This window comes from Sinomicrobium sp., assembly GCA_029266035.1.
GTDB lineage: Bacteria > Bacteroidota > Bacteroidia > Flavobacteriales > Flavobacteriaceae > Sinomicrobium.
In genome coordinates this window covers 1-115343 of sequence record JAJUFH010000001.1, presented here as the reverse complement: position 1 = coordinate 115343, position 115343 = coordinate 1, and the positions used below count along the sequence as shown (strand labels likewise).

Annotated in this window: 88 protein-coding genes, 2 tRNA genes, 1 other RNA gene and 2 riboswitches (1 of these 93 running past the window's edge); of the genes, 55 read left to right on the top strand and 36 right to left on the bottom strand. The window is 42.6% G+C overall.

Going from position 1 to position 115343, the window contains the following annotated elements:
* Positions 1 to 1277, top strand: the 3' portion of a protein-coding gene (locus ACYZZR_RS00455) for an ATP-dependent helicase (protein WP_461532019.1). 1054 nt of this gene lie to the left of the window's left edge; 1277 of the gene's 2331 nt are visible here — the last part of the coding sequence; its start codon lies off the left edge, out of view; it ends in the stop codon at positions 1275 to 1277.
* A gap of 67 nt (positions 1278 to 1344) precedes the next feature.
* Here the strand turns inward: ACYZZR_RS00455 and ACYZZR_RS00450 are convergent, their stop codons facing one another.
* On the bottom strand, positions 1345 to 2727 hold the full coding sequence (locus ACYZZR_RS00450) for a trypsin-like peptidase domain-containing protein (RefSeq protein ID WP_461532018.1): 1383 nt from the start codon (positions 2725 to 2727) through the stop codon (positions 1345 to 1347).
* A gap of 367 nt (positions 2728 to 3094) precedes the next feature.
* On the opposite strand from ACYZZR_RS00450, the gene dapF reads away from it, so the two are divergent.
* The 4 genes from dapF to ACYZZR_RS00430 all read left to right on the top strand — a co-directional run bounded on the left by dapF (position 3095) and on the right by ACYZZR_RS00430 (position 6386).
* Positions 3095 to 3874 carry a diaminopimelate epimerase gene (gene dapF, locus ACYZZR_RS00445; protein ID WP_461532017.1) on the top strand — a complete coding sequence of 260 codons (780 nt, stop codon included), beginning with the start codon at positions 3095 to 3097 and terminating at the stop codon, positions 3872 to 3874.
* Positions 3875 to 3961: 87 nt separating this feature from the next.
* Complete coding sequence (locus tag ACYZZR_RS00440) at positions 3962 to 4489, top strand: GNAT family N-acetyltransferase (RefSeq protein ID WP_461532016.1); 528 nt, start codon at positions 3962 to 3964, stop codon at positions 4487 to 4489.
* 70 nt (positions 4490 to 4559) lie between these two features.
* Complete coding sequence (gene mltG, locus ACYZZR_RS00435) at positions 4560 to 5603, top strand: endolytic transglycosylase MltG (RefSeq protein WP_461532015.1); 1044 nt, start codon at positions 4560 to 4562, stop codon at positions 5601 to 5603.
* Positions 5604 to 5759: 156 nt separating this feature from the next.
* Positions 5760 to 6386 (top strand): peptidoglycan-binding protein LysM, encoded by a 627-nt coding sequence (locus ACYZZR_RS00430; RefSeq protein WP_461532014.1) that lies wholly within the window; start codon positions 5760 to 5762, stop codon positions 6384 to 6386.
* Positions 6387 to 6505: 119 nt separating this feature from the next.
* Here ACYZZR_RS00430 and ACYZZR_RS00425 read toward each other — a convergent pair whose 3' ends face one another.
* The 3 genes from ACYZZR_RS00425 to ACYZZR_RS00415 all read right to left on the bottom strand — a co-directional run bounded on the left by ACYZZR_RS00425 (position 6506) and on the right by ACYZZR_RS00415 (position 11403).
* On the bottom strand, positions 6506 to 7003 hold the full coding sequence (locus ACYZZR_RS00425) for a GNAT family N-acetyltransferase (RefSeq protein ID WP_461532013.1): 498 nt from the start codon (positions 7001 to 7003) through the stop codon (positions 6506 to 6508).
* Positions 7004 to 7098: 95 nt separating this feature from the next.
* On the bottom strand, positions 7099 to 8400 hold the full coding sequence (locus ACYZZR_RS00420; protein WP_461532012.1) for an amidohydrolase family protein: 1302 nt from the start codon (positions 8398 to 8400) through the stop codon (positions 7099 to 7101).
* A 33-nt stretch (positions 8401 to 8433) separates the two neighbouring features.
* Complete coding sequence (locus ACYZZR_RS00415) at positions 8434 to 11403, bottom strand: amidohydrolase family protein (protein WP_461532011.1); 2970 nt, start codon at positions 11401 to 11403, stop codon at positions 8434 to 8436.
* 255 nt (positions 11404 to 11658) lie between these two features.
* Between ACYZZR_RS00415 and ACYZZR_RS00410 the strand changes: the two genes are divergently transcribed.
* On the top strand, positions 11659 to 12690 hold the full coding sequence (locus ACYZZR_RS00410; RefSeq protein ID WP_461532010.1) for a hypothetical protein: 1032 nt from the start codon (positions 11659 to 11661) through the stop codon (positions 12688 to 12690).
* A gap of 193 nt (positions 12691 to 12883) precedes the next feature.
* Here ACYZZR_RS00410 and ACYZZR_RS00405 read toward each other — a convergent pair whose 3' ends face one another.
* The 6 genes from ACYZZR_RS00405 to ACYZZR_RS00380 all read right to left on the bottom strand — a co-directional run bounded on the left by ACYZZR_RS00405 (position 12884) and on the right by ACYZZR_RS00380 (position 17786).
* Entirely contained in the window at positions 12884 to 13600 is a 717-nt protein-coding gene (locus tag ACYZZR_RS00405; RefSeq protein ID WP_461532009.1) for a hypothetical protein, read from the bottom strand.
* A 973-nt stretch (positions 13601 to 14573) separates the two neighbouring features.
* Positions 14574 to 15095: a hypothetical protein gene (locus ACYZZR_RS00400; protein ID WP_461532008.1), complete on the bottom strand. Its 522-nt coding sequence runs from the start codon at positions 15093 to 15095 to the stop codon at positions 14574 to 14576.
* A 149-nt stretch (positions 15096 to 15244) separates the two neighbouring features.
* Positions 15245 to 15700 (bottom strand): DoxX family protein, encoded by a 456-nt coding sequence (locus ACYZZR_RS00395; RefSeq protein ID WP_461532007.1) that lies wholly within the window; start codon positions 15698 to 15700, stop codon positions 15245 to 15247.
* A gap of 57 nt (positions 15701 to 15757) precedes the next feature.
* A complete protein-coding gene (locus ACYZZR_RS00390) occupies positions 15758 to 16324 on the bottom strand; it encodes a Crp/Fnr family transcriptional regulator (protein ID WP_461532006.1) in 567 nt (188 codons plus the stop codon).
* Between the two features lie 91 nt (positions 16325 to 16415).
* Positions 16416 to 17699, bottom strand: a complete 1284-nt coding sequence (locus tag ACYZZR_RS00385; protein ID WP_461532005.1) for an MFS transporter — start codon at positions 17697 to 17699, stop codon at positions 16416 to 16418.
* 13 nt (positions 17700 to 17712) lie between these two features.
* A tRNA-Met gene (locus ACYZZR_RS00380) sits at positions 17713 to 17786 on the bottom strand.
* Between the two features lie 159 nt (positions 17787 to 17945).
* Here ACYZZR_RS00380 and ACYZZR_RS00375 point away from each other — a divergent pair.
* The gene (locus ACYZZR_RS00375; protein WP_461532004.1) at positions 17946 to 18329 is read left to right on the top strand and encodes an START-like domain-containing protein; all 384 of its coding nucleotides are present in this window, start codon (positions 17946 to 17948) and stop codon (positions 18327 to 18329) included.
* 55 nt (positions 18330 to 18384) lie between these two features.
* The gene (locus ACYZZR_RS00370; RefSeq protein WP_461532003.1) at positions 18385 to 19233 is read left to right on the top strand and encodes an aminotransferase class IV; all 849 of its coding nucleotides are present in this window, start codon (positions 18385 to 18387) and stop codon (positions 19231 to 19233) included.
* Positions 19234 to 19306: 73 nt separating this feature from the next.
* On the opposite strand, the gene ACYZZR_RS00365 is transcribed toward ACYZZR_RS00370, so the two are convergent.
* From ACYZZR_RS00365 to ACYZZR_RS00345, 5 genes are all read right to left on the bottom strand, one after another.
* The gene (locus tag ACYZZR_RS00365; RefSeq protein ID WP_461532002.1) at positions 19307 to 19867 is read right to left on the bottom strand and encodes a YqgE/AlgH family protein; all 561 of its coding nucleotides are present in this window, start codon (positions 19865 to 19867) and stop codon (positions 19307 to 19309) included.
* 132 nt (positions 19868 to 19999) lie between these two features.
* Positions 20000 to 20272 (bottom strand): HU family DNA-binding protein, encoded by a 273-nt coding sequence (locus ACYZZR_RS00360; protein ID WP_461532001.1) that lies wholly within the window; start codon positions 20270 to 20272, stop codon positions 20000 to 20002.
* 186 nt (positions 20273 to 20458) lie between these two features.
* Positions 20459 to 21406 (bottom strand): methionyl-tRNA formyltransferase, encoded by a 948-nt coding sequence (gene fmt, locus ACYZZR_RS00355; protein ID WP_461532000.1) that lies wholly within the window; start codon positions 21404 to 21406, stop codon positions 20459 to 20461.
* 16 nt (positions 21407 to 21422) lie between these two features.
* The gene (locus tag ACYZZR_RS00350; RefSeq protein ID WP_461532271.1) at positions 21423 to 23309 is read right to left on the bottom strand and encodes a RecQ family ATP-dependent DNA helicase; all 1887 of its coding nucleotides are present in this window, start codon (positions 23307 to 23309) and stop codon (positions 21423 to 21425) included.
* An 80-nt stretch (positions 23310 to 23389) separates the two neighbouring features.
* Entirely contained in the window at positions 23390 to 23938 is a 549-nt protein-coding gene (locus ACYZZR_RS00345) for an AAA family ATPase (RefSeq protein WP_461531999.1), read from the bottom strand.
* Between the two features lie 167 nt (positions 23939 to 24105).
* Between ACYZZR_RS00345 and ACYZZR_RS00340 the strand changes: the two genes are divergently transcribed.
* From ACYZZR_RS00340 to murA, 3 genes are all read left to right on the top strand, one after another.
* Positions 24106 to 24393 (top strand): DUF493 family protein, encoded by a 288-nt coding sequence (locus tag ACYZZR_RS00340; RefSeq protein ID WP_461531998.1) that lies wholly within the window; start codon positions 24106 to 24108, stop codon positions 24391 to 24393.
* Positions 24394 to 24505: 112 nt separating this feature from the next.
* Entirely contained in the window at positions 24506 to 25162 is a 657-nt protein-coding gene (locus ACYZZR_RS00335) for a DUF4290 domain-containing protein (protein WP_461531997.1), read from the top strand.
* A 68-nt stretch (positions 25163 to 25230) separates the two neighbouring features.
* The gene (gene murA, locus ACYZZR_RS00330) at positions 25231 to 26541 is read left to right on the top strand and encodes a UDP-N-acetylglucosamine 1-carboxyvinyltransferase (protein WP_461531996.1); all 1311 of its coding nucleotides are present in this window, start codon (positions 25231 to 25233) and stop codon (positions 26539 to 26541) included.
* 9 nt (positions 26542 to 26550) lie between these two features.
* On the opposite strand, the gene ACYZZR_RS00325 is transcribed toward murA, so the two are convergent.
* Positions 26551 to 28725 carry an endonuclease MutS2 gene (locus ACYZZR_RS00325; RefSeq protein ID WP_461531995.1) on the bottom strand — a complete coding sequence of 725 codons (2175 nt, stop codon included), beginning with the start codon at positions 28723 to 28725 and terminating at the stop codon, positions 26551 to 26553.
* A 213-nt stretch (positions 28726 to 28938) separates the two neighbouring features.
* Here ACYZZR_RS00325 and pyrR point away from each other — a divergent pair, with 213 nt between their 5' ends.
* The 8 genes from pyrR (at position 28939) to ACYZZR_RS00285 (ending at position 36124) form a co-directional block, all read left to right on the top strand.
* Entirely contained in the window at positions 28939 to 29478 is a 540-nt protein-coding gene (gene pyrR, locus ACYZZR_RS00320; protein ID WP_461531994.1) for a bifunctional pyr operon transcriptional regulator/uracil phosphoribosyltransferase PyrR, read from the top strand.
* Positions 29479 to 29568: 90 nt separating this feature from the next.
* Positions 29569 to 30498 carry an aspartate carbamoyltransferase catalytic subunit gene (locus ACYZZR_RS00315; RefSeq protein ID WP_461531993.1) on the top strand — a complete coding sequence of 310 codons (930 nt, stop codon included), beginning with the start codon at positions 29569 to 29571 and terminating at the stop codon, positions 30496 to 30498.
* 4 nt (positions 30499 to 30502) lie between these two features.
* Entirely contained in the window at positions 30503 to 30838 is a 336-nt protein-coding gene (locus ACYZZR_RS00310; RefSeq protein WP_461531992.1) for a ribonuclease Z, read from the top strand.
* A 24-nt stretch (positions 30839 to 30862) separates the two neighbouring features.
* Complete coding sequence (locus ACYZZR_RS00305) at positions 30863 to 31768, top strand: ribonuclease Z (protein ID WP_461531991.1); 906 nt, start codon at positions 30863 to 30865, stop codon at positions 31766 to 31768.
* Between the two features lie 100 nt (positions 31769 to 31868).
* Positions 31869 to 32516, top strand: a complete 648-nt coding sequence (gene pdxH, locus ACYZZR_RS00300) for a pyridoxamine 5'-phosphate oxidase (protein WP_461531990.1) — start codon at positions 31869 to 31871, stop codon at positions 32514 to 32516.
* Between the two features lie 56 nt (positions 32517 to 32572).
* Positions 32573 to 33058, top strand: coding sequence for a SixA phosphatase family protein (locus ACYZZR_RS00295; protein ID WP_461531989.1), 486 nt, complete (start codon positions 32573 to 32575; stop codon positions 33056 to 33058).
* Between the two features lie 2 nt (positions 33059 to 33060).
* Positions 33061 to 35175, top strand: coding sequence for a polyphosphate kinase 1 (gene ppk1, locus ACYZZR_RS00290; protein WP_461531988.1), 2115 nt, complete (start codon positions 33061 to 33063; stop codon positions 35173 to 35175).
* Between the two features lie 52 nt (positions 35176 to 35227).
* Positions 35228 to 36124: a Ppx/GppA phosphatase family protein gene (locus tag ACYZZR_RS00285; protein ID WP_461531987.1), complete on the top strand. Its 897-nt coding sequence runs from the start codon at positions 35228 to 35230 to the stop codon at positions 36122 to 36124.
* A gap of 2 nt (positions 36125 to 36126) precedes the next feature.
* Here the strand turns inward: ACYZZR_RS00285 and ACYZZR_RS00280 are convergent, their stop codons facing one another.
* From ACYZZR_RS00280 to ffs, 3 genes are all read right to left on the bottom strand, one after another.
* Complete coding sequence (locus ACYZZR_RS00280) at positions 36127 to 39858, bottom strand: AAA family ATPase (protein WP_461531986.1); 3732 nt, start codon at positions 39856 to 39858, stop codon at positions 36127 to 36129.
* A gap of 54 nt (positions 39859 to 39912) precedes the next feature.
* A complete protein-coding gene (locus tag ACYZZR_RS00275) occupies positions 39913 to 41151 on the bottom strand; it encodes an exonuclease SbcCD subunit D (RefSeq protein ID WP_461531985.1) in 1239 nt (412 codons plus the stop codon).
* Positions 41152 to 41256: 105 nt separating this feature from the next.
* Positions 41257 to 41355, bottom strand: an RNA gene (ffs, locus tag ACYZZR_RS00270) — signal recognition particle sRNA small type.
* A gap of 96 nt (positions 41356 to 41451) precedes the next feature.
* Between ffs and ACYZZR_RS00265 the strand changes: the two genes are divergently transcribed.
* Together ACYZZR_RS00265 and ACYZZR_RS00260 are read left to right on the top strand one after the other, a co-directional pair.
* On the top strand, positions 41452 to 42480 hold the full coding sequence (locus ACYZZR_RS00265; protein ID WP_461531984.1) for a glutaminyl-peptide cyclotransferase: 1029 nt from the start codon (positions 41452 to 41454) through the stop codon (positions 42478 to 42480).
* An 18-nt stretch (positions 42481 to 42498) separates the two neighbouring features.
* A complete protein-coding gene (locus ACYZZR_RS00260) occupies positions 42499 to 42825 on the top strand; it encodes a DMT family transporter (RefSeq protein WP_461531983.1) in 327 nt (108 codons plus the stop codon).
* Here the strand turns inward: ACYZZR_RS00260 and pepE are convergent.
* Positions 42822 to 43559 (bottom strand): dipeptidase PepE, encoded by a 738-nt coding sequence (gene pepE / locus ACYZZR_RS00255; protein WP_461531982.1) that lies wholly within the window; start codon positions 43557 to 43559, stop codon positions 42822 to 42824. The two genes, ACYZZR_RS00260 and pepE, sit on opposite strands and share 4 nt — an antisense overlap.
* 160 nt (positions 43560 to 43719) lie before the next feature.
* Here pepE and ACYZZR_RS00250 point away from each other — a divergent pair, with 160 nt between their 5' ends.
* From ACYZZR_RS00250 to ACYZZR_RS00225, 6 genes are all read left to right on the top strand, one after another.
* Positions 43720 to 44445, top strand: a complete 726-nt coding sequence (locus tag ACYZZR_RS00250; RefSeq protein ID WP_461531981.1) for a carboxypeptidase-like regulatory domain-containing protein — start codon at positions 43720 to 43722, stop codon at positions 44443 to 44445.
* A gap of 99 nt (positions 44446 to 44544) precedes the next feature.
* Complete coding sequence (locus tag ACYZZR_RS00245; RefSeq protein WP_461531980.1) at positions 44545 to 45237, top strand: hypothetical protein; 693 nt, start codon at positions 44545 to 44547, stop codon at positions 45235 to 45237.
* A gap of 163 nt (positions 45238 to 45400) precedes the next feature.
* Positions 45401 to 47605, top strand: coding sequence for a M1 family metallopeptidase (locus ACYZZR_RS00240; protein WP_461531979.1), 2205 nt, complete (start codon positions 45401 to 45403; stop codon positions 47603 to 47605).
* A gap of 108 nt (positions 47606 to 47713) precedes the next feature.
* Positions 47714 to 47786 (top strand) — tRNA-Pro (locus ACYZZR_RS00235).
* Between the two features lie 340 nt (positions 47787 to 48126).
* Positions 48127 to 48759, top strand: a complete 633-nt coding sequence (locus tag ACYZZR_RS00230) for an NAD(P)H-dependent oxidoreductase (protein ID WP_461531978.1) — start codon at positions 48127 to 48129, stop codon at positions 48757 to 48759.
* A gap of 56 nt (positions 48760 to 48815) precedes the next feature.
* Complete coding sequence (locus ACYZZR_RS00225) at positions 48816 to 50009, top strand: DegT/DnrJ/EryC1/StrS family aminotransferase (RefSeq protein WP_461531977.1); 1194 nt, start codon at positions 48816 to 48818, stop codon at positions 50007 to 50009.
* An 89-nt stretch (positions 50010 to 50098) separates the two neighbouring features.
* Here the strand turns inward: ACYZZR_RS00225 and ribB are convergent, their stop codons facing one another.
* The 10 genes from ribB to metE all read right to left on the bottom strand — a co-directional run bounded on the left by ribB (position 50099) and on the right by metE (position 62569).
* Positions 50099 to 51244, bottom strand: a complete 1146-nt coding sequence (gene ribB, locus ACYZZR_RS00220; RefSeq protein ID WP_461531976.1) for a 3,4-dihydroxy-2-butanone-4-phosphate synthase — start codon at positions 51242 to 51244, stop codon at positions 50099 to 50101.
* Positions 51245 to 51357: 113 nt separating this feature from the next.
* Positions 51358 to 52866 carry an LptF/LptG family permease gene (locus ACYZZR_RS00215; protein ID WP_461531975.1) on the bottom strand — a complete coding sequence of 503 codons (1509 nt, stop codon included), beginning with the start codon at positions 52864 to 52866 and terminating at the stop codon, positions 51358 to 51360.
* Positions 52867 to 52919: 53 nt separating this feature from the next.
* Positions 52920 to 53576 (bottom strand): LolA family protein, encoded by a 657-nt coding sequence (locus ACYZZR_RS00210; protein ID WP_461531974.1) that lies wholly within the window; start codon positions 53574 to 53576, stop codon positions 52920 to 52922.
* Between the two features lie 37 nt (positions 53577 to 53613).
* Entirely contained in the window at positions 53614 to 56082 is a 2469-nt protein-coding gene (locus tag ACYZZR_RS00205; RefSeq protein WP_461531973.1) for a DNA translocase FtsK, read from the bottom strand.
* A 267-nt stretch (positions 56083 to 56349) separates the two neighbouring features.
* On the bottom strand, positions 56350 to 56850 hold the full coding sequence (gene tpx / locus ACYZZR_RS00200) for a thiol peroxidase (protein WP_461531972.1): 501 nt from the start codon (positions 56848 to 56850) through the stop codon (positions 56350 to 56352).
* 191 nt (positions 56851 to 57041) lie between these two features.
* Positions 57042 to 57299 carry a DUF6952 family protein gene (locus ACYZZR_RS00195; protein ID WP_461531971.1) on the bottom strand — a complete coding sequence of 86 codons (258 nt, stop codon included), beginning with the start codon at positions 57297 to 57299 and terminating at the stop codon, positions 57042 to 57044.
* 7 nt (positions 57300 to 57306) lie between these two features.
* Positions 57307 to 57615, bottom strand: a complete 309-nt coding sequence (locus ACYZZR_RS00190) for a thioredoxin family protein (protein ID WP_461531970.1) — start codon at positions 57613 to 57615, stop codon at positions 57307 to 57309.
* A 155-nt stretch (positions 57616 to 57770) separates the two neighbouring features.
* Entirely contained in the window at positions 57771 to 58409 is a 639-nt protein-coding gene (locus ACYZZR_RS00185; RefSeq protein ID WP_461531969.1) for a redoxin domain-containing protein, read from the bottom strand.
* Positions 58410 to 58585: 176 nt separating this feature from the next.
* Complete coding sequence (gene nhaC / locus ACYZZR_RS00180; protein ID WP_461531968.1) at positions 58586 to 60043, bottom strand: Na+/H+ antiporter NhaC; 1458 nt, start codon at positions 60041 to 60043, stop codon at positions 58586 to 58588.
* 225 nt (positions 60044 to 60268) lie between these two features.
* Positions 60269 to 62569 (bottom strand): 5-methyltetrahydropteroyltriglutamate--homocysteine S-methyltransferase, encoded by a 2301-nt coding sequence (gene metE, locus ACYZZR_RS00175; protein ID WP_461531967.1) that lies wholly within the window; start codon positions 62567 to 62569, stop codon positions 60269 to 60271.
* 180 nt (positions 62570 to 62749) lie between these two features.
* Positions 62750 to 62950, bottom strand: a riboswitch (cobalamin riboswitch).
* A gap of 234 nt (positions 62951 to 63184) precedes the next feature.
* A riboswitch (cobalamin riboswitch) is annotated at positions 63185 to 63385 on the top strand.
* A 64-nt stretch (positions 63386 to 63449) separates the two neighbouring features.
* Here metE and ACYZZR_RS00170 point away from each other — a divergent pair.
* The 7 genes from ACYZZR_RS00170 to ACYZZR_RS00140 all read left to right on the top strand — a co-directional run bounded on the left by ACYZZR_RS00170 (position 63450) and on the right by ACYZZR_RS00140 (position 75770).
* Entirely contained in the window at positions 63450 to 65282 is a 1833-nt protein-coding gene (locus ACYZZR_RS00170; protein WP_461531966.1) for a TonB-dependent receptor plug domain-containing protein, read from the top strand.
* A 225-nt stretch (positions 65283 to 65507) separates the two neighbouring features.
* The gene (locus ACYZZR_RS00165; protein ID WP_461531965.1) at positions 65508 to 66530 is read left to right on the top strand and encodes a FecR family protein; all 1023 of its coding nucleotides are present in this window, start codon (positions 65508 to 65510) and stop codon (positions 66528 to 66530) included.
* Between the two features lie 258 nt (positions 66531 to 66788).
* A complete protein-coding gene (locus tag ACYZZR_RS00160) occupies positions 66789 to 70457 on the top strand; it encodes a SusC/RagA family TonB-linked outer membrane protein (RefSeq protein WP_461531964.1) in 3669 nt (1222 codons plus the stop codon).
* 14 nt (positions 70458 to 70471) lie between these two features.
* Positions 70472 to 71893 (top strand): RagB/SusD family nutrient uptake outer membrane protein, encoded by a 1422-nt coding sequence (locus tag ACYZZR_RS00155; protein ID WP_461531963.1) that lies wholly within the window; start codon positions 70472 to 70474, stop codon positions 71891 to 71893.
* A gap of 30 nt (positions 71894 to 71923) precedes the next feature.
* Positions 71924 to 72793 carry a substrate import-associated zinc metallohydrolase lipoprotein gene (locus tag ACYZZR_RS00150; RefSeq protein ID WP_461531962.1) on the top strand — a complete coding sequence of 290 codons (870 nt, stop codon included), beginning with the start codon at positions 71924 to 71926 and terminating at the stop codon, positions 72791 to 72793.
* Between the two features lie 113 nt (positions 72794 to 72906).
* Positions 72907 to 74385 (top strand): DUF4302 domain-containing protein, encoded by a 1479-nt coding sequence (locus ACYZZR_RS00145; RefSeq protein WP_461531961.1) that lies wholly within the window; start codon positions 72907 to 72909, stop codon positions 74383 to 74385.
* A 56-nt stretch (positions 74386 to 74441) separates the two neighbouring features.
* Positions 74442 to 75770 (top strand): DUF4302 domain-containing protein, encoded by a 1329-nt coding sequence (locus ACYZZR_RS00140; protein ID WP_461531960.1) that lies wholly within the window; start codon positions 74442 to 74444, stop codon positions 75768 to 75770.
* Between the two features lie 86 nt (positions 75771 to 75856).
* On the opposite strand, the gene ACYZZR_RS00135 is transcribed toward ACYZZR_RS00140, so the two are convergent.
* Entirely contained in the window at positions 75857 to 76453 is a 597-nt protein-coding gene (locus ACYZZR_RS00135; protein ID WP_461531959.1) for an RNA polymerase sigma factor, read from the bottom strand.
* Between the two features lie 301 nt (positions 76454 to 76754).
* On the opposite strand from ACYZZR_RS00135, the gene ACYZZR_RS00130 reads away from it, so the two are divergent.
* From ACYZZR_RS00130 to ACYZZR_RS00120, 3 genes are read left to right on the top strand one after another with little or no spacing between them, the layout of a single operon-like run.
* Positions 76755 to 77828, top strand: a complete 1074-nt coding sequence (locus ACYZZR_RS00130) for a TerC family protein (protein ID WP_461531958.1) — start codon at positions 76755 to 76757, stop codon at positions 77826 to 77828.
* A 57-nt stretch (positions 77829 to 77885) separates the two neighbouring features.
* On the top strand, positions 77886 to 78155 hold the full coding sequence (locus ACYZZR_RS00125; protein WP_461531957.1) for a hypothetical protein: 270 nt from the start codon (positions 77886 to 77888) through the stop codon (positions 78153 to 78155).
* 9 nt (positions 78156 to 78164) lie between these two features.
* Entirely contained in the window at positions 78165 to 79109 is a 945-nt protein-coding gene (locus ACYZZR_RS00120) for an outer membrane beta-barrel protein (protein WP_461531956.1), read from the top strand.
* 131 nt (positions 79110 to 79240) lie between these two features.
* On the opposite strand, the gene ACYZZR_RS00115 is transcribed toward ACYZZR_RS00120, so the two are convergent.
* Positions 79241 to 79999, bottom strand: coding sequence for a DUF2490 domain-containing protein (locus ACYZZR_RS00115; RefSeq protein WP_461531955.1), 759 nt, complete (start codon positions 79997 to 79999; stop codon positions 79241 to 79243).
* Between the two features lie 594 nt (positions 80000 to 80593).
* On the opposite strand from ACYZZR_RS00115, the gene tssD reads away from it, so the two are divergent.
* Complete coding sequence (tssD, locus tag ACYZZR_RS00110) at positions 80594 to 80980, top strand: type VI secretion system tube protein TssD (protein WP_461531954.1); 387 nt, start codon at positions 80594 to 80596, stop codon at positions 80978 to 80980.
* Between the two features lie 228 nt (positions 80981 to 81208).
* Positions 81209 to 82210, top strand: coding sequence for a hypothetical protein (locus tag ACYZZR_RS00105; RefSeq protein WP_461531953.1), 1002 nt, complete (start codon positions 81209 to 81211; stop codon positions 82208 to 82210).
* Between the two features lie 40 nt (positions 82211 to 82250).
* Here the strand turns inward: ACYZZR_RS00105 and ACYZZR_RS00100 are convergent, their stop codons facing one another.
* From ACYZZR_RS00100 to ACYZZR_RS00085, 4 genes are all read right to left on the bottom strand, one after another.
* The gene (locus ACYZZR_RS00100; protein WP_461531952.1) at positions 82251 to 83210 is read right to left on the bottom strand and encodes a PorP/SprF family type IX secretion system membrane protein; all 960 of its coding nucleotides are present in this window, start codon (positions 83208 to 83210) and stop codon (positions 82251 to 82253) included.
* A gap of 30 nt (positions 83211 to 83240) precedes the next feature.
* On the bottom strand, positions 83241 to 87137 hold the full coding sequence (locus ACYZZR_RS00095) for a T9SS type B sorting domain-containing protein (RefSeq protein ID WP_461531951.1): 3897 nt from the start codon (positions 87135 to 87137) through the stop codon (positions 83241 to 83243).
* A gap of 190 nt (positions 87138 to 87327) precedes the next feature.
* Complete coding sequence (locus tag ACYZZR_RS00090; protein ID WP_461531950.1) at positions 87328 to 88968, bottom strand: helix-turn-helix domain-containing protein; 1641 nt, start codon at positions 88966 to 88968, stop codon at positions 87328 to 87330.
* A gap of 149 nt (positions 88969 to 89117) precedes the next feature.
* Entirely contained in the window at positions 89118 to 90479 is a 1362-nt protein-coding gene (locus ACYZZR_RS00085) for a hypothetical protein (protein WP_461531949.1), read from the bottom strand.
* 179 nt (positions 90480 to 90658) lie between these two features.
* Between ACYZZR_RS00085 and ACYZZR_RS00080 the strand changes: the two genes are divergently transcribed.
* The 16 genes from ACYZZR_RS00080 (at position 90659) to bshA (ending at position 115184) form a co-directional block, all read left to right on the top strand.
* A complete protein-coding gene (locus ACYZZR_RS00080) occupies positions 90659 to 91225 on the top strand; it encodes an RNA polymerase sigma factor (RefSeq protein WP_461531948.1) in 567 nt (188 codons plus the stop codon).
* A 220-nt stretch (positions 91226 to 91445) separates the two neighbouring features.
* Positions 91446 to 92600 (top strand): FecR family protein, encoded by a 1155-nt coding sequence (locus ACYZZR_RS00075; protein ID WP_461531947.1) that lies wholly within the window; start codon positions 91446 to 91448, stop codon positions 92598 to 92600.
* 170 nt (positions 92601 to 92770) lie between these two features.
* Positions 92771 to 96307 (top strand): SusC/RagA family TonB-linked outer membrane protein, encoded by a 3537-nt coding sequence (locus ACYZZR_RS00070; protein WP_461531946.1) that lies wholly within the window; start codon positions 92771 to 92773, stop codon positions 96305 to 96307.
* Between the two features lie 11 nt (positions 96308 to 96318).
* On the top strand, positions 96319 to 97848 hold the full coding sequence (locus tag ACYZZR_RS00065; RefSeq protein ID WP_461531945.1) for a RagB/SusD family nutrient uptake outer membrane protein: 1530 nt from the start codon (positions 96319 to 96321) through the stop codon (positions 97846 to 97848).
* A 43-nt stretch (positions 97849 to 97891) separates the two neighbouring features.
* Positions 97892 to 99046, top strand: coding sequence for a thioredoxin-like domain-containing protein (locus ACYZZR_RS00060; RefSeq protein WP_461531944.1), 1155 nt, complete (start codon positions 97892 to 97894; stop codon positions 99044 to 99046).
* Complete coding sequence (locus ACYZZR_RS00055; RefSeq protein WP_461531943.1) at positions 99043 to 100191, top strand: redoxin domain-containing protein; 1149 nt, start codon at positions 99043 to 99045, stop codon at positions 100189 to 100191. Before ACYZZR_RS00060 ends, ACYZZR_RS00055 begins: the two co-directional genes overlap by 4 nt.
* A gap of 11 nt (positions 100192 to 100202) precedes the next feature.
* Positions 100203 to 102146 carry a protein-disulfide reductase DsbD domain-containing protein gene (locus tag ACYZZR_RS00050; RefSeq protein ID WP_461531942.1) on the top strand — a complete coding sequence of 648 codons (1944 nt, stop codon included), beginning with the start codon at positions 100203 to 100205 and terminating at the stop codon, positions 102144 to 102146.
* 64 nt (positions 102147 to 102210) lie between these two features.
* Positions 102211 to 103590, top strand: a complete 1380-nt coding sequence (locus tag ACYZZR_RS00045) for a TlpA family protein disulfide reductase (RefSeq protein WP_461531941.1) — start codon at positions 102211 to 102213, stop codon at positions 103588 to 103590.
* A 287-nt stretch (positions 103591 to 103877) separates the two neighbouring features.
* Complete coding sequence (locus tag ACYZZR_RS00040; protein ID WP_461531940.1) at positions 103878 to 106673, top strand: M16 family metallopeptidase; 2796 nt, start codon at positions 103878 to 103880, stop codon at positions 106671 to 106673.
* Between the two features lie 216 nt (positions 106674 to 106889).
* Positions 106890 to 107849 carry an MlaD family protein gene (locus ACYZZR_RS00035; protein WP_461531939.1) on the top strand — a complete coding sequence of 320 codons (960 nt, stop codon included), beginning with the start codon at positions 106890 to 106892 and terminating at the stop codon, positions 107847 to 107849.
* 54 nt (positions 107850 to 107903) lie between these two features.
* Positions 107904 to 109208, top strand: coding sequence for a 4Fe-4S dicluster domain-containing protein (locus tag ACYZZR_RS00030; protein ID WP_461531938.1), 1305 nt, complete (start codon positions 107904 to 107906; stop codon positions 109206 to 109208).
* Positions 109209 to 109248: 40 nt separating this feature from the next.
* The gene (locus ACYZZR_RS00025; protein WP_461531937.1) at positions 109249 to 109695 is read left to right on the top strand and encodes an LNS2 domain-containing protein; all 447 of its coding nucleotides are present in this window, start codon (positions 109249 to 109251) and stop codon (positions 109693 to 109695) included.
* Between the two features lie 69 nt (positions 109696 to 109764).
* On the top strand, positions 109765 to 110553 hold the full coding sequence (locus ACYZZR_RS00020) for a (Fe-S)-binding protein (RefSeq protein WP_461531936.1): 789 nt from the start codon (positions 109765 to 109767) through the stop codon (positions 110551 to 110553).
* 18 nt (positions 110554 to 110571) lie between these two features.
* Entirely contained in the window at positions 110572 to 111057 is a 486-nt protein-coding gene (locus ACYZZR_RS00015) for an ABC transporter ATPase (protein ID WP_461531935.1), read from the top strand.
* 42 nt (positions 111058 to 111099) lie between these two features.
* Positions 111100 to 114012 carry a glycoside hydrolase family 3 N-terminal domain-containing protein gene (locus ACYZZR_RS00010; protein WP_461531934.1) on the top strand — a complete coding sequence of 971 codons (2913 nt, stop codon included), beginning with the start codon at positions 111100 to 111102 and terminating at the stop codon, positions 114010 to 114012.
* Positions 114013 to 114050: 38 nt separating this feature from the next.
* On the top strand, positions 114051 to 115184 hold the full coding sequence (gene bshA, locus ACYZZR_RS00005) for an N-acetyl-alpha-D-glucosaminyl L-malate synthase BshA (RefSeq protein ID WP_461531933.1): 1134 nt from the start codon (positions 114051 to 114053) through the stop codon (positions 115182 to 115184).
* Positions 115185 to 115343: the final 159 nt, after the last annotated feature.

The window sequence follows — 115343 nt, the reverse complement described above, 5'->3', positions numbered from 1 at the left end:
CCAACAGTCATTTTGCCGTATTGTACCGTACCAATTCGCAGTCGAGAGCCATAGAAGATGCCCTGCGAAAAAGGGATATTCCGTATCGTATTTACGGCGGACTATCATTTTACCAACGCAAGGAGATCAAAGATGTACTGGCTTATTTGAGGTTGATTCTCAATCCCAAAGATGAAGAAGCTCTGAATAGGGTCATCAACTATCCGGCTAGGGGCATAGGGCAGACTACCATGGAGCGACTCACTGTGGCAGCCAATCACTACAAACGCTCTATTTATGAGGTGATACAACAGCTCGATAAAATAGATCTCAAAATCAATGCAGGTACTCGTAGAAAGTTGGAAGATTTTGTCACCATGATACAGAGTTTTCAGGTAACAGCTCAGAGTGCAGATGCCTTTGTACTTGCAGAACACGTAGCCAAGAAGACAGGGCTGCTGCACGAATTCAAAAAAGACGGTACTCCGGAAGGGATAGCTCGTATGGAGAATGTAGAGGAATTGCTCAACGGTATTCGAGATTTTGTTGAAGGACAGCGGGAAATTGACGGTGCTACCGGTTCGCTAACCGAATTTCTCGAAGATGTGGCTCTGGCTACCGATTTAGACAAGGATACCGGAGATGACGACAGGGTGTCGTTGATGACTATTCACCTGGCCAAGGGACTGGAATTCCCTTATGTGTATATAGTGGGGATGGAAGAAGACCTCTTTCCCTCGGCCATGAGTATGAATACGAGAAGCGAACTGGAAGAAGAACGCCGCTTGTTTTATGTGGCTCTGACTAGGGCAGAGAAACAAGCTTTTCTCACCTATGCGCAAAGCCGTTACCGCTGGGGTAAACTCATCGATGCCGAACCCAGCAGGTTTATCGAAGAAATAGATGATAGATACCTGGAATACCTGACTCCTCCCGTGGATAACACGTACCGCTACAAACCCTTGATAGATGCCGATATTTTTGGAGATGTGGACAAGAGCAAGCTGAGGCAGAACAAACCGGTGAGCAGCACTCCACCCTCGCGATTGAAGCCCACAGAAAGTCAGTTGAGAAAACTGCGAAAGATAAAACCCGAATTGTCTACTCCCGTGGGGAACGGACAGGCGGCTTCGGCCGACCTCGAGGTGGGAACCAAGGTGTCACACACCCGTTTTGGTAGGGGTGTAGTTGTAAAAATGGAAGGTGCCGGGAACGACAAAAAAGCAGAGATAAAATTCGATAACGGACAGTTGAAAAAACTGTTGCTTCGATTTGCTCGACTGGAGATATTGGAGTAGTTACAGAAGGTTTAAAAAACGGCGGGAAAAGTTCCCGCCGCCAATATAATTGTAAGTTATATAATCCTTAGAACAGATAGCGTTCGGGTTCTCCGTTTTTGTTGAGGATTACAATAACATTCCTTTCATTGGGGTTCATTTCCGATACTATTTGTTCCGCATCTTCCCCGTTTCTGATTTTCTTACCATTGATCTCTACCAAGATTCTGCCTTCGAGATTGGCATTGTTGAGGTAGGGTGCTGTACGGGTAATTTTTACTCCGTAATCTATACGGTATTGTTTTTTGTCTTTTTCTGAAATATTTTTCACTTGTATACCCAATTCGTTCAATGTATACGAGTTGATTTTACTCAGGGTAACAGGTATAGTTTTGGTCTTTCCACCTCTTTCTATAGTTAGCTGAACCGTGTTTCCCGGGCGTTTAGAGTTCAGGTAACCCGTAAGATCGGCAAATTTGTTTATCTTGATATCGTCTACACTGACAATGATGTCTCCTTCGCTGATACCAGCTTTTTCTGCCCCTGAATCTTCCTCTACACCTCCTACGTACAAGCCTTCAATCTCGTTGATTCCGTTTTCGATGGCGTAGGGTGAATTTTTCTGAATGATAGATACTCCCAGCAATCCCTTCTGAACATTGCCGTATTCCAACAAGTCTTCTACCACTTTTTTGGCGATATTGCTGGGGACTGCAAAAGCATAGCCGATATAAGTCCCGGTACGTGAGGTGATAGCGGTGTTGATACCGATGAGGTCACCTCTGCTGTTTACTAGAGCCCCTCCACTGTTTCCGGGGTTTACTGCGGCGTCGGTCTGTATAAACGACTGATTGTTACTACCGCTCAAATCCCTCGATTTCGCACTGATGATTCCTGCGGTTACCGTAGAGGTCAGATTGAATGGATTTCCTACCGCCAGCACCCATTCGCCTACTTTGGCGTTGTTGGAGTCGCCAAAGGCCAGATAGGGGAGTTCGTCTTCGGTATCAACTTTTATCAGGGCAATATCGGTAGAAGGATCGGTGCCTATTAGCTCTGCACTATAGGTTTTGTTGTTGTTTAAAGTGACTGAGAGTTCGGTAGCCCCGTCTATTACGTGGTTGTTGGTCACTATATAGCCGTCGGGAGATATGATAACTCCTGATCCTGTTCCTACCTGGGTGCGTTCGCGCCCCCCTCCAAAAAAGAGATCCTGCAGACTGGTAGGAGCACTGCTGGTAATGCGATTGGTAACGTGAACCACAGCGTGTACTGTTTTTTCTGCCGCTTCGGTAAAATCGGTCGTCTCAGCTGCAGCTAGGGGAGAAGTATCGTAGCTGGCAGTGACAAAATTTGGAGTGGTTTGTTTTTCTACTACAACTTGTTCTTTTTCAAAAAAAGTCTTGTAAATTCCAAGGCTTATAAAACCGCCGAATATGGATACGAAGAGTAAACCTATAAACTTTTTCATCAGTTTAATATTTAAATTTTTAACCCGTTTTTTTAAGTATGTCCGTTTTGCGGCAAAAGCAGGAGAAATCCGGTATCGTTGTTTATCCAAAGACCGGATAAAAGTTTGATATCCACATTTGCCAAAGTTTATTGTTCTCGTTGTATAAACTCCGGTAAATAATCCGGTAGGGCAAGTTCCGGAGTTTTACAGTTCAAATTTAGGAGTTTATTATTTTAACATTTCGACTTTAACGACAGTTTAACAAGGGGGTGATAAACGAAAAGTGTGTAGCATTTTAAGAAAAAGCACTGCAATTGCCGGTAAATCGTATATTTGTCTTGTTTGAAAAAAATGAGTTTAGCGGCTGCTGTTTAAAAGAAAAACAATGGGGTTTACATTTTATAAATATCAGGGTACCGGAAACGATTTTGTCATGATAGACAATCGAGACGGAAAGTTCCCAAAAGAAGACACCGATTTTGTCGGTAAACTGTGTGATAGGAGATTTGGAATCGGTGCAGACGGACTTATTCTACTGGAAGAAGAACGCGGATATGACTTTAGGATGGTGTATTACAATGCCGATGGCAATGAGAGTACTATGTGTGGTAACGGCGGACGTTGTATAGTGGCCTTTGCAGGGCTTCTCGGAATTGTAAAAGATCAGACTCGTTTTATAGCGGTAGATGGCGAACACAAAGCTAGCTTGGGCGACGAAAGGGTAAAGCTGCAGATGATAGATGTAGACAGTGTAAACGTATTTGACAATTATGTCTTTCTAAATACCGGCTCGCCACATCACGTGCAGGAAGTGGATGATATAGATCAATTTGATGTGAAATTGGAAGGAGCAAAACTGCGTTATGGCAAATACGGGGAAACGGGGAGTAATATTAACTTTGTGAGTAAGGTAGACGAAGATGTCTTTCAGGTGAGAACTTACGAAAGAGGGGTGGAAGACGAGACTTTTTCTTGTGGTACCGGAGTTACGGCGGTAGCAATTGCCATGCATCGCACCGGAAAGACAAAAGGGAATACAGTAAGCCTACACACCCCTGGTGGCGTACTCAAGGTTTCTTTTGAAGAAAAAGGCGGACATTATCGCAATGTGTTTCTCGAAGGTCCGGCCAAAAGAGTGTTTTCGGGTGATGTAGATCGTGAATAGCACAGTTTTTGAGGGGTATTGATGGTATATTTCTGGCTTGCTATTTCGCGTATTATCTGACTATAGCGACAGTTAAAAAATAATCTTATGGTAACACTTTCAGGAGAAAAGATTTTTTTAAGAGCCTTGGAACCGGAGGATTTAGATTTTCTTTACCGACTCGAAAACGACGAAGCGATATGGGAAGTGAGTGAAACCCAAACCCCGTACTCGCGCTATTTGCTCAAACAATATCTCGAAAACAGTCACAAGGATATTCACGAGATAAAGCAGTTGCGACTGGCAATATCAGATTATAGTTTGCACCTCCTCGGCTTTATCGATCTGTTCGATTTTAGTCCGAAAAACAGAAGAGCGGGAGTGGGGATAGTGGTGTTGGAAAAAGAGCGTAGAAACAAAGGGATAGGGGCGGAAGCTCTGCGATTACTCAGCGAATACGCCTTTACGCATCTCGGAGTACATCAGCTTTACGCTAATATTACAGCAGATAACACGGCGAGTATCAAGCTGTTTTCAAGACAAGGATTTGAAAGAGTAGGTGTAAAAAAAGACTGGATTTTTTCGGAGGGAAAGTTCAAAGATGAGATCCTCTATCAGAAGGTTGGGGGTTTGTAGTTTATGGTTTTGGGGTTTATGGTTAACTACGACTAAGAACTACAAACTACGAACTAAAAAACTAATATTTATGTATATACGAAAGATTATTGTGGCTGTATTGCTTCTGGGTGTAATTGGAGGCTTGTTTTTTGTTTATCATGTCTATACGGCCATATTTTCGCCCAACACAGCATTCAACAATAAAGAAGCTTATGTGTACGTCCCTACGGGGGCTTCTTACGAACAGGTACGAGAGCAATTGGAACCCCTGCTTAAAAATATTAGCACCTTTGATGAGGTAGCTGATAAAAAGGGATATACCCAAGCTCCCAAGGCCGGGAGGTATGTGATTGATAAAGGCATGAGCAACAACGATATCGTCAATTCGCTGCGAAGTCGTAATACACCGGTTGACATATCTTTTAACAATCAGGAAACTCTCGCCAAGCTCGCCGGACGTATTTCAGGGCAGATTGAAGCCGACAGTGTATCGCTTTTGCAAGCTTTTAAAGACACTGTTTTTCTCGACAGTATTCAATTTACTGCCGATGAAGCATTAAATCTGTACATTCCCAACAGCTATGAATTTTTTTGGAATACTTCTGCTACCGATTTTAGAGGCAGAATGCTGAAAGAGTACAAAAGATTCTGGAATGAAGAGCGACTTGCCAAAGCACGGGCATTACACCTCAGCCCGCATCAGGTAATGGCCTTGGCTTCTATAGTGCAAAAAGAAACTGCTAAAACAGATGAGAGAGCACGTGTAGCCGGAGTCTATCTGAATCGCTTGGAGCGAAATATGCTCTTACAAGCCGATCCTACTGTGATATACGCGATAAAAAAACATTTGGGAAATTACGATACCATTATAAAAAGAGTACTGTACAAAGATTTAGAAATCGATTCTCCTTACAATACCTACAAATATGCAGGCTTACCTCCTGGACCTATTGCCATGCCCGATATCTCATCAATTGATGCTGTGCTCAACCCAGAAAAACACGATTATTACTATTTTGTGGCCGATGTGAAAAATCCCGGATATCACAAGTTTTCCAAAACCTTGATGCAGCACAATGCCAACAAGAGAGAGTATGTAAACTGGGTCAATAAACAAGGTATAAATCGATAGCTATACTGAGTTTTTGATGATTAAATAGCTGATTTTGTGTTTATTGATAAAAGTTGTACATTTGCATCCGCTAACTTTGAGTTGGAAGTGTAGAGGGAAATCGTCGTTTTTTTGACTGTTGATTCCTTTCCGTAAATCTCGAAGAAATGTAATTTGATGGTAAAAACCTTAACAAAATATCTTTCTTTAGTTGCTCTTTTGGCCTTTATCAGCTTAGGGTTATCTCCCGAAAAGCAGGTGGAGTTGAACGAAAGTATTCGGGTTACCGGGTCTCTGACTTATACAGTGGCTTCTCTAGGGGAGCAACTTCCCGAAATTAAACCTCCGTTTTTAGGGAAATCTTTTATAGGTTTTAAAGAGGCACTAGGCTTTAAAGAGTCTCGTGGAGATTATTTTGTAACCAATCATCTGGGGTATATGGGAAAGTATCAATTTGGCGCCTCTACCTTGAGGTTGATTGGTGTTAGAGATGCTTCCGGTTTTCTCAACGATCCCGAGCTTCAAGAAAGGGCTTTTATTGCCAATACTTCTCGTAATAAGTGGATATTGCGCCGAGACATAAAGAGAAGTGTAGGCAAGCTGATAGGGGGAGTGTATATTACCGAATCGGGAATTCTCGCCGCAGCTCATTTGGCCGGTCCGGGGAATGTGAAAACTTTCTTGCGCTCTGGTGGACTACAAGGGTTTAAAGATGTCAACGGAGCTTCTATCCGGTATTATATGAGTAAGTTTTCAGGATATGACACCTCCAATGTACTACCCGATAGAAAAGCGAAGATCTAATATATTTCTCCAACATCCTAAGAACTTTTGACGGAGAAGTAACTTCAATCTCCCATCTCCAAGTCACCTCATCTCCACGTCATCAAGTCACCCCATCTCCGCCTCATCGCGTCACCCTTTCACAAAGTCAGTGTCTTAATCATCCATATATCACAAGAGGTATGTCCGGATGCTCCGAGAGGTTTGTTCAATCGCCGAAATCCTTGTTTTTCGTACATTTTCACCGCGGTGGCAAAGTGGGGGAGGCTCTCGATGTAGAGTTGAGTGTACCCCATTGTTTTGGCCGACTTTACACTTTGTTGCATCAGTAGGCTGCCTATTCCTTTTCCCCTTGCTTGAGCGGATAGGTAAAATTTGACCAGTTCGGCACAATTCTCGGAAAGTCCAGGAGTGGGGTAAATACCGCAGCAGCCTAATATTTTACCATCTTCTTCTGCCACCCACAGCACTGATCTCTCCTTTTGAAAAACCCGATACAGTTCGTCAGTATCCGGATCGGAGTAGACTGTACCCTGTTTTGGGGCGTCGTATTCCTCAAAGACTGCTCTGATGATTTCCGGCAGTACAGCACTGTCCGTTTCTTTTACAGGCCTTAGTATAACAGCGTTATTCGTCATTCAGATTGTAATATAATGAAGAACAAAGACTCGAGCAACCCATACTGTCACCACTTCACCTCATCTCCACATCGCTATGTCTCCATGTGTCTATCTCACTTCTGTGCCTCGTATTTCCCCATATAGCGTTTCCAAAGCTTAGTTTGATGTGTTTCCAGGCTGATTTCTCTCCCTTGTATAAAAGCGTGAGAGAGTATATTGGTGCGCATATCAAGTGCATCTCCTTCTGAAATAAATAGGGTTGCATCCTTCCCGGTTTCCAGCGAACCGGCTATATGGTCTATTCCGAGTATTTTGGCGTTGTTTAGGGTGATCATCTGTACCGCCTTTTCGCGATCCAATCCGTATCCTACAAAGGTTCCGGCATAGAAGGGTAAGTTTCGGGTACTTGTACGATCTTGAGAACCACTCATTTCCAATCCGGTAAGTATGCCTTTTTCGTCTAAAAGCCTTGCGAGTTTAAAGGGTTGTTTCACATCGCTATCCTCGCTAACAGGTTGGCGGTGAGATCTGGTAATCGCAACAGAAATCTGGTGTTTTTTGAGCAAATCGGCTACCTTCCAAGCGTCGTTACCTCCTATGATTACTATGTTTTTCACACCTTGATCTACAGCGAAGTTTACGGCATCGGTAATTTCCCTTTCTCCATTGGCAGTAATATAGAGTTTTTTAGAACCGTCAAACAGTCCTTCCATGGCTTCGAACGGGAGGTTTTTGGGTTTGCGATTTCCGTTGAGATAACTTTTGGTACCCGCAAAAAAGTCTGTAATTTCTTGAATGTCTTTGTCGTAGTTTTTATTGGGGTTGTACGAGGCCAGTCTTGTAAGTCTCCTTCTCAGTAAGCGGAAGGCTTTAGGCCAGTGCAGATGTATGCCATCGTCGGTTTTAATGGCGGCATCTTCCCAGTTCCAGGCGTCGAGCTGCACCACAGAAGAAGTACCTGAAATCACCCCGTCCCGCGGCGTTATCTGTGCCATAAGTATACCGTTGGGGCGAGTGGTTTCTATGACTTTAGACTCTGCATTATGGGCGATTATACTTCGTACATGTGGCAGGAAATCACCTATATCCCCTTCGTCGTCACTAGCTCTTACCGCGTCTATTTCTACCAGTCCCAATGTCGAATTTACCGCGATAAAGCCCGGATAAACATGTTTTCCGGAAGCGTCGATAACCCGGTCGTAGTCTCCTGCAGATACTCCTGATAGTGCCCCGGCATAGGTTATCTTACCCTCTCGAAAACCTATGGCGCTGTTTTCTATTATTGTGCCATTGCCTATATGGGCGGTGGCTCCGGTAATGAGAATAGATTGCTGTTGTTTTGGTGCCGGAGTTTGTTGAGCGTGAAGCAGCGATATGCTACACAGTACAAATAATAATATATTGATAGTCTTCATAAATGTCAAAATTTTTTAGGATCCGTTTTCTGTTTACAATCCGTAAAACTCAGTGTCACAGTGCAAATCTTGCTCTACTTTTCTCTTAGGAGCTTGGGTTTGCATTCCCTTGTTTTTGGCAGCGAGCATTTGGTCGATGAGAATATTTTTCTCGCGGATGATATCCTGTCTCGCCTTTTGCACCTGTTCATAATCGTAATAGAGAGCTCCTTCGATAAAGGTTTTCTCAGCTACTGCATAGACCGAAAGCGGATGGTCGTTCCACAGTACCAAATCGGCGTCTTTACCTTCTTTAATACTACCCGTTCTGTTGTCTATATGCAGCATTTTTGCCGGGTTTATGGTCACCATTTTCCAGGCTTCTTCTTCCGATACTCCACCGTATTTTACGGCTTTTGCTGCTTCCTGATTTAGCCTTCTGGACATTTCGGAATTGTCGGAGTTGATAGCTACATTTAGCCCTTGGCTTTCCATAATAGCTGCGTTGTATGGAATAGCATCGTTTACCTCAAACTTGTATCCCCACCAGTCGGAGAAGGTGGAGGCTCCCAATACACCGTGAGCTTTCATCTTGTCTGCCACCTTATAGCCTTCCAAAATATGGGTAAATGTATTTACTGTAAAACCGAATTTATCGGCTACTTTCATCAGCATATTGATCTCGCTTTGTACATAGGAGTGACAGGAGATAAAACGCTTACCTTCTAAAATCTCTACCAGGGTTTCCATTTCGTAGTCGTAACGATAGGGCTTACCACTTTTTTTGACTTCAGCATATTCTTTAGCTCGCTGGAAATAATCGATAAAAACCTGTTCTACACCCATTCTCGACTGTGGAAAACGAACGGTTGGTCGAGTACTCCAATTAGACTGCTTCACATTCTCACCTAGGGCAAACTTGATGAATTTCGGGGAATTGTCGTAGATGAGCTCATCTGCTGTATGCCCCCATTTCAGTTTTACGATAGCCGATTTTCCACCTATGGGGTTTGCCGAACCATGCAGTATTTGCAGCGTAGTCACCCCACCGGTCAGATCGCGAAAGATATTGATTTGGTCGGCATCGACCACGTCTTCTATAGATACTTCGGCCGACGAATTATGGCCAGATTCGTTTACGGATGCGGTTCCGATATGGGAGTGTTCGTCTATAATTCCCGCGGTGAGGTGTTTTCCGGTGGCATCGATCACTTCTGCTCCTGAGGCTGAGAGGTCTTTGCCAATACGGGCAATCTTTCCGTCTTTGATCAATACATCGGTGTTTTCCAGTACTCCTGCATCCTCACTCGTCCACACCGTAGCATTTTTAAACAACACTGATTTGGCTTCGGGCAATTTGGCAAAGCCGTATGCTTTATTTGGATAGGTGATTGGAAGCTGTTGGGGAATGGAAGGGCTCTTTTTCTTTTTACCATTGGCATAGGGATTCTGTTTTACCGCAGTCCATCTGCTTTCTGCACCCCCGTCGGTTACAGCCTTGCCTTCTAATTTGTCTGTGTTTTGCACTTTTGTGGTAAGTCTGGTAAATCCTTCACTTTCTTTAGGTGCAAAGAACAGATGTGCCCATCCGTTGTCGTAGGAAATTTTCGTTTTTAGTTTAGTGCTGCCCGATTGTAGTTTGGCCGTGGGTTTGGCAATACTCCCCTCGATAGTAAGTTGGTATTCTTTACCGGCTACCGAAAGGGTATATTCTCCTCTGATGTCTTTGATGTTCATGTCGTTGACAACATTTCTCTGACCCAGTACCCAGTTTTCAAACAGCGTGGTGCTAGGTTCGAATATATCTCCCGAAGCGATGAGAAAATTGGCGTAACTTCCCTTGTTCAACTGTCCGATCAGCTCTTCCTGCCTCAGTAATTGTGCCGGTACAGTAGTCAGGGCTTTGAGGGCTGTAGTTTTGTCGAGCCCGTAATCTATGGCTCTCTTTAATTTGCTTTTAAACTCTGAGTGTTTTTTGAGCCCGTTTAAAGTAAAGGCAAACGGAATATTTTGCGCGGCAAATGCAGCCGGATTCCCCGGAGCCTGGTTCCACAGTCTCATATCAGACAGGGCGATTTGCTGTGCGAGCATAGGGTCGGAAACATCGTAGGCATCGGGAAAATTCAGAGGAAGTATAAAACTCGCTCCTGTAGCCTTGATTTTATCGATACGTTGGTATTCGTCTATACCACCTTTGAAGATATAGTTGAGCCCGAATTCCTTTGCGATTTTGGCAGCTCTCAAATCGTTTTGATACCCCCCAGTCTCAAATATTTGAGGCAGTGTTTTGTTTCGAAGCAGGGCTTCTATAGAGAGGTCTTTGTAATCTGAGTGCCCACCTGCATACCATTCTGCATCGCGGTACAACTGCCTTATGAGAGCCATTGCGCCCATAAGAGAACTAGGATAGCGCTGTATAGAGGCTATACTTTTGGCAAAAGAGAGGTGTTGAGTACTTTTCTGTTGCAAGATGCGGTTGTCGTAATTGTTGGCAATGTCGAGAGCTACGAGCATTCCGGTACCTCTTACAATACCGTCGGGGATATGGGTATTGACTACGCCAAAACCGTATTTGATCAATTCTCGCGCGTCAGAATTGTCAAATTCGAAGTGGTTTCCGGTCTCTTTTTCGGGCATTATATGGTCGTTCCAATAATAGCCTTTTCGAGATGCTTCGTATTGGGGTTTGCGTCCCAAAGACGATCGTCGTTTGGGTTTTTGCGCTCCGAAATCACTGTAAATATCGATAAAGGAAGGGTAAATGTATTTCCCGTTGAGGTCGGTAATGATACTGTTGTCGGGGATGCTTACATTTTTGCCTACAGCGACCACTTTGCCTCGTTGGATAACAAGGGTGCCCCCTTCAATCACTTTGTCTGGAGTTACGTAAATTGTAGCGTTGGTAAAGGCTTTGTAATTGTTGTCGGTGGTTTTAACACCGCCGTTTTGGGGGAAGTATTCCTGTGTGTAAATACTTACAGAACACAGTAGTACCGCCAAAAAAGAAGGCAATCGTTTTTTCATGGATTACTTGAATTTGTTAGTGTTGTGCCCTAAAAATACTATAACCCACACACATATTACAAGGAAAGTGCAAATTTAACTTTTAAGAAGTGTATTGTTAGTTTTGGAATTGCAATGTGATTTGCCAATTTTTGACGGAATCTGAAAAACTTCAAACCGCAATTAACGGAAATTTAATCTACAAAACTTCTAAGCGCATAAAAAATCCGATATTTTCGATTCGTATTATTGGAATCTGATTAAATAATTCTTTAGATGAAAACAGGAATTCTCACTAAGTTGATAATTTTATTGGGATTGGTTCTGAGTCTTTCCGGATGTTCTTTTATGGGGAAACAGGCTCCGGTTTGGGAAGGAGGGGTGTTTACGCCCGACGGGAAGTATTATGTGTATATGTACAGCGTATACCATGTTACACAGTATTCCCAACAGGGTGGTATCACGCATCGATCTGGTTATACCGAGCGTTTTTTGCAGGTCGTAGATTGCGCTTCGGGCGAAAAACTGCTGAAAAATCCGGTAGAGTTTGACGAGCTGGTTCGAATTGGAGATGTAAATAACCACTATGTGTGGTTGAGCGTTAGAGATATAGAGGAAGAGCAAAACAGTGTTGCCGTATTCGATTTGTCATCGTTCGATTTAAAGTTTAGCGCAGAGGACATAAGAGAGAAGAATCCTGATATTCCCTTCGGGTATGGTGCCTTTTTTGAGAGTGACGAGAACGTTAATCAAGCCGTTTATGAGGCAGAAGACGGACGTAAATATGATATAGATGCAGAAACGGGAAAACTTGCGATAGCAGCTGATAGCGAAGGAGAACGGCTGAATGGATACGAAGACGATTTTTATCAGTACACCTATAGTTATGATGCTGTACAACAGGAGATAACCGGAGGATCGCGCAGAAAACTCTTCAGAGCGGATTCTGTTCAAATCACTTCTCAAGACGATTTTCTCGATCCGCAATACCTTGCCATACATCAGAAAAGGTACAACCACAAAGCCCGGCCCAGTATTTACGATCAAAGTTTTTTTATACTGTCTAAAACTGTTAGAAACAATTCTAAAGATTTAATACTTACCCGTATAAACCAGCAGACATTGGCCACGGTCTGGTCGATTACGCTGCCACAAGACGACAATGAAGAGCTTTCAAACATCCAGAACAAATGCAGGTTTTACTTGCAAGGAGATAATTTGCTGGCTTCCAATCAGTCTCACCTGATGGAAATAGATTTAAAAACAGGCACGCTCAAGGCGTCATACAAATTACTTCCACCAAAATAGGGAATAGTAATCAGCTAAAGGAATGCGTGACATAGTGCAGATAAATGCCTTTTCAGTAGTTGCAAAAAATAGCTCTCGGCATTACCCACCCGACAGTAAGGGCAATCGGAACAAAACAATTCTAGTGCTATGAGAAGCCTTGACGAGGGATATCCTCCTAAGTTTCGAAAATAGACTATTTTGGTTTTAGCTTTTAATTAAAATCTGTCTCAGCTTTAATAATTGGCCCTACCTCTTCTTTGAGCTTTTCAAAATCTTCTTTAGTGATCATGTCCAAATCTAGTAATTCTTTTGCTTCTTTCAGCTTGGCAATAGCCTCATCTCTAGTCATTTTTCTGTTCGACAAAAGGATTTCTCCAGATTCTATAGCCAATTCGGTATTCATCACACTTAGATACTTGTTAATGCCAAATGCTCTGTCGTTTATTTCTCCAAGTACTATTACCAGGTAAAGTGGTTTTTTCTTGCTTCCTTGGTGATAAGCTTTCATTTCTCTGACAATGGCCTTGGTGTTTTTTAAAGACAAGGAAGCCATATCGGAAGCTTCTCCAGCCATGGCGTTCATCACACTTCCAAATCCGGCCGGCCTGCCTAATTTTACGAATTCATAGGTTTTTTTACTAACACCTCGAGAATCGGCGACACCACCTCTAAATCCACTGCCATAACTGCCGCCATAGGTTCTCGTAAGAACTTCCCCAGATGTCGGCATTCCTAAAACAACAGTATCACCTATCTTGATCTGATTCCCGTTTATAGTAGTGTATTTATAAACCTGTGTATTGTTTTTAACAGTACTAAAAAAATTGATGTCCTGTGTCTGCTCGTAAGTTATGGAATCCAGTTCTTTTTGAGCATGTGCAAAAATAAAAAGGAGCAAAAAAGGAATCAGTAATAATTTTGATTTCATGGTTTTTTAGTGTTTATACTAGTCTGTCTTTTATATGAGTGATAAGAGGTAATCACAAGACAAATATATGGAAACTACAAGTATATCTATATGAAAAAACACAACTTTTTGTAGTGAAAGTCGGAATATTTCAGCGGTAAAGATTACAAAATTGAGGCAGGCTGTCAAAGACTTGTGTGCAGCCGATGAAATGGAGTTTAAATCGTCGCTATGGCTTTTTGGTTTTCTTTACTGACGGCTTACAGCACTGCCCATGCTTGCCATCTGTGCGTTGCTCTAACAATACCGCTATTTTATCGAGATACAGACTTCAAAGCTAACTCAAAACAGCTGTTGTATACCACGCCCAAAGAGTGTTTTAGGGGTTTTGGTGATTATTTGTCCCTTTTTCATCATTACTTTTTGTAAACTTAGCGTAGAAAAATACCGGGATCTGGGGATTTTATATCGACCGAAGACAGTCTATTTTTGTGGTATTATGGGAGAAATACTGTAGAGTTACGGGCTATTCGGAATACTACTTTGCATATGCTTCCGCTTTCTCAATCGATATCAGAAAAAACGTGGAACGACAAGGGGAGTCACTATATTATTACATACAATAGCAGTTGGTATATTACTGATAATTGCTGTGATAGCGACTGGTCTGCTAACCAGATTGGCGCTTATTCTTTTTGATATTGATACAGATGGTTTTATGAACTTTGACGACCTGTTTACGGCCTGCGCTTTATGGGCGGTGGTATGTATCCTATTACTGATACTTATCGGTAAGATTAGAGAAATTTTCGGGAGGTATTACAAAACACTACATATTGCACTGATTTCATTTGTGTCATTACCCGTTGTTGTGGCATTTCTATTTCTATTTTTGTTGGCTTTGAAGTAGTGCTAAGATAGAGAGTGTTGAGAGTATTCCACACCTTGCTTTTGTCGAAATCTAGCTTTCGACCTTCAGAGATTACAGGTGTAGTTATGTTTTTGTACAGCTTATTCTATGGCGTAATACTTCTTTAAATGACTCAAAATTGTGGTTGTAATTTTTTCTCTTGTTTTTGCTGAAAATGGTCCAAGTAGAACAATTGATAATTTTTATTTTTCCAAAACCTAAGTCTAAGATGATGGTAGACGCAGGTGATTGTGAACGGATTTCATATATGTCACGGGGAAATTTACAGCTTTTTATTTCGTGCCACATAATCTTTTTGCTCGGAGCTATATTGAATCGAAAACCGGTGTCATCTGCCCATATCAAAACGACACGACTGTTGATATAGAATAACCATTTAATCGTGAATGCCACATATCCAATCAGGTAAACCGCGTATATAAAAAGGCTGATCCATTTGTCTTGTTCTTCTAACAACAACTCCAATTCAATTCCGCCTATTGTAAACAGCCATAGCGATAATCCTACGAGAGGAACACTGTATAGTAAACGTTTAAATCGAAATAGAGGGAATTCAAAAGATTGTATAGTAATATTTTTTTTCATCAACAGTCTTTAGAGGATATTATGTGTACAGACAAAAATACACGCTGTGATTGTTGAGTGCAATCCTAGAAAACGAGGATTTTGAATAAAGAATAGTTTAAGAGCTTAGAGAATTTGGAGGTAATGGTTTACTTGAGCTATGACTATGGTCATGATTTATAAATCGCCAATAGGTAAGTCCAAACGATAAAAAGTATTTGCAGGGGTATTCTAAACCACAGATAAGCCAATCCATTTCCATCGAATGTAGCTCTTTGATAGTCTAATTGCTTTATTGCAGCCCAGATATTTGCCGGGAGTACTAATATGAGAAAGATGATAAGCGACCAAGCGGTTATAACTCGGTAATTAGGCAATAAAAGTCCGATTGCAAAAGCGATTTCCGCAATTCCTGTCAGATAGACAATCTCTGTTTTGAAGGGAATAAATTCCGGTATCATCAACGACATTCCTTTGGTGAAAGCAAAATGTCCTATAGCGGTAAACACCAGCATTACAGCCATGGCAATTCTGCCCGATAAAGCCAGTTCAAAAGAGCCTCGAAATACTTTTGTAATCACCAGTGAAACAACAAATGCTCCAAGCAATACTGTTAGTGGTTTCATTTTTATTCTTTTTCTACAAAGTTCGTTTCCCGTTTCGGGCAAAGCAATGAACTTAGGTTAAGAAATTCTCCTTCGTATTCTGCTCAGCGCCTGTGGGGTGATGCCTATGTATGAAGCGATGTATTTTAATGGGATGTCCTTTATTAATTCCGGTTGCTCGGTAAAAAGATTGAGATATCGCTGTTCGGCTGTTTCATTGAGTAGGGAAAGCTCTCTTTGTGATTTTTTTAAAAACAATTCTTCGCTTGCCTGTCGCCCTATGGCGTTGCCGATTTCAGTTTCTCTGTAAATCTCCTGTAAATCGTCGTAGGTAAGTTGCCACAGTGTGGTTTTTGCCAGTGTTTCTATGCAGTATGTTGATGGTTTTCGACTTAGAAAAGAATTGTAACCACTCACAAAACTGTTGTCAAAGGAAAAAGAAAAGGTGAGGTCGTTTTCTTCTCTTGGAATGTAAAAACGCACTATCCCTGTTTTGATAAACGAAAGCTTGTTTTCTACCTCTCCAACTTTTAGGAGAGTGTGCTTTTTGGGAAAATCCCGACAGATGAGTTTGGAAGAGAAGATCTGCCAATCTCGGTCGGTCAGTTTAAATGACCGCTCAAAATATTTTCGGATTTGTTCCATTTGTTCACTTGTAGTATTGTGCCTACTCTTACAAAATTACATTAATAATTTCTGTTGTATTTAGAGTAGGTTGCAAGTTTGCTCTCTTCGGTTATTTTGCTTTGGTCGGTTTTCTTCCAAAAGATAGAAATAGCGTGGATATAGCTAGGATGATAAATAGTATAACAATAAACTGAACTCCTAGATGTGCTAGTAGCAATCCGCCAAAAACCCCACCTCCCGCAACAGCTATGTTAAAAACGGTAACAAACATAGACTGTGCGATGTCTACGTGGTCTTTGGCTACATCGGCCAAGTCTTTTTGCAGCAATGTCGGAGCTCCGCCAAACGAGTATCCCCATAGCGTAATGCCGATATAGATAAAAGCGCTATGGGTATTTCCAAATAGCATCAACACTCCGGCTATGCCGAAAAGTATGAGATTTATGAGTGTAACTCTCTTTAAGTGTCTGTCGATAAAATGCCCGGTAAGCCAAATTCCGACAATGGAAGATATGCCGAATAGGAACAGCATTATATCCAATTGATCAGAGAGTTTACTAGCTTCTAAAAATGGAGAGATATAGGTGTACAACAGATTGTGCGACAAAATCCAAAACAGCGTTGCCATCAATATCTTTTGAATGCTTTTGTTGGAAAAAACTGTTTTAAAAGGAACTGATTTTGTCTTGTTTTCTATGGAGACATTCGGCACGAATATCACTATCCAAAATATTAGCAATAAGGACAATATCGATGCTATAAAAAAAACAGTATTCCATCCGATTATATTTCCCAGCCATGTAGCTAGTGGAACGCCGAGCGACAAGGCAATAGGTTGTCCGACTCCGACTATAGCCAGAGATTTTCCTACATTTTCCACAGATACCAAGCGAACGGTATATCCGGTGAGTGAACCCCAGATTATTCCGGCGCTAACACCTGCCAAAAAACGTATGGCCAGCAGTATGATGTAATTGTGTAAAAGGAAGGTCGCCAAGTTGAACAGAAAAAAGCCGGCAATAGCCATTAGTAATAACGGTTTTCTGTCCCAATTCCTCGTCATACTTATTATCGGAATGGCAGCCAAAACGGAGCCCAGGGCATAGGTAGAGATAAACTGCCCAGCATAGGCCTGCGAAACCCCGAGTCCTTCGCTGATTTGAGGTAGTAATCCCGCGGGCATAGTCTCTGTGATAATGGCGATAAAGCCAGATACACTAAGTGCCAAAAGCGCCATTATCGGCAATTTTCCAGATTGTGTTATCTCTTGATCTCTCACGGTTGAAACACTTGTTCTCAGGTTGTTTTTTAGCTTTGCAAATGTATTGAAATCAGTATAAGCAAAAACGTCTAACCCTAAAATAAAAACAGGAGAAGCGATAAATTTAATCACTTCTCCTGTTTAGTAGCGAAGACGGGAATTGAACCCGTGACCTCAGGGTTATGAATCCTGCGCTCTAACCATCTGAGCTACCTCGCCATCTTTGCAAAGTCGCGATGTGTAATTCAAACTTTGCGGCTGCAAATATAGAAACAAAATTGGGTATGACCAATAGCTGAAGAAAAAAATATTTTATACTATAAATTTAGGTTTTATGGGAGAAATGGTTATATTGTCCGACTATAAATACGAATAGATATGCAGGACAAAATAAAATACGAACTCGAGTTTCAAATACAGTCTTCTCCTCAACTTTTATATCAGTATATATCAACTCCATCAGGTTTGTCTGAATGGTTTGCCGACAATGTAAACTCACGAGGTGAAATGTATACCTTTATATGGGACGACAGTGAAGAAAAGGCGAAACTCGTCCGCAAAAAAAGCGGAGAATCTGTCAAATTTAAATGGACAGAGGCAGAAGATGATTCTTATTTTGAACTCAAGATTGTGGTCGATGAAATTACCAAAGACGTATCGCTGATGATTACCGATTTTACTGAAGAAGACGAATTGGACGAGGCGAGAATGCTCTGGGAAAACCAGGTGGCCGACCTCAAGCAGGTTCTCGGTTCTGCGTAGTGATATTTATGTATTAACCAGTATATTTGCCCTGAATTTAATTCAGGGTTTTTTTATGGTCAATTTTAACGGCGAATTACTACCGGATTCTTCTCTTTTCTTAAACCAGCAAAACAGGGCATGGCGCTATGGCGACGGACTTTTTGAAACCATTAGGGTGGTCAATGCCAAGATATTTTTCTGGGAAGAACACTACTTGCGATTGATGGCTTCTATGCGGATACTCCGCATGGATATTCCGATGAATTTTACGATGGAATTCTTGGAGGAGGAAATAAGGAGAACTATAGTAGAGAATGACCAAGACAGCACAGCGGTAAGGGTTCGCCTCGCAGTACACAGAAAGTCTGGAGGATTCTACCTCCCGGAGTCCGGAGGGGTAGAATACGTGATAGAAACGGCGCCCTTAAAAAATCCTTTTTACACTTTGGAGGAGAAGGAAGAGATTGTCGAACTCTACAAGGATCATTGGGTGAACTCGGGCTTGCTCTCTACACTAAAGAGCAACAATCGAATTGTCAATGTGTTGGCTTCAATTTATGCCGAGGAGAATGACTACGACAATTGCCTGTTGCTCAACGAAAAGAAAAATGTGGTAGAGGCGATAAACGGCAATGTCTTTTTGGTTAAAGAAACAACTGTAAAAACTCCGCCTTTAAGCGATGGTTGTATCAATGGTGTTATGAGAAAGCAACTGATTGGTATACTGTCTAAATTGGACAATTACACCCTGGAAGAGACTTCGATATCACCCTTTGAACTACAAAAATCTGATGAACTCTTTATCACCAATGTCATCAAGGGAATTTGTCCGGTAACGGCTTATAGAAAAAAACGGTTCGCTACAGAAGTGAGTCGAGATCTCTTGGGGAAACTCAATATGCATATCCGTCTGGGGGGATAGGTTAGTAGGTTAATAAGTTATTTAGGTAATACTCAATAACCAAACAACTCAACAATTCAATAACCCAACAACATCAATTCAAATTTGGATTCTCCGGGGCGTTGGACCAGAGTAGATAATCACCTCCAAATTCGACCATCTTTTCTTTCCAGAAGGAGGCAGATGCCTTTCTTATCACACTTGTCTTATGGGTGTTTTCTGAGATTATCCACGAATTAGATTCCAATTCTTTTTCGAGTTGGGCCACTTGCCACCCTGCATAGCCCAGAAAGAATTTAATGTCTACACTTCTGATTTCTCCGCTGTTTATCAGCTCAATAATGACCTCAAAATCACCACCCCAATATATGCCATTGGATATTTCTATACTGTTGGCGATGAGTTTGGGAACTTTGTGGATAAAATATAAATTGTCTTGCTCTACAGGTCCGCCGTTGTACACTTTGAGCGGACGGTCTACACCGGGTACAATATCGTTGAGGCGAAAAGAGAGCGGTTTGTTGAGAATAAATCCTATAGATCCCTGTTTGTTGTGTTCGGCCAGCAGTACTACCGACCTGTTAAACGATACATCACCTATAATGGAAGGTTCAGCTATCAGTAAATGTCCTTTTTTGGGTTTTAAGGCAATCATGGGCGATTCTTTCCCCTAAATCTAAATAAAAAATTGCTAAAAACAAATTTTTAGAAGGAGAAAATGAGGGAATAGGCTAAAAAAAACACCCGCATAGCAGGTGTTCAAATCGTGTATTTTAAAAGGGACTGATTAGTTTACAGCCTTGCTCAATTCTGCCCCAGCTTTAAATTTAACCACATTTTTGGCTGCGATTTTGATGGTTTTTCCTGTTTGAGGATTGCGTCCTTCACGAGCTGCCCTTTTGGATACAGACCATGAACCAAATCCTACGAGGGATATTTTATCTCCTTTTTTTAGAGTTTTTTCAACACTTCCCAAGAAAGATTCTAGAGCTTTTTTTGCTGCAGCCTTAGTGATACCGGCGTCTGCAGCCATGGCATCGATTAATTCCGTTTTGTTCATAATATTAAGAATTTAAAAATTAACTGTTGGTTAAACATCGGTTTAAAAGCTACACAAATTTATACGGATTTCGTTATAACGCAAGTAAAACCGCTGTAAATCGCCTTTTTTGTTAATAACTTCAAAAAAATGTTGATAACACGTAAGTTTTTCCTCTCTTAAATAGTAATTTGTATACGCATGAGTTTAGTTTACAGTACATTCCGAACCAAAATGATGTCCGTTGAGCAGGTCGGTAACCGCCATTTTTCTCTTTCCGGGGAGTTGTACTTCGAGAAGGTGAATATAGCCTTCCTTTACTGTAACTTTCAGACTGTTTTTGTCGACAATTAGTTTTTTTGGATTTTGCTGCTGTGCTGTGGTTTCAGCTCTTGCAGCCAAGATCTTGACCGAAATCTCTTCTCCCTGATCTTCAATCGTAGTCCAAGCTCCGGGATAGGGACTCAAACCGCGGATGTGATTGTATATTTCTTTAATGGGGCGATCCCAGTCTATTCGGCAAGTGTCTTTGTAGATCTTTTCGGCTTTCTTGTGCTCATCGGGTTCGTGCTGTTTTTGAGGGCTCAGTTTGTTTTCGGATATCGCCTGTACGGTTTTTAGCACTAAGCGAGCACCTATTGTCATCAGTTTGTCGTGAAGGGTTCCGGCATTGTCTTCGGGAGTAATCTCGGTTTTGTCGTACATAATGATTTCTCCGGTGTCTATCTTGTCGTCTATAAAAAATGTGGTCACTCCGGTTACCGTTTCCCCATTCATAATAGCCCAGTTTATAGGAGCTGCTCCGCGATAGTCGGGCAATAGTGAAGCGTGAAGGTTGAAAGTGCCAAATTCAGGCATTTTCCAGACTTCAGCGGGCAGCATTCTGAAGGCGACTACTACCTGCAAGTTAGCGTTTAGAGCTCTCAGTTCACTTAAAAATTCCGGATCTTTGAGATTTGTAGGCTGAAGTACTTTCAGGTTTTGAGTGATGGCATATTGTTTTACGGCCGACTGTTGTAGTTTTCGTCCTCTTCCGGCCGGTTTGTCGGGTGCAGTGATTACAGCCGCAATACGACAGCCGTTTTCTACGAGTATTTTTAGGCTCTCCACAGCAAAATCGGGAGTTCCCATAAAAACAATATTGAGGTTTTGCATAGGTCTTTTTTTAGTTTCAGCTTTTGAGCTGGTACTGGTTTTTGTCGTCAATACGTATTTTGTCTTCTTCGAGCATCCCTTTTAGTACTCTTAAAATATACGGTTCTTCAAAAGTAAGTACTTCGGTGAGTTCTCTCGAACTTTTGGGGGCTGTTTTTAGCGTTTTTACAATTTCTTCTGCTATTGTTTTCCAGGTTTCAGCCGAGATGTGATGATCACTGCTGCCAATACATACCGAGCATATTCCGCAATTGGCAGTGTCGGTCTCCCCAAAATAAGACAGTATTTGTCTACTCTTACAGTCTTTGTCATTGTCCATATACCGTATGACCGAAGCTACCTCTTCCTGTTTTTGCCGATTTTGTTTTTTTATGTTTTCAGCAATAATATTGATGGTGATATCGTCTTCCCTGGGTACGAGAAAACTGATTTTGGCATCGGTGTTTTCGGCCTGATAGGCAATGATATCATCTTTTGCCAGTTGCTCCAGCGCATTTAGTATCTGTGCTTCTGGCACATTTAGTTTTTTGGCAATCAATTGTGGTGCGATACGAGTTTCGCTTTCAAACACGCCGCCGTAGGTGCGAAGTATTGCCTGGGTTGTTGCCGCTATGCTTGGGTTTGTCTCCAAGTAGTGAAAAAGCCTTGCTGAAGATACTGTAAATTGCAGCGTTGTTTTTTTGTCAAACTGTTCTGAAAGGGAAATTACCGAATTCCTGTCCAGCAGCTTTAAACTGTTGTATGTGCGTGATATATTCAGTTGGTAAGTGCTGCAGAAACGATTGAAGTTGAAGAAAAATTCGGCGTTTTCTCCTTCTCCGTACGATATCTGAAAGTAGTTGTTAAGTTTGCGGTATACCTGCTTTACAAAGGCGACGTCGGGCAGTTGTTCGAGAAATTGTTTTTTTAGAATCGATTCATCTCCAGGGTGTTTTAGCACTATGGCAAACGACTTGTTGCCGTTTCTGCCAGCCCTTCCGGCTTCTTGATAATAGCTCTCCATGCTTTCTGGAAGATTCATGTGGATTACGGTCCTGACATCGGGTTTGTCTATTCCCATACCAAAGGCATTTGTAGCCACCATAACCTGTAGATCACCGTTTAGCCATAGGCGTAACTTTTCTTCTTTGTCTGCAGTGGGAATACCTCCGTGAAAAAAACCAGCGGTAATACCTTTGGCGTTGAGGTGTTCTGCAATGTCTACGGTGGCTTTCCTATTTCGTACGTACACTATAGATGACTGAGGGTTTTTGCGCAAAATTTGCAGCAGGCGATACAATTTGTCTTCTTCCTCAAAAACCATATAGGCGATATTGGGTCTGGCAAACGATTTTTTGTATATGCTGGCCTTGGGGATATGGAGGTTTTCAAGAATGTCATCGACTACCTTTTTGGTTGCAGAGGCGGTGAGAGCAGCTAGAGGCACATCGGGAAACATCTCTTTGAGAAGACCGCAGTTGCGATAGGCCGGACGAAAGTCGTTTCCCCACTGCGATATACAGTGCGCTTCGTCGATGGCTATCAGGTTTATAGACATTTGTTTTAGGCGTTCTATTACCAATTCTTGCTGTAGTCTTTCGGGGGAAAGGTAGAGGAATTTATAATTTCCGTATATGCAATTGTCTAAGACAGCGTCTACTTCCTCATAGCGCATTCCCCCGACAAGTGCTACTGCTTTTATTCCTCTGCTTTTTAGATTTTGAACCTGGTCTCGCATTAGAGCAATCAGCGGGGAAATGACAATACAAATGCCCTCACTGGTCAGTGCAGGTACCTGAAAACAGATCGATTTTCCTCCTCCGGTAGGAAGCAAAACGAGTGCGTCCCGACGATTAATCAAGCTGTTGATAACCTCTTGTTGGGGCGATCTGAAGGATTTGTGTCCCCAGTATTTCTGTAATATGTACAGTGGTTCTGTCGTGGTGTTCCGAATTAGTTAAACAATACCTCTTGTTGTAAAAATGTCCTGGCAAACAGAATTTGTTACTCGACTTTGTCAAGCCGCTTCAGGATAAAATCCACCCGCTCCTCTACGGTACCTCTAGGAACCTCTACAGGTTGATGTCCGAATGCAATATAGGTAGATTTTATGAAAGCGTGTATGGCACTCGCTTGTTCAAAGCTTTCGTAACGCTCGTTGTCGGATACGTAAATTTCCTCCCAAGGAGGAAACAAGAACACGGTGTCGTATTGGCATTTTTTACAGATTTCAGAAAAGGCTGGAGGACAGTCGGTTTTGGCATAGTGCATATAGGCAATAACATCGTGGACTCCGCGGTCGAGAAATACTTTTTCTGAAGTCTGTGTTTTCGCTGTCTGGTACTGCTGTTCACGACCTTGAATGAGTTTTAGACTGAACAATAGTGGATCGTCGAGAAAGAGTTGAGTTACACCCTGTTTCTGCGCTTCAAGCGTAACCTGTCTTGAAACTTCGGAAAAACAGATGTGCCCCTGTTTTTCCAACTCCTGTATTACTGTGGTTTTACCCGTCCCGGGTCCCCCTGTCAGAACTATTTTATTTGTCTGTGCCATATCGCTTTCAGAAAGTGCAAAATAAACAAATGCTCGTGTAATGTGGAAATTTGTTTTTGACAGATGTTGTCTGGTATATTAATTCGGATAATGTATCTTTGTCGTATCGTACAGCAAAATTTCCCATTGATTCAATTTCGAATCTAAAAAAAGATATTCCCTGTTATATGGCTTCAGAAAAAGAAGAACAATTTTACAAGAGGTTAAAAGAAGAGTTGGAAAACTATACTGCTTGGCCGTCTAAATATCTCTATAAATTTATCGTACCCTCAAATCGGGAAAAAATATCTGAAATAGAGAAAATCTTCGACAATGCCGGTGCGGTAATAAACACGAGAATGTCATCCAACGGTAAATACACTTCAGTTTCGGTTGAGGTAGTTATGAAAAGCGCAGATGCAGTAATCGAAAAATACCAGGAGGTGGGTAAGGTTGAAGGCGTGATATCTCTTTAAACTTCTGCTGTTTATGTGATGAAAAATCATTACTTTGCACACTGTTACACCAACTTCCCGATGCGCGGCTTGCGACTTCGTCTTTAAAGATTAATTAAATATCATATATATTTTGACAGATAGTTTAGAATACAATACAGAACGCCAAAGGCTTATTATTCCCGAATATGGGCGACATATTCAAAAGATGATAGATTATGCGGTAGCTATTGAAGACCGCGATGAGCGCAATAAGGTGGCCAAGGCCATTATTGGAGTTATGGGTAACTTGAATCCCCATTTGAGAGATGTGCCCGATTTTCAACACAAGCTGTGGGATCAGCTTTTTATCATTTCAGATTTTCAACTCGATGTAGATTCTCCTTATCCCAAGCCAGAAAGGGAATTTTTGGAACAGAAACCTGAGCCTTTGGGCTATCCGCAAAACCATCCTAAATACAGATTTTACGGCAATAATATCAAGCGTATGATCGATGTGTGTAACAGCTGGGAAGAGAGTGACCTCAAAGAAGGGCTCAAATACACCATCGCCAATCACATGAAAAAGAGTTTCCTGAATTGGAACAAAGATACTGTTGAAGATGAAGTGATCTTTGAACACCTTTACGAGCTCAGTGGAGGGAGTATCAATCTGGCAAAATGGGATGAAGATTTGTCTGATAGCGACGACCTGATGCGAGGAAAATCTAAATTCAACGGGAAATCCGGACAGAAAAACAACCGCAATAACAATAAGAATAATAATAACAGAAATAAGAAACGTTATTAGAAAATGTCTAATTGGCAGCCTCAAAGTCGTATTTTAGGAGACCGGAGGTTTTAAAATCTGATCGCTTAATGGGTATATTTCGTATTGAAGGAGGACATACACTCCAAGGAGAGATCGTTCCGCAAGGTGCTAAAAACGAAGCTTTACAGGTTTTGTGTACCGTACTGCTAACTGATGAACCGGTAGAGATACACAATATTCCTGATATCTTAGATGTAAACAAGCTTATCGGCTTGTTGGAACGCCTGGGAGTGAAAACTGAAAAACTGGGTAGAGGTGCCTATCGCTTTATCGCAGATCAGGTAGACTTAGGCTATCTGCAATCGGAGCAGTTTAAGGAAGACGGTAGGGGATTGCGCGGATCGATTATGATTGTAGGACCGCTCTTGGCCAGATTTGGAAAAGGATATATTCCCAAACCAGGAGGAGACAAAATTGGAAGGAGAAGGCTAGATACGCATTTTGAAGGGCTGATCAAATTGGGAGCTCGTTTCCGCTACAATAGAGAAGAGTACTTTTACGGCGTAGAAGCCGAACGCTTAAAAGGGACGTATATGCTGTTGGACGAGGCTTCGGTAACCGGTACTGCCAATATAGTTATGGCAGCTGTACTGGCCGAAGGCACCACAACTATATACAATGCGGCCTGCGAACCTTATCTGCAACAATTGTGTAATATGCTAAACCGGATGGGGGCGAAGATCGGTGGTGTGGGATCCAATCTGCTGACCATAGAAGGTGTAGATAAGCTTTCGGGAACCACGCATACCATGCTACCCGATATGATTGAAATAGGGAGTTGGATAGGTCTGGCTGCCATGACGCAGAGCGAACTGACCATCAAGAATGTAGGTTGGGGAAGCCTAGGGCAGATTCCTGGAGTATTCAGAAAATTGGGAATTACACTCGAAAAAAGAGATGACGATATCTATATTCCCGCCCATACCGAAGGCTACGAGATACAGAATTATATAGATGGTTCCATACTCACCGTGTCTGATGCACCTTGGCCGGGATTTACCCCCGATTTGTTGAGTATAGTGCTCGTCGTAGCAACCCAGTCGCGGGGAAGTGTACTCATTCATCAGAAAATGTTTGAAAGCCGCCTTTTCTTTGTGGATAAACTCATCGATATGGGAGCTAAAATTATTCTGTGCGACCCACACCGAGCTACGGTAATCGGGCACGACTTTAAGTCGAGACTGAAGGCGACAACGATGAGCTCTCCCGATATCAGAGCGGGTGTAGCACTGCTCATAGCGGCACTTTCAGCAAAGGGGACTTCTACCATACACAATATCGAACAAATAGATAGGGGCTATGAGGCGATAGACCGCCGTTTGCAAGCCATAGGAGCGCATATAGAGCGGGTGGTTTAGTAGGTTAGTCTACTTTTTAGCTGCTTGCACCAGTTCGAGTTGGTCGAGGTTTACACTGGTGGTAAAAATTCCGTAATTCACCACGGCTTTTTTCTTTTCTATACTGTCTATGGTACCGACAGCTTTTCCGTCGGTCATACGCACGCGGTCGCCTATTTTGAGTATTGGTTTTGGACTGTTTTTTTCCTTGAGGATATGTTCCTTTTTCTCTTTCTTTTTCTTTTCCCTGATAACTTCCACCTTTTTCTCGACCTCCTTAACCAGCTTTTCCTGTTCTTGTTTTTCCTTCCTTTTTACCTTGGGGGCCTTGGGACTGCGTTTGCTGTTTTCAGTTTCTACTATCCTTAAAAACTCAGAGATTAAAGGTCTTTTCTTCTTGTCGTTAAAATATTTTTCGGCGATGTCGTTTACCTTGTTCCCGAGGTATACCATGCGCTGATTGTGATCGAATAATTGCTGGTAACTCTCCAATTTGTGCTGTATTTTCCGATTGAGTTCTTCCAAGCGGCTGGCCTCTTCCCGAGCGCGTACTTCCTCGTCTTTTAGCTGCTGGGAAGTTTTTTCCATTTTATTTCGCTCTTTTTGCAGCTTAGCTATGGTGGCGTCAAAACGCACTTTTCCTCTCTCTATTTTTTTCTTAGCTCTGTTGATAAGGCTGTAGGGGATACCGTTTTTCTGTGCGACCTCAAAAGTGAAGGAGCTTCCAGCCTCTCCTACAATTAGGCGATATACAGGTTCCAGACTTTTACTGTCAAAAAGCATATTGGCATTGGAGGCATAGGGAAGTTCGTTGGCCAGCATTTTCAGATTGGCATAGTGAGTGGTGATAATGCCAAAGGCTTCTCGGTGGTAAAATTCTTCGAGGAAAGTTTCTGCGAGTGCTCCACCTAGCTCTGGATCACTTCCGGTTCCGAATTCATCGATTAAGAAAAGGGTTTGCGCATTGCATTTGCGCAGAAAATAATTCATGTTTTTCAAGCGATAACTGTAGGTGCTCAAGTGGTTTTCTATCGACTGATTATCCCCGATGTCGGTTAGAATACGGTCGAACAGACACATACTGCTTCTCGGATGAACAGGTACCAACATACCACTTTGGAGCATGAGTTGTAACAAGCCCACCGTTTTAAGGGTTATACTCTTTCCTCCTGCATTGGGGCCGGAAATCACAATAATGCGGTTTTCACTGTGTAGGGAGATAGTCTGTGGATAGGTTTTTTCTCCTTTCTTAGCATTTGTAAGATAGAGCAAGGGGTGATAGGCCTCGATGAGGTGAACCTCTTTGTCTTCTGTGATTTTGGGCAATACAGCATTCATCTCACCGGCGTATTTGGCCTTGGCGGCGATGATGTCTATATCGGAAAGAAACTCGCAATAGTCCTCCAGAAGCGGGGTATAGGGTCTTAAAAAATCGGTCAGTTCCCGCATTATTTTTTTTATCTCTTCTTTTTCATCATACTCCAGATTGCTCAGTTCGCGAGAGTATTTCAAAGTGGTCTCGGGCTCGATATACACTATGCTTCCGGTTTTTGAACTTCCCATAATGCTACCCTTCACCTTTTTTCGATACATGGCTTTTACAGCGAGTACCCGTCTGTTTTCTACCACTGTTTCCCGAATGTCGTCGAGATAGCCCGAGCTGTTGTAATTTTGTAGAGCACTTAGAAAACTTTGATTGATTTTGCCTCTTACTTCATTGATCGTTTTTCTGATGCCAGTAAGTGTCGTAGAAGCATCGTCTTTTACTTCTCCAAAACGATCGATAACCGCATTGATCTTTTCTATAATATCTCGGGTGAGATGGATGTGTTCGGCTTTTTTGTGGAGGGTAGGGTAATACTCTTCAAATTTTCTAAAAAACAGTATATGTGTGTTTACCGTTTGTGAAATTCCAGCTATTTTTCTGAAGTTTCCGGTTTCTATCACGGTGTTTTCAATGCCGAGCAATTTTATTTCTTGGTCTATCGGATCGAAATAATGCCCGGGTATGGCATTGTTGTTTTCAAAGGAAGCGACGTATTCAAAAGTTTGTTGCAAGGCATCTAATAGCGCTGTCCTTTTGGAAAACGGAAGTATGTCGAGCGCCTTGCTTTTCCCTCCCACGGTAGTACACCGCTCTTCGATATGTGACAATACCGTAGAAAATTCGAGATCCTGCAGCGTTTTGCTGTCTATTTTGTGCATTAATATGGTCTTTGGTAAATTGCAAAGATAATCAGGATGTGTCGTAAAGTATAAGGTCGTCTGATAAAATAGGTAGTTTTCAATTGACGATATATCTGTTGGAGGTGTGACAAGTAGATCGAGCTTGTCGCATACCAGATAAAATAATATAGTTGAGGGCTCCGTAAGTTTCATATAAATCCGTACTTTTACGGGCGAAATACGATGGGAAACATGAGTCAAAAAGTTCTGCTTTCTTCCAGAGAAATTCACATCATACTACATCGACTGGCTTGTCAGCTTGTCGAAAATCACCTCGATTTTAAAAATACCGTGCTCATCGGTATCCAGCCCAGAGGGAAGTACTTGGCCGATAGACTAGCTCGTCTGCTCAGGGATTCCTACGGTATAGAAAACATACAGTTGGGTTATCTGGATATTACATTTTACAGAGACGATTTTAGAAGGAGTGATAAACCCCTTGAAGCCAATAAAACCCAGATCGATTTTCTGGTAGAAGACAGAAAGGTAGTCTTTATAGACGATGTGTTGTACACAGGGAGAAGCATAAGAGCGGCACTGACGGCCATACAGTCGTTTGGAAGGCCTGCAGAAATAGAATTACTCACGCTTATCGACAGGAGGTTTAGCCGACATTTGCCCATTCAGCCAGATTATAGAGGCAGGCAGGTGGATGCTATTAACTGCGAGAAGGTGAAGGTGATGTGGGAAGAGAACGAGGGTGAAGATGTGATATATCTGGTAGAGGATTAGGTGCTGATATGACCTTGGGAAAAGGGCCAACCCTTGTAAAAGACACAGTACAGCAGTGTACTCGAAACTACAAAAATACAAGTCTAAAATATGAGCGAATTAAGTGTCAATCACTTATTGGGGATTAAGTATATCACCGAAGCGGATATCCAACTTATCTTTGAAACTGCCGATCATTTTAAGGAGGTGATCAACAGACCTATTAAAAAGGTGCCATCGCTGAGAGATATTACTATAGCCAACCTGTTTTTTGAAAACAGTACACGTACCCGTCTGTCTTTTGAATTGGCGGAAAAAAGGCTCTCGGCCGATGTGATCAATTTTTCGGCGGCTCAATCTTCGGTAAAAAAAGGAGAAACACTGATCGATACGGTCAATAACATCCTTTCCATGAAGGTGGATATGGTAGTTATGCGACATCCCAATCCTGGGGCGGGAGTATTCCTTTCTCAGCATATTCAAGCCAGTATTGTAAATGCCGGAGACGGTGCTCACGAGCATCCTACTCAGGCCTTGTTAGACTCGTATTCTATCAGGGAGAGATTGGGAGACGTGGCCGGAAAAAATGTGGTTATTGTCGGAGATATACTGCACTCTCGAGTAGCACTGTCCAATATTTTTGCGCTAAAGCTACAGGGTGCCAATGTAAAGGTATGTGGTCCGCTTACTCTGATTCCTAAATACATAGAAACCCTCGGTGTTGAGGTAGAGCCCGACCTGAGAAAAGCCCTGCAGTGGTGCGATGTAGCCAATATGCTCAGGGTACAGAACGAGCGTATGGACATCAGCTATTTTCCGTCCACACGAGAGTATACTCAGCAATTTGGAGTAGACAAGGCTTTGTTGGATTCTCTAGATAAAGAGATCGTCATCATGCACCCCGGTCCGATAAACAGAGGAGTGGAAATTACCAGTGATGTGGCCGATTCTAAACAGGCTATTATACTCAATCAGGTGGAGAACGGAGTAGCCATACGTATGGCGGTTATCTATCTGTTGGCGTCGAAGATTAAAAATTAACCTTATGATAATCGATAAACCTAATGACAATACGACGGTAGTAACCCATGAAAAAGGCGGGGTTGACGATTTTTATCTCAGATTGGAAGAAGCTTACCACAAGCTGAAAAACGATCATTTGGTGGTCAATTTGTTTTCTCTCGATCGGCTGAAGGCGGCAGACCTCAAGGTGTTGGACGCAATTTCTAAAAAACACCGAAGTGACAATAAATCTTTTGTGATTGTATCCGACGGAATAAGTGTAGACGATATTCCCGACGAGTTGGTAGTAGTGCCTACTGTGCAAGAAGCCCTCGACATTATTGAAATGGAAGAAATAGAGCGAGATTTGGGCTTATAAGATCTTCTTTTTAATTTGCTTTTGATGAAACTCACTATTCTGGGATGTTATTCTGCAACGCCAAGGGCTTTTACCAACCCTACTTCTCAGGTGTTGGAAATAAAGAATCACCTCTTCCTTATCGATTGTGGCGAAGGAACTCAGGTACAGCTCAGAAGACACAGTGTGAAATTTGCCCGAATCAAGCACATCTTTATCTCTCATTTGCACGGAGATCACTTTTACGGACTGCCCGGACTGATCTCTACTTTTGTGCTACTCGGTAGGGAGGCACCCCTCGAAATATACGGCCCGAAAGGGATTAAAGAAGCCATAATCCTGATGTTGAAATTGGGAAAGTCGCGAACTAATTTTCCGCTGATTTTTCACGAGCTCAGCTCCGAGTTTTCAGATTGTATTTTTGAAGATGACAAAGTAGAGGTATATACAGTGCCGCTCAAACACAGAGTGTATACCAACGGTTTTGTGTTTCGGGAAAAACCAGGAGAGCGAAAGCTCAATGCTGTTGCGGTTCAGGAATACGGAATAGACAAATGCTATTTTAGGAATATCAAGAGCGGAAAGGACGTACAACTGGAGAATGGACAGGTGATTCCCAATGCCCAATTGAGTTTCGATCCTCCCGCACCAAAGAGTTACGCCTTTTGTAGCGATACGATGTACAAGCCCGATATTGTGCCGATTATAGAAAAAGTAGATGTGTTGTACCACGAGTCTACCTTTCTTGAAGAGCACCAATCGCTGGCAGAAACCACGCGTCACTCTACAGCCAAACAGGCGGCAGAAATTGCGGAGATGGCTGCAGTAGGTAAACTTATACTCGGACATTATTCGGTACGCTATTCCAATCTGGAGTGGTTTAGAGAAGAGGCTGCAGCTGTTTTTGAAAATGTAGAACTTGCCGACGACGGAAAGGTGTTCGTCTTTTAAAACTAAAAAACCAAAAATCTTTTAGATAAATTAACCTTAGCTAATCGGGTATTAGAGGCTAAAAGGTATCTTTGTATATTATCTTATAAACAGAGGTATTATGCAAAAGGATTTGAGTGATTACCGAAAATCATACGAAAAAAAGGAGCTTACAGAAGGAAATATCTCCGATGCCCCTATGCAATTGTTTCAAACCTGGTTTTACGAGGTAGAGCAAGCAGGAGGGGTAGAAGAAGCTAATGCCATGACAGTGTCGACTATAGGGCTCGACGGCTATCCTAAAAACCGGGTAGTGCTGTTGAAGAAATTTACTCATGAAGGCTTTGTGTTTTACACCAATTACCACAGTGAAAAGGGGAGGGCTATTGAGGCTAATCCGAAGGTTTGTCTCTCTTTTTTCTGGCCTAATTTGGAGCGACAGGTCATTGTTAAGGGCACTGCCCAAAAACTGGCCGAGAATTTATCTGATGGTTATTTCGAATCGCGCCCCGTAGGAAGTAGACTGGGGGCTTTGGCTTCACCTCAAAGCGAAGTGATAGATAACAGAGAGGTGTTGGAAAAAAAACTCGCAGCGCTCGAAGTAGAATACAAAGGTAGAGATATACCCCGTCCGGAGCATTGGGGAGGGTATTTGGTATGTCCTACATCGGTAGAGTTCTGGCAAGGTCGCCCCAACCGATTGCACGACAGAATAAGATATACGCTCGAAAACGGAATCGATTGGAAAAAGGAGCGTCTTGCACCTTGATATTTTGCAAATAAAAGTGTATACTTATATCGGCTAAGCAGTAAACTACAGGTGTAATGAAGCAACTTATCATTGTCAGGCATGCCAAGTCGTCTTGGGATTACGAGGTGCAGGATAAAGACCGTCCGCTGAAGGAGAGGGGGGTAAACGATGCTATCCTATTGTTCTCTCATATACGCGGCAAGGTGGAAATGCCCGACGTAGTATTTTCTAGTCCGGCCAACAGAGCCTTACACACCTGTACTATTTTTATGCGAACCCTGGGGATTCCGTGGGATAGACTGTGTTTGTCTGATGAGTTATACGACTTTTCGGGGGCTTCGGTGGGCAGGTTTGTCAAAGGGATGAACGACGACTATAAGAAGATTGTAATCTTTGGACACAATCACGCCATGACCGGGGTTTCCAATAATCTGGGAGATCGTTTTACCGACAATATCCCCACCTGTGGACTGGTGCGGATGAGGTTTGATGTAAAGCACTGGTCGGAGGTTCAAAACGGCAGAACAGATCTGATGGTTTTCCCAAAGCATTTGCGTTAACTATGGATAAGACAGAAGTTAAAAATCAATATATAAACCGGGAGTTGAGCTGGCTTCAGTTTAATGCTCGCGTACTACAGGAAGCAGTAGATGAAAGTGTTCCGCTGATCGAACGGCTTCGTTTTCTGGGAATATTTTCCAACAATCTCGACGAGTTTTTCAAGGTGCGTTACGCCACTGTAAAGCGAATTGCTCTTGCAGGGAGAAAGGGAAAGAGCGCTTTGGGAGGAGAAGTGGCCAAAGATTTGCTCGACGATATTACCCGTATCGTAATCCGTCAGCAGGCTGAGAGCCAAGAGATATTGCGAGATATCGAATCACAGCTCAAAGAGGAAGACATACTCATTATAGATGAGACAGAGGTGTCTGATTCTCAAAAAGCATTCATTACTGATTACTTTGTGCAGAAGGTGAGTCCGGCTTTGGTTACCATTATCCTCAACGAACTGGAAGATTTTCCTCTTCTGAAAGATAGTGCTGCTTATTTGGCCGTAAAAATGAAGATGAAAAATGAAGATTCGGAACAGGGAATAAGACGCATTTTGACTTCTGGAACTCGGGAGATACGTTATGCTCTTATCGAAATACCCAGAGATGCCAACAGGTTTATAGTGCTTCCTAAAGAAGAAAACAAGCAGTACATCATTATGCTAGATGATTTGGTGAGGTATTGTTTGCCGCAGATTTTTAGTATTTTCAATTACGAATCACTATCTGCACATATGATAAAGATTACTCGAGATGCCGAATTGGATATAGACAACGATTTGAGTAAAAGCTTTATCGATAAGATTTCTCGTAGTGTAAAAGACAGAGAGATTGGAGAGCCGGTTCGGTTTGTATACGACGATAAGATCGATAAAGACACGCTCAAATTCTTAAAGGAAAAAATGCGCATCACCAATACGGATAGTGTGATTCCTGGTGGGCGCTACCACAATCGCCGGGATTATATGGACTTTCCCAGCTTGGGAAGAAAAGATCTGCTGTACAGCAAACAGCCTCCACTACCGGTAAACGGTCTGAGCCTTCAGGGAAGCCTACTCGACAAGATAGCCGAAAAAGATTATTTGCAGTTTACGCCCTACCACACTTTTTCCTATCTGATACGCTTTTTGCGCGAGGCGGCTCTCGACCCTAGAGTGAGGAGCATAAAGATTACCGTTTACAGGTTGGCTAGGCACTCTCAGGTAACAAGTAGTCTTATCAATGCTGTAAAAAATGGGAAACAGGTTACAGTACAGATCGAATTGCAGGCGCGCTTCGATGAAGAGGCCAATATAGAATATGCCGAACAGCTTCAGGACGAAGGTGTAAAACTGATATTCGGGGTACCGGGACTTAAAGTACACAGCAAGATATGCGTTATCGAACGGGAGGAAAAAGACAAACTGCGTCGATACGGATTTATAAGCACTGGAAATTTTAACGAATCGACTGCAAAGGTGTATACTGACTATACGCTTTTCACTTCCAATCAGGCTATTCTCAAGGAGGTCAATGCCGTATTCGACTTTTTTGAAACCACTTATAAGATACGAAAATACAAGCATCTCGTCGTTTCTCCACATTATACCGGAAAGACTTTTGCCAAACTGATAGATCGTGAAATTGCCCATAAACAAGCCGGGCATAACGCTTATATCAAGTTGAAGATGAACAGTCTTACCAACTACAAAATGATCGATAAATTGTATGAAGCCAGCAGGGCTGGGGTACAAATACAAATGATTGTACGCGGCGCCTGTTGCCTTATCCCCGGAGTACCTGGGATGAGTGAGAATATCGAGGTAATCAGCATAGTAGACAAATTTTTGGAACACCCTCGATTGTATATTTTTGGAAATGGCGGAGATCCGAAAGTATATATCTCTTCGGCAGACTGGATGACGAGAAATATCGATTTTAGAGTAGAGGTGAGTTGCCCCATATACGACGAGGATATCAAACAAGAGCTGATAGATACCTTTGAGATTGGATGGAGTGATAATATTAAGGCGAGGGTGTTGTCTGTTGCACAAGACAATGCCTATAGAGAAAAAAGAGGTCCTGAAATACGGTCGCAAATCGCGACTTACGAATATTATTTAAAAAAAATGACCAAAACTGTAAAGTAAAACACCAAACCCTTTGATCTCAACCAAAAGTGCAGAGGGGGAATAGCTTGTTATGATGAGGATTAGAAAATTTGCAGCAATAGATATAGGTTCAAATGGCGTGAGGCTGCTTATAAATAACGTCATTGAAGAAGAAGGAAAAGAACCTCAGTTTAGAAAGAGCTCTTTGGTAAGGGTTCCTATCCGACTCGGACAGGATTCCTTTACTGTAGGAGAAATCTCGGAGGCCAACAGCTTGAGAATGATAGAGGCCATGAAGGCTTTTAAACTCCTGATGAAAGTACACGGAGTGGAAAAGTACAGGGCTTGTGCTACTTCGGCAATGAGAGAGGCAAATAACGGCAACGAATTGGCCGAGGAGATAGAAAGAAAATCGGGAATACATATAGAGATTATCGACGGTAGAAAAGAAGCGGCCATTATTGCTTCTACTGACTTACACGAATTTATAGACAGTGAAAATTCGTATCTCTACGTAGATGTGGGAGGTGGAAGTACAGAATTTACCATTTTTACCCACGGCAAAATTGCCATGTCTAAGTCTTTTAAAATAGGGACAGTACGGCTGTTGAACGAAATTGTGGAGGACAATGTCTGGAAGGAGATTGAAAAATGGATAAAGAACAATACTCGTAAACTCAAAAACCTATCTCTTATAGGATCAGGGGGAAACATCAATAAACTTTACAAGATGTCGGGCAGGGAACCTGGGGTGCCCTTGTCGTATATTTGGCTGAATGCACAATACCAATTTTTACAGAGCATAAGCTATGAAGATCGTATTTCAGAGCTAGGGCTCAATCCCGACCGAGCCGATGTAATCATTCCTGCTACACGTCTTTTTCTTTCTGCGACCAAATGGAGTGGGGCAAAGAAAATACACGTGCCTAAAATTGGACTTTCTGACGGAATCGTCAAATTGCTTTACTTTAGTGAAAATTCGAACTAGGCTTACCACCCACTTACTTCCACCTTGCTCTTGCCGTTTCGCTGTTTCCGCACATTGATACGTACGGGAATGCGTTCTGTCATTTCCTGAACGTGGGAGATTACCCCTACTTTTCGCCCCTGATTGTGTAGGCGTTCTAGGGCGTCCATAGCGATGTTTAAAGTAGATGGATCGAGTGAGCCGAAACCTTCGTCTATAAACAGCGACTCCACTTTCATACGAGTAGAAGACAGCGAGGCCAAGGCGAGGGCCAAGGCGAGAGAAACCAGAAAGGACTCCCCTCCGGAAAGGGAGTAAACAGTGCGGATTTCATCTCCCATATCCTTGTCCAATACCTGTAGTCCCAGCGAATCTGGGATACGCTGCAATACATAGCGTTTACTGAGTACTTCTAAGTGTACATTGGCATAGCCGAGCAGTAAGTCGAGGGTGTATTCTTGGGCGATTTGCCGAAACTTCTTACCGTCTGCCGACCCGATGACCTCATTGAGTTTTGCCCAGTTGTCGAAAACGAGCTGCCGTTTTTCAATATCTTTTAAAATCTGGGAAAGTCCCTGTTTGAGTTTTTCGTCATCTCTAAGCTTGTAATTGATCTCGGCGATCTTGGTTTTGTGTTCTTCCCGTGTTTTCCTAACCGCATTGCGCAGTTGTACCACTTCTTCTTCCGATCGCTTGGAAGGGCGTTGGCTTCTGTGATGTTCTAATGCTTTGCGCCTTTCAGTCACTATAGATGCCGCTTGATTTACAGCGTTGGTCAGCTCGTGAAGAGCATTTCGCTCTTCTTCTATCCACTCATAAGAATACTCGAGCAGGGGTTCTAACTCCTCTATAGTCAGTTTTTTGGAGTGTTGTTCCGGCTGTGATTCCAGCCATAAGTCGATTTCAGATGCGTATTTGCTCTCCTGTCCTTGTAGCCTTTCGATTTCTTTTTTTACTTCTTCACCCCGAGTGTTTTCACCGGCTTGTTTATGGTTGAGTTCGTTGAAAACAGTGGTGATACTTTCCTGTTCTTCTCGTACATTTGATAGCTTATGTTCAAGTTCAGTTTCTACCTCATCAGCTGCCTTGCCCTGTAGAAGTGAACGGCGTTTTTGGAGCATTTGGTTGTATTGCGATTGCAGATCTAACAGTTGTTGTGTTTTTAGCTTTGCTGTTTTTTCCGAAAGTGCCAACTGTTCTTCGAGGTGTTTTTGGTCGGTTTTGGCCACGTCAAGCTCGCGTTGTCGGGAACTCAGCTCTTCGGCACGCGTTTTCCATTCACGGGCAAATTCGACAATGCACTCGACAAAGGTTTCCGGATTATTTTGCCAATGTCCATACCATTCCTCAGAAGGGAAATACGGCTTGAGCAGCTTTCGGGTTTGTTGTAAGTCTGTCGTGAGTTTTTGTTCTTCTCGACTTCGGCTGGCTAGTTTTTCTTCTCCGAGTGAGCGTTCTTTTTCTTTCTCGTTAATTTCCTTCTCTACTGCAGAGAGTTCCAATCGTTTTTGTTCTAGTTTATCTTTTTCATCTTCCAATTGTTTTTTGGTGATGTTGTATGCTTTAATCTGTTGCTCCAGTATTTTTAGTTTTTCTTTTTGTCTGCTCTGTTTTTCTTGTATCCATTCTGATCTGCGATCTTCGGGGAGGGCAATCAGAGAGGTGTAGACATCAGAGTTCCGGCATTTTTCTTCTGCCTGTCGTATCTTTTCGTCTTCCGATGAGAGCTCAGCTTTGAGTAGAGGGATGTTTGCTTTGTGGAACGCTATGGCTTGTTCCAGTTTGTTGTATGCTCCCAACAGGGAATCGCGTTGTTCTTTAGCGTTTCTATGCTCTGTTTCTAAATCTTCCAATAGTCTGTCGGATAGGGGAGAGTGCACAGCATAAGGATGCTCGGTACTTCCACATACCGGACAGGCTTCGCCCGGACTTAGGCTTTGACGTAGTCGGTCGGTATTTTCTGAAACGGTCAACTTGGCTTTTTCCAGAATTTTCCCGGAAGTATCGTGTTTCACAGTAGCTGTTTCTAGTTCCTTTGTAGTTGCAGAGAGCAGTTCTCTTTTTTCAGTGTATGCTTTGCGTTCCTCGTCGAGCCTTTCCGCTGTAGCACTCTTTTGCTGTAAGTGCTCATGCCAAATGTTCCATTGCAGTGCTAAAGTGTTGAGATCTGTGGCTGTGGAATGAAGGCGGTCGCGTTCTTTTTCAAGTGTGGCAATATCGATTTGCGATAATGTCTGTTGCAGTGTTTTGCAGTGCTCTTTAAGTTTTTGCAGTGTGTTGAGGATTGTTTTTTGACTTTGCGAAAGGCTGTCTTGTTCCTTACAGACTTTTTCTTGTTTACCTTGAAGGTCTCGTAGTTGTAATTGCAGAGAGTGTATCTCCCTCAGAGATACTTCTGCATCTTTTAGCTTGGAGATGATAAACTGCTGTTCTTCGGCTACTGTTCTTCTGGACTGATGCTCTTTTAACCAGCGGTCGATTTGGTCTAGCCGGTTTTGTATAGCTTGCGTATTGCGGGTGTGTATGGCTAATTTGTCCTTTTGGCGGTTGTATTCTCCTTTTGCTTCTTCACTTTCTTTCTGCGCTTGGTCTAGCTGTTTTTTGAACTCAAAAATTCTGATATCTGCATCTCTAGCCTTGCTGATTAATGGACGTGTTTCTTCCTGAGTTTTGAGGGCCGATTTCAAACGGGATGCTATCTGATCGGATTGTTGTTTGAGTTTGCTCTTTTGTTCTGATAGCGCTGTGAGCTTATTTGAAATCTCCTGTAGTTGTTGCTGTTTTGATTGCAGTTGCTCACGGATGTATTTAAGGTTGTCTACGGCAGGTTTTACGGTTTGGAATCGGGTTAGCTTGTCGAGTAATTGCTCTCTTGGAGCTGCCTCATTCCGAATTAGCTGTGCCCGTTGATATGCTTGAACGGCTTTATCTTGTTCCTGTTGCAGTGAATTGTCTTTCTCGTGCCAACTGAGTTCTTTGGATAGTTCTTCTTCTTCCTTTTGCTGTAGTTCAGCAGCAGTTTCGCTTTCCTTTTTGAGTTCCAGTAATTTTGTAATTTCTTCCGGGGAGAGTATTGCGGTGTTTTCGTGCCTGACGCGCAAGTCGCGCAGCAATTGTTCCTGCTCTTTGTAATTTTCGTAAACCCGTTTGGAAATCTGCGAGTACACATAGGTTCCGGTCAGTTTTTCCAACAGAGCTGATTTCTCGTCTTTTCCAGCTTTTAGAAAGGCGGTAAAATCACCCTGAGCTAGGAGGACAGATCGGGTGAATTGTTCGAAATTGAGACCTACACAGCGTTCGATTTCTTCCAGAATTTCCATTTTTCTTCCCGGAATATCGGTGCGATTACTGATGTTTTTCAGCTTTATGTCGTAGGGTTGCAGGCTTCCGTCGGGACGGTTGTACGCTCTTCTTACACTCCATGTAGCGCGGTACAGCTGTTTGTCCACTCCTTCAAAATCGACCTCTGCAAAACCGTCTGTAGTACCGTCTCTTAGAATCCCCCTAACATCGCCCTGTTTTATGGTGTGTTCGCCTACATCGTTGATGTCAATTCCCCCTTCAGCTGTCCGGTATCGAGGCGTTTTTGCGTACAATGCCAGGCACAGGGCATCGAGTATGGTAGATTTTCCGGCACCGGTAGGTCCGGTGATGGCAAAGATCCCGGCCGACCTTAGCGGTTCTTCGGTAAAGTCTATTTCCGTAATTCCTTCTAGGGAAGCGAGGTTCTTGATGCGTACACTGAGTATTTTCATTCAAATAGGGTCGATTAAAATAGCTTTGAGGATAAAAGTGTTTTTGCTTCAGCTCTATTCCTGCTCTGCGAGTTCTGCACTGAGGTGTTGAAACAATTTTTTCAGATCGTCTGGCAGTGTATTGCCATACTTGGAGTGGTATGTTTTTTCAAGGATTTGGAGAGGTTGTAATTCCTGTAATTGTTCCGGATTGTTTGGGGTATTGTTATTCTTTTTATCCACACTAGTATAGTGTACATCTATCCGGGTGAGGCGAACGTTTTTGCTCTGAAGAGCGGTTTCAATGCGGTGTCGCAGGGAGGGTTCTGGTCCTTCCAGTAATACTCTTACTTCGAGATAAGGGGGGGGAGTATCGGTGTCGGATGTATTTGGAAGCTGGGAAATTGCACTGAGTACATCGTCTAGACTTTCCGGAACAGCGGGAATTCTTTTGAGGGGTGTCGACACGGGAATTTCCAAGCTTTGAATATTTTCAACAGTCTTGCCTTCCAGCTCAAATACCATGACCTGATGCTTGTAGTTTACCTCTGAGAACGACATGGGAATCGGACTTCCGCTGTATCTCACATGTTCTTTTGCCCCTATGCGCTGCGCTTTGTGGATATGTCCGAGAGCTACATAACAGATGCCTTCGGGAAAGGCCGATGCCGATACACATTCCACTCCTCCCATGATAAGACGCTCCGATTTGTCCATATCGCTTATTTCTGCCTGGCGAGCGTGAAGGTGCCCCATTGCAATAACAGGCTGTTTCTGCTGTTTTTCCTCACGGAGATAATTATAGAGCGAGTTGTATAGGGTTGCAACCCCATCGGCATAAGGGTTAGTACTGTTTGCCACCGGAGGGTAGTCGCCCATTCGCAAAAAGGGAACGGCCATACACCAAGCTTCCGTCTCTCCGTTTTTCCCTCGTATGGGAATGAGTAGTTTGTCGTAGTCTATTGAGCCGTCACTCTTCTTTTCTACCACTCCTACAATATGGATATTGGAGGATTCTAATAGTGGTTTAGGCGATTCTAAGCGAGAAGCTGAATCGTGATTTCCCGCAGTGATAATCACCTGGAGGTTTGGGCAGGCCGCAGTAGTGCGACTGAGAAAACTGTAAAACAATCTCACCGAGGCGGCGGAGGGATTTGACAGGTCGAAAACATCTCCGCTGATCAACAGTACATCTACTTTTTCTTCCCTTAAGACGATTTCCAGCCATTCCAGAAATTTACGGTGTTCGTAGGTCCGGTCGTATTCGTGAAAGAGCTGGCCAATATGCCAGTCGGCAGTATGGAGAATCTTCATGATAGCAGGAGATTTACATGGGTATTTTGCCACCCGATTGTCGATGCAAGATAACTGTTTTGACAGGAAAAAACAATCTGTAAGGAGGTGACTTTAGAGCACAAAAAAAGGCAAGCTACCTACATCGCACCGCTGCGACCACATACCCTTGCTGCGTTCCCACCCTGGGGGATTTTGCAGGAGCTGGTCGTGTAGGACTTGCCGGTTGCAAAGGTATTACTTTTTTATATTTACTAAAAGTTTTCTCCGTTTTAATTTTATTGAATAAATTGGTCCCCTCAAAGGTAAATATCACGAGAGATGCTTAAGTGGTTTAATATCAATATCCTGATCTGTTTTTTTGTTGCCTGTAATGGAGAACACGCCTCTTCCCGACGTTTTTCGGTAGCTGTAGAAGGTGGAGAAAAGGTAGTGTACAACAAGCCTGTAAGGTTAAAGGTAACTTCCAAAAAAGACATCCCTGTCGATTCAGTAGCCTATGCGGTAAATGGCATTTCTCTACCGAAAGAAGAAGGAGGAATTAGTCTGAAAGGCATTCCCTTAGGACATCAGAAAATAGTGGCTACAGTCTATTACGGTGATGATTCAGACAGTATATCTGTACCGATAACCATATTGGCAGACAAGGCTCCTGAATTGTATGGCTATGAGATTGTAAAAGAATATCCTCACGACGGAGAGGCTTTTACCCAAGGACTTGAATTTTACAAGGATACGCTCTATGAAAGTACCGGAAGACACGGGTATTCGTCGCTGAGAAAATCCAATTATACAACAGGGGAGGTATTGAAAAAGATATCCTTGGATCAGAGCTTATTTGGTGAAGGGCTCACCATTATGAACGACAGGATTTATCAACTTACCTGGAGGGAAGGTAAGGGGTTGGTTTACGATATGAATTTTGAGTTGATCAAAGAATTTAATTACGGAAAAAGCAAGGAGGGATGGGGGCTGTGTAACGACGGTACACGAATATTTAAGAGTGATGGCACCTCCAAAATCTGGATACTGGACCCGGAAACACTAGAGGAAACGGGACATATAGAAACAGTCACCAATACTTCGGTGTTTTCGATGGCCAATGAGCTGGAATACGCTCACGATAGGATATACGCCAATACCTGGCAAAAGGAAGGAGTAATGATTATCAATCCCGATAACGGAGTTATAGAAGGCGTTGTAGACCTCAGAGGATTAAAAGATAAAGTAACGCAAAAGCCCGATCTCGACGTGTTGAACGGTATTGCTTATTTTCCGAAGCGCGATACTTTTTTTGTCACCGGAAAGAACTGGGACAAGATTTTCGAGATAAAAATTACTTCAAAGTAAATAAAATCAAATTGGATTATGCATTGGATTATTCTCATTATCGGCGGGTTGTTTGAAGTGGGATTTACCTTTTGCTTAGGTAAGGCCAAAGAAGCTACCGGCATGTCTTCCTATCTCTGGATCGCCGGTTTCTTTATATCGCTTACGGTGAGTATGTACTTGTTATATCGCGCTACCTTAGTCTTACCTATGGGTACAGCCTATGCAGTGTGGACAGGCATCGGGGCTGTGGGAACAGTGCTAATGGGGATACTGTTTTTTAAGGAACCTGCAGATTTTTGGCGATTGTTTTTTATCACAACCCTAGTAGCTTCTATTGTCGGTCTTAAATTTGTTTCAAATTAATCTGCATACTCCAGAAAAGAAAGTTGCGATCCTCCGGCTAGTTCGTATGCTTCTTTACCCTGTTCGAATATCCTTGCCGACAAGTCGCCTTCAAGGATGATACTTTTGCCAGAAACAAAGAGCCAGCTGCCCTCGCGCAAACCTACCACGGCTTGCGGATTGAGCTTGTGAAATTCTGCGATACGTTTTTCCCGTGTTTCTCCCATATGAGTGCTTTGGGTATCCGGGTCGAGATAGTGCGGATTGATGTTGAAGGAAACCGCTCCAAGCGTGTCGAAAGAAGGTGGGTATACAATAGGCATATCGTTGGTGGTTTGCATACTCACCCCAGTTATATTGGCTCCTGCACTGGTTCCAAAATAAGAAAGTCCGCCTGATATAGCCGTTTTTAGAGGCTCCATAATTCCGTTTTCATACAGCTCTTTTACCAGTAAAAAAGTGTTTCCTCCTCCGGTAAATACCGCTTTGGCATTTTGAATGGCTCGAATAGGATCGGGGAAACGGTGTAAACCGACCACTTTTTTGCCAATCGAAGCCAGTCCCTTTGCCGCAATTTCAGTGTAGGCGTCGTGTGTAATTCCTCCCGGACGGGCGTAAGGGATAAAAACAATCTCGTCGGTATGGGCAAAAAAAGTTTGCAATCGAGGCAAGATGTACGATAGATAGGAGCCTCCGTGAACGGTAGATGTACTGGCTATGATTAATTTTCTGATATTTGTTTGCTCTTCTTTCATCAGTTGACAGGGATTTTTGTATTTTTAATTGACATTCTGGCATTTAACAAAAAATTAATTGCCACAGTGTTTAATTTGCGGTATTCTTGTGCTGTGCAATGGTTACCAGTGCAAAGACAAGAAAGCCTTTTAAAGCTAAAGTAGAAACAAAAAAAGCTCCATGCAAAAAATACTAAGCGTCTTACTATTTTTATGTGTCCTTACCGTTGGTGCCCAAGACGGAAGAACAATACTTCGCGGAAAAGTGATTTACAGAAATTCTAGCGTGCCCAATCAAAATGTGATTAATTTAGAAACACAGAAAGCTACGATAACAAATAAGGACGGCGAATTTGAAATCTTTGTAAAACAGGGAGACCATTTGGTGTTTTCTGCGGTGAATTACAAATTGGAAACAGTGGAGATTACCAGCGATATTCTCGATAAAAACCGTTTGGTTGTAGAGGTTAATGAACGAGTCAATGCGTTGGATGAGGTAGTGGTAACTCCAGACAATGAGGAGAAATTTCTAGAACTGAGAGGGGAGGAGTTTAAGCAATTTGAATATGCTGACGACTATTCTACAGAGGCTCAAAACATGGCAACTCCTGAAAAGCGTTTGCAGAACGGAGTTAATTTTGTCAATATCTTCAAAGCCCTTTTTGTCAAGGAAAAAGAAGAAGACCAGCAGATTCAGCTCAAAGTTAGCGAAGTGCTTCGCCAAGTGTATGACGATGAGTTTTTTGTGCTCGACCTGAAAATTCCCCAAGACAAAATAGACGATTTTCTCTATTACTTAGACGGTAAGATACCGAGACAATCCTTACTTCGAAAGGAAAACGAATTTGAACTCATAGACCTTCTAGTGCAAGAAAGTGAAGCCTATAGGAATATGCAAAAGGAGTAGCTCAATATCTTGGGACATTCCAATAAATACGGCTATTTGACGGTGTTTTGTTGTCTGTGTCTGTACAGCGTGCAATCGCAAAACGGCCTAAAGGGAAGGGTGAATATTCCGACTTCCGAAAAGTCAGGTATACATATCATAAACATATCAGACTCAGATTATGCCACTATAACCGATGCGAATGGCAGGTTCGAAATTCCTGCAGCTGCAGGAGATTCTGTGGTGTTTTCCGGTGTGCAGTTTTACAGAGAAACCATAGTAGTTACAGAAGCTATGCTGACAAATCCAGATTTTGTAGTGTATCTCCGGGGAAGAGTCAACGAGCTGGATGAGGTAGTAGTGAAAAATCTCACCGGCAATCTCATCACCGATATGCGGCGCATAAAAACCGACAGTGTAACCTCTTTTTCCTTAGGCTTGCCTAATGCTCACAAAGTACAGCTTCCTAAAACAGAACGCAAATTGTTTGAGGCGACTAGCGGAAGTGGATTGATTCCGTTAAACCCCATCATAAACGCCATTACAGGACGCACAAAACGACTGAAAGAATACGTGCGTTTGGAAAGGGAAGATAAGGCGCTGAAGGAAATGCGGCAGCAGCTAGGTGATAAATTCTTTGCTGAAATGGGAGTTCCCGAAGAAAAAATTCCGGATTTTTTGTACTACTGCCAGGCTCGTCCCGTGTTTGATTATCTGAAAAATAGCCGCGATGCCCTTGCCGTATCCGACACCCTCCGAGTATATGCGAAAAAATATTTGGAGGAACAGAAGGTTGAAGTTATCGCAGATTAAACCGATAATTACAGAAGAGTTTACTACCATCAATACAATATTTTCATTTTTTTACTGTGTTTTTATAGTGATGTGCTAAACTTTAAAAGTCCAATATTCCACATTTTAATTATATTGACTATTTTGCGATAAAGTTTCATTCACTAACCAATTATTTATATTGATGACCATTTACAGATTGTTTTTATGCTGCCTGTTGTCTGTGGTGACTATTGGAATACAGGCTCAGGAAAAACCCGAAAAAGAGGGACATGCCAATACCAATAAGTTTCGGCAGATGTATCAGGAATTCGCAACTCCCAACAGATTCCGTACCGGTGCCGGGGCTCCTGGTCCTGATTACTATCAACAAAGAGCCGACTACAAAATGAACATAGAGTTGGACGACCGCAACAAAAGACTTTACGGAGAGGAGACTATTACCTATACCAACAATTCTCCCGATGCTTTAGATTATCTTTGGGTGCAGCTCGATCAGAATATGCGGTCGAAAGATTCGCCTGCCCTGCTTCGGAATTCAGAGCGTATACCTCCTGCTCAGCGAAAAGAGAAATTTATTTCAAATTATATGAAGGAAGCTTTCGATGGAGGTTTTAATATAGAGTATGTAAAGGATGTTAAGGGAGAAGACTTGCCATATACCATCAATTTCACTATGATGCGTGTAGATATACCTAAACCCTTACTTCCGGGAGAGAAAATATCATTTTCTATCAAGTGGTGGTACAATATCAACAATCACGTTACTGATGGTGGTCGAAGCGGATATGAGACCTTTGAAAAAGACGGCAACAGATCGTATGTCATAGCCCAGTTTTTCCCGCGAATGGCAGCTTATGACGATGTAGAGGGCTGGCAGAATTACCAGTTCTGGGGAGGTGGAGAGTACTCGCTTACTTTTGGAGATTACGAAGTGAATATCACCGTGCCTTCCGACCATATTATGGATGCAACAGGAGCACTGCAAAACCGTCAGGAAGTATATACTCCTGCCATGATGCAGCGGTATGAAAAGGCAAAAAAGTCATTCGACAAGCCTGTTGTAATCGCTACTCAAAAAGAGGCAGAAGCGAGAGAAAAAGGATTTTCAGATAAAAAGAGTACTTGGAAGTACAAGGCGGAAAACGTACGTGATTTTGCCTTTGCTACTTCGAGGAAGTTTATATTAGACGCTATGGCCGTAGAAGTTGGAGGAAACACCGTTATGGCTCAGTCGCTATACCCTAAGGAAGGGAATCCGCTATGGGAAGAATACTCCACCCGAGTGGTAGCGCATACGCTGAAATCGTATTCCAGCCATACTTTTGCATACCCTTATCCTAAAGCTGTATCGGTTCACGCCAAATCCCAGGGAATGGAATACCCGATGATTTGCTGGAATCACGGACGTCCGAATGAAGACGGAACCTATTCCGATCAAGTTAAGTACGGAATGATAAGCGTTATTATCCATGAGGTTGGACACAATTTTTTCCCGATGATTGTCAATTCAGACGAACGGCAGTGGGCGTGGATGGACGAAGGTTTTAACTCTTTCCTTCAGTACCTTACCGAACAGTCTTTTGAAGACAACTATCCATCCCGTAGGGGAATACCCTCTAAGATCGTCAATTATATGAAAGGCGATCAAGACCGTATAGCGCCTATTATGAGCAATCCTGAAAACCTATATCAGAAAGGAAACAATGCTTATGCAAAAGTAGCTGCCGGGCTCAATATACTTCGCGAAACCGTTATGGGACGTGAATTGTTCGACTACGCTTTTATGACCTATGCAAGGCGATGGATGTTTAAACACCCTACCCCCGAAGACTTTTTCCGAACTATGGAAGACGCTTCCGGAGTGGAGCTCGACTGGTTTTGGAGAGGTTGGTTTTACAGAACCGATTGGGTGGATATAGGAATTAAAGACGTGAAGAAATACTATGTGGCTTCTGAGGTTCCGGAGAGGATGAAAAGAAGCTTGAAAAGGCGTAATATAGACGAAACTTCGATGGTTTTTATGGTGGGAGAAGGTGAAGGGCAATCGCAGAAAGACACCGATGCACTGCAACGCTGGAAACCTCTTAAAACCTATGTTGAAGACAATTTCTCTCCAGAAGAAAGAGCTGCTCTGAAGAATCCGAAGTACTTTTACGAACTCACTTTTGAAAAGCTGGGAGGAATGCCTATGCCGCTTATTGTGGAATACACCTATGCAGACGGAAGTAAGGAAACTGTGAGATATCCGGTAGAAGTATGGCGCATGAACGACAAAGAGCTCACCAAAGTTATCGCCTCAGAAAAGGAATTGACGGGTATTGTAATCGATCCGAAACTGGAAACGGCCGATGTTGATCTCGACAACAATAGTTGGCCTCAAAAATAGGGCGCGTTATATTTTTGTTACCCTTTGTGCTTTCAGCTTGTAATTTTTCTGTATATTCGCGCAGATTTCTGGAAAGCACTGTGTTTTTCCGGTAAGCCAAAGGGCAATCGGGGTGTGGCGCAGTTGGTAGCGTACACGCATGGGGTGCGTGTGGTCGCTGGTTCGAGTCCAGTCACCCCGACATATTGAAACTGAGTAATTTATGTTTCTGAAAAGGCGGTATATCAAAAGATGTACCGCCTTTCTTTTATAAAAAAGTTGCTTTAAATATTAAGTAGGGATCATGCCCTAAAGCAGCGGCGATATTTTTCCAAACACATAATTTACTTTTCTTTAGCATAATGCTTACATTTGTTCGGAACTCATTTTGAGTGGTTAAATCTGTCTGTAAGGCTTGAAATTAGGTTTTCTTCAGAGGTGTAATCGCTCGGATGGGTTTTGTATGTATCGGGGAGGGGCAGTTTTTTAGAGAGGATGAATGTGATCTGACTTGCTCCTTTTTATCAAAATTATAGCACAGGATGAATACCATACAGCAGTTGAGATGGCGATATGCTACCAAGAAATTTGATACGACACGACATCTCGATGACAAACAGATTGAATTACTCAAAGAGGCTTTTAATCTCACGGCACTGTCTTTCGGGCTGCAGCCCGTAAAGCTGGTGGTGGTGAGTAATGCCGAGAAGCGCAGTAAATTACTTCCCTTGGCTTTTGGCCAGAAACAGGTGGTCGAGGCTTCGCATCTACTTGTTTTTTGTATAGAGAATACTATAGACGAGGCCTTTATAAGAAGTTATTTCGACAAGGTAAAGGCGGTGCGCAACACTTCAGAGGAGATACTAAAGCCCTATCGCGATTTTCTCATTGCCGATTTTAACAAAAAAACCAGTGAGGAAATAGAAAAATGGGCGCGTAATCAGGCCTATCTCGCCTTGGGAAATATGCTTACGGTATGCGCTATGGAAAAGATAGACGCCTGCCCTATGGAGGGGTTTAAAGCCGACGGTTTTGACGAGGTGTTGGAATTGAAAGAGAAAGGCCTAAGATCGGTATTGATCATGCCTGTAGGCTACAGAGCCGAAGACGATGTGTTTGCCACTATGGAAAAGGTGCGCAAGGAAGTCAGTGAAAGTGTGCTGGAAATTGAATAAGGTATTCCGGAATATTTCGAAAAACCTTATTTTTAATCTGATAAAATAATATTGCTATGCCCGGATTTGAATTTTTTGGAGATTTAGAACGAAAACACCTGAACGATGTACTGGAAAGTGGTGTATTGATGCGTTATGGCTTTGACGGTATGCGCAACGGGCACTGGAAGGCCAGAGAGCTGGAACAGGCACTGTGTAGGAGGATGGAGGTGTCTCACGCACAATTGGTGAGTAGTGGAACAGCTGCGCTTACCGTGGCATTGGCCAGTGCAGGGGTCGGAGCGGGAGATGAGGTCATTATGCCGGTCTTTACTTTTGTGGCGAGTTTTGAGGCAGTATTATCGGTTGGAGCGATTCCGGTATTGATGGATATCGATGAGACATTGACGCTCAATCCTAAAGCGGTAGAAAAAGCAGTTACGCCCAAAACCAGAGTGATTATGCCTGTACATATGTGCGGGTCGTCGGCGAGGTTGAGCGAACTGAAAGCGATATGTGATAAACACAATCTCCTCTTGTTGGAAGACGCTTGTCAGGCAATAGGCGCTACCTACAACGGCAAACCCTTGGGCAGCTATGGCGATCTCGGTTGTTTTTCATTCGACTATGTAAAGACTATTACTTGTGGAGAGGGAGGGGCAATCATTACCAATAATGCCGATTACGCCCGCAATGCCGATCACTATTCAGATCACGGTCACGATCATATAGGTAAGGACCGCGGGGCAGAAAGTCACCCGTTTATGGGATATAACTATCGCATATCTGAATTACACGCTGCCGTAGGACTGGCACAGATAGGGCGATTGGACGAGTTTTTAAGTATACAGCAACAGCATTCGGGAGTATTGAGAAAGGCATTGGAAAGTATTCCGGGAATACGCTTTAGAGAAGTTCCGGAAGGAGCTGAAGAAAATTATTCTTTTCTCAGTTTCTTCCTTCCAGATGAAGCGACGACAAGAGCAGCGCACAAGGCATTGACTGAAGAAGGAGTAGACGGTTGTTTTTATTGGTTTGACAACAACTGGCACTATATAAAAAAGTGGGAACACCTCAAGAAGTTAAAGACCTTGGGCAAGGTGTCTGAGGAGGTGAGAGCAGCTATGCCGGATTACGAAAAAGCGGATTTCAGCGCTTCAGATGCCGTGATGGGACGTACTATTTCTGTGTTGATAAAACTGGGATGGAGCAGGGAAGAGGTAGAACAGCGTGCCGAGAATATGGTAAAGGCTTTGAAAAAAGTATTGTAATTTAGGCATACCCAATAAAGCCTAATGCAAAACGCCGGATGTGAAATGTCCGGCGTTTTGTATTCGTATCATCGGTTATGGCATTGTGATCAGTAATTCACATATTCCACTATTTCAAGTCCGTAACCTACTAAGCCCACGCGTTTTATTTGTTCTGAGTTCGACATAAGACGTGCCTTAGAGATGTCGAGATCGTGTAATATCTGTGCTCCGATGCCGAAATCTTTCTGATCCATAATCATTTTAGGGGCCTTTATATTGCCCTCTTTCTGTAACTCTTTGAGTTGTCCCAAACGTTGTAACAGGTTGAGTGACTGATTTTGTTGGTTGATAAACACCACAGCACCCTGCCCTTCTTCATTAATCATTTGGAACATATTTTCCAGTTTTTTATCCGGATTGTTGGTCAGTGTTCCGAGTATGTCGTTGTTTACCAGCGTAGAATTAATTCTAGTCAGTACGGGATCGCCAAGTTTCCAGCTTCCTTTTGTAAGTGCTATATGCACCTGTTTGTTGGTGGTTTGCACATAAGCTCTAAGGCGAAAATTGCCAAAGCGGGTTTGTATGTCAAAATCTTCCTTTTTTTCAATGAGGCTGTCGTGCTGCATTCTGTAGGCGATAAGATCTTCTATAGACACCAGTTTGAGCCCGAGTTTCTCTCTGATCTCAGTGAGCTGTGGCAGGCGCGCCATAGTGCCGTCTTCGTTCATCACTTCTACAATAACCCCTGCAGGTTCAAGTCCAGCAAGTCGAGCCAGGTCGATCGCTGCCTCTGTATGCCCGGTTCTTCTCAAAACTCCGCCCTCTTTAGCGATTAAGGGAAAAATATGTCCGGGACGAGCTAGGTCAAAAGGCTTGGTATCTGGATCTATCAGCGCTTTTACAGTTTTGGCGCGGTCGCCTGCAGAAATACCGGTAGTAACCCCTTGGCCTCTGAGGTCTACAGAAACCGTAAAAGCAGTTTCCATAGGATCGGTATTGTTGTTTACCATAACGTGTAAACCTAGTTCTTTACAGCGCTTTTCCGTGAGTGGTGCGCAGATGAGTCCGCGACCGTGAGTAGCCATAAAATTGATCAATTCTGGAGTGACCATTTCTGCTGCTGCGACAAAATCGCCTTCGTTTTCTCTGTCTTCATCGTCTACTACGATTACGATTTTTCCAGCGCGAATATCGGCTATAGCCTCTTCTATGGTATTTAATTTTATTTCGGGTATTTCCATTGTGATAGGCATAATGTAAATTTTACGCTACAAAGATACCTATTTTTGACCGATAAGAGCCATAAAGAGAAGGGGAGATTGAGGAGAAGAGGAGATGTGGTGATGAAGAGACATGGGGTAGTCGATTAGTTCTTAGTTTGTAGTTCGTAGTGTTTCTTCGTTTTTGTTTTTCTGAATCGTTGAAAAAACTTTTTTACGGGTTCGGTTATGTTGTCGGTATCCAATACACCTTTGTCGGCTGTGGCTCTTCTGGTCAGGAAAATTCCAAGGGGAAGCATTACGAGTGTGGAGAGCCAAGAACCCAGAATAGGGGGAATACTGGCGTCTTTGGCGTAGTTTCTGGCAAACATCCCGAGAAAGTGGTAGGTGAGAAACAATATAATCCCCACCACCATTGGAAGTCCAAGTCCGCCTTTTCGTATAATAGCTCCGAGTGGTGCCCCTACGAAAAACAGTATGACACAGGCAAATGCCAAGGCGTATTTGCTGTGCATGGCCATCAGGTAATAGTTGAGCACCATATCTTTGCGGAGCAGTTCGTCTTTCTTCGCATTTACCGTATTGGCAATATTGGTGATATTACCTCGGGCTATCTCTATAATTTGTTGTTTTTTATTCACCTCAAAAAGCGATAGAAAGTCCTTGTCAGGTGAAGTAAGTACAAGAGTGTCTTTTTCTTCGATTAGGCTGTCTCTCTCCTCCTCCTTCTGTTCCTCTCGGATCAGTGAACGTTTTATGGTGGTGATTCCACTGCGTTTGTATATATTATCGCCGAAATTATAAATAGCCGTGCTGTTGTGATCTTCTATCGAATCTATAAGCACTCCTAGTTCACCTACGTTGTACATTTTGTACGTGTTGTAACTCTCGTCTTCCAGATCCACATCATTTACTTCTGAGAGATCCATATTGAGGGTGTAAAACTCAAATTTAGCCTTGGCGTGAGGGTAGTTATCTCGATTTCTCGGGTTTGAAGGTTTTTGATCTTCGTAATAATAACCGTCTATTAGTTTTAGCTTTAATATGTCTGAATTTTCACTGCTGATGAGTTCGCCGTCTTTGGCTTTAATGACCAATAGGTTTTCGCCTCTTGAGTTTTTCTTGTGGAGGATAACGTTTTTGAGCATACGGTCGTCTTCTCCATATTTTTTCTCCACTTTGATGTTCATGTCTTCTATGTCGTTGAACATACCTTCGGAAATTGCCAGGGCTGGCTTTACCTTGGCGATATTCTTCCTCAGGTTGTAGGCTTTAAACTCAGCTTTTGGGATAATGCTATTGGCGAAGTAAAAGGTAAATGCTCCGAGGGCAATCATAAATACGATAAGGCTTTTCATAGCTCTGTACAACGAGATGCCAGACGATTTCATGGCGGCAAACTCATAATTTTCGGCAAAGCTTCCAAAAGTCATCAAGGAGGCCAGAAGTACGGTAAAAGGGAGTACGGTTGGTACTAAGCTAGGGGAGTAATAGAGTAAGAATTTACCGATAACCCACAAATCGAGTCCCTTTCCCGCAAGGTCATCGATAAAGAGCCAGATCGCCTGAAAAATAAAGATGACCATAAGTATGGTAAAACAACTGATGAAGTTGAACAAGAAGCGGGATAAGATGTAGCGATCGAGGATTTTCAAAGTCGGAAAATTCAACCTCAGAACCGAGTTGCCAGCTCTGGAGATGTTTGCAGTTATTGATTTATGATATAATAGCCTTCGTCTTCGTACTTTTTTGCATTAAAATTGAACAGATTGGCAGATAACGGCTGATCTGTCTTAAACGAATTGACCGTAATGGTGGTTTTTGTTCCGTTTTGCCCAGTTTGAATGAGGTTGTAAATATGTTTGGTTTGCACGTCGATACCGAGTAAGATTTCTTTGGCTTCTGCGTGAGTATCTATCGGTACGAGCTTGACGTACTGTATTTGTCTTCCCCTCACATTCTGAAGAATGTCCCAGCTGTAATTGTAGCCCTCGGAGTAAAAGGTGAGCATTTTGGAGGGAGTAATGGTGTTTTCATCTTCCGAATCCGGACTTTCGATCACGACTTCTTCATTTTCCGGAATTACGGTAATTATGCGTTTTCCGTCAAATATTTTGGTGGCTCCGAGATAGTTGAAAAGGTATTTGTCTCCTTGTATGGTAACATCGCCACGGGTTTCCTGTTTTACATTTTCGGCGGTATTTTCCAAGACGTATTTAAAATCGACAAAAATATTGTCATAAGTTTTTACTTTGTGATGTACTTCGTCGAGTAGCGCCTTTGCCTTTTCTGTCTCTTGTCCGTAGGATATGGCAGTCGTCAATAACAATGCGGTTATTGCCCATACCATTTTAACTGTTTTCATCTCTTTTTTCTTTGTTGTTAGGTCTGTTTTCCGAATTTTAATTTTCTGTTTCTTCGTTTGCCAGAAACTGTTCCAGGGCGTACAAGTCCGGGATGAGCACCTGCCTAGCCTTACTGCCTTCAAAAGGTCCTACAATTCCAGCGGCTTCCAACTGATCTATAATGCGCCCTGCACGATTATAGCCCAATTTTAGTTTTCTCTGAAGCAACGAAGCCGATCCCTGCTGGGCATTCACAATAACTTCGGCAGCTTCTCTAAACAAGGCATCTCTTTCTTCTGTATCTATATCAAGACTTGTGCCAGATTCTTCTCCGACGTATTCGGGAAGGAGGTGGGCATCGGGATATGCTTTTTGAGCCCCGATAAAATCGGTTATTTTGGCAACTTCAGGAGTGTCTACAAAGGCACATTGCAGTCTGACTAGGTCGTTGCCTTGGGTGTATAACATATCTCCTCGTCCTATCAGTTGATCGGCTCCTTGACTGTCTAGAATGGTACGAGAATCTATTTTAGAAGTCACGCGGAAGGCTATACGCGCTGGGAAATTGGCTTTGATAATCCCGGTAATCACGTTTACAGAGGGGCGTTGTGTGGCAATGATAAGATGTATACCGATGGCACGTGCCAACTGTGCCAGTCTGGCAATGGGGGTTTCTACCTCTTTCCCGGCAGTCATGATAAGATCGGCAAACTCGTCGACCACCAGTACGATATACGGGAGAAATTTATGTCCGTCGTTAGGGTTGAGTTTTCTGGCTTTAAACTTGGCGTTGTATTCCTTTATGTTCCGCACCATAGCGTTTTTGAGCAACTCGTAGCGGTTGTCCATTTCAATACACAGCGAGTTGAGGGTATTGATTACTTTGGTGTTGTCGGTAATGATAGCCTCGTCGGTATCGGGAAGCTTGGCCAGGTAGTGTCGCTCTATTTTGTTGAATAGAGTGAGTTCTACTTTTTTAGGATCTACCAGTACAAATTTCACCTCCGCCGGATGTTTTTTGTAGAGCAGGGAGGTGAGTATAGCGTTGAGTCCTACCGATTTACCCTGTCCAGTAGCTCCAGCCATAAGCAGGTGGGGCATTTTGGCGAGGTCGGCTACAAAAGTTTCATTGCTTATATTCTTACCCAAGGCTACCGGAAGTTCCATTTCGGCATTTTGAAACCGTGTAGAAGCAATTACTGAACGCATAGATACCGTAGTGGGTTTTTTGTTGGGCACTTCAATACCTATAGTACCTTTACCGGGAATAGGGGCGATAATACGAATCCCCAGGGCGGCGAGTGAAAGGGCGATATCATCTTCCAGATTCTTGATTTTAGAGATGCGAACCCCTGCCTCCGGTATGATTTCGTACAAGGTAACCGTAGGACCTATGGTAGCCTTGATTTGAGAGATGTCTATCTTGTAGTGCTTCAGGGTCTCTACAATCCTGTTTTTGTTTTCCTCGAGTTCTTCCTGGTTGATAGTAATACCTCCTTGTCCTCCGTAATCATTGAGCAGATCTAAGGGGGGGAATTTATAGTTGCTCAGTTCTAGTTTGGGATCAAATTCTCCAAAATCTTGTACCAGTTTTTCGGAGAGGATTTCTGTGGCTTCCTTTTCCTCCTTTATTTTTTCAACTTCTATCTCAATGTCGTCGTTCTGTTGAGATGCAGCAGTTCGGGATTTGGAGGAGGAGGTTTTAGAGGCTGTAGCACTGTCTTCATCTTCGGCTATTTTTACCTCAAAGGAGTTTTCAATATCCACATCAGAGGTTTTGTCTATCTTGGAATATTCCGAAGAAGGTGTTTGTCTCTCGAGTGCGGTTTCAAAAGGAGACGGACGTCCCGGAATGTCGGAAATCACCGGACCTTGCTCTGCGGTAGTAGTGCTTTCCGTTTTACGCGGAGTTCTACGGAAATCTTTTTTGATATTTTCGGACACCCCTGAGAGGTAATCCCCTATTTTTTCGGGAGTAGTTTTTAGTTTTTTGACCGCAAAAACGATGAGTCCGAAGAGCAGTAATAGTATCACGCCTGCCTTGCCTGCATAGTCTTGTAGAAAGTCGTTCATTTCATAGCCTACTACTCCACCTAGAAGAGGGGCTCTGCTACCAAAAAAACCGAAGAGTACAGAAAACCAAATGATTCCGAGAATCCCCCAAATCCATCGATTGATGAGTTTTGCCTTGCCGAGACCCATAAACCAATTCAGTCCGGTTATGAAAAAGAGATATACAAATATAAAAGCTGCGAGCCCGAATCCTTTGTATATAAAGATGTTGCTCAGCTGTGCTCCGAATTTACTCAACCAATTTTGAGCCTCGGCATTTCTGTCGACAAATTCGGAAAGTGTACTCTGATCTTGTTGCCAGGTAAAAAAGAAAGACACAAAAGCGATACCGAGAGCAATGCTCAGCAGCATGATTAAACTCCCGGCGATGATCTTGTTTTGTTTTGAGAAAGTAAATCGGGAAGTTTTGGGCTGTGATGAGGTAGCTTTTTTTCTGTTCCTTTTCTTTACCATTTATACGCTTTCGATTATTAAGAGTCTATAGACTTTTTAAGTTGTGACAACACAGTCTAAGGGCAAAAATACAAATTACAAACGTATGGGATTGAATTATATTTTTAAAAAAGATGGGAAATGGGAACCAAACATTTATGGTTATCGCCCTTTGTAGAGTAGAATTCAGCGGGCTGAGTAAATAGAAGGCAACAAAATAATGAAATGAAAGAGGGCGACAAGCTTATTATCGCCCCTTTTCGATTGTATTTTATACTGTATTGCTATTTATTTCAGCGCTTGTAGGACTGCCTCATAATTGGGTTCGTCTGCAGTTTCAGACACTTGTTCGGTATAGCTTACATTTCCGTCGGTATCGATAACGACCACCGATCTAGAGAGCAACCCGGCGAGTGGTCCGTCGGTAAACTCAACTCCGTAGTCTTTTCCGAATTGTCTTTCTCTAAAATCGGAAAGGCTGATCACATTGTCAAGCCCTTCGGCTCCGCAAAAACGAGCCTGAGCAAAGGGGAGATCTCGTGAAACACAAAGTACTACAGTGTTTTGCAGTTTTGATGCTTCTTGGTTAAATTTTCTCACCGATGCGGCGCAGGTGCCAGTGTCAATACTTGGGAAAATATTGAGTACTACTTTTTTTCCTTTAAAATCGTTGAGGGTAGCCGCAGACAGATCGTTTCCGATAAGTGTGAATTCCGGAGCTTTTTGTCCTATAGCAGGCAATTCGCCGACCGTGTGTATAGCATTTCCTTGTAGCGTTACTGTTGCCATGATGTTAAATTGTTTTGTTTGCGTTGATAAAGGGTAAATATAACCAATCTTTGAGAAACAGAGGGGCAAATTTCAAGCTGTTTTACTGGAAAAATAATTAGAAAGTAAAAATCCTCTTCCGAAGGTTTCGAAAGAGGATTACAGCAATTTTTTTCCCATACAGGAACAGTATACTATTCAATTCAAGCTCATTATTTGTCTATAGATCCCAGCACTCGTCCCATAAAGGCATTTAGCGCCTCTTTCTTAGACATGCCTTCCTTGGTCATTTTATCGACTTCTACGGCGCCATACATATTGGAAATAAGTTCGCCTATTACATCCAGTTCTTCGTCTTTGAGCGATGGAACTTCTGTGATAGCCTCGAGAGTTTCAATAGCTTCCAATACATAATCCTGGTCGTTTTCTTCTATGAAGTTGGACAACTGCTTGATGATCGGTAGTTTCATAGAAAGACTATTTATTGTCGTCAATAAATGATTTTAGTACATCGGTTTTGTTGGTCTGTACCTGTTTGACCAATGCTCCGTCCCTGAAAACGGCAAAAGTGGGCAAATTGTCTACATTGGCCAACTTTCTCGATTCCGGAAATTTTTCGGCATCTGCAACTACAAATACTGCATTTTCTGTTTCGGAAGCAAATTTTTTGAATTTTGGTTTCATTATACGACAGTTGCCACACCATCCGGCAGAATATTGGACAAATACCGTATTGTTTCCGGAAACTACCTCAGACAGATTGTCTGTATCTAATTCCTTTACCATGATTTATGTTTTAAGCGATTCGGTATTAAGTGATTACCGGGTTTGTGCTTATGAGACTGATTTGTAGATCTTCCCGGTAAAGAGTGCCCGGCTGTATCGGATATACCAATGCCACCGGGCACAATTATTGATATGTAAGCTAGTAGGTCTTGTATTTAGTTGACGCTTAGGTATTCGGCGACACCGTCTCTGGTGGCAGACATTGCTGTTTTTCCTTCTTCCCAGTTAGCGGGACATACTTCACCGTTTTTCTGAACATGAGTATAGGCGTCGATAAGACGGATGAATTCGCTTACGTTTCTTCCTACAGGCATGTGATTGACGCTTTCGTGGAATACGGTACCCTCTTCGTCGATCAAGTAGGTAGCTCTGTAGGTTACGTTGTCTCCGTCTAATACATAAGAATCGGTGTCTTCATTGTACTCTTCGGTTTGCAAATCTAAGATACGAAGCATATTGGCCAAGTTTCTATTGCTATCGGCCAGTATAGGGTAAGTAACTCCTTCTATACCACCGTTGTCTTTAGAAGTGTTGAGCCATGCAAAGTGTACCTCGGCGGTATCGCAAGAAGCTCCTATAACCAGAGTGTTTCTCTTTTCAAATTCCGGAAGTGCAGCTTGAAAAGCGTGCAATTCGGTAGGACAAACGAAAGTAAAGTCTTTCGGATACCAAAAAAGGATTACTTTTTTGTTGTTTTTAACAGCCTCTTCAAACACGTTCAGTTTAAAAGTGTCTCCCATTTCATTCATAGCGTTTACGGCTATGTTTGGAAATTTTTTACCTACGAATCCCATAGTTGTTATTTTAGTTTGATTATTAATTTTCTGCTGCGAAAATACTATAGAGTTGCGTCCTTTTCCACTATCTGAGATTATAATATTTTATAGTTTGATAGACGTTATTAATAACGACAAAAAACCCTGTGAGTAGTAGTCATATTCACAGTGTGTTAGCGGGATTGATAGGGGTTTTATTTTTGGCGAAGTTGTCTGATTTTAATGCGGAATGCCGCAAATAACAAGGTAGTAAATGGACTGAGATAATTGAAGAAGGCATATCCTATATACGACGCCGGACTAACGCCGAGTACGCTGCTGTGATAAGCACCACAGGTATTCCAAGGAACGAGCACAGAGGTTACTGTAGCTGAGTCCTCTAGGGTACGGCTGAGGTTTTCGGGAGCGAGTCCTTTGTCTTTATAGGCTTTGGCAAACATTTTACCGGGTACAACAATGGCGAGGTACTGGTCTGATGCAGTAGCATTTAGCGCGAGGCAGCTCGCAACTGTACTGGCAAAAAGTCCGAATGTAGTGTGAAACATTTTGAGTAAGCTGTCGGTAATACGAGCTAGAGCCCCTATACCGTCCATAACACCACCGAAAACCATAGCGCATATTATGAGCCAGATGGTATTGAGCATACCCGCCATTCCATTGGCAGAAAAAAGATTGTTTAGAGCGGGGTTTGAAGTGTGAATAGCGGTTTTGGTGGTGATAGCGTCCATAACTCCGCGGTAGGCAGCGTGGAAATTTAGCACTTTTTCACCGGCAATACTCGCAACGATGTCCGGTTGAAATACAACGGCAAATACCCCACCCAACAATGTTCCTGTAAGTAGGGCTATTAGTGGCTGAGTCTTTTTTACAATCATCAGCACTACCAGTATGGGTACAATAAACAGCCAGGGGCTTATATTAAAAGTACCTTTTATGGCTGTGGTTATTCCGTCTATATCTGCCTTTCCTGTAGTGTCGATAGAAAAACCGATAATGACGAATATAATTAGAGTCAGAATAATAGTAGGAGTGGTAGTGATAGACATATACCGGATATGGGTAAAGAGATCGGTACCTGCCATTGCCGGAGCGAGGTTGGTGGTATCGCTTAGCGGCGACATTTTGTCGCCGAAGTACGCTCCTGAAAGTACGGCACCGGCAGTCATCCCGGCTGGGATACCGAGGGCATTTCCTATGCCGATAAGAGCAATACCTACCGTAGCTGAAGTAGTCCAGCTGCTTCCTGTGGCCATTGAAATAATAGAACATATAACAACACAGGCGGCGAGAAAAATGGTGGGGTTTAGTATTTGTATGCCGTAGTACACCATTGCGGGAATGATACCGCTTATGAGCCATGTACCCGAAAGTCCTCCTACCATGAGAAGAATGAGAATCGGACTGGTGGTAGCCTTCATGTTTTTGGCCACTTCTTCCATCATATCGCTATAAGAAACCTTGTTGAGAAAGCCTACAACTGCAGCTACCGCTGCGCCCATAAGCAGTATAAACTGATTAGATCCGCCAAGGGCATCGTCGCTGTACACAAAAAGAACATTGTACGCGAGCATTCCGATAAGTGCCAGTACAGGAATCAGTGCTTCCCATATAGAGAGTTCCCTGTTTTTAACAATCTTGTCTTCTTCTTTCATTTAGTCTGCTTGTAAAAAAAGAGCCTGGTATATGCCTTTGTGTAAGGCGGATTAATGTAGGCAGATGTGTTTTAGAAGTTGTAATAATACGATTTTGCTCAAAGTTGTACAAGTTTTGGAGTGTTTTAGCAAATTGATATAAAAAACCGCTTTTGTCCGATGTCAAAATCACATATTTGATTTTTTTTTGAACAAAAGCGGTTTTCCTATGTAGTGCTACGGTAGTTACACCCTTTGTTTTACTTCTTTTCTAAGGGTAGCAGCAGCCCTAACCATATTGCGAAGGGCGGCTTCAGTCTCTTCCCATTTACGAGTTTTTAGTCCGCAATCGGGGTTTACCCAGATGTTTTCGATGGGCAACAAGGCAGTAGCTTTTTGGAGCAGTGCAGTCATTTCCTTTACCGTGGGAATTCTCGGCGAATGTATATCATAGACTCCAGGACCTATTTCATTGGGATAACTGAATTCAGAAAAGGCTTCCAGAAGCTCCATTTGCGAACGGGAGGTCTCTATAGTAATTACATCGGCATCCATTGCGGCGATATGTCCTATAATGTCGTTAAACTCACTGTAGCACATATGGGTGTGTATTTGGGTCTCATCTTTTACACCACTGGCAGAGATGCGGAAGGCTTTGATGGCCCAGTCCAAATATTTATCCCAGTCTTTTTTGTGTAGGGGAAGTCCTTCTCGTATGGCCGGTTCGTCGATTTGTATCATAGAAATTCCCGCCTTTTCCAGGGCTATTACCTCGTCTCGTATGGCGAGAGCTATCTGGAAAGCAGTTTCAAATCTGGGCTGATCATCTCTTACAAAAGACCATTGCAGTATAGTCACCGGTCCGGTAAGCATACCTTTTACCACCTTGTCGGTGTGTTCTTGAGCAAAGCGACTCCACTGGACGGTCATATCGTTAGGTCTACTTACATCACCGAAAATAATAGGAGGCTTTACACAACGGCTGCCATAACTTTGTACCCATCCGTTTTGTGTAAAGACAAAACCGTCGAGTAGTTCTCCAAAATACTCTACCATATCGTTGCGCTCAAATTCGCCGTGTACTAATATGTCCAGTCCTATCTCCTCCTGTATTCTGATAGCTTCTATCGTAGCTTCTTCAATCTTTGAGGTGTATTCTTGTTGAGTAATACTCCCTTTTTTGAGTTGTGCTCTGAGTTTTCTAATATCGGGAGTTTGTGGGAACGAACCTATAGTGGTGGTGGGGAATAATGGCAGTCCAAAGCGTTCTTGTTGCGCTTTCTGCCTTGCCGAAAAGGGTGATTTTCGCAGGGTATCGGTTTCGGTAATCCCGTCAACTCTTGATTTTACTTCCACTTTGTGAATTCTTTCGGAAGTGCGACGCTCTTCATGAACTTTACTGTTTTCTTTTAGCAGCGATACCTCACCTTCTACTATTTTGTACAGCTCGGATACTTCATTTAATTTTTGCCGAGCAAAGGCCATCCAGTTTTTTATTTCGGGAGCTATGGTCGTTTCTGCATCGAGGTCGTACGGACTGTGAAGCAGGGAACAAGATGGAGCTATAAAGATGCGATCTTTACCCAGTTTAGCGATGGCTTTATCGATGAGGTCAAGCGATTTTTTATAGTCGTTTTTCCATATGTTCCTACCGTCTACTACACCGAGAGAAAGGGATAGTGTATGAGGTGTCGCTTGTAATACAGCATCGAGCTGTTGTGGTGCCCGAACCAGATCGATGTGAAGTGCAGATACAGGTAGTGAGGTTGCCAGAGTGGTATTGTCGCCCAAAGCTTCAAAGTACGTGGCTACCATAATTTTAAGTTCCGGACATTCTCTGGCGATGTAGGCATATGCTGTTTTATAGGCATCTCTTTCCTTTTCGCTGAGGTCGAGGGAGAGAAAGGCTTCGTCGAGTTGTACCCATTCGGCACCGAGCTCTTTGAGGTCGTGGAGAAAATCGACATATACAGGGAGTAATCTGTCTAGTAGATCGATACGATTAAACCCCTCTTCTTTCTCTTTCCCTAAGAGGAGGTAGGTTACAGGTCCGATCAATACAGGTTTAGGAGTTTTGTCGAGCAATTTTTTAGCCTCCGAAAACTGATCGGTAATCTTGGAAGAAAACTTTTTGAAGCTTTGATTTTTGTAGAATTCCGGAACAATATAGTGGTAGTTGGTGTCAAACCATTTAGTCATTTCCATAGCGGTAATGTCGATTCCACCTTTTTGATATCCTCTGGCCATGGCAAAATAGAGGTCGAGTTCGGTATGGTCTCGGTTTTGCGTGAGCACCGGGTTATACCTTTTTGGGATGGCTCCCAGACTGAGTGACATATCCAACACCTGATCGTAAAAGCTAAAATCATTACAAGGAATCAAGTCGATTCCGGCCTGTTGTTGTACTTGCCAGTTTTCTCGTCGCAGTCTTTCTGCCACATCGAGTAACTCGTCGCGATTCAATTTTCCCGACCAGTACTGTTCGCAGGCTTTTTTTAGTTCCCGCCCGGCTCCGATACGCGGATAGCCCAAATTGTTTTTTTGCATTTTTAAAATAGCATTAAGTTAAACATCAATTAAATCAATGTTCCTTACCAACTATTTTTCCGTATGCCTTAGAAGAATCGTAGAAGAGAGGATATACAAAAACAGAGTTGCATTTTGTCATACCGTGTAGACAATGCCTCGTTGAAATATCCCGACTACTGCTTCAAAACCGCGAAAGCATACGTCTCTACGTTATAAGCAAGTCTCCTGGCTCGTAACATTACTGCCATCCTTCTCATCCTGTCGGACAATGGATTGTGGTGCGGCGGTAACTTAGTGTTACTTACAGTTGCGCGTCAGCCCGTGATTTTCACACGGTTCCTTTTTAAGGGGAAGTCCAGAAACATATAGAACAACCCCACTTATAACGGGAAATAGTATGTATGAACGGTACAAATGTAGCCAATACCCTCGAAATACAGGCTGCAAAATGCCTGTTTTGTGTCGTTAAATAACAAAAGTGAGCTCATAGGTTACAGTTCGTTCTATTTACAGCAATTGGAGGAGGTAGAATACCGAGGTGTAGCGAATGGAGACTGTAGCTGTGGTGGTCGTCATTGTATTGTACTTCAAACTTTAAACTGAAAATTAGTCGGCATATTTGGATTAGTTTGTATATTCGTCGCGCAATCCGGTTCGGCTTTGCCGATGAAAAGGGAATTGGGTGAAAGACCCAAGCTGTACCCGCAACTGTAAACTTTGTCTCTGAAAATAGGGACGCCTGTTGTGATCACTGCTGTGCCACTGTTCTTTTGGGAATGGGAAGGCTCACAATAGGACGTAAGTCAGGAGACCTGCCGGAAAGAAAACTAAAGTCAGACTTTCGGGAAAAAAAGTTTGGTGGTATTACCGCTGTATTCCCGTCTTTATCGTGTAAAAAATGAAGAAAAAAGCACTTTCTCTGGCCGTTATGCTGGGTCTATGTGTATTTGGAAGAGCCCAAGAACTGCAACAGCTTGACGAGGTCGTGGTCACCGATTCCCGATTTGAAATAAAAAGGGAAAACTCAGGAAAAACCGTTATCAGAATCGAGGCGGAAGAACTCGAAAAAAACCAAGGCAAAAGCCTAGCCGAAGTAATCAATACTAAAAGTGGTATTGAAATTGGTGGAAGCCGCAGTAATGCCGGGCAAAATCTCGGGTATTACATCCGTGGCGGATCTAACCGACAGGTACTGGTGCTCATCGATGGTGTACAGGTATCTGACCCCTCGGCTCCGGCAGCCGATTTTGATTTCAGGCTTATCGATATCAGTCAGATTGCCTCCGTAGAAATTGTCAAGGGGGCAGCTAGTACATTGTACGGAAATGCAGCTGCTACTGCAGTTATTAATATTACGACCAAAAAAGCCTCCGAAAAACCTCTGTCGGCTACTTTCCGATCGAGTATAGGAACCAATCAGTCTCATGATGATCAGAAGTACAATCCTGCCGATTTTTCCAACAGTATTGCAATAGGTGGTCGTTCGGGCAAAGTGAGTTATCAGGCAGGTTTTGCACAGCAGTATGCCGACGGACTGTCGGTGGCAGCTACGGGTACAGAAAGGGATGCTTTTTCTCGCTTTAATACCAATGTAAAAATCGGTTATCAGGCGACAGAGCGATTTTCTGTGGATGTTTTTGGAAACTACGACAAATACAAGGCCGATATCGATGGATATGATGTCAGCTTCAGTTTTGTGGATACCGACGACCGCAGTATTAGCAAACAATACCGTACGGGTATAGCTCCCAAGTTTACTTATACTAATGGTAGCCTACAGGGAAGTATAGCGTATAACAAGATTGAGCGAGAGATTTTGTCTGATTATCCCGCGGTATACAACGCCAATAGTTTGGTGGCCGATGTGTACAACAAATACAATTTTAACGATAAGTTTTATACGGTGTTGGGTGTCAATTATATCCACAATGAGGCAGAATTCGATTCAGATAGAGATTTTACCATAGTCGATCCCTATGCCAATGTGGTGTGGGTATCCGGCTTTGGACTCAATATGAATGCAGGAGCGAGATTGAATAACCACAGCGAATACGGAACACATTTCACCTACAATTTGAACCCTTCGTATACGCTGTCACTTAAGGAAGATGGGTATGTCAAAGTATTGGGATCTTTTAGCACATCGTATATCGCACCCAATCTATCGCAATTGTACGGACAGTTTGGAGCCAATCCAGATCTTAAACCCGAAGAAGACCGCACCTTGGAGGGAGGATTGGAATGGAAGGAGGGAACTATGCGACTGAGTGCGCTTTACTTTAACCGCGAGGAAAAAAACTTTATATTTTACGGAACCGAAGGCTATGTGAATATAGATGAGCGCTATACCGTAAACGGAGTAGAGACTGAATTTTCGGTAAAGCCTATAGATTTTATACAGTTGGATGCAAATTACACTTTTACAGAAAATCGGGATCAGCTGGCGCTGCGAATTCCCAAACACAAGGTAAATGCCACTGCCGGTTTTAATGTAGACGAGCATACCTTTGCGTCTGTAAGCTACCAGTATCTCAGTGACCGAACCGATGCCGGAGGGATAGCGATGGACAGTTTTTCCCTTTTCGATTTGTATCTGAGCCACAGTATTCTCGATGGCCGTATGAAGCTGTTTGCCAATATCAGCAATCTGTTTAACGAAGATTATTTAGAGCTGGTAGGCTATACTACCCTAGGGCGCAATATAAGACTAGGGTTTAGTCTTTCGTTTTAGAAATATAGATATACTCCTTAATTAAGGGATTGCCGCGGGAGCATTTCAAGGTATGAAATAAGAAATGCTCCCGTATTTTTATATATAGATAGCATTAGGAGATCTGACGATTTTATTTCCAGTGATTTACCTGTGATAAAAAAATCAAAAAAATATTTTTTCAGAGCCGATGTAAGCTGCTTTTCACACGTATTACTATTAAACGGTGGCGTAAAACTTGTGCAATTGAAAAGCAAAGATCAACTCAGAGAAATATTTTTCCGCTATTTGGATAATCGCTGTTCTCCTCAGGAAGTACGGCAGCTCCTGCAGTATTTTAAGACAGAAGACAGGGGGCAGTTGTACAGGCTTATCGAAGAGCAACTCCGCAGCCCTGTATCTAGCGATTTTGAACAGAATACTGAGGGGAAGGCATTCTTTGAGAGAAGCCATCGAAAAATACGGACAAGTATTAAAGCCGACAAAAAAGCTCAAAGCATATACAAGATAAGAAGAGTCATTGCAATTGCTGCGAGTATAGCCGTTCTTGTGGGGCTGGGTTGGATGTATCGAGATGAACTTTACGAGCTTATCGATCCCGTAGAAATGCAATATGTAAATACCAAAAGCGGCGATCGACAGCAATTTCAGCTCGCCGATGGTTCTGTGATATGGCTCGGTCCGGAAAGTTCGCTGAGTTTCCCCAATAGTTTTCGCGGGGCACAACGGGAGGTGACGCTAAAAGGCGAGGCTTTTTTTGAGGTGGCAGCAGATAAAGATCACCCCTTTGTGATTCACACAGGCGAGGTAAATACTACGGTATTGGGAACTTCTTTTAATGTACAAGCCTATGAAAGAGATCTCTCGGTTACTGTAGTTACCGGAAGGGTTAGGGTAGTAGCCGATAAGGAACAACAGGGAGAAGTAGAGGTATTGCTAAATCCCGATCAAAGGGCTGTGTTTGATGGGGAAACAAAATCGCTGGTCAAGGAAGAAGCTCCTGATGCTTCTGTGATGTTGGCGAGAAGGGAAGGCGTTTTTGAATACCGAGGAGTCCCGGTTGAAAATATCCTATCCGATATGAAAAGAGAATACGGTTTAATTCTAAAAGTAGAGGGACAACTCACTAACTGTACTTTTTACGGTACCAAAAAACCGGAGGACGACGTGTATCACTTTTTAGAAAAAATGGCCATTACCGTCAATGCGACAATGCAAAAAAAAGGGAAGACCGTTTATTTTAAAGGAAATGGATGTGGAGTAATGTGACAATCAGTATATCTATATAACCATAAAATTAACACCAAAACGATATGAAACCAAAACACTTTTACCACCGACAGCTATCCGTGAGACTTCGAAATACGGATCATCCTTAAATCAAAAAGGAGCTAAGCTGACATAAAAATCGTCGGAAAAATAAAAATCTCTCCCTGTGACTACAGAGAGAGACTGCAAACTTAACCGGTAGTATATCGCAGGCCTGGAAAACCGTATATACCCACCGGTGTTTAACACCATAAAAGTATGAAAAAAAAGGACTTCTCAAAAGGAACGGCCTATTGGTGTCCGTTTTGGCAACAGTGGCTGTCTTTAATTACCAAGCTTATGCGTTGGACATTTATTGCGAGTTGCATATTTTATTGCAGTGCCTTTACACTGCCCGCTAAACGAGTGAGCGGACAACCTATTTTGGAGCGTCCGATAAGCATTACTGTACAAAATGTGTCTCTTAAAGACGCTTTAGACGCGCTTCAGCAAAGCACGGGCATTCCTATGATGTACAGTGGTCTTATCGTTAAAGACCCCGACCGTATTACTCTCGATATGCAGCGGCAATCTCTCAAAAGTGTGTTAGACACGCTACTTATTCCTCGAGCCTATGAATACAGGGCTATGGACAGCGAGATCATTATCCGTAAGGCTCCTAAAACAGAAGGGAATGCTGATGAGGTAGTAGAAGATCGACCTCTTCAGCAACAAGAGGTGACAGGGTTGGTGACCGATGCCGATGGGGTTCCTATTCCCGGTGTAAGCGTTTTGGTAAAAGGAACGACACGGGGTGTCACAACCGACTTTGACGGTAAGTATACCATAGTAGCTAAAGAAGGTGATGTTCTTGTATTTAGATACTTGGGAATGCGCTCTCAGGAAATTGCAGTCCAAGAAGCCATACTCAATATTACCATGGAAGAAGATATTTCAGAATTGGAAGGAGTGGTGGTTACGGGGTATCAAACCATAGATAAACGAACATTTACCGGTTCGGTAGGTAAGGTAAATACTGAAACTATGGCCACTGCAGGAATCTCGGATGTAGGGAAATCTCTACAGGGAATGGTTGCAGGGGTGGCCGTAGAGAATACCAGCGGTACATTCGGAACCAAATCTAAAATACGTATTCGAGGTAATTCGTCTATCAGTGGAAATCAAGAACCCCTGTGGGTGGTAGACGGTGTAGTGCTAGACGATCCTGTAAATGTAAATCCCAACCAGTTGTATTCGGGAGATGCCGCTACCATGTTGAGCTCGGCCATCAGTGGAATCAATCCAGATGATATTGAAGACATCCAGATCTTAAAAGACGCTTCCGCTACCGCTATGTACGGTACACAGGCTGTAAACGGGGTTATTGTAGTGACTACCAAAAAAGGAAAAATCGGGAAAACTACGGTCAGCTATAAAAATAATTTTAGCGTAGCAATGAAGCCTACAATCAAAAGCTTCAATGTGATGAATTCCAAAGAGCGAATGGAGTTTTCAGAAGAACTTTATCAAAAGAACCTGGTCGATTTTACCGATCTCAACCGCACTTACGGGGCGTTTGGAAAATTACTATACCAATTGTCTCGCAAAGAGATTACCTGGAATCAGTACTACGACGAGATACAGAGAGCAAAGACCTACAATACCGATTGGTTTGACGAACTGTTTAAAAATTCACTGACTCACGAACACAGTGTAAGCGTGAGTACAGGTACAGAAAAGGCGCAGTACTATATGTCTGCAAGCTATTTCAGAGACAACGGACAGACGAGAAATCAATATACTGACCGCTTTAGTGGAAGTTTTAAAGGAACTTTTAATCTCTCGGATAAATTTACCCTTACCGGAACCTTATACGGTTCTATCCGAAACCAGCGGCTTTTCGGAACTTTTGACGAAACTGAAAACATAGGTGGTATCACGGAGCGCGCCTACGACATCAACCCCTATACCTATGCGCGTACCACCAGTAGAGCTATGCGCCCTTACAATGATGAAGGTGGTTTGGAATACTATCAGTCAAATTTCGCTCCTTTCAATATTATTCACGAGATGGACAATAATTTTGTGGATGTCAAGCTCAAAGAAATTCGCTTCCAGATCGACGGATTGTGGAAAATTACTGATAATCTGAATTTTGCAACCATTATTTCCGCGCGGAGTACATCGGCACATTCCGAGCATATATCTACCGAGCTTTCCAATGTTGCCGAGAGCTATCGAGCCATGCAAAACCCTTCCATTCGCGGCGCTAACAACAGATTGTACAACGATCCCTTCGACGATAGTCAGTTTCCCATATCCGTATTGCCTCGCGGAGGAATTGCGATAGTGGATAATTACCTCGGAGAATTCTATACTCTCCGAAATACGATTAATTACAAACCGGTAATTAAGGAAAAACACGTGTTTGATTTGATGGCAGGCTCCGAAATCAAACAGAAAAAGTATAATACTTACGGTTTTACAGGCTATGGTCTTGAATATTATCGGGGTATGACTGCGAGTCCAGACTACAGGGCCATACAACGTGACCAGTTGTCTGGAAGTGGTTCTCCTTACTACAGTATGGGAGTAAACACCTATAGAGAAGCCTCCTTTTTTGCCAATCTAGCTTATTCTTATCGCAATAAATACAATATCACCTTATCTTCCCGAGCCGATGGATCTAACCGCTTAGGAGCATCTGAAAAGTTCCGTTTTTTACCCATTTGGGTGGTAGGTGCAAGCTGGAATATGGACAGCGAACCTTTTATACAAGATATAGAGTGGATAAACTATTTGAAACTGCGCGGGTCTTATGGTACCCGAGGTAATATCAGCGGTTTGGGTAGCCCTGAAATACTGGCGTATTACGGGACAACTACTCGTTTTGACCCCAATAATATAGAAGACGTTATTACTATATCTGCACCCGACAATCCCTTTATGCAGTGGGAAAAGGAAAAAATGGCAAATATAGCTGTAGAATTTGGTCTGTTTTCGCGTGTACAGGCTACTTTAGAGTGGTATCACCGTTCTAATTACGACCTGATTGGTAATATGGAGGTGTCGAGAGTAAGTGGATTCTCCCGAAAAACTATGAATTGGGCAGATATGACCAATCAGGGGATTGAGATAACTTTGAATACTACAAACATACGAACCGACGACTTTCAATGGAACACCCTTTTTACTTTTGGCTATAACAAAAATGAGGTTACCCGCCTGCAATTGACCAATGGCGTACTCCGGCAAACGGTAAATCAGGGGGCGCCTATGGTAGGAAAACCGGTAACCGGACTTTATTCTTTTAAGTTTGCCACATTGGATGGAGACGGACTGCCGCTGTTTTACACGGCAAGTGGTAATATGTCTAATTCTTTCTCTAAATACACCACCAATCTGGATATGTTGAAATACGAAGGAAGTAGAGAGCCTCTCGGATCGGGAGGATTGACCAATCAGTTTCGCTATAAAAATCTCAATCTCTCTTTCTTGCTCACCTATTCTTATGGCAATAAGATCAGGCTCGATCCTTTCTTCCAACGCTATTATTCCGATGTAATGGCCTTGGATGCCGAATTGGCAAACAGGTGGACCACCCCCGGAGATGAACGATATACGAATGTACCTAGAATTATAGAACAAGAAACTCGTTCGGAGCTGTTACAAGCCAATGCCGATCCCTTTACCGCGTACAACAGAAGCGATATACGTGTCGTGGACGGTTCGTTTATACGCTTTAAGAATGTGATGTTGAGTTACGATTTTCCATCAAAAGTCACCGAGTGGCTTGGACTGGAAAGCTTTAAGCTCACTGCTCAGGCTCAGAATCTTGCTCTGTGGGCAGATCCCAACCTAAGAGGACAAGATCCCGAGGCTATAGTATCGGGTGTATTGATGCCGGTAACCAGCAGTTACACCCTTGGACTGCATGTTAATTTTTAAGAAAAATGGAAAAGATGAAAATATTGAAAACATATCATTTAGCTCCCCTTGCAGCCTTGATACTGTTGCTGTGCGGCTGCGAGAAGTATCTGGAAGAAAATCCGGACAACAGGGTGCGATTGAGTACGGTAGAAGATTATCAGGCCGTGATTACAGAAGGTTATCCAAGAGCATATCACATGTTTATGGAATTGTATACAGAAAATGTGCGTTATTACGACTACCCCGATTACAATCACGCCAATATCACTTCCTGGCTCAGACCGTTGTACTTGTGGTCTGACCAGTATATCATCAACAATTCGATTACTCCCGAAGCAGCCTGGCGTAATTATTACAACGATATTTACCTGGCCAATGTAGTACTTGAAGGTATCGATGAGGCTACGGGCGACGATGCCCTGCGTCAGTCGGTTAAAGGAGAGGCCTATATGAACAGGGCGTATAGCCACTTTATGCTGGTCAATATTTTTGCAAAACATTACGACGAAGCCACTGCCAGTACCGATCCCGGAGTGCCTTATGCACTGGAAACCGAAAAAGAACCCGGTAGGTCTTACAAACGAGACAATGTACAATACGTGTACGACAAAGCGGAAGAAGACGCTCTCAAAGCACTCGATTTGATACGTGAAGAGTTTATGGAGGTGCCAAAGTACCACTGGTCTAAGGCGTCCATCCACGCCTTTTTGTCAAGACTTTATTTGTTTAAAGGCGACTGGGAAAAATCGCTTTATCACAGTGAGGAAGTTTTTAAACTGAACAACAGCATACGCGATTTGTTTTCAGATTTTGACACCTATTTTGCCACAGGAGATTACGCGCAGTTTGCCCAGCGATATTTCGATACTCGAAACAACAATATACTACTGGTGCAATACACCTTGGAGTGGAATTCCTATTTCAGAGGAAGTCTATATGCCAATGAGTACAGAGAGACCTTTAATGAGAAGGATGTACGCGGACGTATTTTTACACGCTGGTCAAATCAGACTCCCAATTTTATGGTTCGTAAATTCAGGGCTGTAGCCGGGGCGCAATCGTATTCGGATGTAGGTCTTTTTGTGGTGGAAGAGGTGCTTTACAATGCCGCAGAGGCCGCGGTTCGAAAGGAAAATCCCGATTTTCAGTACGCCATTGATATCCTCAACCGAATTTTGGAGCAGCGGTGGAGACCCTTTGAGGAAGCGGATAAATTGAAGGTGGAAGATTACCCTACAGAAGAGGCGATGATCGCAAAAATACTAGACGAAAAAAACAGAGAACTGTGTTATGAAGGTTATCGTTGGTTTGATGTTAAGCGATATGAAATTCCCGTGACACACTGGGATGGTACCAAGGAGATATACTTACTCCCCGACGATCCGAGAAGACTGGTGCAAATTCCGGCAGCTGAGTTGTCGGCCAACCCGGAAATGGAACCCAATCCGAGGTAGTCGTATTTTAAACCTTTAAAATTTTAAGCGATGAAATCACCATATAATATATTGCAAAGCCCATGCCGATTGCTCGTGGCAAGTGCGGTACTGTTTGTACTGTTTACGGCTTGCGAAAAAGAAGACGCCATACCGTATGAACCCTATGAAGAAGCTGAGGTTCCTACCGATCCTACAGAGCTTGCCGTATACAATATACTGCAGGAGTATCAGTCGAAGATTATTTATCGTTACGACAGACGCTATAAATCGGCCGATGCCTTTGCGGCTCCACCTGATCACGATATGGTACTGCCCTACATAAACAATGTTATTCGCAAATTGTATATAGCCCCCTACGAACGGCAGAAAACAGATTTTATGCGTGAACACATGCCTATAGAGATGGTGATGTTTGGAACTTCTCTGAACTATGTAGAAGGAGATGAGCGCAACTTTAGCGCATCTGGTGTCGCCTATGGATTGAGCAGGATTATAATCACCGGAGTTAACGGTTACGACCTGAACAACCCTTCTTGGTTGCGAGGTCAATATGCCACTCTGCACCACGAAATGGCTCATGTATTAGACAAGATATACGGACGCCCCATAGGTTTTGATAAGGTGTCTACTGGTCTGTATGCCGGTGGAACAGCGTATAATGTGTTTAGCCAAGCCGAAGCTCGCGAAAGGGGATTTTGGAGAAACTACGGGATGACCAACGAGTCTGAAGACTTTGCAACCTGGGTAGATGGTTTGGTAACCAACCCCAAAGAGGAGGTGTTGGAAATCGTGTCGGCCAATGATCTTTTGAACCAGAAATATCAGATGGTTTATAATTTTTACTTGGATAGAGGGATTGATATTCACGAGTTACAAGTTTATCTGCAGCAGATTTTAGACGATCTTGAAGAAGAGTGATTCCCCGTCTTAAAAAGTGAGGGCTATGCAAAACCGCTATGACAGCGCAATCGCGTTGGTGTCGCACAGCAAGCCTGAAGTCACATTAAATTATCAAACTATACCAACTCAAAATGAAACGAATATTAGACCATTTTAATAAAATCTCGCAGTGGGCGACACTGGTATGCCTCGCCTTAACTATTGTGGGAATATGGGGATGTAAGGATGAGACTACCGACTTACCCCCGCGTGCCGAGGCTGAAGATATAGCTGAAATTGCCGAAACTTACGACGAGATACTGACCGCTGAAACAGAGGGCTGGGTGCTGGTATACAAACCAGAGGCCTATAATGATTCCGTTTATATACAGCTGTGGTTTCAGCCCGATAGAGCATTAGAACTGATTTCTGGATACAGAGGTTTTCATACACGGCAAAGTGGAAAGAGCTATCACTATGAAGGTGCCTATCAACCGATTGTGGTTTTTGACGACACCACTGTGTTTACCGCATTGGCCGATGAACACAACGGCTCAAAAAAATTCAAGATCAATTATGTAGAAGACCGGGAAGAATTTGAATTGACACGTTCTGATGGGTATAACGATATTGTCTTTACATTGAAAAAAGCTGATGAAGAAAGCCTTAGGCAGCTCGACAATCAGGTTCAAGATATATTAGATCTAATTGCCTGGGAAGAAGAACAGGAACGGCTCTCACAGGAAACTATGAGTAAATTTAGAGATTTTGTGGCTATAGAATCTGATTTCTATTTCTACAATCTTACAACAGAAAATTTTTCGGCAGCAGTAAACGAACTAGACACTGTAAATCGTTCCTTAGAACTCACCTATAAGCAAACTCCTTTGTCTCCACCTTCAACCACAGCGGTAAACTATACCTTCTACCCAGAAGGGATAATATTTAACCCGCCCATTGAATACGGAAGTCTAAAGGTGGATACATTGAAATTGGGAGAAGTTGGCGATGTAAGTATGGAAATTCTCAGTGCGGGAAATACGGGATCTGGGTCGATAGGTTACAGTCACGAGGCTCCATATCTGTATACCAATGTAGCCGATAGAACGCAAACTGCGGCAGCGGCATTATACACTTATATAGGTAGTAGCAATTTGTTGTACACAGCAAATACCGACGATTATTTTTCTACTGAAACACTATCGCTACGAAGCGAATTGCGAGAGGTGTTTAGGGATAAAACCACCGATTTGGTAGACGAACGATTCAATTTGCAGCTCTATTTTAAAAGCAGTCCAACAAGTACGCCTTCGCTTCAGCTGAGCTCTCGAAAATCCGAAGGAGGAAACTCGTTTTACCTCCTGTCACATACTGTAGTCGAACCGGTCTTAGAAGACAATGTACTGCAGTTTGAGCTGACAGGAAATGCCTCCTCAAATGTGGTGAATACCGGGGTTAGAGATGACTACGAAGCTTTTTATAGGGAAATCTTTCCCGAAGAAGGAGTAACAGTGGTACCCTATCGAGTAGGGACGACTACGCGTTATCGCTTAGTAAGCAAAAAAGACAGTAGAATTTGGGTGAATTACGTTCACCAGGTGGCTGCCCAACGCAGTTTGGTATTCGATTAGTAGCTAGAAAAGTATAAACTTGTAACTGTCAGCAGACAGGCAATAACAATATTATTATGAAAAGAATTTTTGTAATTGCGATTCTCTTTTTTTCGGCATTTACCGCCTGTGAAGATTTGGAACACGAGAATGTCATTCCCGACGAAGCCGCAAGGCTTACAGATTTGCAACAGCAATATCAGGAGTTGCTGGTCGCTGCACCCAATGGCTGGTATATTGAGTATCAGCCTATAGATAGCTCCCCTTTAGTGTCTGTACACATGACTTTTTCTGAAGATGGAAAAGTGAAGATCATCTCCGATATGTACGGTTTTTACGACGAGATGGAATCTACTTATCGCATTGCCGGCGTTATACGTCCCGAATTGATATTTGATACCTATTCGGTGTGGAGTGTTCTTGCACAAAATTCGGAGGGCAGTTTTGAGTTTTTGATACGACCTGAAGACGATGGAAATATGACACTCACGCACGTTTTGGGAAATAATACTGAAAAAGAGTTTAGCTTACAGCAAGCCGATAGTGAGATGAGAGATGAGGTTATAGCTAAGTCGTCGGTTTCCAGATTGCTGTACGAGTTTAACCAAAATTCGTCGGCTTATTTCAAAAATGTCATATTAGAGAATATTTCGGCTTTTTGGGAACTCGATATTAACACACAGCAACTTCGGTTGAGCTGGGAGTCGGAAGAGCACGAAATTGTGAGCAAGGACTTTGTGTATTCCAATTTGCCAAACAACGGCATACGCCTGTCTGAGCCCTGGCAATCGGGTTCGGTAGAAGTATCTGAGATCTATTTTGGCGAATCGGATGAGAATACTCTTGAGATTACCTCTGCGGGTACTGCAGGTACAGGACAGATCGAAGTGGCACATATTCCGGCATTTCCCTATCAAGGTATGGTCGATTTCTTCTTACAAGAGGGAGGAGATGAGCGGTTTTACGCCTCTACTTTAGCTACGGCTGAGGATTTTTACAGCCCCTTGCTCCTCGAAGCCTATACAGCGTTGAAAGCCTCTGTAGGGGCAGATACCTACAATCTGCAGTTGTACAATAACAACAGTGGCTTTGGTCCGTCTTCAGTGCAATTCCGATACGTTATGCCCGACGGTGATTCGGGGTGGATGGCTTACCGCTATGAAGCAGAAAAAATAGACGAGAGCCATGTTGTCATTACACCAGATGGGACTTCGAGTAGCAATGCAGCACCGTATATTGACGAGGTTCTTGAGTTTATGGAGTATATCTTCCCGGAAGAGGGAGTGACTATTGTTCCAGTGGGACGATCCGGATCTCTTCAGCTTTTGCGACTCATCAGTCGTAGGGATAGCAGGTATTACTTAACTGTAAGGGTGGGTACTCCGGCAGGTGTTTACTTTGATTGATGGAAGGGATGCTCGTTTATTTTGTACAAATCAGAGAATGGGGGGAGGATATTGTGAACTGGGGTGATTTACTTTGCGAGTATTTTTTACAGGAAAAGTGAGATAAGAATAATTCCAGCGAGGTCTCCCTTGAAGATGAGGTATTCCTTCACGGTGCGGGTGGCTTTTACGATGTGATCGTTTACTGTTGAGGTGGATATATTTAGCATATTGCTCACCTCTTCATAAGTCTTGCCCTCCAGTTTTACCAGCTCAAATATTTTGCGGCGTTTAGGTGGTAATCTTTCTATGGCATACGACAGCGATTCAGTAGTTTCACGGTGAAAGAGTCCTTCTTCTATATGTGTGTAATTGGCGGTAGAAGTAGCGATGAGCTCTGCTTCGAGTTTGCGGTCGTTAGCTACTTTTCTGAAAAAATCTATCGCCATATTGCCCGCAATGCGAAAGAGGTAGGCTTCCACGTTTTTTTTGGGGTCTATATCACCGCGTTTTTGCCAGACCTTAATGAAGACTTTTTGCAGTAATTCTTCGGCTATTTCTTCCGACTTTACAATCTTGAGAAGATTTCCATACAACTGTCCTTTATAGGTGTGGTACAGCTTGTCGAAGGCGCGTTCGTCACCTTTCTTGAGCTGCCATAGCTGTGATGAGGTAAATTTGTCGTATATCTTCTTGTCTTTCATATTTTTTTTATTTCCCTCAGGCTTGAAGGAATTGGTGTTGTTACTACAAAAGATAGCATAAATATAAAAAAAATTAACGGTTGTTATATCATTAGAGGATAAAGCTTGGGCACGAACACTGGCGATAGTGTCAAGTTTAAATACTTATAGTGAAAAACCCTTGTATATTTTTGAACTAAACGGAAAAATCGCATATTTGTCGAATGCAGAATTAGAAGTGTTTATGAATAGCCAAAAACTTTAAACAACTGAGAAGAAGCAAAGAAACAGGTAGTAAAATTAACCGATAAATAGAACTAAAATGGGGAAATTGCCCGACGATCATTTGATAAACCACCCGTGGTTAATTGCAGGGTTTGCTATTGCAGTAATTGTGATGTTGTTGTTGGATTTGGGAGTCTTCAACAAGAAAAGTCATACTATTTCAAACAAAGAAGCTCTTTCCTGGACACTGGTTTGGATTGCGCTTTCTATGATTTTTAGCGGAGTGGTGTACTGGGTGTTGGACAGACCCTACAGTATTACGGATAATTTTTCTAAGTATCAGGCGGCTTATTGGATTGAAAAGGCATTGTCTGTAGACAACCTCTTTGTGTTTATATTGGTGTTTAAGTTCTTTAAAATACCCAAAGACTATCAGCACAAAGTCTTGTTTTGGGGAATATTGGGAGCCTTGTTCTTTAGAGCCATCTTTATTTTTGCAGGAGTAGAGTTGATAAAAATGACCTATTTGCCAGCTTTTAGTGTAGGTAGTTTAAACTTTGTTTTGGATATCGAAACCGCAGAGCATGCCAATTTTGTCACCAACGAATTTTTTAGACCTAATGTGGTACTAACCATATTTGGGTTGTTCCTGATTTTTGCCGGAATTAAGTCGGCAAAATCGTCTGATAATCCCGAAGAAGAAGAGGGCGATCTTTCCAAAAATATAGGAGTGCGTTTGGTGCATAAATTCTTTAAGGTGAGTAAAGCGTTCGACAGGGATCGTTTTTTTACCGTTCAGAATGGGATTAAAATGGTAACCCCTATGTTTGTTGCTCTGGTGGTTATAGAAATCACCGATCTGGTCTTTGCAGTAGACAGTATCCCCGCTATTTTTGCCATAGCACCCGACAGTCCTTTTATATTGTACACATCCAATATATTTGCTATATTAGGGCTGCGCTCTATGTACTTCTTACTGGCAAATTCGATGGATATGTTTTCCAAATTACATTACGGTTTGGCAGTGATTTTGACCTTTATCGGAGTAAAAATGCTGATTATGCCTTTCTATCATTTTGAATCTACGGTCTCTCTGACTATTATCGGCTCGGTATTGGCCTTGGCTGTGATATGGTCTTTGCTGGCCAATAGAAAAAGTGTTGAAGAGTAAAAGGAGCCGGATAGAAAGTTTCGGAGAAAACTTTGTACAACTAACCAAAACACCACCGTGAAAAAACAATTATTCTTTTTACTTGTTGCAGTGTCATTTTTTTCTGGTTATTCCCAGATAGGATTTGAAGAAGGTTATTTTATAGATAACAATGGAGAGAAAAACCACTGCTTTATAAAAAACATTGACTGGCGTAATAATCCCTTCGGCTTTGTGTACAAAAAAGACAGGGAAGGAGAAATACATCAGGCCGATATTACAGCTGTACGAGAGTTTGGCATCAACGGTGAGTACAAATACTTAAGAGCCACCGTAAAAATTGACTGATCCAGTGATATGCTGACCTCTCTTTCCGAAAGTAAAGATGCCGTTTTTGAAGAAGAACAGCTATTTCTCAGAGTATTGGTAGAGGGAAAGGCTTCATTATACCAATATGTAGAGAGAAATCTGATAAGGTTTTACTACAGTACAGACAGTGAGGAGATGGTTCCACTGATTTACAAGAAGTATCGTATTCCCGATAGTGGTGTGGGTGCAAATGCCGAATTTCGACGACAGTTGTGGGGAGGTTTGAAGTGCGATGACCTAAAAATGGAGCGTATCAATGCGATAAGGTACAGAAAGTCGGAATTGATATCCTTGTTTACCGATTATAATACCTGTGTGAATGCGGGTTTTGTGAATTACGATAAGAACCACAAGCGGGGGGATTTCAACCTAACTGTGCGTCCTCGTATTTTCAGTGGTTCTCTAGGGATAGATAATGAGCAAGCTTCGTATGGAGAAATAGACTTGGGTAGTCGAACGGGGTTTGCACTGGGGTTGGAGGCAGAATTTGTCTTGCCGTTTAATAAGAGCAAATGGGCTTTGGTACTGGAACCTACCTATCAGATGTACAAAACCGACAAAGCCGTAGCTGCCGAAAATGTGTCTGGGGGAATATTGGAAGTAGACATGGAATACAAGTCTCTGGAAATCCCGATTGGACTACGGCATTATTTTTTTCTCAATGAACAGTCTAAACTATTTGTAAATGCTTTTTATGTTATGGATGTCAATATGGACGGATCTATGGAACTTAAAAGAGTCGACAGTTCTGTTTTGAATACCCTAGATGTAAAAGGGCGCAACAATCTGGCTATCGGGGCAGGCTATAAGTTTCGCGATCGCTACAGTGTAGAGCTGAGGTTTCAAACTTCAAGAGAGGTGCTGAACGATTATGCCTTTTGGAGTAGCAATTATCAGAAATTAGAGCTGATTTTGGGCTGTACTTTGTTTTAGGGTAGTTATTGAATTTACATTTATTGCCTGTAAATCATCGTGAGCAAAAGAATGCAATTTTCGGCGCACTTGCTGCTTCCGAATGCTAGACCATAAAAGTGTTGAGATGTGAGGTGTTCTCCACTTAAAAACTACTTCTTCCCAAAGGGATTTTTCACTATCATATCAAAGCCAAAATAATGGCCTACATGGTCAAAGTCTTTTCCCATAGGGTTGCTCATATAGCCGAGGTTAAAGGTGATATCCCGTTGTGGTAAACCGTGGGAGTAATACACGGAAAACCTACTTTCGCTGTATTCCCAAACTCCCCATTTTTCCTCCTTGTTGGTAGCAAACAGAAAGTCTGCCGTAGTAACCAGTTTTTTGCTTTTATCTGCGCTGAGGTTTACCGTCATTTTTGCGGCAAAACGAGTTCGGAATTGTGCTTTGTTTTTGTAGGGATCAAATTCTGGAGTATAGAACAATCGCAGTTCGGGGCGGAAAGTAAATGCAAAGTTGGTGAATGTACCCGGGACGAGGTAGGCGTAGCGCCCGGATAGCCTTATTTCTTGGCGGTGATCGTAGGGGGAGACATCGTAAAATTGGTTTTGCCAACGGTAGCTAATGGCCCCAGAATACTTCCACCGCTCTGCAAAATGATGTTCTATTTCTTGGTTGATCACATAGATCATCGCTCTTCCAAAAGGATTGTCGTCGTCATAACCGTTTACACTACCCAAACCCGCATAGGTGGTCGATACTATACCCTTCTCGGCATTGAGGTCTTGTTTAATCCCTACAGCGAGCCAAGAAGAAGTGTCGACAGTCCTTCCGAGTCCGGGAGGAATGATTTGAGCATGGACTGAGGAGACTAACAAGCAAAACAAGGCGGTGTATAAGGTAAATTTCATAAGGGTGTATTAGTTGAAAAAGTTAATTTTTTAGCTCAATTCTAAAATACTCATTAAACAAAGGGGAATACTTTGTGATTTCCCATATGGACAGCACAAAGGAAAATAGCAAATTGGGAATGAATTGGGAATAGCAAATTCAAGACCATTTTCAGGGTTTTATATTGATTGTAATATTTCGGCAAGATACGGAATACCTGAATAAAAAAGAGGCTGCCTTAGTTTTTAGACAGCCTCCTTTCCGTAATTATAAGGTTATCTTGTTCAGTATTTGACTATTGATATAAATTTATACCACAGCAATCTGACGAATAAAACCATTCCCTTTTGGGAAAATTGCTCATGAGACAAGGAGGACCTATGATATTTTGGTTATTTCATTACAGGTGTACAAGTGTGTTACACCTCTAAAAATGTAGGAAAACAGGAAGGTTCGTATGAAATAACTTCTATAAGATTGCAAAAAGAAAACATTTTTTTAATATTTATTTTTGCATAAAACCTCATTGTGTCATATATTGCATACTCTTTAACTCAATATTTGATTTGGTATTTTTTTATTATTTAACCTTAATTATTTAAATTTTAAGTATTATGTCATTTAAAGCAACACTAGAGGTTGGCGGCAAGAAAGTAAATATCTTGAACGTCAGTTACGATTTGGCACAAGAAGTAGATGCCACAGGGCGCCCTTCATCTGTAACTCGTGGAGGTCGCATTAACTTTACCGTTGAATCTACCGGAGACTCTTTTTTCTACGAGTGGATGACCAACAATTTTGAACGTAAAAACGGAACCATAACCTACCTGAAGCGGGATACTGATGCCAAGCTGAAGGAGATGAAGTTTACCGAAGGCTATATGGTGAAATACAAGGAGAATTTTGATCACAACGGAGACAATCCGCTTACAGAAACCTTTACGGTATCTTGTAGAATGTTGGATTGTGGAGGCGGAAATCACACTAACGAATGGGTGTAATCACGGCTGTCCGTTTTTCTATTTAACAAACAAATCAAATATGATTGGGGGAATGGTAATCATACCGTTCCCCTTGTTTGTATCGGTAAATTGTCAATACTTATACAGCCCGCCACGCTTTGTGAATATTGGTAGTTATAAAGCACATATTGTGATTACTTCCCGTTGAAAATCAGGAAATTAAACATGATAATACAACCTATACTTTCTTAAAATAAAATCATAATTATGAAAAACACAAAGCTTTCTCTTCTACTCTTTTCAGCAATCGCCTTTATGACATTATCTTGTAGTGACGACGAGAATTTGGATTCAGACGGTACTGGAGACACTACACCCGAACAGAATTTGAGGCTGAGTAAATATTCCGATTCGGAACATACAACTTATACTTTCTCTTATAATTCAGATAATTTTCTAGTGGGATATGAAAATGTAGAATTTGGTGACGTTTATGACATAGTGTATGATGCAGATAATAGAATAACACAAATTGGACAGGCAAATTATGTATACAATAGTGAAGGACAAATTGTGAGCATGAACAATCCAGATGATTTTGCTCATAAAGACATCAATGCTGACTTTACCTATAATGAGAAGGGACTTATTTCAGAATGTGCGTTTGAATACACCTTCAATCTAGGAGAGCCTTTATATCGCCCTGCTATAAAGACTTTTGAATACGATAGTGAGGACCGTTTGATTACCTTGACTGTTATGCGAGAGTCAGATAATCCGGATGATCCAAGAGGTAACGAAGATGAGCGCTATTTTTTGTCTTATGATGATGCCGGCAATGTAACAGATATCAGAATAGAGGGGACGATTGACGATGGTGAAAAATTTTATGAATTTGGAACAATTAGCTTCACCTACGACGACAAAATAAATCCGAGTTATCATATGCTCTCCGCTATGGGGGTTAAATCAAACTTAAATTTGTATCCCTTGCCTATCGGTTCGATTAACACAGAGGGAGTTATAGGAGATGAACCTAACCCGATAGAAGGTTTCGAATTTATAGGAACCTATATTTATAGCCCTAATAATGTTATAAGTGCCAGTTATGATGGCGACTACGAGCTAAGAAATTTAGAATACCAATACAATGAGTTTGACCTTCCTGTCTCCGCAGTAGAAACCATTATAGGATACAATGGGGAAGAAAAAACGATCAACCATGTTTGGGAGTATGAAAGTATTGAGAATCAAAGGGAAATAAAATAAAATGAGGGAGACTCTAGTCTGTCTCTAGATGCTCCATAAATCAATTATTGTTGAAATTATACGACAATAGAATACCGTGAGTATTACCGAGTAGAGCGTTTTTAGCGCCTAGATTATAGTGGTACAGTATGCGAAGTTGTCGGAATAGTTGAATTCCGGCAAGGAAATTTACCGCGCTGTTACTTCGGTAACCGGCTCCGATTTCAAATTTGTTTTGAAAACTAGCTGCGAGATTGAGGTCTAGCTGCAAAGGCGCACCCTTTTCACGCTTGAGCAATAAGTTGGGTTTAAGTATAATGTTTTCTTTGTATTCATTCAGATAAAAGCGATATCCAGCATATGCGTACACGGGATTTGACAATTGAAGGTCATTTCTAGAAGCGAGCTTATCTCCCAGTACGTTTGGGGCAGATACACCGATATAGAAATCGGCGTTATTGTACAACAATCCTACTCCAACAGTTGGTATGGAAGCGTGTATGTTTTCTGCAAATAAGGGATCGTCGGCGATCCCCAATTCGAGGAGATTATCGCGAAGTTGATGTACACCTGCTGTGAGTCCGAACGACAATACATTTTGGTGGTAAATTTGCCAGGACGGGCGATCGCGTTTGAGGTCGAAAAAGATTTTATAGGAATAGGCGATATAGAATCGGGTATTAGTAGTCACTCCAATTTTATCGCGTATGGCTGCAGCACCCAATCCCATTTTACCTTGCGACAGTGGCAGGTGAAAACTGAGTGACGAATTTTCCGCACTGCCTTCAAAACTATTGTCAACAAAGCCGGAATGAGCCAGAGTGGCCTGTGCACCCCAGCCCATTCCTGCATAAGCGGGATTTACGATAAAAGGGTTTTCGTTGTATTCCGGAAACGAAGCAGTTTGCTGGGCAAAGGCAGCGTGCATTCCACACAGTAACAATATCAGTGAGAATATGCTGCAATTCCCGATTTTTGCTTCTGTGTTACCTCTTGTACCAATGTAATCTTTATACCCCATATTGTTTTATTGGTGGTTATTGGCTCTGCATTAGCGCCTCAGTACCAAGAATCCTTTTACCTCTCCCGATTGTCCGTCTTTACGGGTTTGTATCGTGAAAAAATAAGTGCCTTCGGGTAGCCGACCCGCTCCGAGAGAACTGAGTTTATTGGCTTCTCCTCGGAATATATTCGACCGATTGTCGTACTCTTCTATTTGAAATACCATATCTCCCCAGCGATTGAAGACAGAGACTGTGTTGTCCGGATAATCTTCTATACCTTCAATCTCCCAAAAATCCCGTATGCCATCGCCATTAGGTGAAAAGCCATAGGAAGTTTTGGAGATGTCGGCCAGAGCTCTGGTGGTAAAGGAACTCTCTCCGCATCTTTCTGCCATGCCTGCTGCGTTAAACGGAATTACTGAAATATAATAGGTGGTATTTTCCTCCCAACTGCTTGCCGGGAAAAAGGAAGTTGTTGTCATTTCCCGCCTGTCGATTATATCATTTCCTCCCGGATAGCTGCCTATAGTGAGATAGTATCCATCAGTATTGTCGGTGGGATTCCAGTGAATACCACTGTCTAGGCTCACTCCAGTAGCCCCGTCAGCTGGGCTGCTGACGGAGACACATGAAGGGACCGGATTTTCCGTAGTAAAACTCAGTTCGGTACATCCAGAAGCACTGCCTTGCACGTTATAAGGCACGACAGTAACATAGTAGGTGGTGTTCACATCCCAGAAAACAGCCGGGGTATAACTGGTTTCTGTAGTACTTTGCCGATCAGCGATTTCTGTTCCCCCCGGAGTAGTGCCGATAGTGAGGTAGTACCCCTCAGCGTTGTTTTGTACGTTCCAACCGATGGAGGCATTTAGCGCCACTTCGGTAGCTCCGTTTAGCGGACTGTTGATTGTCGTACATTCGGGTGCCGTAAGCAGGGTTTCGGTGGTAAAGGAAATTTCATTACACCCCTGGGCTTCTCCGGCCTCGTTATAGGGAATTACAGAGACATAGTAGGTGGTGTCTTCCTGCCAGGGCATGCTTGGCGTAAAGGAGGTAGTAGTAAGCTCCTGTCGGTTTGCAATTTCCGTTCCTCCGGGAGTAGTGCCGATAGTGAGGTAGTACCCCTCAGCGGTGTTTTGTGCGTTCCAACTGATGGAGGCATTTAGCGCCACTTCGGTAGCTCCGTTTAGCGGACTGTTGATACTTGTGCATTCGGGTGCCGTAAGCAGGGTTTCGGTGGTAAAGGAAATTTCATTACACCCCTGGGCTTCTCCGGCCTCGTTATAGGGAATTACAGAGACATAGTAGGTGGTGTCTTCCTGCCAGGGCATGCTTGGCGTAAAGGAAGTAGTAGTAAGCTCCTGACGGTATGTAATTTCCGTACCTCCTGGAGTAGTGCCGATAGTGAGGTAGTACCCCTCAGCGTTGTTTTGTGCGTTCCAACTGATGATGGCGTTGATCGATACCTCGGTGGCTTCGTTTGCCGGACTGTTGATACTTGTACATTCGGGAGCTATGAGCAAGGTTTCGGTAGTAAATGAAACAGCACCGCAGTTTTGAGCATTACCGGCGGCATTGTAAGGAATGATGCTGACAAAAATTTCCGTATGCTCGGGGAGTGGAGTGTCAAAAGTATAAGAAGTGTTATTGCTTCCCACTATGTCGGTAGTTGCGATATCGTTGTTCCCTGCGCTGCTGCCTACTCTCAGGCGATATCCATCTGCATCGGCTATAGCCTCCCATTCCAAAATACTGTTTACCGATACCTCGGTGCTTCCCGGAGCAGGAGTGATAAGTGTGGTACAGGAGGGAACACCGCTTTCAGTCCCCGTGGTAAAAGTGGTAATCGGGCATCCGCTTTGATCGCCGTCTGCAAAATAGGGGACGATGCGGACGTAATAGGTGGTGTTTGGTTCTAATGGCTCTTCCGGGGTGTAAGTGGTGTGCTGTTTTACATCTTGATTGCTAAGTAGATTGTCGGCTTGGGGATTGGTTCCTATGCTCAGTCGATAGCCACAGGCTCCTGTTATTTCGTTCCAACTGATTTCTGCATTCAGTATCACATCGGTTTCTTGGTCGGCAGGGGCGATGATATCCGTGCACTCTTTTACAACCCCTTCTACGTTTACAGTGATATTTCTTCTTGTCAGTATAAGATTCTTGCCGTCAGTTCCGGGGGGATTGCTGTTTTCTAAGGGCACAAGATCGCTGGTCACTTCGCAGCGATATACACCCGCATCGCATTCAGAAATGTTCTCTATGGTGTATGTGGCACTATCTGGAGCATCGGGAATGGGGCTGCCGTCTTTAAGCCAGCGGTAGTGGTTCTGGCTACCTCTTACGGTAGTGGTCAGAGTAAGTGAAGAACCGGCATCTGCGGTTTCTGTCAAGACTTGATTAACCTTGTTTTGAGGGGCGTAGGAGTACTCGCGGAAGATGTTGTCAAAATCATCAGGAGAGGATTTGTTGTCTCGGTAGTAAATATAATCGCTGTGTTGAGCTTCAAAATCCCCAAAGTGGAAGTTGTTGTTGTGAAAAACAAGTCTGAAGTAACCCGTGTTTTGATTGACCTTGGAGCTAAAATCGGGTATTTTTCCAGACATTCGGTTGTCATTTACGACCAGACTTTGTGATGACAAGGTAGTCTGATGGTCAAAAAATTGCCGTATCACACTATTTCCGGTGATTAGGTTTTGAGATACATTGAGGTGACGCAGTTCTGTATTTGCAGAAATATCGAGAGAGGCCAGTTGGTTGTCTTGTGCATTAAAGGAGGTGAGAAGTGGGTTCTGACTGAGATCAATGGTAGGGGCTATCTCATTACTACTTAGGTTCACATCTTCCAATTTTGGATTGTGGGTAATATCGATTGAAGTGAGCTGATTGCTGCTAAGACTCAGCGTTTCAAGTTCGGGGTTTTGGCTGAGGTCGATATTGTTTAATTGGTTACCATTGGCAGACAGCTCTTCTAATAGTGGATTGTGGGTGATGTCTAATTGTTCCATTAGGTTGTAGTCCAATGAGAGCCGGGTCAATAAGGCATTGTTGGAAAGATTTAGCTCCAGAGGGGTGCTGCCCCCATTAGAGCGGATTTCCAAATCGGTGAGAGCCGGACAGTTTACAAAAGAGAGCGGATGGTTGATTCTATGTCCGGAAATGGATACTTCTGTGAGTTGATCAGACGGTGGAAGTTGAATGGTGGTGACATCTGTTCCAATCAAATCGATAGTTTCCAGTAACGTACATGAAGATAAATCCAAACTACCCATATTTCCTCCAAACAGCCTGATGTGTTTGAGAATATTTTGGGAAGGTATGGTGACGTTTATGGTAGAAAGCCCTACTCCCAAGTATAAACTTTCCAGATTGGTGTAGGAGCTAAGATCGATATCGATGTCGAAGTCTGAGTATATATACAGGTCTCTTAGGGTATTGGAATTAGGAAGTATAAAGTTTTCCAGATTTTCGAAATTGTAAACCTCTAGCACTTCCAGCTTGTTGTTTTGTGACAGGTCGAGAGTGGGGATGGTCGATACATTACTCATTCCATTAGCCTTAGCGACGAGAACGGTGAGTTCGGAATTGGCGGAAAGGTCGAGGGAGGCGAGTACTTCGTTTCTGTCAAAGTGCAGTTCTCGCAATGCGGTGAGGGTAGTTAGGGGTAGGGTGGGAAACTGATTGGTTCCGGCGTTGAAAATTTCGAGATTCACAAATGCTTCCAGTCCGGAAAAGTCGGTGATGTCTGTGCGATTGATCTCCAGTTCGGTCACGGCTTCCGCATCTGTGTTTAGAATGTTTCCATTCATGCCGTTGGAGTCTATCCCCAGATCTACGAGCTGTTGTTCAAAAGCGCTGTCTGGTACAGGAGTAGTCGTTTGCGCGAAGCTAGTGCCCCCCGTGATAATTAACAGAAAAAAAAGTATCTCAAAAGCCCCTACTTTCATAAAATCGCAATTTGCCCGCAAGCGGAATAATCTGCGAGGCAAATGTATTTAAGCGCAGGGGCAAAAATGTTTCATTCTAAGGAGTGAGACCCTTTTGTAGACCTTGTGTAATAAGGGGATGGTGAATTTTTGAGTTTAGTTTTGAACAGACTGTTTAAGTAGCAATGAGCACAGTTAGGCAATTGATTTTTTACGATCTCGTCATCTCGTCACCTCCGTATTGTTTGCGGTATTCACTTGGGGTATATCCGGTGTGGAGCTTAAAAACCCGGTTAAATGACGATTTGCTTTTAAAGCCCGATTCGTAGGCTATGGAGATTAGTTTAGCATCTTTATGTGTCGTCGATTTCATCAGCTTACAGGCTTCGTTTATCCGGTATAGGTTTACAAAATTGTAGAAATTTTGCTTAAAACACAGGTTGAGAACTTCAGAGAGGTGATTGTTGCTCATCTCTAGTTTTGAGGCCAGCATGGCGTGGTCGAGATCGAGGTCGAGATAGGGCTTGTCGGTCTCCATAAACTCGGTGATACGTTCCATAAAGTTTTGTCGGTCTTCCGGACTGAGGGAAGAGTTTTTGTATTGAGGTTGGTTTGTGGTTTCTTCAGCGGTAGCATCGTCGGCACCTGAGTTGGTGGCAAGCTGCTGTATTCTCGATTTCAGGCTGTTGTTCTCTTCGGTAACATCGATGAGGTTTTTGAGGAGATGGGTGTGCCGTTGTTTTAATTTTTTGCGGTTGTTATACAAGAATAACAGTAGTAGACTGAGTGTTGAAACTGCGATGATTCCTGTGGTAATCAACCCTTGTTGACGGTTTTTTAAAACCTCTTTTTCCAGACTGACCTGTTCGAGATTTTCACTTCTTTCCGCTTTTTCCTTTTCGTGATTGAGGGTGAGGGCATCAGTCCTTTCGTCCATTTTATCACTTACCAATTGGGCGTAGTGCTTTTGCTCTCTCGAAGCGTCCTCAAATTTTCCGAGGGTCTCATAGCACTCGGCGAGGTACTTATGGCTTTCCATCTGTAATTCCTTGCTTTTCTGCTGTCTTGCCAGCTCGCCCGATTTCACAAGGTAGTCTAAGGCTTCTACAGCCTTGCCTGTGTGCAATAGAGAAATTCCCTGATTGATTAAGGCATGTGTCTTGCCTCTTGTCTCCTGATCTTGAAGTAGTTTTAACGAGTTGGAAGAACTTTCTAAGGCGCGGTCGTACCACTGTAGTTTTATATAAGAACTGCCCAGATTGTTGAGTGCCGAAACAACAACTGCGGTGTCTTTGAGCTGCTCTCCTTTTTCTTTTACTTTAAACAAGTTGTCTATGGCCCTCTTTTCATCGTCTAATTTAGAATAGGCTGTTGCCAGTCCGTTATAGGCCGATATTTCCGTGCGGGGAGGCACCGGGTATCTTCGGGAGCGAAGGAGTACGGTATCCATAGTGCTAATGGCTTTGTCGTAAGCTCCTATATTGTTGTAGGTGTTGCCGATGTTTACCAGAATCACGGTTTTGGCCACATCGCGACTGCTTATGGCATCACTTTGTTGTAAGGCGAGGTGATAGCGCTTTAGGGCTTCTTCATAATTAGCAGTATAATTGTAATACACGGCCTGGTTTACGATAGCCATAACCTTCAGATCGTTGAGTCCGTGTTTTTGGGTGATTTCCAAGAGGGAATCGCTGTATGCCTTGTGGAGTTCGTATTCTCCCTCTCCGTAATGATATTGTAGTTTTTCGAGATAGTATTGTGCCTTTTGCCCTGCATTTTCAAGGGAAAGCTGCTCCTGGCTATACACCGGGAAAAGGGATAAAAATAGAAACAATATGGAGAGATAAGGCATTTATTTTGTTGTTAGGTTATTGGGGCGTTAGGTTATAGATGCAATACTTGTCGGCTCAATAACCAATTCCCCTACAAGGACTTCAAACCGCATTTTAGCTATAACGCTTTTTACCTCTTATTGGTATATGTCTCCGTTATTATTGCAGCTTATTCGCTGTAGAAATCATCGGTACCATCAATGATTTTTAAGCTAAATGCAGTAGTATCAGCCTTTACGTCTTGTAATACCTTGTTGAGCAAGTGCACGGCTTCCCTAAAACTTTTTTCTGTCAGTCCGTCTTTTTCACGAGCAGCCATATACAGTTTACAGGAAGGCGCATTATGCCTCACCAGAGAGAGCAACACATTAAAGCCGGGAAAGGATGTTTTTAAACTTTCATCTAAGGGAATAGAATCGTAAACCGGGGCTTTCCAGATATGCTCCAATACGGGGTAGTCGGCACTGTCTATAATCTGTCGATTGTAGCGGGGTTTTATCTTGTGAGTAGGGTCGTATATTCTTAAAAACAAGGCTTTGTTGCCAGAATCAGAGCGGTTCCATATACCTCCTTTGAGTTCTCTCGCATCTTTGTAGCCATCCATTAAGATGAGGTTTAGCTTTACCGAATCGGGATTTTGTACAAAATTGCGAAGATCGTCTATGGCATTGTTGTACTCGAAGGTCTTAATGCCCGTTGGATTGCTGTAATGTATGGGTGGGAGTAGGTTTAGTGTGGCTTGTGCATCGTTGGTGTAGAGAAAGAGCCGCCCTTCCGTTTTTAGCCGTTCGCGCACAATTTTCTTGGCTTGTTGGAGGTAACTATCGTGTAGTTGTTGGGATTGTCGGTACATTTTTTGAAAGTCGAGATCATCCTTTTTAAACCAGTCGTCTCCACAAGTACGTACCAAAGCAAGGAGTCCGAAAAGGAGACTGATGGGTATAGCCCAGGTGCCTTTTTTGCTTTTTGCGATGTTTTTTTTGAGCTGTTGATCGGGAGTTTCTTCTCTTTCGATATACACCGGTTCACTACTCACCGTTTCAGCTGAGGTTTCTGGTGTTGCAGATACTGTTTGTTGTCTCGTTCCGTAAAATTGGTCCAAACGAACAGACAGCGCTTCTTTAAATTCAAAAAAAACGCGAAGGTCTTCTTCACTGTTGTAGATACTGCCTCTGTCGCTCAGCGCCCACATAATTTTCTTCCCAGATTTCAGACGCATTTTAAGGGAGGAGGGAGGAGCTGTAAAAATATTGGCCTCGTAAATCTTGTCGATTTCAGCATAGGGAATACGACCAAAATGGTCGGAGTTCAGCAGCGAGTCGGTAAGAGTGATGCGGTCTTTGGCCTTTCCTTTTTTGATCATAAAGTACATCCCACCGGCCATGGGGAGGAATACAGCGGATAAAAAGACTACGACATTAACAAAATCGAGCGCTATCACTATGCCTATTGATACAAACGATAACAGTAATGCGCCAATCAGATAGCGAACTGATTTCTGATTCTGAAATTTAAAGGAAAACGATTCCATAATAGGATGACAGTGTTTTTAATAGCATTTATAAATACAGTTTCAAAGGTATATTTTGGAGTAATAGAAAGGTATAGTAGAAAACCGGGATTTTCTGGAGTTTTGATATTTGATTAGTTAAAATCGATTTATTGAGATAAATATTGTTTTTTTGTAGTTGTAACATTTCCACTCCTATTATGTTTAACTCTGACCGTGATATTATTCAAGGGTTAAAAGCTGATGATAAAAATGCATTGGTAAAATTGTACGATGCCTTTTGGAAACCTCTTTTTATATCGTCATACAATTTGCTGAAAGACAAGGAAATCTGCGAAGAAATTATCCAAGATGTATTTATAGATTTGTGGAATAACAGGCGGGAGCTGGAAATCAGAGTTTCATTAAAAAGTTATTTGTACGCCTGTGTGCGCTATAAGGTGTTTGCCGAATTTAGAAAGAACAAGCCGATGAGGGTAGAGCTGTTTGAAGAGTTGAATAAGCGCTTTCAATACGCCACTCCCGAAACTGAGGTTATGCACGACGAGTTGCTGCGACAAGTGGCTGCTGTAGTCGAAACACTGCCAAAAAAATGCAAAGAAGTTTACCAGTTGAGTCGCGATGCTCAATTGAGCCACAAAGAAATAGCACAACGGCTAAATATATCTGCAAAAACCGTTGAAAACCACATAGCCAATGCCCTGAAAATACTGCGTTCTGCCCTGGGGCATTATCTGTATCTACTGATTTTTATAGGAATGCAATAGTGAAAGTTAAATCAGTATGAGATATATCGATATCTGTATTGCTGTAAAAAAAAACATCCTTGTTAATCGTTGTTTTTCAGTTTGTTATGAGGTTAGGTGGAGGTAGATGTCAAAAAAATAAAAATTATTTTTAGGGGATAGCTCAAATTTTTAACACTGTATTAATACATGCATAACACAAATGGTGCAAAGGGCTTAGCTCAACTTCCAAATTAGGGGTATGAAAGAAGAAAATTTAGACAGAGAATTTAGGAAATTGATAGAGAAATACCTCGATGAGGAGATTACTCCTGAAGAGATGGTAAAGCTCATCAATTATTACGAGAGTTTTCAGCAATCTCACGACTGGGTAGATCGTTTGGGGCCTGAGCATATTGTCAAAGAGAACATGCTCCGCAACATCCTCAAGTCTGTCGATCGAGACGTGCCGTTGCGGGTTCCCGTGTATAGAAAGAAATTTTACCGATATGCCGTAGCTGCCTCAGTAGTATTGTTGTTGTCTCTTTCCTTTCTGTTTGTAAATCGCTTTCAAAATGCAGATAAGCAAGTCGTGGTAAATCAGGAGATTCAAGCGGGCAAGGGCAAAGCTGTGCTGACCCTTGAAAGCGGGGAAGAGGTGGCCTTGATTGAAGGTGAAGAATATCTTTCTGAGGCGGTGAAGAGCAACGGAAGCGAATTGGTGTACGACAGGAGTAAAGACGATGGAGGAACCCCCTCTTACAATTATCTGACCGTGCCGAGAGGTGGAGAGTTTTATGTAGAACTGTCTGACGGTACCAAAGTGTGGTTAAATTCCGGTTCTCAACTCAAATACCCGGTGAAGTTTGCAGAAGGGGAGATTAGAAGGGTCGATTTAGTTTACGGAGAGGCCTATTTCGACGTTTCTCCCAGCACTGAGCACGGCGGAGCAAAATTTAAAGTACACACTGAAGGTCAGGTGATAGAAGTGCTGGGTACCGAATTTAACCTAAAGGCCTATCCAGAAGAATCGCAAATATACACCACTCTGGTAGAGGGCTCGGTGGTAATGCAGTCGTCTAAAAACAAAGCGGATTTGGTGATGGTACCCGGTCAGCAAACTGTTTTGAACAAAGAGACTAATGACGTGCGTGTAGTGGAGGTCGATACTAAACAGATCACCTCCTGGAAAAACGGCCTGTTCAGTTTTGACGACAAGAGCTTAAAAGAGATTATGGTAGTGTTGTCGCGATGGTATGATGTAGACGTAATCTTTGATGACAAAAGCCTCGAAAGCCTGAGGTTTAAGGGACAATTAAATAGAGATCAGAGTATAGAAGATATTCTAAACGTAATCAAAAACACCAATTTTATCGATGCCTATGAAATAAAAGACCGCAAAATTATTTTGAGATAGTCAAAAAAAGGGAATACAACTTCTGCTCGCCAAAGTCAAAAAGTTTATATCCCCTTATTGAACATGATTAACCAATTATTATTAACCGATTAATACCAAACAAATTTATGGAAATTAATTTAAGGAGGCTTATTGTCTTTGGCAAGAGTCAAAGATTGCTACAAATTATTATGAGGATTTATATATTCTTAATATGTACCGTAGCATTTGGTTTTACTTCCGATAACGTTTTTTCGCAAAATGTAAATGTAGTTATTGATACGGACAGGGTAGTCACCGTAGATGAAGTATTCGACCTTATAATGCGTCAAACGGATTGCACCTTTATGTATCAGGTAGATATGTTTAAAGATGCTCCTGTAGTCACTCTAAAAAAAGGAGTGATAAAAGCAGGCGATTTATTGCAGTTAGGTCTTTCACATGGGCGCTATGCCTTGGAGCTTGTCGGTGATAAGATTATTTTAGTTAAACCCGGAACTGTAGGGGAGACAACTTCTTTTGATATATTTCAGCAAAATGAGGTTTCCGGACGAGTAACTGATGCTTCAGGACTGCCTATGGCCGGAGTGGCTGTTGTAGTAAAGGGTACAGGAAGAGGTGCTATTACAGATTTTGACGGTAAATACAATATAGCAGTATCTGAAGGAAGTGTTTTGGTCTTTTCTTATATCGGTTATCACAATCAAGAAGTGGTAGTAGAAGAAGGGCAAACGGAGATCAATGTGCAATTAAAAGAGAATGTAACTACCTTAGACGAGGTGGTTTTGGTATCTACAGGTTACCAGACCATCTCTAAAGAGCGCGCTACGGGATCTTTTTCTTCGGTAGAGCGAGCGCAGTTAGAAAAGCCGGCCTCAAGTATAGCAGAGCGATTGGTAGGAGCAATTCCCGGTCTTCAAAGTACGGTAAATGCCGATGGTTCCATAGATTTTGAGATTAGAGGGAAGTCCAGTCTTTACTCCAATGCACAACCCCTTATCGTATACGACGGTTTTGCGATAGAGGGAGGATTAGAAACCATCAACCCCAATGATGTAGAGAGTATTACGGTGCTAAAAGACGCAGCGGCTGCATCGATTTGGGGAGCCAAATCTGCCAACGGGGTTATAGTGATTACCAGTAAAAAGGGTGTAAAGGGCAAGCCGAGGATTTCGGTTTCATCTTTTGTAAAAACTTCCGGTAAATTAGATCTCGATTACGTAAATCCCGTAGCTACCAGTGAAGAGGTAATAAACTACGAACAAAAGGGATTTGACTCAGATTTTTTCGGGGGACCATGGCCGCCACCTTCTGCTACAGTTTCCGCATTGGGGGCACAATCGTTGGCCATAACTGCGATGAATGAAGTGCGACTGGGAAGATTGAGCCCGGAGGCGAGGGATGCCGAATTAAATCGATTAAGAGGACTTAATAACAAGGGCCAAATTAGAGACTACCTCTTACAGTCTCCCATAACCCAACAGTACAATGTGTCTGTTTCGGGAGGTAGCGAACGCATGAGCAACAGATTGTCTTTGATGTTCGAAACAGGCAAGAGCTATTACAAAGGCGACGAGAGCAAACGAGTGTTAATCAACTATGGCAATACGCTAAACGTGACGAACTGGTTGGATTTTAATTTTCAGGGAACCTTTCAGTACGACAGAGGGAAAAATAACGGGGTGGATCTCGCTTTTATTCAATCCTTACAGCCCTATGATATGTTGAGAAATGCCGATGGCAGTTTGATTGATATGTCTTATCTGAATTATTATCGTCCCAATTTGGAGGCTTTTGTTCCTATGGGGTTATTTCCTTATGCTGACTGGTCGTATAACCCCATATCAGAAGTGCAGAGCAGGGATTTGAGAATGGAGAGGTTAAACAGTAGGTTTCAGGCAGGCTTGACCTTTAAGATTATAGAAGGACTGACACTAAATTCAAAAATACAATTTGAACTGTTTAATAGCAGTAACAAAAATTACTACAGCGAAGAATCGTTTGCTGTCAGACAGTTTATCAATGAAACCTCGAGCTGGAATCAGGATTTCAATACAGCCCCTACTCAGAATGTGCCTTATGGAGGCATTTTACAACAGGACAAAACGACTGTAAAGACCTATAACTTTAGAAATCAGTTGACTTTTGTTAGAACCTTTGCCGAAAAGCATGCTATCAACTTTATAGCGGGTTCAGAGATACAAGACAGAGTAATGGAGTTCATCGGAAACCCGGATGCTTTTGGTTATAGCGACCAAACCCTGACTACCGGAGAACTGCTCAATCCTGCAAAAGGAGCGACTATGTGGGATGGTTCTCCTATGTCTTATGTTCCTTACTTTTATGACTTCAGTATATTTTCTACTCATGCTTTTTCGTATAATACGGATCGGTTTTTTTCACTTTATGGCAATTTGTCCTATACTTTTGACGACAAATACACCATTACCGGAAGTTACCGAACTGACGCTTCAAACCTTATTTCCGAAGATCCCAAATACCGCTATTCACCTTTTTGGTCGGTAGGTGCGGGCTGGCAATTGGGGCGCGAGCATTTTATGGAAGATGCGGATTGGTTAGATAGGTTAAATATACGTCTCACCTATGGGGTTAACGGGAATGTAAACACCTCTACTTCCTTCCAGCCTCTGATTGGTATTAACGGCACTTTGAATCAGTATACCCAGGAGACTACGGCTATTATGGATGATTATGGAAATCCTACGTTGAGATGGGAAAAGGCCAAATCGGCAAATTTCGGATTGGATTTTTCTTTGTTCCAAGGCAAGCTTTACGGAAGTGTGGATTATTACAACAAGAAAAGTATCGATCTTATGGTGCAGCAATCCATAGCTGCAGTAAATGGTACTGCATCGCAGACCTTTAACAATGGGGAGATGTCCAACAAGGGTTTTGAACTCAAACTGGGAACTACGCTGCCTATCAAAGGGAATAATATTGTATGGAGGGGAAGTGTCAACTATTCCTATAACAAAAACAGGATTACCAAGCTTTACAGGGCTTCGTATCAGATGTACGATTTGTATGATGGAGGAACCACTTCTTATGTGGATGGTTATAATGCCAATACTTTATGGTCACTTAGATATGCCGGCTTGACTAATGTGGGAACGGAGTCAGACCCTGATTTACAGCCTTCATTTCACGGAGCCGGAGGCGATAAGCTCACCTTTCAGAACTGGCCTGTAGGGGATGCCCGCGAGTATATTTCGAATGAGGGAACTACCGTGGCTCCGAGTACCTTTGGAATGATGCATTCGTTTGAGATTTACGATTTTGACTTCTCCTTTATCGTTACTGCCAAGTTCGGTCATGTGTTTAGAAGACAAGGCTTTAATTATTCGCCTATGGCGGGAGGGAATACCCGTGTAAACAGTAGTTACAGAGAGGTGTTGAACTCCGACCCCTCTCAAAGAGTCCCTATTCCTGAAGAAGATTACAGATATTATTTCTGGGATCGATTTTTTCCCTATCTCAACTACCTGACTGCCGATGCTTCTCATATCAGGTTTCAGGAAGTTAGTCTGGGGTATTCACTTCCTAAAAAGGTGACCTCTAAATTGGGTATAGATACTATGCGTTTCTTTGCTCAGGCCAATAATCTCGGGGTTATTTTCTTTAACGATTATGACGAAGATCCGGAATACCCTATGGGCACTGTAAAACCTCAGTCTACATTTACCTTCGGGGTCAATCTTAACTTTTAAAGCCAAGAATTATGAAACTATATAAACTTCTTATTATAGCTGTTTTAGTACTGAATATTTTTACAGGCTGTAACGATTTTCTCGACGAGGCTCCATCCAAGACCTCTTCTGTAGTCCCCTCGACGGTAGAACATTTGGAATATCTTTTGAATAACTATACTCAATTTGCCCAGGAAGGAGCTAATGAATTGATCTATGGTACGGACGATTATGGGGTGCTTACCGAATTGTATGATGCTGCCTCTAATTTATATCCGGTATATGCTTTGCAATACGCTACTTGGGAAAGAGAAAATCTCGCCAATTACGACAGACCTTACTGGCCGACGGAATGGGGGAAAATTTTTACGGCCAACTTGATATTGTCCATTGTTTCAGACGTGAGTGGAAATGAAGATCAAAAGCAGGAATTAAAAGCTGAAGCCCATTTTATCAGAGCCTATAGCTATTTTAAACTGGCCAATATTTATTGCTTGCCCTATACCGAAGCCAATAAAGGAGAGTTGGGGCTGCCGATAAAGGAAACCACTAATTTTGAAGAGTCGGTAGCAAGGGCATCATTAGAGGATACCTACAATTTTATCGCTGCTGATCTCGAGCAGGCGCTTACCTTGAGCAGATCACTAAAAGAGGTAAACGATAAAAACCGAAGCTGGAGAGCCAGTGAAGTGGCTGTCCGTGCTTTTGCCGCCCGTTATTACCTGTCTTTACACGATTATGAAAGAGCTCAGGACTACGCCGAAGAAGCTTTGGGAATATACAGTCAGTTGCGAAACTACAATACAGATATGCACTATTCAGATATTGTTTCTGAGGTTACTATTTTTAACCCGGATCCTACTACTGTTTCACTCGACTATCCATATACACATGACAGTCAAATCGATCCTACCGATATGATGGAGTGGGGCGAATCGTATTATCTGAGGTATTTATATCATGGATCTTGGTATTATATTCCTTCCAGAGAATTGTTGGATCTCTACGATCAAGATTACGATCTCCGATATAAGTATCATATCGTAGAGGGGTATTCATACGATAGGGGAGCCACAAATCCGCCCTACGACTATCCTGGCTATGTCTTTTTCTTTAAAGACAAGATCCTGAGCGGTCCGTCAGTGCCCGAAATGATACTGATTAAGGCCGAATGCCAGATTAGACAAGGTTCTTGGCAGGAGGGGATAGAGACCATTAATGAACTCCGGGAAGTCCGGATGGACGCCAGTGCCCCTGCATCAGCTAAATACCTGAGTGCTGCTTCCCCGGAAGAAGCCTTAGTAAAACTCACAGAAGAACGCCGTAGAGAAATGCCTTTTACTATGCGCTGGTATGATGTAAGACGTTATAACAACAATGCAGACCCTGCAGACGACGTGGTGATGACTCGAACTTTTTACCCCTATAATGCCAACGCCATACTGGGAGGAGAGGCTCCGATTATCTATACCCTTGAAAAGAATTCCAGGAAATTTGCCTGCCCTATCCCCAATACCGATATTATAGCATCGCAAGGCGTATTGAAACAAAATGAATATTGATACCACTATGGGGGTGGACTCAAAAACGATATAAATTCAATCTATGAACAAAATATTTAAAAAATATATACAAACTTCCGTAGGCTGTCTTTTTCTTCTCGGAACCTTGATAGGATGTTCCCGTTCCGGCTTTGTCGTTCACGGAAATATTCCGGAATTGAAAAACGGTACGGTTGCTTTGAAAGTTATCGATGGGCGAGAGGTGTCTGAAGTATTGGATTCTACCGAAGTAAAAGACGGGGTTTTTGTGTTAAAAGGAGAAGTAGATTCACCAGTGATGGCCTTGTTAGAGTTTTCTGAGGGGGCTTATATGACCACCTTTTTCATCGAAAATTCCGAAATATCTATAAAGGGAAATATAGATAGAGAGCGTAAGCGTCCAATACTGAATATAGAGGTGGAAGGTTCGGTTGTTGATCAAGCACATCGCGATATGATAAGTAGTATTTACGATGAACCCGAAGCACGTCTTGAAAAACTTCGGAATAAGTATGAACAGACTACAGATACTGTTTTGAAAAAACAGTTGAAACACGAAGTTGACAGCTTATCACGCAATTTCAGGTCGACAATAAGTCAGCGGAGAAGGGATTACATACGCAACAACCTCAATTCACCTGTGGCAGCGTATGCCTTGAGTAATGAGATGTCGTATGACGATACCGGAGTGGATGAGCTTGCGGATATTTTTTCCAAATTACCGAAAAGTCAGATCTCTTCTCCTTACTACAGTGAAGCTGCTGCCAAATTGAAAAGCCTTGAGGCATTGGAGCCGGGGGGGACGCCACCTTCCTTCTCGTTAATAGGAGTCAATGGAGAAGAGCTCAGTTTGGATGCCCTTAAGGGTAAGGTGGTTATTGTAGATTTCTGGGCATCTTGGTGTATACCGTGTAGACAATCGTTTCCACATCTAAAAGAATTGTACAATGCGTATAAGGAAAAAGGTTTTGAAATCATTACCGTATCAGTAGATCGGGATAAAAAAGCATGGATGAATGCTCTTGAAAAAGATCAGTTACCTTGGTTGAATACCCACAGTTTTTTTCCGGAGCAGAATAAAGAACAGCAAATGGAACAGCGGTATGCTGTAAACCATTATCCCAAAACATATCTCATTGATAAGGAAGGTAAGGTGGTAGCGAAAGATGTAAATCATGAGTTTGTTGAAAACTATTTAAAATCTCAATTTGAATTATGAAAAAGAATAGCAATAAAATAGACCTGGTATTTTTGACAGTAATCTTAGGTATGCTGTCGGTTGTCGCCTGTAAACAACCACAGCAATCACAAGATATTGTATTTGAAGGTACTGTGGGAGGAGACCTTAAAGGACACAATACCATAAGGATGTACAACGGTATTACTCAGGAAAATGATTCGGCGACTATAGTCGATGGTAGGTTTGCTATGACAGTGCCTTTCTCTGTACCTACCCGTTATATGTTTGCCCTCGAATATGAGATGGCTGAAAAAGGTGGATACACACCCTTTGGTATCCTCGTAGACGGCCCGGGAAATATTGAGGTCGCTGCAAATGCCGAAGAAGGGTTTTACAAAGCAAAGGTCACAGGATCTGAAGTACACAAAACATACGAAGAGATCTCAAGCCAGTTAGATCAAGGTGGTGAGAAAATCAATAAACAGCTCTCCGAAAAATACGGAGAGGCATTTGTGCAGCAACCCGATGTAGAAGCTCCTGAATATACAGCGTTTTTAAACGAAAAAAGACAGCAGGAGAATACACTACTTTTTAATATACTGAATGAAGCTGCTGAAAAACACCCAAACTCTTATGGGGTGTTGTTTGCACTTAATAGACTCGGACGAGATTTGGATGCCGATCGACTTGAGGAATTGTACAACCGATTTTCTCCCGATCTGCAACAATTGTATGAAGGAGAAAAAATTGCTGCCAATATCGAAGGGCAAAGACAGTCTGCCATAGGAAACACACTTCCCGATTTTACATTGCCCGACGCGGAGGGAAATCCGATAGCTATTAAAGCTTATAGAGGAAAATACGTGTTGATCGATTTTTGGGCCAGTTGGTGTGGACCTTGTATAGCATCATTTCCTCATCTTCGCGAACTTTACAAACAATACGGAGGGGAAAAATTTGAGATTGTAGGAATAAGTATAGACTCTAAAAAAGAGTACTGGCACAAGGCGATGGAAGCACATCCTAATCCCTGGCCTCAACTATACGACGATCAGAATGTATCAGAAAAGATTTTTGCCGTAACCGCTATCCCTGCCACTTTCCTGATAGACCCTGAGGGGAAAATCGTAGCAAAAGGATTAAACAGTGAAGCGTTAGATAAAAAATTGGATGAACTGTTTTAAAACTGTAAGTTATGAAATTAAAAGTTGTAGCCATATTTACGCTTCTATTATTTACACAGCTTGTAAAAGCGCAAAAAGCAGAATCCAAGAAAGATCTTAAAGTACTTTATGTTGGAGGTTCCGGAAACTGGATGGATGCTTTTGGTTATAATCACTACAGCAGTGATGAAGAAAAACAGCGAGATATCAAAGGGAGAATGGCTTCTTTTGAAGCTTTGTTAAAGCGCTATTTTACTGAGGTTACTGTGGTGAAGGCTGAGCAGTATAAGGCTCAGATGTCTGAAGCCTACGATGTTACAGTTATCGATGGCAAACCGGAAGCTATTAGTCCGAGAAAAGCAGAAAAGGACAGCACAGGACGAATAATCAATTATATTCCCGCCTCCTATTTTACAGAAGATTTTGATAAGCCGGTTGTTTTTATCGGAGAATTGGGAGAGAGTTTGGGAAGGAGTATTGGGCTAAAGGCAGATTGGTATTGTCTTTGTCTGGATGCCCACGCCTTGAATTTTAGAGAAGAGCACCCTATATTCAAAGGCCCTTTTCCCGTAAAAATGACCATTGAGGAACGTGCAACTCCTGAGGATGCTTTTCACTATGAATACTATGCAGATGGCGAGATTCCGAAAACTATTCCGATGTGGAGGGTACAGACTAAAGGATATAAAACCGACGAAGGTTTCCGTATAGGTATGGTTGCTCGCCCTTGGGGTTTTGAAGATTCGCCGGATGCCGAATATATCTCCAGCGGTGTTTGTGCAAAAACTTTGGATGCCGTAGCCATAGGCAGACATGGTAATTTTCTTCACTGGGGGTTTGTCGCTTCCCCGGAATATATGACCGAAGAGGCACAGGTGGTATTTGCAAATGCTGTTGCCTATATGTCAGACTTTGAGGGCAAAGGGATAATCGCTCGAAAATACTTAGATAGACGAGCTACAAGGGAATATTTAAAAGAACTCAAATACCTATCTACTCGCGAGGCTTATGAAGACAGATTGGAGTTGAATAAGAACTTTGACAAATCTATGTTGGAAGAAAAAAAGAAAGCCGAAGAAAAGCAGGCTCGTGGAGAGGAGCTCTCCGGAATGGAAAAGCGATCGTTGGGTTATAAAAAACAACCCGAATTGACCTATGCCGATTTTCTAAAGCGCTATCAAGGAAAGTATTACGATATTTTTGGTGCCGATGGTGAAGCTTACAGAAAGTTCTACGACGATAATCATGACTATTTCTACGGAGAAGAAGCAATGTATGAGATAACTGTGGATGAAGATGTAAAGAGTCTGAAGATTCCGAATTACGACAAACGACTTTTAGACAAGTGTATTTCTATGTTGGAAAAAGGAGTGGAAACGGATAAAGCCCGTCGTATTCTTTCTCGCTATACCATGGCCGATTTTGACGATGCTAAATCGTGGAGAACCTGGTTTGAAAACAATAAAGACAAAATGTTCTTTACCGAAACCGGGGGGTATAAGTTTATGATCGATACCTACGACAAGAGTATAGAAGGAAATGACTACCACCGAAAAAAAAAAGAGCTGACCTCAAGTAGTGACGCTATTAAACCAGCTGCGACAGACCAACTGAACCCTGTAAGTGTCGCAGCTGGGGTAGTAGAAGACAATGGAAAGAAAAACCTAGTCGTTAAGATGAAGATACACGACGGATTTCACCTGTATGCCTATGTAGCCCAAGGAGATCCCTTTATCGCTACCGAAGTGGATATTGAACTCCCCGACGGTTATGAGAAGATTGGAGAGCCCGAGCTACCGGCTTATGAGTATTACAACGACAACGGAACCACGAGATACACCGGTGAAATTGTATTTACTCAGGAAATAAGCGGCGAGGGCAGTGGAGAGGCCTTGTGTTATCTCACCTGGCAATGTTGTGATGCTCACATTTGTCAGCTTCCAGTGGTACGCAAACCTTTTGCGGTAAAACTTTAATTGTGAGATTTTTTATACTTTTATAGAAAATAATAATTGACTTATTATACTCAAAACTAAAACCATGAAGAAAACAGTATACACTTTGCTGGGACTAATGCTGGTGCTGACCTCCTGTGAGAAGTCTGCTCCCGTAGACTACGCTCTTATATCAGGGCAGTTAAAGAACGGAAAGGGAGAGTTGAAGATCATGTCAGACGACAGAAATTTTTCTCAAACTTTAGAACTGAGAGAAGACGGTAGTTTTTCAGATACACTACGTGAGAAATACGGTGTCTTCTTCTTTATAAATGGGGAGAATGTGACAAAAATATATCTGGATTCAGGAGATCAACTTGTGGTCAATGCAGATGCCTCCGATTTTAAAAATACCTTAAACTTTTCAGGCGAGGGTTCGGCTGCAAGTACATATTTGGGATTGAAAGAAAAGATAGAGGCGAAAATGACAGGCGATTTTAAACAATTATACCTGAAGGAAGAGACAGAGTTTAAAAAACACCATAAGGAGACAGAGCAAGCTTTACTAAAAACAATTGATTCAATACCAGGTCTGGATGCCGATTTTATAGAGAAAGAAAAAAGAAATTTGCATTATGATTATTTGACGGCACTTAGCATTTACGAGGGTTATCACGCTTATTTTGACAGCGTTCCGGATTTTAAGGTTTCTGCGGGGTTTTTAAATGAATTGAACGGATTGGATTACAACAGAGTAGACGATTACGATTATTCATCTTCTTACAGGAGCTTACTGCAAATTCACTACCGGGAACAATCCGAAAAATTACAGGAGTCAGACTCTCTCTCCGGAGAGATTGCTTATATGAAGGTTTTGGCCACCATTCCGAATGATACCATACGAAACGGTTTGTTGTTTGACCACGCCAATGGCAATATCACCTTTGTAGAAGATCTCGAAGCCTATTACACTGCTTTTAAGTCTGCTTCTACCGACGAGAAGAACAATGCGATTATAGCAAAAAGTTACAATGAACTAAAGGCGCTTTCTAAGGGTAACCCCTCACCGGTCTTTACCGATTACGAAAACTACGCGGGTGGAACCACCTCTTTGAGTGACCTCAAAGGTAAATATGTCTACATCGATGTATGGGCTACTTGGTGTGGGCCGTGTAAGGCAGAGATACCCTTTTTGAAAGAGGTAGAAGCTGACTATCACGACAAGAATATCGAATTTGTCAGCATTTCCATAGACCGACAAAAAGATCACGAGAAGTGGAAGACTATGGTTGAAGAGGAACAGCTCAAAGGTGTACAATTGTTTGCCGACAACGACTGGAACTCAAAATTTGTCACCGATTATCTCATCAAAGGGATTCCGAAGTTTATCTTGATAGACCCCGAAGGTAATATCGTTACATCTAATGCACCCCGACCTTCCGATCCCAAATTGAGAGAATTGTTTGAAGAGGTATTGCGATCCTAAAGATGTTTGGTTAAAACTCCATTGGGTTTTCACACACAGTGCAGAAGCAAAACTCGATCTTAAAAAGAATATTTTGATTTAGTATTTTTTGAAGAAGTTGAAGGTATGGAACGACAGCTGTCGTTCCATACCTTATTGTTGGTTCATTCAGGATTTTTATACCAACACCAGCGTAAAATAAGGCTATACAGTATTGAAAGTGTTAAAGTATATTTAAATAGAGGGAAAGTCTTTCACCCATTTTGTTTCTTTAACAGTCTTTATAATAAACAAAACACCCAATCAGTATGAAAATAATCAACGCAGTAAGTTGTTTTTTGTTATCCGGGCTCTTTCTCAATGCCCAGGAAAAGGGAGAAGTTCCCTTCGACCCTTCCGTTAAACACGGCGTGTTGCCCAACGGAATGACCTATTATATAAAACACAATGAAGAACCCAAAGAAAGGGTTTCTTTCTATTTTGCCCAAAATGTGGGATCTGTACTCGAAAAAGAATCTCAAAGAGGACTGGCTCACTTCTTAGAGCATATGGCTTTTAACGGTACAGAACACTTTCCTAAAAAGGGAATGCTGGAGTATCTCGAAAAGAACGGAATTAAGTTCGGGGCAGAGATCAACGCCTTTACGTCCTTCGACGAAACCGTGTACAACATCAACAGCGTTCCGGTAAACAATCCTAAACTAATCGACTCTACCTTGCTGGTACTACACGACTGGTCGGGTTACCTGTCTCTTACAGACGAGGAAATCGATGCGGAAAGAGGAGTGATTAACGAAGAGTGGCGTACTAGGAATACTCCTGGCTTTAGAGTAGCAGAAAAGGTGTGGACACAAGGTGTTCTTAAGGGGTCTGTCTATGCAGAGCGAATGCCTATCGGACTTATGGATGTAGTCAATAATTTTAAATACGACGAACTTCGGGATTATTATCACCGCTGGTATCGCCCCGATCAGCAGGCCGTTGTAGTGGTAGGGGATGTAGACGTGGATGTTATGGAGAAAAAAATAAAGGATGTTTTTTCTTCTATCCCCCTCAGAGAAAACCTCCCGGAACGCGAAGCTTTCGACATCACTCTCGACGGAGGAATTACCTTTGTCGAGTCGCTCGACAAGGAGATAGGAAATACCACTGTCGAATTTTCAGTAAGAAACAAGGCCCAAAAGTTAAAGGGATACGATTATATGGATAAGCAGGTGATTGGAGGAATTGTTTCTTATGTGCTGAACAACAGGTTTGAAGAACAAACCCAAAACAAGAACTGTCCTGCGCTAGGTGCCCAATATTCGTATTCTAACTTTGTACGTCCTCTCGATGTGTTGAGTTTGGGAATTCAACCCAAAACTGGTAAAGAACTGGAAAGTTTTGAGTTTGCACTGACCGAATTGCTGAGATTTGTAAGACATGGCGCTACAGATAGTGAACTCGAAAGAGCAAAAAAATCTATCAAAAACAGCAATCTTTCATTCCTGAAAAACAAAGATAAAATCAGTAACGACCGTTATGCTCAGAGTATTTACAATCACTTCTTTACCGGCGATCCACTTCCAGATGTCAGCTGGGATGTAAACTACACTGTCGATCGTCTGGAGACGATTACCAATGAGGATATACTGAAATATATGGCGGAGAGATACAAGATAGACGCAGAGCAGGATATCGTTATTGCCGTGAAGGGTTCGCCAGATACAACCCATCCCAGCAAAGAACAATTCGCTGCTATTTTTGAGAAAGTTAATTCCGCTCAATTAGATCCGTATGAGGATACTGCTTCCGACGAACCCTTGATCGCAGAGGAGCTCAGCGAACAGGCAATTGTTAAGAAAAAAGATATTCCAGGGTTAGATGCCCGTAGCTACGAATTGGCCAATGGTGCCAAAGTGGTGGTTTTCCCAACTACTTACGACAAAGACAAAATTTATATGAGCGCCTATAGCCCCGGTGGAAATTCTTTGCTCGACAAAGCTTTATTGCCATCTTCAGATGTGGCGACTTATGTGGCTTCGGAGTCGGGATTGGGGAATTTTGACAAAATAGCCTTGGGTAAAAAACTGGCGGGTACTAATACTTCGTTGAGCTTAGGTATTAACGAATTGTCTGAAAGTATTACAGGGCAAAGTACTAAATCGGATATAGAAGTATTGTTTCAAAGGATATACCTCAGTTTTGAAGCCCCGAGATTCGACCAGTTAGCATACGACCTGGGAAGAGAGATGTTTGCCAAGAACCTGGAGCGCAAACAGAAGAGTAAAAAGAGTATTCTACAAGACTCTATGTCGCTAGCACTTACCAATCACAATGAGAGAACCTTGTTGTTTACTCCTGAATTTCTCGAAGCTATCGATTTTGACAAGATACAACAAGTATATCGCGATCGCTTTCAGGGAATAGATGATTTTACCTTTGTGTTTGTCGGAGATATCGATGAGGATGAGTTGGTAAAACTGGCTCAGAAGTACATTGGAAATATCGCCACAGCTAAAAGAAAAGAGAATTATGTAGATCACAACTACCAACCTGCCAAAGGCAAGACAGCAGTCAAAGTTACCGAAGATATGGAGACTCCCCAGGCTACGGTAAATGTGGTGTACAAAGGTGAAATGCCATATAGTTACAGCAATAGCATTAAGGTGAGTATGGCAGGACAGTTGTTACAGAAAAGCTGTCACGACGTTATCAGAGAAGAAGAAGGGGGTAGTTATGGTGTTGGAGCCTCAGCTTCACTAAGTGATATCCCTAAAGAGACCTTTTCCATGACCGTAGGTTTTGATTGTAACCCGGATATGGCTGATAAACTGGTGCAGGTAGTGTACAACGAGGTGGATAAGCTCACCCAAACCATCGATGTCGAGGATCTCAAAGAGGTAAAGGAATCTATGATAAAATCGAGAAAAGAAGCCGTAAACAACAACCGATACTGGATGAGTATACTCTCTTCTCACGTGTTTTACGGCAGAGATATTCACAGTCTTGACGATTATATCAATACTGTAAATAGTGTGACAGCCGAGGATATCCAAGCGATTGTCAAGGATATGAAAAAGAATGCCGATATTGTAGAAGGAGTGCTGTTGCCTAAGAAATAATACAGGCATACTGTTTACTGAAATTTAACCTATTTCGAAAAGACCGCTTTATTGATTTTAAGGCGGTCTTTTTTGGTTTGGTAGTTTGTAGTTCTTAGTTGGTAACTATGTTTGTAATTTGTTACGGAGTTTATGAGTTTGTCATTATGCGGTCAGGGCTGGGCCAATAACCAAAATTATTCCTAAATTTGTTCTTTATATCAAAAGCGAGAACACTTGAAGTTATCAAAAGAAGTTAAAACGGCTATTATAGTATTGGGGGGCATCGTCCTATTTATAGTGGGATTCAGTTTTTTAAAGGCCAGTCCTCTGTTTCACTCATATCGCACCTATTATGCGGTGTACAACAATGTAGGCGGACTTACGGCAGGTACCTCTGTAAGTATCAATGGTTTTCCTGTGGGAAAGGTATTGAATATACAGTTCCTCAACGAGAAGGGGAAACTGATTGTTACCTTTTCAGTAGAAAGTGATTTTGAGTTTACACAAAACAGTGAAGCTGTGCTTTACGATACAGGAATTATAGGAGGTAAAGGATTGCAGATTGTCCCGGTTTTCGACGGCAGTCCGATATCGATATCGGGAGATACCTTACCCTCGTCCGTTCGTCCCGGTATCACCGAGCTGGTCACCCAAAAGCTCACCCCCTTACAGGCACAGTTGGGAAGTATGCTGGAAAGTGCCGATTCTCTATTGGCAGGGGTAAATGCCGTACTCGACAAGGATACGCAACAAAACCTGAGGGCGAGTATGGGCAACTTAAAAGAGATTACCGACAATTTTAAAAGCAGTTCTGCCACGCTCAACACCATGTTAAAAGACAACAGGCAAAAGTTAGACAGCTCTATAGACAATATAGAGGGACTTACAGGCAATCTGAAAGAGGTGAGTGGCACCTTGGCTGAGGCCGATTTAGCGAAGACTATGGAAGAGCTTCAACAAACAGTAAGTAGTTTTAAAGGGGTGATGGAAAAAATAGATCAGGGAGAAGGATCGGTTGGGAAATTGCTCAAAGACGAGGCGCTATACGACAATCTTGCAGGAGCTTCTCTTCAGTTGGAACAATTGCTTGAAGATATGAAACTCAACCCCAAGAGATACGTGCATTTTTCACTGTTTGGAAAGCGTCCGAAACCATACGATCCGCCTAAAGATCAGGGAGAGGTTCAACAATAGCCATAAGGCGTGACGTGTTGATAGTTGTAAAAAAGTATCATTAAACCAAGTGTTATGGCTCTTATACCTAATATAGTTTTTGCGATTGCACTTGTGCTGGGCATAGGATTCTTTGTGCACAATCTCCGAAAACTTATTCGCAATATCCGGATAGGAAAGCCCATAGATAGATCCGATAATAAAAAAAAGCGATGGGGCAATATGATTCGCATTGCCTTGGGACAGCAAAAAATGGTAGTGCGCCCAGTGGCGGGAATGTTGCATATACTGGTTTACCTCGGCTTTGTTATTATCAATATTGAAATGCTCGAAATTGTCATAGACGGACTTTTGGGCACTCACCGCATATTTTCTTCTCTCGGAAGTTTTTACACTGTGCTGATTGGGGCTTTTGAGGTCCTTGCATTGCTGGTACTAATATCGGTTATCGTATTTTGGATACGGAGAAACATCATTCGCCTGCAGCGCTTCTGGAAACCGGAGATGAAGGGATGGCCAAAGAACGACGGGAATCTGATACTGTATTTCGAAATGGTATTGATGGTGTTGTTTTTGGTGATGAATGCCACAGATGTGTCATTTCAGCAAATGGGGAGCGGCAATATAATCAGTGGCATTATGGCCCCTTGGTTCAGTGGACTGCCGGAAACGACACTGCACCTTATTGAACGTACAGCCTGGTGGATGCACATTTTGGGCGTACTGGTCTTTTTGAATTATCTGTACTACTCCAAGCACCTGCACATCATCCTAGCATTCCCGAATACCTATTTTGCCAGCCTTGGTCCAAAAGGGCAGATGGACAACTTAGAAGCGGTTACCAAGGAGGTAAAGCTTATGCTCGACCCCAATGCAGATCCCTTTGCAGCTCCATCGGGAGATGAACAGGCGGAAATGCCCGAAAAATTTGGAGCCTCAGATGTGTCCGATCTCAATTGGGTGCAACTGTTGAGTGCCTATACCTGTACAGAATGCGGACGCTGTACCAGCGAGTGTCCTGCCAATCAGACCGGGAAAAAATTGTCGCCGAGAAAAATTATGATGGATACCCGAGACAGATTGGAAGAAGTGGGTAGGAATATCGATAATAATGGTACTTTTGTAGCCGATAATAAATCGTTATTAGGCGATTATATCAGCCGGGAAGAGCTTTGGGCATGTACCTCGTGTAACGCCTGTGTAGAGGCCTGCCCCGTGAGTATTAATCCGCTGTCTATCATACTGGATATGAGGCGGTACTTGGTAATGGAACAGTCGGCAGCACCTACTGAACTGAATAATATGATGACAAACATAGAGAATAACGGTGCACCCTGGCCCTACAACCAAATGGACAGACTCAACTGGAAAAATGAATAACCACAAACTATAAACCACAAACCACAAACAACAAAACTAAATGAAAAAGGAAGAAGTCGAAAAGCTGTTACACGACAAGGTAGAAGGCGGAGAACATGTAAGCCCTGTGTTGCCGGAGGGTGTCAAGAATTATTTGATAGATATCGACGGTACCGTAACCGAAGATGTCCCAAATGAAGAGCCGGAGCGCATGGCAACTTGTAAGCCCTTTCCAGATGCTTTAGAAACGCTGAACGGCTGGTTTGAAGAAGGACATATAATCACCTTCTTTACGTCCCGCACTGAAGAGCACAGAGAGGTGACCGAAGCCTGGCTGGCAGAGCACGGATTCAAATACCACGGTCTGTTGATGGGAAAACCTCGGGGGGGAAATTACCACTGGATAGACAATCACCTCGTAAGAGCTACCCGATACAACGGTAAGTTTACCAATCTCGTCGAAAAGGAGATGACCATAGAGGTATTTGACGACGGAAATCACGAATAGTCCATCCGGGTTAACGGCTCGTCTGGTGTATCGCAATATTATCTGAAACTGTTTAAATTTAAGATTATTATGAGCGACTTGAGAGTGCCTACCATGGCCGAAATGATGGCAGAAGGCAAGCAACCAGAGGTGTTGTTTTGGGTAGGCTGTGCCGGAAGTTTTGACGACCGAGCCAAAAAGATTACCAAAGCTTTTGTCAAATTGTTGCACAAAGCCGGAGTGGAATTTGCCGTACTCGGAACCGAGGAGAGTTGTACTGGAGATCCGGCCAAAAGGGCAGGGAATGAATTTCTCTTCCAAATGCAGGCCATGACCAATATAGAGGTGCTCAACGCTTATGAGGTAAAAAAAATCGTCACCGCTTGTCCGCACTGTTTCAACACCCTTAAAAACGAATATCCCTCACTCGGAGGAAATTATGTGGTTATGCACCACACTCAGTTCTTGAAATCCTTGCTGGACGAAGGAAAGCTGAGTATAGAAGGAGGGAAGTTTAAGGGAAAGCGAATTACCTATCACGACCCCTGCTATCTCGGCAGGGCCAATGGGGTTTATGAGGCTCCGCGCGATTTGATACGCAAATTAGATGTAGAGTTGGTAGAGATGCGCAAGTGCAAAAAAGCCGGACTGTGCTGCGGAGCCGGAGGAGCGCAGATGTTTAAAGAACCGGAAAAGGGAAATAAAGACGTCAATATAGAGCGCACAGAGCAAGCACTTGAAACAAAACCAGATATTATTGCTGCCGGATGTCCTTTTTGCAATACTATGATGACCGACGGGGTGAAGGGCAAGGAGAGGGAAGGAGATGTAGCAGTGATGGATGTAGCAGAGCTCATCGCCAATGCAGAAGATATTTAAATCGTAAAAAAAATTACAATGTATATACCGTTTAGTGAACTTCCGGAATCCTCTCGGGTATGGGTATACCAAGCTAACAGAAGTTTTACCGAGAGTGAATTGAAAGAGATAGAAGCCAGAATAGAAGCCTTTTTAACAGAGTGGACTGTACACGGATCCACCTTGCAGGCAGGCTATGAAATACGCTATAATCGGTTTATTATCATAGGGCTAGATCAAGATGTAAATGCCGCTTCGGGCTGTTCTATAGATGCTTCAGTTCACTTTATACAACAACTGGAAAAGGATTTCGGAGTAGACCTGCTCGACAAGATGAATGTGTCGTACAAACAAGGAGAATACGTAGCCTATAAACCTCTTCTCGAATTTAAGAAAATGGGGAAAGATCGGGCTGTTTCAGGAAAAACTATCGTCTTTAACAACCTTGTGGCCACCAAGCAGGAATACGAAGAACACTGGGAAGTACCAGCCGAAGAGAGCTGGCATTCACGATTCGTGAAATAACTGTGTCTTATTCCCGTTGTTCTAAAAAAGATAAGCTAGCTTATGAAGAGAATTTTGGTGTTGCTGGTGTTATTTCCCCTTTGGTGTCTCAGTCAGGATTCCGATCCCCTCACCGTAGGAAATGAATACCTACAACAGAAATGGGTAGATAGTATTTACGGGAAAATGACTCTCGAGGAAAAGATAGGTCAGCTTTTTATGATCGACGTCTTTCCGGAACAGGGAGAAGAGCACATAGCAAAAGCAGAACAGCTGGTGAGAGATTATCACGTGGGTGGGGTCATTTTCTTTAAGGGTCACCCCAAAGAACAGGCTGTCCTAACCAACAAATTACAGTCGGTTTCCAAAGTGCCACTTATGGTGGGTATGGATGCAGAATGGGGCTTGGCCATGCGATTGGACTCTACTTTTGCCTATCCGTGGAATATGACCCTCGGGGCTATAAGCAATAACCGATTGATAGAGCGGGTAGGTTATCAGGTAGGGAGACACGCCAGAAGGTTGGGGGTACACATCAATTTTGCCCCGGATATCGATATCAATACCAATCCTGAAAATCCCATTATCGGAAACCGTTCTTTTGGAGAAGATAAATACAATGTGGCTGATAAGGGGGCTGCTTTTGCCAGAGGTATGCGAAATGCAGGAGTTCTGGCCTGTGGTAAGCATTTTCCCGGTCATGGAGATACACATACCGATTCGCACAAAACATTACCCGTAATTAATTTTGATCGCAATCGTATCGAAAATGTCGAACTCTTTCCTTACAACAGACTGATTTCTGAAAACCTGGAAAGCATTATGGTGGCGCATCTCAGTGTGCCCGCTTTAGAATCCAAATCGGGCTTTCCTTCTTCACTGTCGCACAATATCATCACCAAACTCCTTAAAGAAGAACTCGGCTTTAAAGGACTTATCTTTACCGATGCCTTGAATATGAAAGGGGTTTCAGAATTCACCTCTCCTGGAGAAGTGGACCTCGCCGCTTTTAAGGCTGGAAACGATATGTTGGTCATGTCGCTCGATGTGCCTAAAGCGACAGCCAAACTCATCGAAGCCTATGAGAAGAAAGAGATAACCGATGAACGATTGGAATACTCAGTGAAAAAGATTCTCAAAGCCAAGTTTAAAGCCGGATTACAGCGATATCAACCCATAGACACCACCAATCTTTACCGCGATTTGAATACGCTGAAAGATCGTTTACTGGAAGAAGAACTCTACGAAAATGCCATTACAGTAGCCAAAAATGCAGATAGTCTGATACCTATGCGTTCATTGGATAAGAAAGAGATTGCCTATGTGCATTTTGGTGACGATAAGGGAGATGCTTTTTTGAAATCACTCAATTACTACGCCAAGGTAGATGAGGTAAAAGCGCAGACCATAGAAGCACTGCTCAAAAAACTACAAGCCTATAACACTGTGGTAATTGGACATCACCGCTCTGATGAGACCCCTTGGAAAGGGCATGACTTTACAACTAAAGAATTGAGTTGGCTAAATGAAATCGCCAAATCGAAAAAGGTGATACTCGTTTCCTTTGTGAAGCCTTATAGTCTTTTGAAACTGAATACGTTAAACGGTATAGAAAGCATAGTAGTCGCCTATCAGAACAGTGCCGTAGCACAGCGAAAAGCAGCGGAAGTGATTTTCGGTGGTATCGGTAGCAAAGGAAAGTTGCCGGTCACCGCCCACAAGCAACTGCCGGTCAATACAGGACTACAGACCCCTTCACTACACCGGCTGCAATACGGTATTCCAGAGAGTGTGGGGATGGACTCTCATCAGCTCGAAAAAATAGATTCTCTCGTAGAAGAGGCTGTAAAAAGCTTGGCCACACCAGGGGCACAGGTATTAGTAGCTCGAAAGGGGAAGGTGATTTACAACAAGAATTTTGGAAGACACAGTTATACAGGTACTCGAACTGTGAAAAGTACGGATATCTACGACTTAGCATCGCTTACAAAAATATTGGCTACATTGCCGGCTCTTATGAGAATGGACGATGAAGGTAAAGTGGATTTGGATGCCACAATGGGAAGTATTCTTCCTGAATTTAAAGGAACAAACAAGGAGCCTTTGATCATACGAGAAGTACTTTCTCATTACGCCCGGTTTAAACCCTGGGTGCCTTTTTATCGGTATACCATAGATGAAAAGACCGGTAAACCCATGGAAAAATATTACAGAAGTAAGCCCGAAGGTCGTTTTAATGTAAAAGTGACAGCCGATCTTTATATGAGAGAAGATTACAAAGATTCTATATTTGCCACTATTGCAGAGAGCGATTTATTACCGAAAAAAGAATATCGCTACAGCGATCTCGGATTTATTAGCCTTCAGCGATTTATAGAACAGTCGAATGAGACTTCCCTCGACTCATTAGATCAAAAATGGTTTTACGCTTCTCTCGGTGCCGACAGAATGATGTTCAATCCGTTAGATCACGGAATGGCAAAAGAAGATATAGTTCCCTCTGAAGACGACAACTATTTCAGAAAAAGTATTATCCAAGGCTACGTTCACGATATGGCAGCTGCGATGAACGGAGGGGTTTCTGGTCATGCCGGACTGTTTGCCAACGCTCAGGATGTGGCCAAAATGATGCAAATGTATCTCCAAAAAGGAGAGTACGGAGGGGTGAGATATTTTAAGGAAGGAACCTTAGATAAGTACAATACAGAGTATTACCTGGATAAGGGAATACACCGCGGACTCGGTTTTGACAAGCCTCGCCCCGAAAGTTTGGGAGATGATCTTTACCAGCGGGTGCCGAAAAGCAGTTTCTGTCATTCCGGATTTACGGGTACTTATGCCTGGGCAGATCCTGAGAATGAATTGATATATGTCTTTTTGTCAAACCGCACCTATCCTACGGCAGACAATCGAAAATTGATAAGCGAAGGAACGCGTACTGAGGTGTTGCAGGTAATCTACGACGCCATTAAATGACAATAACGGATGTGATCCGTTTTCAAAAATACAGATACATGAAAATAGCGATAGTATGTTATCCTACCTTTGGCGGTAGTGGAGTTATGGCCACTGAACTTGGAATCGCACTGGCAGCGAGAGGGCACGAAGTGCATTTTATAACCTATCGCCAGCCTGTCAGACTAGCCTTGTTAGGTAGCAATATCCATTTTCACGAGGTTCACGTACCTCAATACCCACTATTTCACTATCAGCCTTATGAGCTCGCCCTGTCGAGCAAATTGGTCGATACGATAAAACTACACGGTATAGAATTACTTCATGTTCACTACGCCATACCCCATGCCTATGCCGGATATATGGCCAAGCAGATGCTGGCAGAGGAGGGAATAACCATTCCTATGGTAACCACCTTGCACGGTACCGATATTACGCTGGTGGGAAGTCATCCCTTTTACCGACCTGCGGTGACCTTTAGTATTAATAATTCGGATGTGGTCACCTCGGTCTCTCAAAGTTTGAAAGAAGATACACTCCGTCTTTTTGATGTGAAGAAAGAGGTTTATGTGGTACCCAATTTTATCGATGTGGCCAAGATTAGGAAAACATTTGTCGACTGTCGCAGAAGCATGATGGCTCCGGAGGACGAGAAGATCATTACCCATATCAGTAACTTTAGAAAAGTAAAACGTATAGAGGATGTGATAAAAGTGTTTTACGAGGTACAGAAAAAGGTGCCTTCTCGCCTTTTGATGATTGGAGAGGGACCAGAAAAAGAAGGTGCAGAAAATTTGTGTGAAACTTTAGGAATAGCCGATAAGGTAATCTTTTTGGGCAACAGCAACGAAATAGACCGCATCTTGTGTTTTTCCGATCTCTTTCTGCTACCGTCTGAAACAGAGAGCTTCGGACTGGTAGCACTCGAAGCTATGGCACACGGAGCTCCGGTGATATCCAGTAATGCTGGGGGGATACCCGAGGTAAATGTCCACGGAGTATCCGGCTATCTAAGCGAAGTAGGGGATGTAGAGGATATGGTAAAGAATGCCCTAAAACTATTGCTAGACGACGAAGTATTAGAACAGTTTAAATCCAACTCCCGAGCAGAAGCCATGAAATTCGATATCACAGAAGTTGTCCCGCTGTATGAGGAAATTTACCGCAAGGCGTTTGAGGTGAAGACGCGATGATATTGAGATGAGGATTTTGAGGCACTTTCAGAAGTAAGCTAATTTCCGAAAAAAACAGACAACAAACTCTGGTGATTTTATATGGATCACCGGAGTTTTTTCTTTTTTGAGGATACCTTAGGTGTTTTAGCCGGATTGTCGTACCAAAAAGACATAGGT

Excerpts from the sequence above, each read along its gene's own strand:
- ACYZZR_RS00450 (WP_461532018.1), bottom strand. The coding sequence starts at position 2,727 with ATGAAAAAGTTTATAGGTTTACTCTTCGTATCCATATTCGGCGGTTTT.
- dapF (WP_461532017.1), top strand. The coding sequence starts at position 3,095 with ATGGGGTTTACATTTTATAAATATCAGGGTACCGGAAACGATTTTGTC.
- ACYZZR_RS00440 (WP_461532016.1), top strand. The coding sequence starts at position 3,962 with ATGGTAACACTTTCAGGAGAAAAGATTTTTTTAAGAGCCTTGGAACCG.
- mltG (WP_461532015.1), top strand. The coding sequence starts at position 4,560 with ATGTATATACGAAAGATTATTGTGGCTGTATTGCTTCTGGGTGTAATT.
- ACYZZR_RS00430 (WP_461532014.1), top strand. The coding sequence starts at position 5,760 with ATGGTAAAAACCTTAACAAAATATCTTTCTTTAGTTGCTCTTTTGGCC.
- ACYZZR_RS00425 (WP_461532013.1), bottom strand. The coding sequence starts at position 7,003 with ATGACGAATAACGCTGTTATACTAAGGCCTGTAAAAGAAACGGACAGT.
- ACYZZR_RS00420 (WP_461532012.1), bottom strand. The coding sequence starts at position 8,400 with ATGAAGACTATCAATATATTATTATTTGTACTGTGTAGCATATCGCTG.
- ACYZZR_RS00415 (WP_461532011.1), bottom strand. The coding sequence starts at position 11,403 with ATGAAAAAACGATTGCCTTCTTTTTTGGCGGTACTACTGTGTTCTGTA.
- ACYZZR_RS00410 (WP_461532010.1), top strand. The coding sequence starts at position 11,659 with ATGAAAACAGGAATTCTCACTAAGTTGATAATTTTATTGGGATTGGTT.
- ACYZZR_RS00405 (WP_461532009.1), bottom strand. The coding sequence starts at position 13,600 with ATGAAATCAAAATTATTACTGATTCCTTTTTTGCTCCTTTTTATTTTT.
- ACYZZR_RS00400 (WP_461532008.1), bottom strand. The coding sequence starts at position 15,095 with ATGAAAAAAAATATTACTATACAATCTTTTGAATTCCCTCTATTTCGA.
- ACYZZR_RS00395 (WP_461532007.1), bottom strand. The coding sequence starts at position 15,700 with ATGAAACCACTAACAGTATTGCTTGGAGCATTTGTTGTTTCACTGGTG.
- ACYZZR_RS00390 (WP_461532006.1), bottom strand. The coding sequence starts at position 16,324 with ATGGAACAAATCCGAAAATATTTTGAGCGGTCATTTAAACTGACCGAC.
- ACYZZR_RS00375 (WP_461532004.1), top strand. The coding sequence starts at position 17,946 with ATGCAGGACAAAATAAAATACGAACTCGAGTTTCAAATACAGTCTTCT.
- ACYZZR_RS00370 (WP_461532003.1), top strand. The coding sequence starts at position 18,385 with ATGGTCAATTTTAACGGCGAATTACTACCGGATTCTTCTCTTTTCTTA.
- ACYZZR_RS00365 (WP_461532002.1), bottom strand. The coding sequence starts at position 19,867 with ATGATTGCCTTAAAACCCAAAAAAGGACATTTACTGATAGCTGAACCT.
- ACYZZR_RS00360 (WP_461532001.1), bottom strand. The coding sequence starts at position 20,272 with ATGAACAAAACGGAATTAATCGATGCCATGGCTGCAGACGCCGGTATC.
- fmt (WP_461532000.1), bottom strand. The coding sequence starts at position 21,406 with ATGCAAAACCTCAATATTGTTTTTATGGGAACTCCCGATTTTGCTGTG.
- ACYZZR_RS00345 (WP_461531999.1), bottom strand. The coding sequence starts at position 23,938 with ATGGCACAGACAAATAAAATAGTTCTGACAGGGGGACCCGGGACGGGT.
- ACYZZR_RS00340 (WP_461531998.1), top strand. The coding sequence starts at position 24,106 with ATGGCTTCAGAAAAAGAAGAACAATTTTACAAGAGGTTAAAAGAAGAG.
- murA (WP_461531996.1), top strand. The coding sequence starts at position 25,231 with ATGGGTATATTTCGTATTGAAGGAGGACATACACTCCAAGGAGAGATC.
- ACYZZR_RS00325 (WP_461531995.1), bottom strand. The coding sequence starts at position 28,725 with ATGCACAAAATAGACAGCAAAACGCTGCAGGATCTCGAATTTTCTACG.
- pyrR (WP_461531994.1), top strand. The coding sequence starts at position 28,939 with ATGAGTCAAAAAGTTCTGCTTTCTTCCAGAGAAATTCACATCATACTA.
- ACYZZR_RS00315 (WP_461531993.1), top strand. The coding sequence starts at position 29,569 with ATGAGCGAATTAAGTGTCAATCACTTATTGGGGATTAAGTATATCACC.
- ACYZZR_RS00310 (WP_461531992.1), top strand. The coding sequence starts at position 30,503 with ATGATAATCGATAAACCTAATGACAATACGACGGTAGTAACCCATGAA.
- ACYZZR_RS00305 (WP_461531991.1), top strand. The coding sequence starts at position 30,863 with ATGAAACTCACTATTCTGGGATGTTATTCTGCAACGCCAAGGGCTTTT.
- pdxH (WP_461531990.1), top strand. The coding sequence starts at position 31,869 with ATGCAAAAGGATTTGAGTGATTACCGAAAATCATACGAAAAAAAGGAG.
- ACYZZR_RS00295 (WP_461531989.1), top strand. The coding sequence starts at position 32,573 with ATGAAGCAACTTATCATTGTCAGGCATGCCAAGTCGTCTTGGGATTAC.
- ppk1 (WP_461531988.1), top strand. The coding sequence starts at position 33,061 with ATGGATAAGACAGAAGTTAAAAATCAATATATAAACCGGGAGTTGAGC.
- ACYZZR_RS00285 (WP_461531987.1), top strand. The coding sequence starts at position 35,228 with ATGATGAGGATTAGAAAATTTGCAGCAATAGATATAGGTTCAAATGGC.
- ACYZZR_RS00280 (WP_461531986.1), bottom strand. The coding sequence starts at position 39,858 with ATGAAAATACTCAGTGTACGCATCAAGAACCTCGCTTCCCTAGAAGGA.
- ACYZZR_RS00275 (WP_461531985.1), bottom strand. The coding sequence starts at position 41,151 with ATGAAGATTCTCCATACTGCCGACTGGCATATTGGCCAGCTCTTTCAC.
- ACYZZR_RS00265 (WP_461531984.1), top strand. The coding sequence starts at position 41,452 with ATGCTTAAGTGGTTTAATATCAATATCCTGATCTGTTTTTTTGTTGCC.
- ACYZZR_RS00260 (WP_461531983.1), top strand. The coding sequence starts at position 42,499 with ATGCATTGGATTATTCTCATTATCGGCGGGTTGTTTGAAGTGGGATTT.
- pepE (WP_461531982.1), bottom strand. The coding sequence starts at position 43,559 with ATGAAAGAAGAGCAAACAAATATCAGAAAATTAATCATAGCCAGTACA.
- ACYZZR_RS00250 (WP_461531981.1), top strand. The coding sequence starts at position 43,720 with ATGCAAAAAATACTAAGCGTCTTACTATTTTTATGTGTCCTTACCGTT.
- ACYZZR_RS00240 (WP_461531979.1), top strand. The coding sequence starts at position 45,401 with ATGACCATTTACAGATTGTTTTTATGCTGCCTGTTGTCTGTGGTGACT.
- ACYZZR_RS00230 (WP_461531978.1), top strand. The coding sequence starts at position 48,127 with ATGAATACCATACAGCAGTTGAGATGGCGATATGCTACCAAGAAATTT.
- ACYZZR_RS00225 (WP_461531977.1), top strand. The coding sequence starts at position 48,816 with ATGCCCGGATTTGAATTTTTTGGAGATTTAGAACGAAAACACCTGAAC.
- ribB (WP_461531976.1), bottom strand. The coding sequence starts at position 51,244 with ATGCCTATCACAATGGAAATACCCGAAATAAAATTAAATACCATAGAA.
- ACYZZR_RS00210 (WP_461531974.1), bottom strand. The coding sequence starts at position 53,576 with ATGAAAACAGTTAAAATGGTATGGGCAATAACCGCATTGTTATTGACG.
- ACYZZR_RS00205 (WP_461531973.1), bottom strand. The coding sequence starts at position 56,082 with ATGGTAAAGAAAAGGAACAGAAAAAAAGCTACCTCATCACAGCCCAAA.
- tpx (WP_461531972.1), bottom strand. The coding sequence starts at position 56,850 with ATGGCAACAGTAACGCTACAAGGAAATGCTATACACACGGTCGGCGAA.
- ACYZZR_RS00195 (WP_461531971.1), bottom strand. The coding sequence starts at position 57,299 with ATGAAACTACCGATCATCAAGCAGTTGTCCAACTTCATAGAAGAAAAC.
- ACYZZR_RS00190 (WP_461531970.1), bottom strand. The coding sequence starts at position 57,615 with ATGGTAAAGGAATTAGATACAGACAATCTGTCTGAGGTAGTTTCCGGA.
- ACYZZR_RS00185 (WP_461531969.1), bottom strand. The coding sequence starts at position 58,409 with ATGGGATTCGTAGGTAAAAAATTTCCAAACATAGCCGTAAACGCTATG.
- nhaC (WP_461531968.1), bottom strand. The coding sequence starts at position 60,043 with ATGAAAGAAGAAGACAAGATTGTTAAAAACAGGGAACTCTCTATATGG.
- metE (WP_461531967.1), bottom strand. The coding sequence starts at position 62,569 with ATGCAAAAAAACAATTTGGGCTATCCGCGTATCGGAGCCGGGCGGGAA.
- ACYZZR_RS00170 (WP_461531966.1), top strand. The coding sequence starts at position 63,450 with ATGAAGAAAAAAGCACTTTCTCTGGCCGTTATGCTGGGTCTATGTGTA.
- ACYZZR_RS00160 (WP_461531964.1), top strand. The coding sequence starts at position 66,789 with ATGAAAAAAAAGGACTTCTCAAAAGGAACGGCCTATTGGTGTCCGTTT.
- ACYZZR_RS00155 (WP_461531963.1), top strand. The coding sequence starts at position 70,472 with ATGAAAATATTGAAAACATATCATTTAGCTCCCCTTGCAGCCTTGATA.
- ACYZZR_RS00150 (WP_461531962.1), top strand. The coding sequence starts at position 71,924 with ATGAAATCACCATATAATATATTGCAAAGCCCATGCCGATTGCTCGTG.
- ACYZZR_RS00145 (WP_461531961.1), top strand. The coding sequence starts at position 72,907 with ATGAAACGAATATTAGACCATTTTAATAAAATCTCGCAGTGGGCGACA.
- ACYZZR_RS00140 (WP_461531960.1), top strand. The coding sequence starts at position 74,442 with ATGAAAAGAATTTTTGTAATTGCGATTCTCTTTTTTTCGGCATTTACC.
- ACYZZR_RS00135 (WP_461531959.1), bottom strand. The coding sequence starts at position 76,453 with ATGAAAGACAAGAAGATATACGACAAATTTACCTCATCACAGCTATGG.
- ACYZZR_RS00130 (WP_461531958.1), top strand. The coding sequence starts at position 76,755 with ATGGGGAAATTGCCCGACGATCATTTGATAAACCACCCGTGGTTAATT.
- ACYZZR_RS00120 (WP_461531956.1), top strand. The coding sequence starts at position 78,165 with ATGCTGACCTCTCTTTCCGAAAGTAAAGATGCCGTTTTTGAAGAAGAA.
- ACYZZR_RS00115 (WP_461531955.1), bottom strand. The coding sequence starts at position 79,999 with ATGAAATTTACCTTATACACCGCCTTGTTTTGCTTGTTAGTCTCCTCA.
- tssD (WP_461531954.1), top strand. The coding sequence starts at position 80,594 with ATGTCATTTAAAGCAACACTAGAGGTTGGCGGCAAGAAAGTAAATATC.
- ACYZZR_RS00105 (WP_461531953.1), top strand. The coding sequence starts at position 81,209 with ATGAAAAACACAAAGCTTTCTCTTCTACTCTTTTCAGCAATCGCCTTT.
- ACYZZR_RS00100 (WP_461531952.1), bottom strand. The coding sequence starts at position 83,210 with ATGGGGTATAAAGATTACATTGGTACAAGAGGTAACACAGAAGCAAAA.
- ACYZZR_RS00095 (WP_461531951.1), bottom strand. The coding sequence starts at position 87,137 with ATGAAAGTAGGGGCTTTTGAGATACTTTTTTTTCTGTTAATTATCACG.
- ACYZZR_RS00090 (WP_461531950.1), bottom strand. The coding sequence starts at position 88,968 with ATGCCTTATCTCTCCATATTGTTTCTATTTTTATCCCTTTTCCCGGTG.
- ACYZZR_RS00085 (WP_461531949.1), bottom strand. The coding sequence starts at position 90,479 with ATGGAATCGTTTTCCTTTAAATTTCAGAATCAGAAATCAGTTCGCTAT.
- ACYZZR_RS00080 (WP_461531948.1), top strand. The coding sequence starts at position 90,659 with ATGTTTAACTCTGACCGTGATATTATTCAAGGGTTAAAAGCTGATGAT.
- ACYZZR_RS00075 (WP_461531947.1), top strand. The coding sequence starts at position 91,446 with ATGAAAGAAGAAAATTTAGACAGAGAATTTAGGAAATTGATAGAGAAA.
- ACYZZR_RS00070 (WP_461531946.1), top strand. The coding sequence starts at position 92,771 with ATGAGGATTTATATATTCTTAATATGTACCGTAGCATTTGGTTTTACT.
- ACYZZR_RS00065 (WP_461531945.1), top strand. The coding sequence starts at position 96,319 with ATGAAACTATATAAACTTCTTATTATAGCTGTTTTAGTACTGAATATT.
- ACYZZR_RS00060 (WP_461531944.1), top strand. The coding sequence starts at position 97,892 with ATGAACAAAATATTTAAAAAATATATACAAACTTCCGTAGGCTGTCTT.
- ACYZZR_RS00055 (WP_461531943.1), top strand. The coding sequence starts at position 99,043 with ATGAAAAAGAATAGCAATAAAATAGACCTGGTATTTTTGACAGTAATC.
- ACYZZR_RS00050 (WP_461531942.1), top strand. The coding sequence starts at position 100,203 with ATGAAATTAAAAGTTGTAGCCATATTTACGCTTCTATTATTTACACAG.
- ACYZZR_RS00045 (WP_461531941.1), top strand. The coding sequence starts at position 102,211 with ATGAAGAAAACAGTATACACTTTGCTGGGACTAATGCTGGTGCTGACC.
- ACYZZR_RS00040 (WP_461531940.1), top strand. The coding sequence starts at position 103,878 with ATGAAAATAATCAACGCAGTAAGTTGTTTTTTGTTATCCGGGCTCTTT.
- ACYZZR_RS00030 (WP_461531938.1), top strand. The coding sequence starts at position 107,904 with ATGGCTCTTATACCTAATATAGTTTTTGCGATTGCACTTGTGCTGGGC.
- ACYZZR_RS00025 (WP_461531937.1), top strand. The coding sequence starts at position 109,249 with ATGAAAAAGGAAGAAGTCGAAAAGCTGTTACACGACAAGGTAGAAGGC.
- ACYZZR_RS00020 (WP_461531936.1), top strand. The coding sequence starts at position 109,765 with ATGAGCGACTTGAGAGTGCCTACCATGGCCGAAATGATGGCAGAAGGC.
- ACYZZR_RS00015 (WP_461531935.1), top strand. The coding sequence starts at position 110,572 with ATGTATATACCGTTTAGTGAACTTCCGGAATCCTCTCGGGTATGGGTA.
- ACYZZR_RS00010 (WP_461531934.1), top strand. The coding sequence starts at position 111,100 with ATGAAGAGAATTTTGGTGTTGCTGGTGTTATTTCCCCTTTGGTGTCTC.
- bshA (WP_461531933.1), top strand. The coding sequence starts at position 114,051 with ATGAAAATAGCGATAGTATGTTATCCTACCTTTGGCGGTAGTGGAGTT.